The sequence below is a fragment of the Methanoculleus sp. UBA430 genome (assembly GCF_002506585.1).
Classification (GTDB): domain Archaea; phylum Halobacteriota; class Methanomicrobia; order Methanomicrobiales; family Methanoculleaceae; genus Methanoculleus.
This window is the reverse complement of record NZ_DAXW01000001.1, coordinates 86,874-198,862: the sequence shown is the minus strand read 5'-3', so window position 1 is coordinate 198,862 and position 111,989 is coordinate 86,874. Positions and strand designations below refer to the sequence as shown.

General features: G+C 63.4%; 109 protein-coding genes and 2 tRNA genes (1 of these 111 only partly in view). 70 read left to right on the top strand and 41 right to left on the bottom strand.

Annotated elements, in window-relative coordinates; all coding sequences use genetic code 11:
- The 4 genes in view from BRA49_RS01030 to cysE are tightly spaced (at most 18 nt apart) and all read left to right on the top strand, a layout consistent with a single transcriptional unit that may run on beyond the window.
- On the top strand, positions 1 to 59 hold the 3' end of the coding sequence (locus tag BRA49_RS01030; protein ID WP_292382666.1) for a DUF1894 domain-containing protein. Its footprint begins 229 nt before the window's first position; the window shows 59 of its 288 coding nt (coding positions 230-288); the start codon falls outside the window, past its left edge; it ends in the stop codon at positions 57 to 59.
- Positions 56 to 1,192 (top strand): tRNA uracil 4-sulfurtransferase ThiI, encoded by a 1,137-nt coding sequence (thiI, locus tag BRA49_RS01025; RefSeq protein ID WP_292382664.1) that lies wholly within the window; start codon positions 56 to 58, stop codon positions 1,190 to 1,192. Before BRA49_RS01030 ends, thiI begins: the two co-directional genes overlap by 4 nt.
- Before the next feature lie 18 nt (positions 1,193 to 1,210).
- Complete coding sequence (cysK, locus tag BRA49_RS01020) at positions 1,211 to 2,140, top strand: cysteine synthase A (protein ID WP_292382663.1); 930 nt, start codon at positions 1,211 to 1,213, stop codon at positions 2,138 to 2,140.
- A 17-nt stretch (positions 2,141 to 2,157) separates the two neighbouring features.
- Positions 2,158 to 3,111: a serine O-acetyltransferase gene (gene cysE, locus BRA49_RS01015; protein ID WP_292382661.1), complete on the top strand. Its 954-nt coding sequence runs from the start codon at positions 2,158 to 2,160 to the stop codon at positions 3,109 to 3,111.
- An 8-nt stretch (positions 3,112 to 3,119) separates the two neighbouring features.
- Here the strand turns inward: cysE and nadA are convergent, their stop codons facing one another.
- Positions 3,120 to 4,040, bottom strand: a complete 921-nt coding sequence (gene nadA / locus BRA49_RS01010; RefSeq protein WP_292382773.1) for a quinolinate synthase NadA — start codon at positions 4,038 to 4,040, stop codon at positions 3,120 to 3,122.
- 122 nt (positions 4,041 to 4,162) lie between these two features.
- Between nadA and BRA49_RS01005 the strand changes: the two genes are divergently transcribed.
- Complete coding sequence (locus BRA49_RS01005; RefSeq protein ID WP_292382659.1) at positions 4,163 to 4,510, top strand: hypothetical protein; 348 nt, start codon at positions 4,163 to 4,165, stop codon at positions 4,508 to 4,510.
- 34 nt (positions 4,511 to 4,544) lie between these two features.
- On the opposite strand, the gene BRA49_RS01000 is transcribed toward BRA49_RS01005, so the two are convergent.
- Complete coding sequence (locus BRA49_RS01000) at positions 4,545 to 5,099, bottom strand: metal-dependent transcriptional regulator (RefSeq protein WP_292382657.1); 555 nt, start codon at positions 5,097 to 5,099, stop codon at positions 4,545 to 4,547.
- A 182-nt stretch (positions 5,100 to 5,281) separates the two neighbouring features.
- On the opposite strand from BRA49_RS01000, the gene BRA49_RS00995 reads away from it, so the two are divergent.
- From BRA49_RS00995 to BRA49_RS00975, 5 genes are read left to right on the top strand one after another with little or no spacing between them, the layout of a single operon-like run.
- Positions 5,282 to 5,554 carry a FeoA family protein gene (locus tag BRA49_RS00995; protein WP_292382655.1) on the top strand — a complete coding sequence of 91 codons (273 nt, stop codon included), beginning with the start codon at positions 5,282 to 5,284 and terminating at the stop codon, positions 5,552 to 5,554.
- Positions 5,551 to 5,787, top strand: a complete 237-nt coding sequence (locus BRA49_RS00990) for a FeoA family protein (RefSeq protein WP_292382653.1) — start codon at positions 5,551 to 5,553, stop codon at positions 5,785 to 5,787. Before BRA49_RS00995 ends, BRA49_RS00990 begins: the two co-directional genes overlap by 4 nt.
- Positions 5,784 to 7,781 carry a ferrous iron transport protein B gene (gene feoB, locus BRA49_RS00985; protein WP_292382651.1) on the top strand — a complete coding sequence of 666 codons (1,998 nt, stop codon included), beginning with the start codon at positions 5,784 to 5,786 and terminating at the stop codon, positions 7,779 to 7,781. The genes BRA49_RS00990 and feoB overlap by 4 nt, the downstream gene beginning before the upstream one ends.
- 1 nt (position 7,782) lies before the next feature.
- Positions 7,783 to 8,199, top strand: a complete 417-nt coding sequence (locus BRA49_RS00980; RefSeq protein WP_292382649.1) for a hypothetical protein — start codon at positions 7,783 to 7,785, stop codon at positions 8,197 to 8,199.
- Positions 8,196 to 8,465, top strand: coding sequence for a hypothetical protein (locus tag BRA49_RS00975; RefSeq protein ID WP_292382647.1), 270 nt, complete (start codon positions 8,196 to 8,198; stop codon positions 8,463 to 8,465). Before BRA49_RS00980 ends, BRA49_RS00975 begins: the two co-directional genes overlap by 4 nt.
- Before the next feature lie 18 nt (positions 8,466 to 8,483).
- Here BRA49_RS00975 and BRA49_RS00970 read toward each other — a convergent pair whose 3' ends face one another.
- Positions 8,484 to 9,476: a radical SAM protein gene (locus BRA49_RS00970; protein ID WP_292382646.1), complete on the bottom strand. Its 993-nt coding sequence runs from the start codon at positions 9,474 to 9,476 to the stop codon at positions 8,484 to 8,486.
- A 180-nt stretch (positions 9,477 to 9,656) separates the two neighbouring features.
- Between BRA49_RS00970 and BRA49_RS00965 the strand changes: the two genes are divergently transcribed.
- The 3 genes from BRA49_RS00965 to BRA49_RS00955 all read left to right on the top strand — a co-directional run bounded on the left by BRA49_RS00965 (position 9,657) and on the right by BRA49_RS00955 (position 11,525).
- On the top strand, positions 9,657 to 9,851 hold the full coding sequence (locus tag BRA49_RS00965) for a MoaD/ThiS family protein (RefSeq protein ID WP_292382644.1): 195 nt from the start codon (positions 9,657 to 9,659) through the stop codon (positions 9,849 to 9,851).
- Between the two features lie 4 nt (positions 9,852 to 9,855).
- A complete protein-coding gene (locus BRA49_RS00960; RefSeq protein WP_292382642.1) occupies positions 9,856 to 10,770 on the top strand; it encodes a TIGR00269 family protein in 915 nt (304 codons plus the stop codon).
- A 215-nt stretch (positions 10,771 to 10,985) separates the two neighbouring features.
- Entirely contained in the window at positions 10,986 to 11,525 is a 540-nt protein-coding gene (locus tag BRA49_RS00955; RefSeq protein ID WP_292382640.1) for a DUF6448 family protein, read from the top strand.
- A 69-nt stretch (positions 11,526 to 11,594) separates the two neighbouring features.
- Here the strand turns inward: BRA49_RS00955 and fdhD are convergent, their stop codons facing one another.
- Genes fdhD through BRA49_RS00935 form a run of 4 tightly spaced genes read right to left on the bottom strand, consistent with a single transcriptional unit; the run spans position 11,595 to position 14,695 of the window.
- Positions 11,595 to 12,374: a formate dehydrogenase accessory sulfurtransferase FdhD gene (fdhD, locus tag BRA49_RS00950; protein ID WP_292382638.1), complete on the bottom strand. Its 780-nt coding sequence runs from the start codon at positions 12,372 to 12,374 to the stop codon at positions 11,595 to 11,597.
- Complete coding sequence (locus BRA49_RS00945; RefSeq protein ID WP_292382636.1) at positions 12,374 to 13,558, bottom strand: aminotransferase class V-fold PLP-dependent enzyme; 1,185 nt, start codon at positions 13,556 to 13,558, stop codon at positions 12,374 to 12,376. Before BRA49_RS00945 ends, fdhD begins: the two co-directional genes overlap by 1 nt.
- The gene (gene larE / locus BRA49_RS00940; RefSeq protein WP_292382635.1) at positions 13,555 to 14,358 is read right to left on the bottom strand and encodes an ATP-dependent sacrificial sulfur transferase LarE; all 804 of its coding nucleotides are present in this window, start codon (positions 14,356 to 14,358) and stop codon (positions 13,555 to 13,557) included. Before larE ends, BRA49_RS00945 begins: the two co-directional genes overlap by 4 nt.
- A 13-nt stretch (positions 14,359 to 14,371) precedes the next feature.
- Positions 14,372 to 14,695 carry a transcriptional regulator gene (locus BRA49_RS00935; RefSeq protein WP_292382633.1) on the bottom strand — a complete coding sequence of 108 codons (324 nt, stop codon included), beginning with the start codon at positions 14,693 to 14,695 and terminating at the stop codon, positions 14,372 to 14,374.
- Positions 14,696 to 14,812: 117 nt separating this feature from the next.
- Between BRA49_RS00935 and nifS the strand changes: the two genes are divergently transcribed.
- From nifS to BRA49_RS00905, 6 genes are read left to right on the top strand one after another with little or no spacing between them, the layout of a single operon-like run.
- Positions 14,813 to 15,991 carry a cysteine desulfurase NifS gene (gene nifS, locus BRA49_RS00930; RefSeq protein WP_292382772.1) on the top strand — a complete coding sequence of 393 codons (1,179 nt, stop codon included), beginning with the start codon at positions 14,813 to 14,815 and terminating at the stop codon, positions 15,989 to 15,991.
- A gap of 12 nt (positions 15,992 to 16,003) precedes the next feature.
- Entirely contained in the window at positions 16,004 to 16,393 is a 390-nt protein-coding gene (gene nifU, locus BRA49_RS00925; protein WP_292382632.1) for a Fe-S cluster assembly scaffold protein NifU, read from the top strand.
- 4 nt (positions 16,394 to 16,397) lie between these two features.
- Positions 16,398 to 17,132 carry a HesA/MoeB/ThiF family protein gene (locus BRA49_RS00920; protein WP_292382631.1) on the top strand — a complete coding sequence of 245 codons (735 nt, stop codon included), beginning with the start codon at positions 16,398 to 16,400 and terminating at the stop codon, positions 17,130 to 17,132.
- Complete coding sequence (locus BRA49_RS00915; RefSeq protein WP_292382630.1) at positions 17,129 to 17,401, top strand: ubiquitin-like small modifier protein 1; 273 nt, start codon at positions 17,129 to 17,131, stop codon at positions 17,399 to 17,401. Before BRA49_RS00920 ends, BRA49_RS00915 begins: the two co-directional genes overlap by 4 nt.
- Positions 17,402 to 17,415: 14 nt before the next feature.
- Positions 17,416 to 17,823, top strand: coding sequence for a molybdenum cofactor biosynthesis protein MoaE (locus tag BRA49_RS00910; RefSeq protein ID WP_292382628.1), 408 nt, complete (start codon positions 17,416 to 17,418; stop codon positions 17,821 to 17,823).
- A gap of 52 nt (positions 17,824 to 17,875) precedes the next feature.
- Positions 17,876 to 18,664, top strand: coding sequence for a 4Fe-4S binding protein (locus tag BRA49_RS00905; protein WP_292382770.1), 789 nt, complete (start codon positions 17,876 to 17,878; stop codon positions 18,662 to 18,664).
- Between the two features lie 18 nt (positions 18,665 to 18,682).
- Here the strand turns inward: BRA49_RS00905 and BRA49_RS00900 are convergent, their stop codons facing one another.
- Positions 18,683 to 19,381 (bottom strand): mechanosensitive ion channel family protein, encoded by a 699-nt coding sequence (locus BRA49_RS00900; protein ID WP_292382626.1) that lies wholly within the window; start codon positions 19,379 to 19,381, stop codon positions 18,683 to 18,685.
- Between the two features lie 116 nt (positions 19,382 to 19,497).
- Positions 19,498 to 21,756 carry an efflux RND transporter permease subunit gene (locus BRA49_RS00895; protein ID WP_292382625.1) on the bottom strand — a complete coding sequence of 753 codons (2,259 nt, stop codon included), beginning with the start codon at positions 21,754 to 21,756 and terminating at the stop codon, positions 19,498 to 19,500.
- A 312-nt stretch (positions 21,757 to 22,068) separates the two neighbouring features.
- Here BRA49_RS00895 and BRA49_RS00890 point away from each other — a divergent pair, with 312 nt between their 5' ends.
- Complete coding sequence (locus BRA49_RS00890; protein ID WP_349680892.1) at positions 22,069 to 22,245, top strand: helix-turn-helix domain-containing protein; 177 nt, start codon at positions 22,069 to 22,071, stop codon at positions 22,243 to 22,245.
- 66 nt (positions 22,246 to 22,311) lie between these two features.
- On the opposite strand, the gene BRA49_RS00885 is transcribed toward BRA49_RS00890, so the two are convergent.
- Together BRA49_RS00885 and BRA49_RS00880 are read right to left on the bottom strand one after the other, a co-directional pair.
- The gene (locus BRA49_RS00885; protein WP_292382623.1) at positions 22,312 to 24,576 is read right to left on the bottom strand and encodes an efflux RND transporter permease subunit; all 2,265 of its coding nucleotides are present in this window, start codon (positions 24,574 to 24,576) and stop codon (positions 22,312 to 22,314) included.
- A complete protein-coding gene (locus BRA49_RS00880) occupies positions 24,573 to 24,995 on the bottom strand; it encodes a hypothetical protein (RefSeq protein WP_292382622.1) in 423 nt (140 codons plus the stop codon). Before BRA49_RS00880 ends, BRA49_RS00885 begins: the two co-directional genes overlap by 4 nt.
- Positions 24,996 to 25,460: 465 nt before the next feature.
- Between BRA49_RS00880 and BRA49_RS00875 the strand changes: the two genes are divergently transcribed.
- The gene (locus tag BRA49_RS00875) at positions 25,461 to 26,216 is read left to right on the top strand and encodes a TrmB family transcriptional regulator (protein WP_292382620.1); all 756 of its coding nucleotides are present in this window, start codon (positions 25,461 to 25,463) and stop codon (positions 26,214 to 26,216) included.
- Between the two features lie 20 nt (positions 26,217 to 26,236).
- Here BRA49_RS00875 and BRA49_RS00870 read toward each other — a convergent pair whose 3' ends face one another.
- From BRA49_RS00870 to BRA49_RS00855, 4 genes are all read right to left on the bottom strand, one after another.
- On the bottom strand, positions 26,237 to 27,529 hold the full coding sequence (locus BRA49_RS00870) for a serpin family protein (protein WP_292382618.1): 1,293 nt from the start codon (positions 27,527 to 27,529) through the stop codon (positions 26,237 to 26,239).
- Between the two features lie 57 nt (positions 27,530 to 27,586).
- Positions 27,587 to 29,497, bottom strand: a complete 1,911-nt coding sequence (locus BRA49_RS00865) for a glycoside hydrolase family 15 protein (RefSeq protein WP_292382617.1) — start codon at positions 29,495 to 29,497, stop codon at positions 27,587 to 27,589.
- A gap of 4 nt (positions 29,498 to 29,501) precedes the next feature.
- Entirely contained in the window at positions 29,502 to 30,473 is a 972-nt protein-coding gene (locus BRA49_RS00860) for a TIGR03885 family FMN-dependent LLM class oxidoreductase (RefSeq protein WP_292382616.1), read from the bottom strand.
- Between the two features lie 69 nt (positions 30,474 to 30,542).
- Complete coding sequence (locus tag BRA49_RS00855; protein ID WP_292382615.1) at positions 30,543 to 31,925, bottom strand: Nramp family divalent metal transporter; 1,383 nt, start codon at positions 31,923 to 31,925, stop codon at positions 30,543 to 30,545.
- A 334-nt stretch (positions 31,926 to 32,259) separates the two neighbouring features.
- On the opposite strand from BRA49_RS00855, the gene BRA49_RS00850 reads away from it, so the two are divergent.
- Positions 32,260 to 32,679 (top strand): pyridoxamine 5'-phosphate oxidase family protein, encoded by a 420-nt coding sequence (locus tag BRA49_RS00850; RefSeq protein ID WP_292382614.1) that lies wholly within the window; start codon positions 32,260 to 32,262, stop codon positions 32,677 to 32,679.
- A 134-nt stretch (positions 32,680 to 32,813) separates the two neighbouring features.
- On the opposite strand, the gene BRA49_RS00845 is transcribed toward BRA49_RS00850, so the two are convergent.
- Positions 32,814 to 32,886: transfer RNA gene (locus BRA49_RS00845), tRNA-His, on the bottom strand.
- A gap of 441 nt (positions 32,887 to 33,327) precedes the next feature.
- Here BRA49_RS00845 and infB point away from each other — a divergent pair.
- Both infB and BRA49_RS00835 read left to right on the top strand, forming a co-directional pair.
- Positions 33,328 to 35,109 (top strand): translation initiation factor IF-2, encoded by a 1,782-nt coding sequence (gene infB, locus BRA49_RS00840; RefSeq protein ID WP_292382612.1) that lies wholly within the window; start codon positions 33,328 to 33,330, stop codon positions 35,107 to 35,109.
- A gap of 120 nt (positions 35,110 to 35,229) precedes the next feature.
- Positions 35,230 to 35,628: a 30S ribosomal protein S6e gene (locus BRA49_RS00835; protein ID WP_292382610.1), complete on the top strand. Its 399-nt coding sequence runs from the start codon at positions 35,230 to 35,232 to the stop codon at positions 35,626 to 35,628.
- 187 nt (positions 35,629 to 35,815) lie between these two features.
- Here BRA49_RS00835 and BRA49_RS00830 read toward each other — a convergent pair whose 3' ends face one another.
- On the bottom strand, positions 35,816 to 36,280 hold the full coding sequence (locus BRA49_RS00830) for a DUF2240 family protein (protein ID WP_292382608.1): 465 nt from the start codon (positions 36,278 to 36,280) through the stop codon (positions 35,816 to 35,818).
- Positions 36,277 to 36,699 carry a hypothetical protein gene (locus BRA49_RS00825; protein WP_292382606.1) on the bottom strand — a complete coding sequence of 141 codons (423 nt, stop codon included), beginning with the start codon at positions 36,697 to 36,699 and terminating at the stop codon, positions 36,277 to 36,279. Before BRA49_RS00825 ends, BRA49_RS00830 begins: the two co-directional genes overlap by 4 nt.
- An 89-nt stretch (positions 36,700 to 36,788) precedes the next feature.
- Here BRA49_RS00825 and BRA49_RS00820 point away from each other — a divergent pair, with 89 nt between their 5' ends.
- Positions 36,789 to 38,228 (top strand): bifunctional metallophosphatase/5'-nucleotidase, encoded by a 1,440-nt coding sequence (locus tag BRA49_RS00820; RefSeq protein ID WP_292382604.1) that lies wholly within the window; start codon positions 36,789 to 36,791, stop codon positions 38,226 to 38,228.
- Positions 38,229 to 38,298: 70 nt separating this feature from the next.
- The gene (locus BRA49_RS00815) at positions 38,299 to 38,556 is read left to right on the top strand and encodes a DsrE family protein (RefSeq protein ID WP_292382766.1); all 258 of its coding nucleotides are present in this window, start codon (positions 38,299 to 38,301) and stop codon (positions 38,554 to 38,556) included.
- Between the two features lie 11 nt (positions 38,557 to 38,567).
- On the opposite strand, the gene BRA49_RS00810 is transcribed toward BRA49_RS00815, so the two are convergent.
- Together BRA49_RS00810 and hypB are read right to left on the bottom strand one after the other, a co-directional pair.
- The gene (locus BRA49_RS00810; RefSeq protein ID WP_292382602.1) at positions 38,568 to 38,945 is read right to left on the bottom strand and encodes a 30S ribosomal protein S8e; all 378 of its coding nucleotides are present in this window, start codon (positions 38,943 to 38,945) and stop codon (positions 38,568 to 38,570) included.
- Between the two features lie 105 nt (positions 38,946 to 39,050).
- A complete protein-coding gene (gene hypB, locus BRA49_RS00805) occupies positions 39,051 to 39,698 on the bottom strand; it encodes a hydrogenase nickel incorporation protein HypB (protein ID WP_292382764.1) in 648 nt (215 codons plus the stop codon).
- A 54-nt stretch (positions 39,699 to 39,752) separates the two neighbouring features.
- On the opposite strand from hypB, the gene BRA49_RS00800 reads away from it, so the two are divergent.
- From BRA49_RS00800 to BRA49_RS00785, 4 genes are all read left to right on the top strand, one after another.
- The gene (locus tag BRA49_RS00800; protein WP_292382601.1) at positions 39,753 to 40,025 is read left to right on the top strand and encodes a signal recognition particle subunit SRP19/SEC65 family protein; all 273 of its coding nucleotides are present in this window, start codon (positions 39,753 to 39,755) and stop codon (positions 40,023 to 40,025) included.
- 5 nt (positions 40,026 to 40,030) lie between these two features.
- Positions 40,031 to 40,696: a histidinol phosphate phosphatase domain-containing protein gene (locus tag BRA49_RS00795; RefSeq protein WP_292382600.1), complete on the top strand. Its 666-nt coding sequence runs from the start codon at positions 40,031 to 40,033 to the stop codon at positions 40,694 to 40,696.
- A gap of 317 nt (positions 40,697 to 41,013) precedes the next feature.
- Positions 41,014 to 42,027 carry a transcription initiation factor IIB gene (locus BRA49_RS00790; protein WP_011843316.1) on the top strand — a complete coding sequence of 338 codons (1,014 nt, stop codon included), beginning with the start codon at positions 41,014 to 41,016 and terminating at the stop codon, positions 42,025 to 42,027.
- Between the two features lie 12 nt (positions 42,028 to 42,039).
- Positions 42,040 to 42,111: transfer RNA gene (locus BRA49_RS00785), tRNA-Ala, on the top strand.
- A gap of 175 nt (positions 42,112 to 42,286) precedes the next feature.
- Here the strand turns inward: BRA49_RS00785 and BRA49_RS00780 are convergent.
- The 3 genes from BRA49_RS00780 to BRA49_RS00770 form a co-directional block, all read right to left on the bottom strand.
- Positions 42,287 to 44,053, bottom strand: a complete 1,767-nt coding sequence (locus BRA49_RS00780; protein WP_292382598.1) for a CotH kinase family protein — start codon at positions 44,051 to 44,053, stop codon at positions 42,287 to 42,289.
- Positions 44,054 to 44,154: 101 nt separating this feature from the next.
- Positions 44,155 to 44,382 (bottom strand): hypothetical protein, encoded by a 228-nt coding sequence (locus BRA49_RS00775; RefSeq protein ID WP_292382597.1) that lies wholly within the window; start codon positions 44,380 to 44,382, stop codon positions 44,155 to 44,157.
- A gap of 114 nt (positions 44,383 to 44,496) precedes the next feature.
- Entirely contained in the window at positions 44,497 to 45,645 is a 1,149-nt protein-coding gene (locus BRA49_RS00770) for a WD40 repeat domain-containing protein (RefSeq protein WP_292382595.1), read from the bottom strand.
- Between the two features lie 170 nt (positions 45,646 to 45,815).
- On the opposite strand from BRA49_RS00770, the gene BRA49_RS00765 reads away from it, so the two are divergent.
- Complete coding sequence (locus BRA49_RS00765) at positions 45,816 to 46,217, top strand: C-GCAxxG-C-C family protein (protein ID WP_292382593.1); 402 nt, start codon at positions 45,816 to 45,818, stop codon at positions 46,215 to 46,217.
- A gap of 10 nt (positions 46,218 to 46,227) precedes the next feature.
- Here the strand turns inward: BRA49_RS00765 and BRA49_RS00760 are convergent, their stop codons facing one another.
- Together BRA49_RS00760 and BRA49_RS00755 are read right to left on the bottom strand one after the other, a co-directional pair.
- Positions 46,228 to 47,409, bottom strand: a complete 1,182-nt coding sequence (locus BRA49_RS00760) for a PLP-dependent aminotransferase family protein (protein ID WP_292382592.1) — start codon at positions 47,407 to 47,409, stop codon at positions 46,228 to 46,230.
- Between the two features lie 90 nt (positions 47,410 to 47,499).
- The gene (locus BRA49_RS00755) at positions 47,500 to 48,612 is read right to left on the bottom strand and encodes an acyltransferase family protein (RefSeq protein ID WP_292382590.1); all 1,113 of its coding nucleotides are present in this window, start codon (positions 48,610 to 48,612) and stop codon (positions 47,500 to 47,502) included.
- A 68-nt stretch (positions 48,613 to 48,680) separates the two neighbouring features.
- Between BRA49_RS00755 and BRA49_RS00750 the strand changes: the two genes are divergently transcribed.
- Complete coding sequence (locus BRA49_RS00750; RefSeq protein WP_292382588.1) at positions 48,681 to 49,466, top strand: YhfC family intramembrane metalloprotease; 786 nt, start codon at positions 48,681 to 48,683, stop codon at positions 49,464 to 49,466.
- On the opposite strand, the gene thiL is transcribed toward BRA49_RS00750, so the two are convergent.
- Genes thiL through BRA49_RS00735 form a run of 3 tightly spaced genes read right to left on the bottom strand, consistent with a single transcriptional unit; the run spans position 49,463 to position 53,131 of the window.
- Positions 49,463 to 50,329, bottom strand: coding sequence for a thiamine-phosphate kinase (gene thiL, locus BRA49_RS00745; RefSeq protein WP_292382586.1), 867 nt, complete (start codon positions 50,327 to 50,329; stop codon positions 49,463 to 49,465). The genes BRA49_RS00750 and thiL overlap by 4 nt on opposite strands.
- On the bottom strand, positions 50,322 to 52,277 hold the full coding sequence (locus BRA49_RS00740; protein WP_292382585.1) for a DUF460 domain-containing protein: 1,956 nt from the start codon (positions 52,275 to 52,277) through the stop codon (positions 50,322 to 50,324). The genes thiL and BRA49_RS00740 overlap by 8 nt, the downstream gene beginning before the upstream one ends.
- Positions 52,274 to 53,131 carry a serine/threonine-protein kinase RIO2 gene (locus tag BRA49_RS00735; protein WP_292382583.1) on the bottom strand — a complete coding sequence of 286 codons (858 nt, stop codon included), beginning with the start codon at positions 53,129 to 53,131 and terminating at the stop codon, positions 52,274 to 52,276. The genes BRA49_RS00740 and BRA49_RS00735 overlap by 4 nt, the downstream gene beginning before the upstream one ends.
- 49 nt (positions 53,132 to 53,180) lie before the next feature.
- Here BRA49_RS00735 and BRA49_RS00730 point away from each other — a divergent pair, with 49 nt between their 5' ends.
- Complete coding sequence (locus BRA49_RS00730; RefSeq protein ID WP_292382581.1) at positions 53,181 to 54,161, top strand: ATP-binding protein; 981 nt, start codon at positions 53,181 to 53,183, stop codon at positions 54,159 to 54,161.
- A 432-nt stretch (positions 54,162 to 54,593) separates the two neighbouring features.
- Here the strand turns inward: BRA49_RS00730 and BRA49_RS00725 are convergent, their stop codons facing one another.
- The gene (locus BRA49_RS00725) at positions 54,594 to 55,316 is read right to left on the bottom strand and encodes a glucose-6-phosphate isomerase family protein (RefSeq protein WP_292382579.1); all 723 of its coding nucleotides are present in this window, start codon (positions 55,314 to 55,316) and stop codon (positions 54,594 to 54,596) included.
- A complete protein-coding gene (locus BRA49_RS00720; RefSeq protein ID WP_292382577.1) occupies positions 55,316 to 56,596 on the bottom strand; it encodes a COG1361 S-layer family protein in 1,281 nt (426 codons plus the stop codon). Before BRA49_RS00720 ends, BRA49_RS00725 begins: the two co-directional genes overlap by 1 nt.
- A 64-nt stretch (positions 56,597 to 56,660) precedes the next feature.
- Here BRA49_RS00720 and BRA49_RS00715 point away from each other — a divergent pair, with 64 nt between their 5' ends.
- Positions 56,661 to 57,452, top strand: a complete 792-nt coding sequence (locus BRA49_RS00715; protein WP_292382575.1) for a TrmB family transcriptional regulator — start codon at positions 56,661 to 56,663, stop codon at positions 57,450 to 57,452.
- On the opposite strand, the gene BRA49_RS00710 is transcribed toward BRA49_RS00715, so the two are convergent.
- Positions 57,446 to 58,192: a DUF128 domain-containing protein gene (locus BRA49_RS00710; RefSeq protein ID WP_292382573.1), complete on the bottom strand. Its 747-nt coding sequence runs from the start codon at positions 58,190 to 58,192 to the stop codon at positions 57,446 to 57,448. The two genes, BRA49_RS00715 and BRA49_RS00710, sit on opposite strands and share 7 nt — an antisense overlap.
- Before the next feature lie 124 nt (positions 58,193 to 58,316).
- Here BRA49_RS00710 and BRA49_RS00705 point away from each other — a divergent pair, with 124 nt between their 5' ends.
- The gene (locus BRA49_RS00705) at positions 58,317 to 59,285 is read left to right on the top strand and encodes a hypothetical protein (RefSeq protein WP_292382572.1); all 969 of its coding nucleotides are present in this window, start codon (positions 58,317 to 58,319) and stop codon (positions 59,283 to 59,285) included.
- Positions 59,286 to 59,292: 7 nt separating this feature from the next.
- The gene (locus BRA49_RS00700) at positions 59,293 to 60,615 is read left to right on the top strand and encodes a dihydrolipoyl dehydrogenase family protein (RefSeq protein WP_292382570.1); all 1,323 of its coding nucleotides are present in this window, start codon (positions 59,293 to 59,295) and stop codon (positions 60,613 to 60,615) included.
- Between the two features lie 14 nt (positions 60,616 to 60,629).
- On the opposite strand, the gene BRA49_RS00695 is transcribed toward BRA49_RS00700, so the two are convergent.
- Positions 60,630 to 62,252 carry a putative manganese-dependent inorganic diphosphatase gene (locus tag BRA49_RS00695; RefSeq protein WP_292382568.1) on the bottom strand — a complete coding sequence of 541 codons (1,623 nt, stop codon included), beginning with the start codon at positions 62,250 to 62,252 and terminating at the stop codon, positions 60,630 to 60,632.
- A gap of 154 nt (positions 62,253 to 62,406) precedes the next feature.
- Here BRA49_RS00695 and BRA49_RS00690 point away from each other — a divergent pair, with 154 nt between their 5' ends.
- From BRA49_RS00690 to BRA49_RS00635, 12 genes are all read left to right on the top strand, one after another.
- Positions 62,407 to 63,114: an ABC transporter ATP-binding protein gene (locus BRA49_RS00690; protein ID WP_292382762.1), complete on the top strand. Its 708-nt coding sequence runs from the start codon at positions 62,407 to 62,409 to the stop codon at positions 63,112 to 63,114.
- Positions 63,111 to 64,313, top strand: coding sequence for an ABC transporter permease (locus tag BRA49_RS00685; RefSeq protein ID WP_292382566.1), 1,203 nt, complete (start codon positions 63,111 to 63,113; stop codon positions 64,311 to 64,313). The genes BRA49_RS00690 and BRA49_RS00685 overlap by 4 nt, the downstream gene beginning before the upstream one ends.
- Before the next feature lie 16 nt (positions 64,314 to 64,329).
- Positions 64,330 to 65,523 (top strand): ABC transporter permease, encoded by a 1,194-nt coding sequence (locus BRA49_RS00680; protein WP_292382565.1) that lies wholly within the window; start codon positions 64,330 to 64,332, stop codon positions 65,521 to 65,523.
- A 214-nt stretch (positions 65,524 to 65,737) separates the two neighbouring features.
- A complete protein-coding gene (locus tag BRA49_RS00675; protein WP_292382563.1) occupies positions 65,738 to 66,907 on the top strand; it encodes a hypothetical protein in 1,170 nt (389 codons plus the stop codon).
- A 60-nt stretch (positions 66,908 to 66,967) separates the two neighbouring features.
- Positions 66,968 to 67,624, top strand: coding sequence for a MarC family protein (locus tag BRA49_RS00670; protein ID WP_292382561.1), 657 nt, complete (start codon positions 66,968 to 66,970; stop codon positions 67,622 to 67,624).
- On the top strand, positions 67,621 to 68,595 hold the full coding sequence (locus BRA49_RS00665; RefSeq protein ID WP_292382559.1) for a phosphatase PAP2 family protein: 975 nt from the start codon (positions 67,621 to 67,623) through the stop codon (positions 68,593 to 68,595). Before BRA49_RS00670 ends, BRA49_RS00665 begins: the two co-directional genes overlap by 4 nt.
- Positions 68,596 to 68,628: 33 nt before the next feature.
- Positions 68,629 to 68,826, top strand: a complete 198-nt coding sequence (locus BRA49_RS00660; protein WP_292382557.1) for a hypothetical protein — start codon at positions 68,629 to 68,631, stop codon at positions 68,824 to 68,826.
- Positions 68,827 to 68,873: 47 nt separating this feature from the next.
- Positions 68,874 to 69,332: an NfeD family protein gene (locus tag BRA49_RS00655; RefSeq protein ID WP_292382556.1), complete on the top strand. Its 459-nt coding sequence runs from the start codon at positions 68,874 to 68,876 to the stop codon at positions 69,330 to 69,332.
- A gap of 1 nt (position 69,333) precedes the next feature.
- The gene (locus BRA49_RS00650) at positions 69,334 to 70,419 is read left to right on the top strand and encodes an SPFH domain-containing protein (RefSeq protein ID WP_292382555.1); all 1,086 of its coding nucleotides are present in this window, start codon (positions 69,334 to 69,336) and stop codon (positions 70,417 to 70,419) included.
- Between the two features lie 425 nt (positions 70,420 to 70,844).
- Positions 70,845 to 71,225 carry a hypothetical protein gene (locus BRA49_RS00645; protein WP_292382554.1) on the top strand — a complete coding sequence of 127 codons (381 nt, stop codon included), beginning with the start codon at positions 70,845 to 70,847 and terminating at the stop codon, positions 71,223 to 71,225.
- Entirely contained in the window at positions 71,206 to 71,913 is a 708-nt protein-coding gene (locus tag BRA49_RS00640; RefSeq protein ID WP_292382551.1) for a DNA-methyltransferase, read from the top strand. The genes BRA49_RS00645 and BRA49_RS00640 overlap by 20 nt, the downstream gene beginning before the upstream one ends.
- Positions 71,914 to 71,926: 13 nt before the next feature.
- A complete protein-coding gene (locus BRA49_RS00635) occupies positions 71,927 to 72,694 on the top strand; it encodes a PaeR7I family type II restriction endonuclease (protein ID WP_292382549.1) in 768 nt (255 codons plus the stop codon).
- Positions 72,695 to 72,793: 99 nt separating this feature from the next.
- Here the strand turns inward: BRA49_RS00635 and BRA49_RS00630 are convergent, their stop codons facing one another.
- Entirely contained in the window at positions 72,794 to 74,125 is a 1,332-nt protein-coding gene (locus BRA49_RS00630) for a site-2 protease family protein (protein WP_292382548.1), read from the bottom strand.
- Between the two features lie 42 nt (positions 74,126 to 74,167).
- On the bottom strand, positions 74,168 to 74,827 hold the full coding sequence (rnhB, locus tag BRA49_RS00625) for a ribonuclease HII (RefSeq protein ID WP_292382546.1): 660 nt from the start codon (positions 74,825 to 74,827) through the stop codon (positions 74,168 to 74,170).
- A 23-nt stretch (positions 74,828 to 74,850) separates the two neighbouring features.
- Between rnhB and BRA49_RS00620 the strand changes: the two genes are divergently transcribed.
- Complete coding sequence (locus BRA49_RS00620; protein WP_292382761.1) at positions 74,851 to 75,516, top strand: potassium channel family protein; 666 nt, start codon at positions 74,851 to 74,853, stop codon at positions 75,514 to 75,516.
- Here BRA49_RS00620 and BRA49_RS00615 read toward each other — a convergent pair.
- Together BRA49_RS00615 and BRA49_RS00610 are read right to left on the bottom strand one after the other, a co-directional pair.
- Positions 75,508 to 76,704 carry an NAD(P)/FAD-dependent oxidoreductase gene (locus tag BRA49_RS00615; RefSeq protein ID WP_292382544.1) on the bottom strand — a complete coding sequence of 399 codons (1,197 nt, stop codon included), beginning with the start codon at positions 76,702 to 76,704 and terminating at the stop codon, positions 75,508 to 75,510. The genes BRA49_RS00620 and BRA49_RS00615 overlap by 9 nt on opposite strands.
- Complete coding sequence (locus BRA49_RS00610) at positions 76,694 to 76,870, bottom strand: 4Fe-4S binding protein (protein ID WP_048104707.1); 177 nt, start codon at positions 76,868 to 76,870, stop codon at positions 76,694 to 76,696. Before BRA49_RS00610 ends, BRA49_RS00615 begins: the two co-directional genes overlap by 11 nt.
- Before the next feature lie 187 nt (positions 76,871 to 77,057).
- Here BRA49_RS00610 and cbiT point away from each other — a divergent pair, with 187 nt between their 5' ends.
- From cbiT to BRA49_RS00570, 8 genes are read left to right on the top strand one after another with little or no spacing between them, the layout of a single operon-like run.
- On the top strand, positions 77,058 to 77,588 hold the full coding sequence (gene cbiT, locus BRA49_RS00605) for a precorrin-6Y C5,15-methyltransferase (decarboxylating) subunit CbiT (RefSeq protein ID WP_292382543.1): 531 nt from the start codon (positions 77,058 to 77,060) through the stop codon (positions 77,586 to 77,588).
- On the top strand, positions 77,579 to 78,196 hold the full coding sequence (locus BRA49_RS00600) for a cobalt-factor II C(20)-methyltransferase (RefSeq protein WP_292382541.1): 618 nt from the start codon (positions 77,579 to 77,581) through the stop codon (positions 78,194 to 78,196). Before cbiT ends, BRA49_RS00600 begins: the two co-directional genes overlap by 10 nt.
- Entirely contained in the window at positions 78,189 to 78,905 is a 717-nt protein-coding gene (locus tag BRA49_RS00595; RefSeq protein ID WP_292382539.1) for a cobalt-precorrin-4/precorrin-4 C(11)-methyltransferase, read from the top strand. The genes BRA49_RS00600 and BRA49_RS00595 overlap by 8 nt, the downstream gene beginning before the upstream one ends.
- Positions 78,902 to 79,774 carry a cobalt-precorrin 5A hydrolase gene (gene cbiG / locus BRA49_RS00590; RefSeq protein WP_292382538.1) on the top strand — a complete coding sequence of 291 codons (873 nt, stop codon included), beginning with the start codon at positions 78,902 to 78,904 and terminating at the stop codon, positions 79,772 to 79,774. Before BRA49_RS00595 ends, cbiG begins: the two co-directional genes overlap by 4 nt.
- The gene (cobJ, locus tag BRA49_RS00585; protein WP_292382536.1) at positions 79,743 to 80,537 is read left to right on the top strand and encodes a precorrin-3B C(17)-methyltransferase; all 795 of its coding nucleotides are present in this window, start codon (positions 79,743 to 79,745) and stop codon (positions 80,535 to 80,537) included. Before cbiG ends, cobJ begins: the two co-directional genes overlap by 32 nt.
- Positions 80,485 to 81,165: a precorrin-8X methylmutase gene (locus BRA49_RS00580; RefSeq protein WP_292382534.1), complete on the top strand. Its 681-nt coding sequence runs from the start codon at positions 80,485 to 80,487 to the stop codon at positions 81,163 to 81,165. Before cobJ ends, BRA49_RS00580 begins: the two co-directional genes overlap by 53 nt.
- On the top strand, positions 81,146 to 82,159 hold the full coding sequence (locus tag BRA49_RS00575; RefSeq protein ID WP_292382760.1) for a cobalt-precorrin-5B (C(1))-methyltransferase: 1,014 nt from the start codon (positions 81,146 to 81,148) through the stop codon (positions 82,157 to 82,159). The genes BRA49_RS00580 and BRA49_RS00575 overlap by 20 nt, the downstream gene beginning before the upstream one ends.
- A complete protein-coding gene (locus BRA49_RS00570) occupies positions 82,156 to 82,728 on the top strand; it encodes a cobalt-precorrin-7 (C(5))-methyltransferase (RefSeq protein ID WP_292382533.1) in 573 nt (190 codons plus the stop codon). The genes BRA49_RS00575 and BRA49_RS00570 overlap by 4 nt, the downstream gene beginning before the upstream one ends.
- Before the next feature lie 3 nt (positions 82,729 to 82,731).
- Here BRA49_RS00570 and BRA49_RS00565 read toward each other — a convergent pair whose 3' ends face one another.
- The 3 genes from BRA49_RS00565 to BRA49_RS00555 are packed head-to-tail and all read right to left on the bottom strand — an operon-like array spanning position 82,732 to position 85,103.
- The gene (locus tag BRA49_RS00565) at positions 82,732 to 83,055 is read right to left on the bottom strand and encodes a transposase (RefSeq protein WP_292382531.1); all 324 of its coding nucleotides are present in this window, start codon (positions 83,053 to 83,055) and stop codon (positions 82,732 to 82,734) included.
- Positions 83,056 to 83,079: 24 nt separating this feature from the next.
- Positions 83,080 to 84,045: a DNA adenine methylase gene (locus tag BRA49_RS00560; RefSeq protein WP_292382529.1), complete on the bottom strand. Its 966-nt coding sequence runs from the start codon at positions 84,043 to 84,045 to the stop codon at positions 83,080 to 83,082.
- 47 nt (positions 84,046 to 84,092) lie between these two features.
- Complete coding sequence (locus tag BRA49_RS00555) at positions 84,093 to 85,103, bottom strand: DNA-methyltransferase (protein WP_292382527.1); 1,011 nt, start codon at positions 85,101 to 85,103, stop codon at positions 84,093 to 84,095.
- Positions 85,104 to 85,324: 221 nt separating this feature from the next.
- Between BRA49_RS00555 and BRA49_RS00550 the strand changes: the two genes are divergently transcribed.
- Positions 85,325 to 87,340: a PAS domain S-box protein gene (locus tag BRA49_RS00550; protein ID WP_292382526.1), complete on the top strand. Its 2,016-nt coding sequence runs from the start codon at positions 85,325 to 85,327 to the stop codon at positions 87,338 to 87,340.
- Between the two features lie 10 nt (positions 87,341 to 87,350).
- On the opposite strand, the gene BRA49_RS00545 is transcribed toward BRA49_RS00550, so the two are convergent.
- Positions 87,351 to 87,497 carry a hypothetical protein gene (locus BRA49_RS00545; protein WP_292382524.1) on the bottom strand — a complete coding sequence of 49 codons (147 nt, stop codon included), beginning with the start codon at positions 87,495 to 87,497 and terminating at the stop codon, positions 87,351 to 87,353.
- Between the two features lie 32 nt (positions 87,498 to 87,529).
- Between BRA49_RS00545 and BRA49_RS00540 the strand changes: the two genes are divergently transcribed.
- The 8 genes from BRA49_RS00540 to BRA49_RS00505 all read left to right on the top strand — a co-directional run bounded on the left by BRA49_RS00540 (position 87,530) and on the right by BRA49_RS00505 (position 108,392).
- The gene (locus tag BRA49_RS00540; protein ID WP_292382523.1) at positions 87,530 to 89,671 is read left to right on the top strand and encodes a SpoIIE family protein phosphatase; all 2,142 of its coding nucleotides are present in this window, start codon (positions 87,530 to 87,532) and stop codon (positions 89,669 to 89,671) included.
- Between the two features lie 235 nt (positions 89,672 to 89,906).
- The gene (locus tag BRA49_RS00535; protein ID WP_292382521.1) at positions 89,907 to 93,020 is read left to right on the top strand and encodes a DUF3821 domain-containing protein; all 3,114 of its coding nucleotides are present in this window, start codon (positions 89,907 to 89,909) and stop codon (positions 93,018 to 93,020) included.
- Positions 93,020 to 93,823 carry a PKD domain-containing protein gene (locus tag BRA49_RS00530; protein ID WP_292382519.1) on the top strand — a complete coding sequence of 268 codons (804 nt, stop codon included), beginning with the start codon at positions 93,020 to 93,022 and terminating at the stop codon, positions 93,821 to 93,823. The genes BRA49_RS00535 and BRA49_RS00530 overlap by 1 nt, the downstream gene beginning before the upstream one ends.
- 362 nt (positions 93,824 to 94,185) lie before the next feature.
- Entirely contained in the window at positions 94,186 to 99,495 is a 5,310-nt protein-coding gene (locus tag BRA49_RS00525; protein ID WP_292382516.1) for a S8 family serine peptidase, read from the top strand.
- A gap of 21 nt (positions 99,496 to 99,516) precedes the next feature.
- Positions 99,517 to 103,350, top strand: a complete 3,834-nt coding sequence (locus BRA49_RS00520; RefSeq protein ID WP_292382514.1) for a hypothetical protein — start codon at positions 99,517 to 99,519, stop codon at positions 103,348 to 103,350.
- A gap of 14 nt (positions 103,351 to 103,364) precedes the next feature.
- Positions 103,365 to 104,087 carry a hypothetical protein gene (locus BRA49_RS00515; protein WP_292382512.1) on the top strand — a complete coding sequence of 241 codons (723 nt, stop codon included), beginning with the start codon at positions 103,365 to 103,367 and terminating at the stop codon, positions 104,085 to 104,087.
- A 410-nt stretch (positions 104,088 to 104,497) separates the two neighbouring features.
- Complete coding sequence (locus tag BRA49_RS00510; protein ID WP_292382510.1) at positions 104,498 to 107,242, top strand: hypothetical protein; 2,745 nt, start codon at positions 104,498 to 104,500, stop codon at positions 107,240 to 107,242.
- A 499-nt stretch (positions 107,243 to 107,741) separates the two neighbouring features.
- On the top strand, positions 107,742 to 108,392 hold the full coding sequence (locus tag BRA49_RS00505; RefSeq protein ID WP_292382509.1) for a cupredoxin domain-containing protein: 651 nt from the start codon (positions 107,742 to 107,744) through the stop codon (positions 108,390 to 108,392).
- Between the two features lie 44 nt (positions 108,393 to 108,436).
- Here the strand turns inward: BRA49_RS00505 and BRA49_RS00500 are convergent, their stop codons facing one another.
- Positions 108,437 to 109,768 (bottom strand): cobyrinate a,c-diamide synthase, encoded by a 1,332-nt coding sequence (locus BRA49_RS00500; RefSeq protein ID WP_292382507.1) that lies wholly within the window; start codon positions 109,766 to 109,768, stop codon positions 108,437 to 108,439.
- Between the two features lie 128 nt (positions 109,769 to 109,896).
- On the opposite strand from BRA49_RS00500, the gene BRA49_RS00495 reads away from it, so the two are divergent.
- From BRA49_RS00495 to BRA49_RS00480, 4 genes are all read left to right on the top strand, one after another.
- Entirely contained in the window at positions 109,897 to 110,589 is a 693-nt protein-coding gene (locus BRA49_RS00495; RefSeq protein ID WP_292382505.1) for an energy-coupling factor ABC transporter permease, read from the top strand.
- Positions 110,586 to 110,876, top strand: coding sequence for an energy-coupling factor ABC transporter substrate-binding protein (locus BRA49_RS00490; protein ID WP_292382503.1), 291 nt, complete (start codon positions 110,586 to 110,588; stop codon positions 110,874 to 110,876). Before BRA49_RS00495 ends, BRA49_RS00490 begins: the two co-directional genes overlap by 4 nt.
- Positions 110,877 to 110,920: 44 nt before the next feature.
- Positions 110,921 to 111,697 carry a cobalt ECF transporter T component CbiQ gene (gene cbiQ, locus BRA49_RS00485; protein WP_292382501.1) on the top strand — a complete coding sequence of 259 codons (777 nt, stop codon included), beginning with the start codon at positions 110,921 to 110,923 and terminating at the stop codon, positions 111,695 to 111,697.
- Positions 111,694 to 111,989 (top strand): ATP-binding cassette domain-containing protein (locus tag BRA49_RS00480; protein ID WP_292382499.1); only part of this gene is annotated, 296 nt, incomplete at its 3' end. The genes cbiQ and BRA49_RS00480, both read left to right, overlap by 4 nt.

Below are 111,989 nucleotides of genomic sequence, written 5' to 3'. Positions count from 1 at the left end.
GGGTGCCGGGGGGCGAGGAGGTCGAACGGCTCAGGCGGAAGGGGAGACGGAGACCGTGACCGAACCGGACCGCGTCTGGCTGGTGCGTTACTCCGAGGTCTTCCTCAAATCGGAGCCCGTCCGCCGGGAGTGGGAGAGGGCCCTCGTCCGCGGGATCGAACGGGCGCTCCCGGGTGTAAAAGCCCGGCGGGAGCGCGGGAGGATCTGGCTTGCCGGGGACGTCGACCCGGAGGTGCTCCGGAAGATCTTCGGAATCGTCTCGTTCTCGCTCTGCGACGTCGTGCCGCTCGACGATCTGCCGGCGGGCCTCCTCACGTTCTGTGAAGGCCACGGCATCGGGGATGCCGCGACCTTCGCCCTCCGGATCCGGCGCATCGGGAAGCACCCCTTCACCTCCCGGGATCTTGCCGAACGGCTCGGGGACCTGATCCGGTCAGAGTACCCGCACATCCGCGTGGATCTCGATCATCCCGAACGGGAGATCTTCATCGAGGTCCGGGACGGGACCTGCTACCTCTTCGACCGGAAGATCCCTGCCGCCGGCGGCATCCCCCCCGGCGTCGAGGGAACGCTCGTCGCGCTCGTCTCCGGCGGGATCGACTCCCCGGTCGCGGCCTACCTGATGATGAAGCGTGGGTGCCGGATCGTCCCGCTCTATGTCGGGCTCGAGGGCTACCTCAACGAGACGAACTTTGCCCGGGCGAAGGCCACGGTCGAGGCTCTCCGCCGATATCAGCCGGATATCGAACTTCTGGTCGTCCGTGACGGGTACCTCGCCCGGGCGCGGCGGATGCTTGAAGAGCGGGGCGAGGAGCGCTACACCTGCCTCCTCTGCAAGCGGCGTATGTACCGGATCGCCGCCGAAGTCGCCCGGCAGGTAGGGGCGAAGGGGTTCGTCACCGGCGAGTCGATGGGCCAGGTCGCGTCACAGACCCTGGATAACCTGGCGGTGCTCACCGATGCGGCGGCGATCCCGGTCTATCGGCCGCTGATCGCGTTCGACAAGGAAGACGTCGTCCGGCTCGCCCGCGATATCGGGACGTTCGACGCCTCGATCGCCCCCGCCGGCGGGTGCGGAGCGGTCCCGGCACGCCCCTCCACCGCCGCTGCGGTCGAGACGGTCCGTGCGCTCGAAGAGGCGGTAAGGGATGCCGGAGATGTGGGAATGCTGCCAATTCAAGTATGTGAATGACCGAAGGAGGCTGATACCATGGGACGAATATATCGTGATATCACCTGGACGATCGGAAACACTCCGCTCGTCCGGCTGAACCGCGTGACGGAAGGCTCCCGGGCGACGGTCCTCGCCAAGGTGGAGTCGTTCAACCCGATGGGGAGCGTGAAAGACCGGATCGGGGTTGCGATGATCGACGAGGCCGAGCGGGCCGGCAAGATCCGGGAAGGGACGACAATCGTCGAGGCGACGAGCGGCAACACCGGGATCGCGCTCGCGCTCGTCTGCGCCGCCCGCGGCTGCCGGCTCGTGCTGACGATGCCCGAGACGATGAGCATGGAGCGGCGCAAACTCCTCGCGGCGCTGGGCGCCGAGGTGGTCCTCACGCCCGGGGCCGAAGGGATGAAGGGAGCAGTCGACCGTGCAGCCGCGATAGCTGCCGAGAACCCGAACGTCTATTTCATTCCCCAGCAGTTCGAGAACCCGGAGAACCCCGCCGTCCACCGCCGAACAACCGCTGAAGAGATCTGGCGGGACACCGACGGGACCGTGGATGCTGTCGTTGCCGGCGTCGGGACGGGCGGGACGATCACCGGGGTTGCCGAGGCCATCAAGGCACGGAGGCCCTCCTTCCGTGCAATCGCCGTCGAGCCTGCCGAATCTCCGGTCATCTCCGGCGGAACGGCCGGCCCGCACCGGATCCAGGGGATCGGGGCCGGGTTCGTGCCACGAGTCCTGCGGACCGATCTCGTCGACGAGGTCATCCGGGTCACCTCCGCGGACGCATTTGCGATGGCACGCCTGCTCGCCGCAGAAGAAGGGATCCTCGCCGGCATCTCGTCGGGTGCGGCGGTCCACGCGGCCCGCGAGGTCGCCCGCCGGCCGGAGTTCGAGGGAAAGGTGATCGTCGTCATCCTCCCGGACACCGGCGAGCGATACCTCTCGACGGACCTCTTTGAAGCCTGAAACGGGGGCGGGACGCGGTGAGCATCAGAGAGGACATCCAGACAGTCTTTGACAAAGACCCGGCGGCCCGGTCGACGCTCGAGGTGATCTGCTGCTACCCGGGCCTCCACGCGCTCTGGGCGCACCGGATAGCGCATGCCTTCTACCGCCGCCGGCTCTACTTCCCGGCCCGCCTGGTCTCTCATATCTCGCGGGCGCTGACCGGGATCGAGATCCATCCCGGTGCGAAGATCGGGCGCCGGGTCTTCATCGACCACGGGTCGGGCGTCGTCATCGGGGAGACGGCGGAGGTCGGCGACGACGTCCTGATCTACATGGGCGTGGTGCTCGGCGGCACGGCGCTTGAACAGACAAAACGGCACCCGACGATCGAGGACGGCGTCATCATCGGATCGGGGGCGAGCGTTCTCGGCCCCATCACCGTCGGCCGCGGGGCAAAGGTCGGTGCGGGGTCGGTCGTCGTCCACCCCGTCCCTCCCGGTGCGACGGTCGTCGGGGTCCCGGGCAGGCTCGCCGGCCCGAAGTGCCGGAAGGGCCAGGAGCGGCTCGACCGCGGCGACCTCCCCGACCCGATGCTCCGGGTGGTCAGCCGCATGCTTGACCGGCAGAACCGGATCGAGGAGCGGCTCCGGGCGGTGGAGCGGTCGGGGTTTGTTGCCGGGAAGCGGCAAGAGGAGATCGTGCTCGAGGAGAGTATTCGGGCGGCGCTAAAAGAGGTGATCGACCCGGAGGTCGGGATCGATGTCGTCGACCTCGGCCTGATCAAGGGGATCACCGTCCAGGACTCCTCGGTGCTCGTGGAGATGGTCCTGACCACTGCCACCTGCCCGCTCGTCGACTACCTTACCGACCGGGTCAGGCAGCGGGTGCTCGGCGTGAGCGGCGTCCGGGACGTCGAGATCCGGATCTTCGACGAGCCCTGGGACTGGGACCGGTTCTTCGGCCAGAGGGACGTTCTCAGGGAATTCTGAAGTCGGGTCTACCGGGGGAGGTCCAGCATCCGCTGGATCGCCGTCCGCGCCCGGGCGGCGGTATCCTCCGGAACCGTCACCCGTGGTTCGCACTGTTCGAGGGCCGCGAGCACCTTCGCGAGATCGGTCTTCTTCATGTTGACGCAGACTGCCCGGTTTGAGAGGGGGTAGAAGACCTTTTCCGGGCACTTCTTTTCGAGCTGGTGAAGGATCCCGACCTCGGTGCCGATGACGAATTCCCGGCCAGGGCTTGAGCAGGCGTGCCGCACCATCCCCGAGGTCGAGAAGACGTGATCGGCGAGGTCGATCACCTCGGGCCGGCACTCGGGGTGGACGAGCACCTCGGCGTTCGGGTGGGCGCGGCGGGCGACTGTCACCTCGTCGGCCGTCATCCGGTCGTGGACAATGCAGTAGCCCTCCCAGGGAAGGATCTCCTTCTTCGTGAACCGGGCGACGTAGCGGCCGAGGTTCCGGTCGGGGAGGAAGATAACCTGCTCCGCGTCCAGCGACTCGACGACGGCGACGGCGTTTGCGGAGGTGCAGCAGATATCGCTCTCCGCTTTGACCGCGGCTGAGGTGTTGACGTAGGCGACGACAGCGGCCTCCGGGAACCGCTCGCGGAGCACCCGGACCTCGCCGGCGGTGACCATCTCCGCCATCGGGCAGCAGGCATCGGCCGCGGGCAGGACGACCGTCTTCTCCGGCGAGAGTATCGCCGCCGTCTCGGCCATGAAGTCGACGCCGCAGAATACGATGACGTCGGCATCGATCGTCGCCGCCGCCCGTGCGAGTTCGAGCGAGTCCCCGACGAGGTCGGCGACCTCCTGCACCTCGGGGATCTGGTAGTTGTGGGCGAGAATGACGGCGCTCTTCTCCTCTTTCAGCTCGACTATCCGTTCGGCGAAGGTCTGATCGGGACTGGTGGACAGGATGGTATCACAACCTCTCTGGTCAACGATGTGAGCCTGATGAACAAGTGTTATCCCTTTGTACCCTTAACAATTGTGAAGTGTGGCACGGCCCCGCCCCGGGCTCCCACGGAGACGGTCTTATGGCGCGAACCCTATCTGAACGAGACGCGACAGTCCTGAAGAAGGCCGCTCCCGAATGCACGGAACTAATGTGTTCGGGTTCAGGAGGGCCGTACCGGTCCATCCTCCCACCGCTTGCGAACCATTACTCGACGGACGCCCGGGACTTCTTCGCCCGCCTGGAACGGCTCGACGATGACGACCTCCGCTACCTTGTGGGACTGATACTGGACGGGAGCGAGAGTCTCGGCTGCGTTCCTCCCGACTACATCGAGGTCTTCCTCACCTTCGTCGATAACCGGCTCGGCCGGGACGCCGCCCTCTCGATCCTGCAGCACTACGATAGCGCTGACGGATGCGCACCCTGACCGGCCGGGGGTGTGCTCCGGCACTGCTCCGGCCTCACTGGAGAGAACGGTCTCTCGCCGCCGGCCGGCCCGGAGGCGCCGCGGAGGGTCGTACTCCTTCAACCGCCCCCGCCTGATACCACAGGGTTTCCCGGCCACAATGCTCCCGGTGCGTCGGCTCCCGCTTTGACCTGCAAAACCCTTCAAACCGGCGCAGAAGATCCGCACTGCCCGGATCGGTGCCGATGAACTCGACAAAATGGCGGATCTGTTCGATCGTCTCCGGGGAAAGTTCGTGCTCCATGATACAGGCATCCCGTGAAGCAACCTCCTCCGGCACCCGGATGAGCGTGAGGAAGGCCCGGAGCGTCTCGTGCCGGTACTTGATGACCCCGGCAATGCTCCGGCCTTCGGACGTCAGGACCACCCCCTCGTACCGGCGGTGCGTGACCAGACCCATCGCATCGAGCTTCCTGACCATCTCGACGACCGTCGGGGGCCGGACCGAGAGCTCCGCGGCGATGTCTCTTGTCTTTGCGTAGCCTTTCTCGAGAGATACGTTGAGGATCGCTTCGAGGTAGTCTTCTGCCTTCCTGCTCAGGTTCCGCACAGTATCATGATTGTCTGATGCCGGGGCATATAATTGTTAGGGTGTCCTAACTCTGACAGGCCCCGCCGGCAGCGGCGATATTCGGTTTTTTCCAGGTTTTCCTAACATCTTTCGGGGAATTGTGCCGGCACCGAAACAATTTCGGCGCGAGATTATCCCGACCAAACAAGAGAGCAGGATCCATGGAACCATCGGATCAAAACGCCCCGCTACGTGGAGCGGTAACCACCCTCGATTGTATCGGCCCTGCCTGCCGGTGCCGCATCGTCGGCATCCGCGCTTCCGGGGCGCTCCGGAAACGGCTGCTCGCCATGGGCATGGTGCCCGGGGCGGATGTGGAGGCCGTCAGGGCCGCACCGCTCGGCGATCCCGTCGAGTACCGGGTGAAAGGATACGCCCTCTCGCTGCGGCGTGCCGAGGCGGGCCAGATCGAGGTCGTCCCGGAGGAGGAATGATGGGAGCCGTCTGCCCGCTCGCCCTCCTCGCTGCCGGGACCGAGGCGACGATCGCCGACGTCAGGGCCGGCAAGGGGATGCGGCTCCGCCTCGCCGGGCTGGGGCTCTGCCCCGACGCACGGGTGCGGGTGCAGTGCGCCGACCGGGGCTCGCTCATCGTCTCGGTCGGCGACGCCCGGTACGCCCTCTCGCGGGGGATAGCGATGAAGATCCTGGTGAAGGAGGCTGCATGACCGGAATCCGGGTTGCACTCGCCGGCAACCCCAACGTCGGCAAAACGACGCTTTTTAACGCGCTCACCGGGTCCCGCCAGCACGTCGGGAACTGGCCGGGCGTCACGGTCGAGAAGAAGACCGGCCGGATCAACCGGAGCGGCCATGCCATCGAGGTGATCGACCTCCCGGGAACCTACAGCCTGACCGCCTGCTCCGCGGACGAGGTCGTCGCGCGGGACTATATCCTCGAGGAGAGGCCGGACGTCGTCGTCCAGGTCGTGGACGCGACGAACCTCGAGCGGAACCTCTACCTGACGACCCAGATAGCCGAACTCGGGGTTCCGGTCGTCATCGCCCTGAACATGGCCGATGCGGCCGAGGCCGGGGGATGCGCCATCGACCGGGAGAGGCTCTCGGCCCTCCTTGCGATCCCCGTCGTGCGGACGGTCGGAATCCGGGGCGAGGGGCTCGACGACCTCCTCGACGCTGCAGTCCGGGAGGCGGAGACGCCGCCGCACCACGAGCACACCGTCGGGTACAGGAACGATGTGGAGGCGATGATCGCGTCACTGGTCGGCGTCCTCGAAGCCGATAAAGATCTTGCAGAACGGTATCCTCTCCGCTGGCTCGCGGCCAGGCTCCTCGAGGGGGACGAGAACGCCCTCGCTAAAGTCCGGGAGAGCCCTGTCTCTCCCCGGGTGCAGGCCCTCCTCTCTACAATCGACCCCGACGAGTGCGAGGCCGCGATGGCGGACAGGCGTTATGACGTGATCGCCGCCGTCCTGCCGCAGGTGCGCACCGCCGGTGCCCGGGGCATGAACGTCTCGGAGATGGTCGACCGTGTCGTCACGGACCGGTACCTCGGCATCCCGATCTTCCTCGCCCTGATGTGGGGGACGTTCGAGCTGACGTTTGCGGTCGCAGCGCCCTTTGTCGCCCTGATCGAGGCCGGGCTTGCCCGGCTTTCGGCGGCCGTGGCCGGATCGATCGGGCCCGCATGGCTTGCATCGCTCGTCGGCGACGGGATCATCGGCGGTGTCGGGTCCGTCCTCGTCTTCGTCCCGAACATCTTCATCCTCTTCCTGATCCTCTCGTTCCTCGAGGACACCGGCTACCTGGCGCGGGCCGCGTTCATCATGGACCGGCTCATGTACGCCATCGGGCTGCCGGGGAAGGCGTTCATCCCGATGCTGATCGGGTTCGGGTGCAACGTCCCCGGGATCATGGCGGCCCGGACGATCGAGGGCGAGAGAGACCGGTTGATCACGATCCTGGTAAACCCGTTCATATCCTGCAGTGCGAGGCTTCCGGTATACATCCTCTTTGCCGGCGCATTCTTCGGAGCGGCAGCGGGCGTCGTCGTCTTCCTCCTCTACGTCCTCGGCATCGCCGCCGCCATCGGGTCGGCAAAACTCTTCCGGCACACGATCCTGCCGGGAGAATCGTCCCCCTTCATCATGGAGATGCCGCCCTACCGGCTCCCGACAGCAGGGACGAGCCTGCTCCACACGTGGAGCAGAGGGGTGATGTATGTCCGCAAAGCTGGGACGATCATCCTTGCCGGGGCGCTCGTTCTCTGGTGCCTGGCATCGTTCCCGTTCGGCGTCGAGTACGGAAGCAGCGCGAGCCTTGCGGGCGCTCTCGGCCACCTGCTCGAGCCGCTCGTCGCGCCGCTCGGGTTTGACTGGAAGATCGCGGTCGCGCTGCTCTTCGGATTCGTGGCAAAAGAGGTCGTCGTCGGATCGCTCGGCGTGCTCTACGGGGCCGGGGAGGAGGGAGACGCCCTCTCGACGGCGTTCCTCGCCGACCCCGGCCTCTCGGCGGCGACAGCGCTCGCCCTGATGGTCTTCGTGCTGCTCTATACGCCGTGCCTCGCAACGATCGCGACCATCCGGAAAGAGACGGGATCGTGGAAATGGGCCGGCTTTTCGGTGGCGTACGGCCTCGTCCTCGCCTGGCTGCTGGCACTGATCGTCGGGCGGATCGCCCCGTCCTTCATTGGAGGTGCATAACATGAACAATATGGTACAGGGAGTATTCGGAGCGGTGCTCGGGGCGCTCTACGCTGTCTTCGGTACGCTCCAGATCGTCGCCGCCCTCACCGGTCCGGCCGTCCCGTTCGTCCCGGCCTCCCTCTTTGGGGGATTCGTCCTGCTCGTTATCGGCGCCGTTCTGCTGACGGGTGTGCGGAACCTCGCACGGGGGCTCGATGACGGGATCGGGTTCGTCAACGTGGGCACCCTGCTCTCGGTCGCATTCGGGGCAGTCACGCTCCTTGCGGCCGGAGCGGGGGCACTCGAAGCGGCCATCGCAGGGGAGGCATGGTCGGTCGCGGATGCGCTCACACCGGCCGTCTACCTTGCAGTCATAGGAGCCGCAGGGTTCCTCGCGTGGTGCAGGGCGTTCTTCCGGGGGCTTGCAACGGCATGATGCAGAGCATCCTTGAACGGATCGGTGCGGGGGCGTTCACGCTCCCATCGCTTGCTATGGAACTCGGCATATCACGGGAGTCGCTGCTTGACCGGCTCGCGCTGATGGAGCGGCTCGGCTATATCGCCTGCGAACGGCCCTGCGAGACCGTCCCGGGCCGGTGCAGGTGCTGTTCCGGCGGTTGCGGGTGCGGGGGTGCGGCCGATCTTCCGGTGCGGTACGTCCTTACCGCGAAGGGGAAGCGGCTGTGCGGGCGGGGCCGGTAAACACCCTCGCGGCCCGTCTCACACGTCCCGAAACGGCGTGAGGTCGCACCCGGTGCAGGGGAGGCACATCGTCCTCGCCCGCCGCGGGTCAAGACCGTTCTGCTCCAGGATATCGCGGGTCATCGCCGCGAGCCCAAGAAGCCGCTCCGCCGACGGACGCTCGACGGCGATCTCGCCTGCCCGGAGGGGCGATGCGGAGATCGGCCGGAGGATGGGGATGACACCCAGTTCTGCGAGGTAGGCGACGCCGTCCCTGACCATGCTGTCCTCTTCACCGAGACCGATGATGAAGTTCGAGAAGACGGCGTTCCTCCCGAAGACCTCCACCGCCCCTGCGAGCGCGTCGAGGATGAACGGAAGGGAGAGGCCGGGGCAGACCGCGCGGAAGACACCCGGGTCCATCGTCTCGACGTTGTACTTGACCTCATCGGCACCGGCGGCGCGGAGGATCGCGGTCGAGGCCGCGGTCGGGTAGACCGAGACCCCGATCGGGAGGTCGAACCGCGCCCGGAGCGCCCTCACCACGGCCGCCACCCGCTCCACCTCCCGCTCCGGCGATTCCGCGACACCGCTCGTGAGGGAGATCGCAGAGAGGCTCCCGCCGGCATTGGCCTCTTCGACCATTCTCGCGACCGTCTTCGTGTTCTTGATCGCCCCGTCGAGTTTCGGCACCGGGCAGAACGTACAGTCGTGGACGCAGCGTTCGCTGACGGTGATGTAGGCCTGTTCCGGGCAGTGGCAGAGCGGGCGCTCGATGCTGCCCCGCGTGATCGTCTCTTTGTCGTGGACGACGGCGACCCCATCACCGTCCGGGACGACCCGGAGCGGCGATGCCGGGTTGGTGGAGAGCCTGACCCGCCGGCCGCCGGAGCGGATGAAGACCGACGATCCTCCGGCGCCCGGACCCGCCGTCGCCGTCGTCGGAATGAGATTCGCACCGAGGGCCTCGTCGATGCTCGCCGAGCCTATGCTGACGAGGTATGCCTTCTCCTCGGGTGTCATGATGTGCATCTCTTCTCCTCCTCCCGGTCGTCGTCACGGGCTTGCCGGGCACAGATTAACAATTGTGAATCTGCACACGGATCTCTTCTGAGATCCTTATATTATTTACTGTTACGGCAGATCCGGCCGCATTCTGCCCCCGATCCTTGAGGATATTTATGGGGTGGCGGGACCAACACTATACGACACATGCAGATCATCCTCCCGGACAGGAGCGTGCGGACGCTCTCCCGCGCCTCCGCACCGATAGAAGAGATCCTCCTTGAGCTCGGGATCAACCCGACGACCGTGATCGTCATAATGAACGGCAGGATCGTCCCCGAAGACGTGACGGCGACCGAAGGCGACGAGCTCCGGATCGTCCGGTTCTCACACGGCGGGTGAGGCGGTGACTTCGGCGGAGAACCGGTGCTCCTTCTGCGGCAAACCCGCGGTCGCCCGCCTTACCGGGCCGGAGCGGCGGCTCTGCGCCGCCCACTTCATCGAGGACGCCGAAGCCCGTGTCTTTGCCGCCATGAAAGACGAATGCATGGTCGCGCCGGGCGACCGGGTCGCCGTCGGCCTGAGCGGGGGAAAAGACAGCACCGCCCTGCTCCTGCTGCTCCACCCCATCCTCCCCACGCTCGGCGCGACCCTCGTCGCCGTCACCGTCGACGAAGGGATAGCGGGCTACCGCGAAGAGACCCTCAAGGCCGCGGAGGCTCTGACGGCGGAGCTCGGCGTCGAGCATGTGATCGTCACGTTCGCCGACCTCTTCGGGAAAGACCTTGATCGGCTGCTCGTCGGCAGGGAGGCGCAGGGCTGCACCGTCTGCGGCGTGCTGCGCAGGCGGGCGCTCGCCGAAGGGGTGAAGCGGGTCGGCGCGACGAAGCTTGCCACCGGCCATAACCTCGACGACGAGGCGCAGTCGGTCCTGATGAACGTCCTCCGCGGCGACCTCCCCCGCCTTCGCCAGGACACCTCGACCGGACAGCCGGGTCACTTTGTTCCGCGGATAAAGCCGCTCGCCGTCCTCTCCGAGAAGGAGATCGTGACCTACCTCCTCCTCCGCGGTTACTTCCGCGACCTGCCCGAGTGCCCCTACGCCGGGACCGCGCTCCGGTCGGAGGTGCGCACGATGCTTGCAGGGCTCGAGCACCGCCACCCGGGGACGATGCTCCGCATAATAAGGTTCCGCGACGGGGTCAGGCGGTCGGCCCGTTCCGTGGAACCGGTGAAGGCGCTCTCTACCTGCCGCAGATGCGGCGAACTTACGAGCGGCGAGGTCTGCCAGGTCTGCAGGCTGCTCGGGCAGGGAGGATAGAAGATCGTCGGCCTCTCGGGGAATATTATAATCACTCCTCCATATGTCTCCGCTGCTCCGCTCTCCTTCCGGCACCGGGTGCCGCAGGGTTCCCGTGTATCAGGCTCCGGAAGTCCGGTGAGACGCATGCCGCCCGGCCCGCCTGCTGGCGAATCGAGCAGAGAAGCCTTATTGCTGCGCAGGATCTAAGCGAACCGATCAACGGAGGTCTACGGATGCCACCGCATTGTGATACACGGGACGGCCCTGTGGTCAGGGCAGCAGAGGAGGCTCTGGAGAAGGGAAATGTGAATTACGTTCTCATCTGGGTGCCGAAGGAATCGGAGAGAGAACTGGCCGACGCGTTCGAGCGGACGATGAAGGTCCGGAAGCTCGGTGAGGGGGCAAAGGACCTTGCCGACGACTGGTTCTTCGAGACCGCGATCAGGCTCCACCGGGCAGGCGAGGGAGCGCCCTATACCGGATTGAAACCGGCAGGCCTTGACGAGGGGCCTGTGGTTCCCCGCGCCGAGAAGGCGATAGAAACCGGTGATGCCGGCGAGGTCATCAGGTTCGTCCTCGATGTCGCGAGAGAAGACCTGCAGCGCCGCTTTCATGCCGTCATCGAGAAGAAGCATTATGACCCGGACGACGTCGTAGCAGGTCGCGCGTATGTGCAGGCGTTCATCGATTTCGTAGTCTACACCCACCATCTCTACCGGTATGTGAAAGGCGGCGAGAAGCATGAAGGGGGCGGTGGCGGCCATTCCCATTGAGCGGGCATCCTTCGGGAGTCGCTCCGATCCCCGAATACCCCTGGTGTCCGGCGGGCCGATGCCCTCCGGTCATTCGCCGGCGGCCGCCTGCGATGCGCCGCGGACCCGCTCCGGCCCGGTATAGATATTCATCTTTTTGCTCCGCACGAACCCGACGATCGTGAGCCCGCCTGCCTCTGCGGCCTCGACGGCGGTGGTGGTCGTCGCTCCCCGCGAGACGATCACCGGGATGTTTGCGACCAGGCACTTCCTGACCATCTCGGAGGAGATCCGGCCGGAGCTGACTGCAAACGTCCGCGAAAAGTCAACCCCCGATAGAAGGCCGTGGCCGATGACCCGGTCGAGCGCGTTGTGCCGGCCGATATCCTCGGCGATCCGGATCGTCTTCCCCTCTCCGTCAAAGAGCCCGACGAGGTGGATGCCGCCGGTGGTCCGGTGAAGGCCCGAGTCGAGCGTCTCCTTCGTCGCCGCCCGGATCGCTTCGGGCAAGAGGATGAGGTCGGACCGGATAGCGGGGAGGCGTCCGGCATCGAGGAATGAGGTGCTCCCGCCGCACCCGGAGAGGACGGTCTTGTGCGAGACGAGGATCGCGAACGGGTTTTTGGTGAGGACGCTCGCGGTATTCCCCTCGATCCGGATCGACTCGATCTCGTCGAGTTTCCTGACGATCCGCTCCGTGTAGAGGTATCCTACGACGAACTCCCGGAGCATCGCAGGGCTCGTCATGGCGGTGAGGGCGTGGCGCCCGTTGACGGTCACGGAAAGCGGCATCTCCTCGACGACGGGGTGGGTCGCCGGGGCGAACATCTCGCCGTCGACTCTGACGATCGGCAGTTCCCGGTAGAGCATCAGATCGCCCTCCGGGAAAGTTCTTCGACGGTGGCCAGCATTATGTCGATCTCCTCTGTTGTGGTGTAGACATAGGTGCTCGCCCGCACCGTCCCGTTCGGGAGGCCGAGGTGCTCCATGAGCGGCTGGCAGCAGTGGTGCCCCGACCGGACCAGGACGGCGGATGCCTCGTCGAGGACCTGCGCCACCTCGTGCGGGTGCATTCCCTCGACCGTGAACGAGACGACGCCGATCCGCTCGGACCCGGCATCCGCCCCCACGACTGTAACCCTATCAAGCGCCGCGAGCCCGTCGATCAGCCGGGCAGAGAGCCGCTCCTCGTGCCGCCGGACCTCCTCCATCCCGATCCCCCGGAGATACCCCGCGGCCCGTGCAAGCCCGATGGTGCCGGCGATCGGCGGCGTTCCCGCCTCGTAGCGCTCTTCGCCGGGAGCGAGGGTGTAGCCGTCCGCCGTCGCGCTCTCGATCGAACCGCCGCCGACAAAGAGCGGTTCGAGGTCCGGCTCGCGCATCCAGAGCCCGCCCGTCCCGGTCGGGCCGAGCATCTTGTGGCCCGAGAAGCAGAAGTAGTCGCACCCGATGGCGGCGACGTCGACCGGGAGGTGCGGGGCCGACTGGGCGCCGTCGACGAGGAGCCGTGCGCCCCGGTCGCGGCAGATCCCGGCGATCTCGCGGACGGGAAGGACGGTGCCGAGGACGTTTGAGGCATGGGTGACGGCGACGAGCCGGGTCTCGTCGCGGACGGCCGCTTCCAGGTCGGCGAGGTCGAGGCTGCCCCCGGCGTCCGGCCGGACGACCTCCACCGCGACCCCCTGCTCGCGGAGCCGGAGCCAGGGGAGGAGGTTGGAGTGGTGTTCGAGGAGCGTTGTCACCACCCGGTCGCCCTTCTGCCAGGTGAGGCCGTTGACGACCGTCCCGACCGCCTCGGTGGTGTTCCGGGTCATTGCGAGGGTGCCGCCCTCTCCCCCGATGAACGACCTGACGGCGTCGCGGGCGTCCCGGTAGCGGTGGGTGGCGACCGCGGCGAGCCGGTGCACGCCTCTCCCGACGTTCGCCCGGTAGCGAAGGTCGTACTCGACCATCGCCTGGACCACCGGTTTCGGGGTGAGCGATGTGGCGGCGCTATCCAGGTAGATGAGGTCCCGGGTGATCGGGAAGTCCGCCTTGCAGTCCTTGATCGTCATAGGACCTCGTCCATGCTTCCGCTCCGGTACCCGGCGAGGTCCAGGGCGACGTAGGTGAAGCCGATCCGGCGAAGCGCCGCCATCACCTCGTCGCGCATGGAGAAGAGCCGTTCCAGGTTGTCGGGAGGCACCTCGATCCGGGCGACGTCGCCGTGGACCCGGACCCGCGCCTGGGCGAATCCCCGGTCCTGCAGGGCCTCCTCGGCCGCCTCGATCCGGCCGAGCACCTCTTCGGTGACCTCATCCCCGTAGGGGATGCGGGTGGCAAGACAGGCTGCCGAGGGCTTGTTCCAGAACGGGAACCCGCACTCGCGGGCGATCCTGCGGACATCCTTCTTCGCCGCACCCGCCTCGGCAAGGGGATGGCAGATCCCTTCCTCGTCGCTTGCGGCAAGCCCCGGGCGGTAGGTCCCGAGATCGGAGACGTTCGTCCCGTCTGCGACCGTGCCGATCCCTTCCCGCCGGGCCAGTTCCTTCAGCAGGCGGGAGGACGCTTTCTTGCAGGTGTAGCACCTGTCGGGCCGGTTCGCCCGGAATATCTCATCCGCAAGAATCGGGAACGCCACGACCTCCAGGGGGATATCCAGCCTCCCGACGGTCTCTTTTGCCTCTTCGATCTCCCGCCGCGGCACGAGCGGCGAGTCCAGGAGGACGCACCGGACCCGGCCCTTCCCAAGCGCCCGGACGGCCAGAGCGGCGAGGAGCGAACTGTCGACGCCCCCGGAGCAGGCGACCAGTACCTCTCCCTTCTCCTCGAGCGCTTTGATGACCGCTTTTTTGCTGCCGCGTTCCGCTTCCACCGGTGCTCCCTCCTTATGTCTCCCTGGCACACGAACCCTCCAGATCGTTTTCTTCGCGGATCTGCCCACAGATCTCGCATATCCTGGCAGCGAGGTCATCCACCTGGCCGGCACCGAGGTCCTGCGCCAGCCGGTTGATCGACTCTTTCACCCTTCCCTCAAAGACGATCCGGTATCCCCGCTTCCCGGTGCGGTACTGGGAGATCGCTGAGGGCGTCATATCGAGAAGGCGGGCGGCCTCCAGCTGGGAAACGCCCATGGTGTTCAGTTCTTCGGCGATTGCAGCCCGGATCGCGGGCAACACGTTCCATACAATCAACTGGCAGGGGAGTTTCATCGCATACCACAACGTTTAATGGTTCCGGAGCAGATCTAACAGAGATGTTAACAATTGTTAACTTTGTCCCTGGAGAAGAAATACCTTTGTGCAAGGCCGGATTACGGTGTGAGTCTCATGACTGACGGAGGGCGACGGTTGGTCTACCTGGACCATGCGGCGACGACGCCGACGCGGCCGGAGGTCGCCCGCGCGATGCTCCCCTACTTCTCGGAACGGTTCGGGAACCCCTCCTCGCTCTACGCCCTCGCCCGCGAGGCGAAGGAGGCGGTCGAGGAGGCGCGGGGACGAGTGGCGGCGGCAATCGGCGCGGCACCCGAAGAGGTCTTCTTCACCTCCGGGGGGACGGAGGCCGACAACTGGGCGATCAAAGGGGTGGCGGCGGCGAACCGGAAGAAGGGCGACCATATCGTCACCTCGTCGATCGAGCACCACGCGGTCCTCCACCCCTGCCGGGCCCTCGAGAAGCAGGGCTACCGGGTCACCTACCTCCCGGTCGACGAGTTCGGCCGGGTTGAACCGGGAGCCGTCGAGGAGGCGATCACCGATAAGACCATCCTCGTCTCGGTGATGGCGGCAAACAACGAGATCGGGACGGTCCAGCCCGTGGCGGCGATCAGCGAGATAGCACACGACCACGGCGTCCTGTTCCACACCGACGCCGTTCAGGCGATCGGGGCAATCCCGGTCGACGTGGATGCGATGGGGGCCGACCTCCTCGCCATATCCGCCCACAAGTTCGGCGGGCCGAAGGGGACGGGAGCGCTGTATATCCGACGGAAAACCCGGATCGGGACGTTCATGGACGGCGGGGCGCAGGAGCGCGGCCGCCGGGCCGGGACCGAGAACGTCCCCGGGATCGTCGGGATGGGGCGGGCGATCGAGCTTGCGGTCGGTGAGATGCCGCAGAACGCCCCCCGGCTCGCCGCGATGCGCGATCGGCTGATCCGGGGGATCCTCGACGCCGTCCCGGATACCCGGCTGAACGGCCACCCGACTGAGCGGCTTGCAAACAACGTCAACGTCGCGTTCCGCTACGTCGAGGGGGAGTCGATCCTGCTCATGCTCGACGCCCTCGGCATCGCGGCCTCGACCGGGAGCGCCTGCACCTCGGCGTCGCTTGAGCCCTCGCACGTCCTCACGGCCTGCGGCCTTCCGCCCGAACACGCCCACGGCTCGCTCCGGCTCACCCTCGGCCACCGGAACACCGAGGAGGACGTCGACTACGTCCTCGAAGTGCTGCCCGGCATCATCGGGCGGCTGCGGGAGATCTCGCCGCTCACCCCGGAACGTTAACGAGTGATCATAATGTACAGCGAACAGGTTATGGACCATTTTATGAACCCCCGCAACATGGGGGAGATCCCGGATGCGAACGGTGTCGGCGAGGTCGGAAACCCGACCTGCGGCGACATCATGCGGATAACCCTCCGGATCGAAGATGACCGGATCGTGGATGCGAAATTCAAGACCTTCGGGTGCGCCGCCGCCATCGCGTCGAGTTCGATGGCCACAGAACTGATCCGGGGAAAGACCCTCGACGAGGCGCTGGCGGTCACCAACCGGGCGGTCGCCGAGGCGCTGGAGGGGCTGCCTCCCCAGAAACTCCACTGCTCGGTCCTCGCCGAAGAAGGGATCCACAAGGCGATCGACGACTACCGGGCGCGGCAGGGTGCGCCTGAGGCGAGCGGAGGATAACCGTATGCTCACCGAGCAGGAACGGGAACGTTACGCCCGGCAGATCCTCCTCTTCGGCGAGGAAGGGCAGGAGCGGCTGAAGAAGGCGAAGGTCTTCATCGCCGGAGCAGGTGGTCTCGGCTGCCCGATCGCCCTCTATCTTGCCGTCGCCGGTGTCGGGGAGATCCGCCTTGTGGACCGGGATACTGTGGACCGGACCAACCTGAACCGGCAGGTCCTCCACTGGGAGAAGGATCTCGGCATGCCGAAGGTCCGGTCCGCAGAGGCGAAACTCCGGGAGGCAAACCCGGATATCCGCATCAAGGCCGTTGCGACGACTATCGACGAGACGAACGCCCGGGACATGGTCACCGGTGCCGACCTGATCGTGGACGCGATGGACAACTTTCCCACCCGCTACCTCCTGAACCGGGAGGCGCTCCGATCCGGCGTGCCGCTTATCCATGGTGCCATCCGGGGATTCGACGGCCAGGTGGCGACGATCGTCCCCGGCCGGACGGCCTGCCTCGAGTGCATCTTCCCGGAGGCCCCGCCGGCCGAGGTCTTCCCGGTCGTCGGGACGACGCCGGGGATCATCGGCCTCATCCAGGCGAACGAGGCGATCAAGTATATCACCGGTGCCGGGGACCTCCTCGCCGGCCGGCTCCTCATCTGGGACGGGCTTGCGGCGACGCTTGAGACGTTTACCGTAGAACCGCGGCCGGACTGCCCCGTCTGCGGCGGGGAGATGCGGCCATGAAGATCCGGGTGAAGGCGTTCGCCCGGTTCCGGGAGATCCTCGGGAGCGACCTCGCTATCGAGGTCCCCGACGGGGCGACGATGGCAGCGGTTCTCGCCGCGCTCCGGGACCGTGCCGGGGACGAAAGCGATGCAATCTTCGACGAGGCCGGGGCGCTCAGGACGCATGTCGTCCTGATGCGAAACGGGAAGCGGGTGAAGAGAGACGACTCCGATGCCCTCGCGGACGGGGACGAGGTCGCCCTCTTCCCGCCGGTCGCGGGCGGATGAGGGGGTATAAGGCCATGATTGGCATTACCAGGGATGTGATCGACGCGGGCGCGATGATCGAGGCGGCGAAGAGGCCGGGCATGGGCGCTCTGGTCACCTTCTGCGGCGTCGTCAGGGACGACAGCGGGGTGGAGCGGATGGAACTGGAGGTCTACGAAGAGGTCGCGGTCCGTGAACTGGCGGCTATCCGCGACGAGGCGATGCAGAAATACCCGATCGAATCGGTGGATATCGTCCACCGTGTGGGCACTCTTTCGGTCGGTGAGACCATTCTCCTCATCGTCGTCGGCGCCGGGCACCGGAAAGAGGCATTCGCTGCCTGTGAATACATCATCGACCGGCTCAAGCAGACCGTCCCGATCTGGAAGAAGGAGTTCTACCGGGACGGTGAGCGGTGGGTGCCGGGGGAATACGTCGACTGATCCCCTCCGCCCGGGGTGAACCTTTTCTCCTGCCGGGCGCAAGAGATCGATGATGAACGACGACCTGAAGGCAGCCCTCCTCGAGCGGTGCCGGCGGATGGAGATCCCCCTCGTCGGGGTCGCGAGCACCGACCGGTGGGAGCACCCGCCGTTCCTGCCGTGGATGCCGGAAGAGTTCTACCCGCAATCGATCTTTCCCGGGGCCCGGTCGGTGATCGTGATCGGTCTTCCCATCCACCTCCCGGTGCTCGAGACCTCCCCCTCGATCTACTACCACGAGCTCTACAGGACCGTCAACAGCCTGCTCGACCAGTACACCTACCGGCTCGCCTCCTTCCTCAACGACGAGGGCTACCCCTCGGTCTTCGTCCCCCGCGACGGCTACGGGTCCATCGAGGTGCTCAGGAAGAACCCCGTCGCCTTCTTCTCGCACCGGCACGCCGCGTTCCTCGCCGGGCTCGGGACCTTCGGCGTGAACAACACCCTCCTCACCCCCGAGTATGGGCCCCGGGTCCGGTTCGGTTCGGTCTTTTCCGCCGCGGACCTCCCGCCCGACCCCCTGCTCGCGGAGGACCTCTGCACCCGGTGCATGCTCTGCGTCGAGGCCTGCCCCACGGGCGCGCTCGACGAGCGGGACTACCCCGAAGGCCTCACCGATAAAGCGGCCTGTGCCGCAAACAGCGCCGATCTCGCCCGGCGCCACATCTCCCCCTGCGGGATCTGCATCAGGGTCTGTCCGGTGGGGAAGGACCGGCGGCACTACGGCCGGACCGCCCCCGCCGGCGACGACGAACCCCGCCGCCGGGCCCGGGAGCATGTGCGGAAGTACGGCGGACTCTGACCCGCCATAAAAAAAAGGTTATTCTCTTCTCATCCTGCCCATCAGCCGGTCCATCATCTCCGGCGCCCGGTCGCGCAGGCCGAGCCCGATGATGATGGCGATCGCCGCACCGAGTCCGAGTCCGACTCCCCATGCGATCGGGACGACGAAGACATAGATGATCGAGAGGTCGAGCAGGAGTTGCTGGAGCGCGAGGATGGCGACGACGAAGTAGAGAAATGCCCGGAGCAACATCGCGATCAATCCGAAGCCCTGGATCTGCTGCGTCTCTCCCATGTGCGTGAGGAGGTCGATCAGCCAGTCGATCAGGATGAATCCAGCGACCAGGATGATGATGAACGCGAGGATGTTCGGGATGTAGGCCACGATTGCTGCGACAGCCAGTGTGAGCGCCGGAATCTGCAGAACGCTGACTGCTGCAAGGATAGCGATAAGATAGATGAACCAGCGGACGATGAGATCGAAGAGGCGACTTATGTTTGTTCCTGACCGCTCAATCTGCTGGCCGACCGATGTCTTCCGGAGCGCGTCGTCGACACCGAGGCGGTCAAGAACCTCGGAGACGACTCTGCCGAGAATTCGCCCGAGGATCCAGCCGATGATCAGGATAACGATCGCTGCAATGAGGTTTGGTAGAAACAGAATAACGTTACGGGCCAGTTCTTCAACCGGCTCAAATGGCGCCAATACCTGCGCCGTGAGGTCTCCATTTGCCACGGTATATCACCGGGGAAGGATATGGCAGGTACTATATAAAGTTTGATGAGCCCGCCCCCTCCCCGGCGTCCGGGGCTCCGCGGCCGGAACCCCTGCCATTCCGGTAGCGGGAGGATCTACTCCGCGATCCCCGCAGCCGCCGGGATCCGGGAGCGCCCGGTATAACGGTACATCAGGGCGAGGACCGCCGGCATGACGACGATCGCGCCTATGAGCGAGAACCCGACGGTGATGACCGTCACGATCCCGAAGTTGCTGATGATATTGAAGGACGAGAACGTGAGCGCCGAGAACCCGAAGACCGTCGTCAGCCCCGATACCGTGATGGCTGTCCCGATCTTCTGGACGGCGGTCTGGATTGCGTCGAGGAACTCCGTGCCCCGGCTGAGTTCCTCCTCGCACCGCTCCATGATCAGGATGGTATACTCGGACGCGACGCCGATCGTCATAGAGCCGAGGACGGCAGTCAGCGGCGTGTAGTCGAGACCGAGGAGGTACATGATCGCCCCGTTCCAGCCCACGATGAAGACGATCGGAATGACCGGCGAGACGGCGCCGAACTTCCGATAGACCAGGATCAGGAAGCCGAGGATGAAAGCGAACCCGATCACGGTCATATACGACCTCGAATCACTGATATCATCCATGACGGCGGCAAACATCTCCATCTGGCCGGTGATCCTCACGGTCACGCCGGCTGGCGGTTTGTTCCACACTACATCGTCCTGTATCTTTCTGACCTGGTCGCGGGCGACACTCATCTCCATATCGACCGTCGAGAACTCAAGCACCGCCTCCAGGTTTCCATTGAGGTAACGCTTCAGGGTCGCCTCCGGAATCCGGGCAATGACACCATCAACCTCCCGCTCGGTTGCGGGGAGCACTCCGTTGTTGTACTGCCTGACCAGGGTCGCGATGCTGGCGACGCCGGTGATCTTGTCGTTATGCTCCTGCTCGTAGGCCCCGAACTGATCTATCCAGATGAGTGTCTCCGGGGAGAGGACGTCGTCCGCCAGCACGACGACGGGGATGGTGCTCGTCGACCCCATGACCCGGGTGAGTTTCTCAAGAGAGAGCAGGGCAGGCATATCGCCGGGAACGAAGGTCTTCTCGTCTGCGCTGACGGGGACGCTCTGGTCGAGGTAGAACCCTCCTGCCGCCACAATTGCAAAGAGCAGGATGACCGGAACCGGGTACTTTGCGACGGTGTAGGCGAGCCGCCCGAGGAGGCGGTCGTAGCGCTCGATGAGGGAACTCCCGGATTCGGGGGTGGGCTCGGCGGCTGCAGCCTCCATCCTCGGCCGGTAACGGGTGACGATCGCAAAGACCGGGACGACGATCAGCGCCGCGACGTAGCAGGAGACGACCCCGATGGTGCAGACCATTCCGAAGTCGGCCACCATCGGAACCGGCGCAAAGAACATCGCGATGAACCCGAGCGCCGTCGACGACATGGCGATCAGGATCGACGGCCCCATCTGGGTGACGGTGGCCCATACGGCCTCGGGTATCGTGCCGCGTCGGATCTCCTCGTCGAAGCGTGCGTGGAGCTGGATCGCGTAATCGATCCCGATCCCGATCAGCACCGGGAACGCCCCGACCACCACCATGCTGATGGGAATACCAAAGAGGCCCATGAGCCCGAAGGTCATGATGAGCCCGACGGCCACGATCCCGACCGGAAGAAGCCGGTATCTGACGTGGGAGAAGAGGAACACCACCGCGAAGACCATCAGGATCATGGCCACCAGGATCAGCATGCCCGTCTCGGATCCCATCGCCTCGCCCATCTCCAGCGAGAACGCAGGGTTGCCCGAGACCGTGACCGTGAGCCCCGCCGGGGGCTCCGATATGGCGACGATGGACTTGATGTTCCCGACAACCTGCTGCTGCGCCTCCATGGTGACGCCGGGTTCAAGGGCGATGACGCTGATCGTCATCAGGTCCGAGGGGAGCATCCTCTCAACCATCTCCGGGGGAGCCTGGCCGATGATCACGTTGATCTCCGCTTTGGACGACGGCAGGGTGCCGCCGTTTGCCTGCTTCAGGAGATCGACGACGCCGGAGACGCTATCGACGTAGCGTTCGTTCCTGAGATCCTCCTGGAGATGGTCGATATACCTGAGGATCTCGGGACTCCGGACACTGTCCGTCTCGTAGAGGAGCATGATCGCGTCGGAACCGTAGGTCTCGGCGTAGTGGTTCAGGAGCGCGCCGCGCGGGGTGGTCTTGTCGAGGTAGGCGTCGTCGCCGGTCTCCATCGAGACCAGCGAGAGTCCGAAGCACGCCACGAGGAAGACGGCCAGGGCGATGCCGGCGACGGTCCAGGTATGGTTGTTGATGGCGGCGGCAAGCCATTCATAGGGGTTCTTCATGCGGGCTCCTCCGGCATGCTCGTCCCGTACTCGCCGATGATCGCGACGGTTACCGCGTGGGCGACTTCAGCCCGGACCTGGTTGGTCTCCTCAAAAAACGGTTCCTCGTATGACCCCTCTGGACGTACGGGGCATCGACGTTGTTCATCAGAGCACCGGCAAGATCCGGTGTTACAGGGAATTATGTAACTCACGTCTCTCCTCGCTATAAGTGGCTCATCTGTTGGGGTACTGTTTCTGTGGGACCGGAGATGAACTTACTGCAACCCCCGGCAGAAAGAGACATCACAGTCCGGTTCGCGTGCGCTTCCCATACCGATCTCTAATCCCCGCAGGATCAACAACCAGCAGCTCGCGAAGAAAGTGAGCATCAGCAAAGCCACCGCAATCGAGCACCTGCGAAAGGCAGAGGCGCGGCTCATCGCCACGCTCCCTGGCGGGCACCGACGGCAGATCCGGCCTCTCCCGGCAACGCCGGAAGAAAAATAGGGTTCTGGGGTCCGACGGCAGGCAGCCCGGTGTTCCCTATGGGGGTGAAGTGCAGCGCCCGGGGTATCAGTCCGCGACTCCGGCTCCTGCCTGAACCTGAGCCCGGGGGCTCCCCGCGTGGCGGTACATGATCGAGAGCACCGCCGGCAGCGCGATGATCGCGCCCACGAGCGAGAACCCGATGGTGATGACCGTCACGACCCCGAAGTTGCTGATGATGTTGAACGTCGAGACGGTGAGCGCCGCAAACCCGGAGATCGTCGCCACCCCGGATACCGTGATGGCCATCCCGATCTTCTGAACGGCGGTCTGGATGGCTTCGAGGTAACCCACGCCTTTTGCAAGTTCCTCCTCGCACCGCTCCATGATCACGATGGTATACTCCGAGGCCACGCCGATGCTCATCGATCCGAGGACGGCGGTCAGCGGCGTGTAGTCGAGGCCGAGGAAGTACATGATCCCCCCGCACCAGCCTACGACGAAGGCGATCGGGACGAGCGGCGATACGGCCCCGATTCTCCGGTAGACGAGGAGCAGGAACCCGAGGATGAAGGCGAACCCGAGTACGGTCATGAACGTCTTGGAGTCGGCGATATCGTCCATGAGGGCGGTGAACATCTCTCCGCTGCCGGTGATCCTCACCGTCGCGCCCGCGGGGGGATCGTTCCAGGCTATGTCGCTCCGGATCCCCTCGATGAAAGACTTCATGGCGTTCATTTCCATCGCGACCGTCGAGAACTCGAGGGCCGCCTCCATATTCCCGTTGAGATAACTTTCCAGGGTCGATGCCGGGATCCGGGCGACGACGGCGTCAGCCTCCGCACTTGTTTCGGGCAGGACTCCGCCGTTGTAGTCCCGGATCAGGGTTGCGATGCTCGTAACCCCGGTCATCTTGTCGTTCTGTTCGACCTCATACGTCCCGAAACGGTCGATCCAGGCGAGCATCTCCGGGGAGAGGACATCGTCTGCGGTCACGATGACCGGAACGGTGCTCGTCGCTCCCATCGTCCGGGTGATCTTCTCCATGTCCTGGAGGGCGGGCATCGTGTCGGGAACGAAGGTCTTCTCGTCTGCGCTGATGGGGACCTTCTCGTCGAGGTAGTACCCGCCTGCTGCAACGATGGCGAAGACCAGGAGAACGGGAAGCGGGCGTTTTGCAACGGTATAGGCCATCTTCCCGATGAAGTGCTCATACCGGAGAACGAGAGAATGCCCGGTCCCCGGGGCGGGGTTGACCGTCTGCGTCTCGTTCTTCGGCCGGTAGTTCGTGATGAGTCCAACGACCGGGATGATGATGAGCGCCGCAACGTAACAGGAGGCCACCCCGATGGCGCAGACCTTCCCGAAGTCGGCTATCATCGGCACCGGTGTAAAAAACATCGCGATGAACCCGAGCGCCGTCGCCGTCATCGCGATCAGGATCGACGGCCCCATCTGCGTGATGGTGGTCCATACGGCCTCCGGGAGGGGGGAGTGCCGTGCCTCCTCATCGAACCGGGCCTGAAACTGGATCGCGTAGTCGATCCCGACCCCGATCAGCACCGGGAACGCCGCAATCACTACCATGCTGACCGGGATGCCGAAGATGCCCATGAACCCGAAGGTCAGGATGAGCCCGACGGCCACGACCCCGATGGGGAGGAGGCGGTAGCGGACGTGGGAGAAGAGGAGCATCACCGCGATGGTCATGAAGATCATGGCCACAAGGATCAGCGTGCCCATCTCTGCCCCCATCGCCTCGCCCATCTCCTTTGAGAACGCCGGGGTCCCCGAGACCGTGACCGAGACGCCCGGCGGGGGCTCTGATATACTGATGATGGTCTCGATGTTTTCGAGGACCTGTCCCTGGACCTGCGTAGAGACGCCCGGTTCGAGGGCAATGACGCTGATCGTCATCATGTCCGAGGGCAGCACCCGCTCGACCATCTCCGGCGGGGCCATCTCGATGATCGTGTTGATCTCCGCCATGGACGGCGGCAGGGTGCCGCCGTTCGCCTGTTTCAAAAGATCGACGACGCCGGAGACTTCGTCGACGTAACGCTCGTTCCTGAGGTCTTCCTGGAGACGGTCGATGTACCTGAGTGCATCGGGGTTCCTGACGCTGTCGGCCTCGTAGATGAGCATGATCGCGTCGGAGCCGTAGGTATCTTTGTAGTGGGCGAGGAGAGCGCCGCGGGGAGTGTCTTTGTCGATGTAGGTGTCGTCGCCGGTCTCCATCGTCACCATCGTGAGCCCGAAGAGCGCCAGGACGAAGACGGCCACGGCAACCCCGGCGACGGTCCAGGTGTGGTTGTTGATGGCGTTTGCAAGCCACTCGTAGGGGTTCTTCATGCAGGCCCCTCCGTCATGCCTGTCCCGTACTCACCGATGATAGCGAGCGTCACGGCGCGGGCGATCCCGATCTCGTCTCCGGGGGCGGTTCCGATCCCGTACTCCTCGGCGGTACGCCGGAGTTTCACGGGGTCGAGGATCCTGTAGCCGCGGCCCGCATCACCGGACTTCACCGCCGCTGCCGTCAGGACGGACGAGAGCAGGGATGCTGTGGCCTCTTCTTCCATGGCAAGACGGTGGAGCAGAGCCACGAGCCGCCGGTAATCTGCGGGCGGGAGAAACCCGGCCTCGGTCCAGACCTGGTCGGTCTCCTCAAAAACTGGTTCCTTGCAGGAACGGTTCCCGCTGGCCGGCCTCCGGCACACCGGGTCATCGGGGCCGCGACGGGACCCTGTGGTATACGTTGTTGTGCAGTTCACGTCTCTCCTCGCTATAAACGATTTATTTTATCGGAGTAGTTGTTTCGAAGGGTCAATCATGAATTTAGTGCAACTCAGGAGAGGGCTTGTCCCGCGCTACGATTCCGGGGTCGGATCCCCCGCGGAATCTTGTGGGACCAATCATCTGGCGGGGTTCGCCCGGGATCAGCGTTGAGATAGGAAGGACGTTCTGGTGCTGTGCGGGCAGCGGCCCGGCCACACCCGGGCCTGCCCCGGATACCTGTCAGGGCATGATTATGACGGATCTCCCGGTTCTGTTTCGACGGTATCCGATCTTCTCGATTCAGGTGGTATCGCTTCTGCGTGCTGTTCTCACCAGTCCTCACTGCAGGCGCTCTGACGGTGCCTCCCGGCAGGGGACGGTCGTGCGAGGAGGTTACCTCTCTCGCTGATCTATCTCTTCCCCAGCAACCTATATGTCTGTTGCAACTTAAAAAAGTTGCAATGGCGAATGCGATCATCGACGGGCTCCGTGCCCTCGGGATGAACGAGTACGAGGCGAGCGTCTACTCAACGCTTGTCGGGCTGCAGAAGGCGACCGCACGGGACATCCACGAGATGAGCAGGGTTCCCCGGGGCCGGATCTACGATATACTAAACGATCTGGCCCGGCGGGGGTTCATCGGTGTGGAAGAAGGCTCTCCGGCGTCCTACTACGTGCTCGACATCGATGTGGTCTTTGACCGGCTCAAAAAGGACTATATCCGCACTCTCGACGAGACTCGCGAGGCATTGAAGAACCTCTCGGTCAAACCGCGCCTTTCCCCGGACTCGTTCTTCATCCTCCGGAGCGGGTGGGCCATCGAGAACCATATCTCCGCGCTCTTCCGGCGGGTGAAGAGGAGCATGGTGGTCCTCTGCTACAACCCTGAGTTCCTCCGGAAGTATTACACCATCATCAAGCCGCTGGAGCGGAAGATCGACCTCTACGTGGTCGTGCGGAAGAGGGAGGAATGTGCCGATATCAACCTCCCGATCTACGAGGCCAGGGGGACCGTGATGGAACTCCTGAACACCCGGCCGGTGAACGAGTCGGTGATGGAGGGTCTCAGGAGGGATGAGTGCGCGATCCTGGTCGACGGCCGGGATTTTTTCGCCATCGCCACTGCGGGGTCCGGGCGGTATGCGGTGATCGGGTCGGACATGCCGATCATCGGGTATCTGCAGAAGACGATCGTCGAGCGGCTCGAGGAGGTGTGAGGGGATATCGGTCCCGCCCCTCACGAGTTCTCCGGGTTTGCGACCCTCCCTGCGAAGAGGATCGTGCCGGAGTCCTCCTCGACGATCATGAAGACGAACGGGTGGTCCGCCTGGAAGACAGGGGTGGTATCTTCGAGCGGCATACTCACCAGGTTCACGACGACCCCGGTCGCCGCCGCTGCCTCGGTCCCCTCCTCGTTCACGTCGACGAAGGCCTTATGGACGACATCGCTGACGAAGAGATCCCGCGTCCCGTCCATCCCGGAGAGGTCGGCGTCACCGGTGAAGGCCGTCGGCATCCCCATCGCCGCAAGCGCCGGGGGCAGATTGTACTCAGTTTCAAGCGTGAACTTCGGGAAGTAGACTTTGACCCTCTGCGAATCCAGCGAATTCCGGAGTTCTGCAACCATATCGGCATCGAGCCTCTCCTCGACGGCCATCAGGTTGTCGCCTTTCGGGAGGAGGACGAGCATCGAGAGCCCGGTCCCGTCGCCGTGGGTATACGGGAGTTCGAGCGCCTGGAGGGTCTCAGTCTCTGTATACCGGTAGACCGCGTCCTCGTCCGTCCGCTGCATCATCCGGACCTGCACGGTCTCGTTCGGCCCGACCCTGAACTCCTCATCCGTCGTTTCATTCGGGTCGAACTGCTCGGCCCAGGTCCCCTTGAAGTAGATGGCGTTCGTGATCACGAGCCGGGTCAGCGCATCGATCGAGCCCGCCGGGAGGAGGTCGCGGATCTTCTCTTCGGTCTGTTCCTCCACCCACCGGTTGATGGTCGCACGCGATCCGTCGGGGTTGTTCCTGAAGTCGAGGTTCGTTACGTTCGCCCCGTACCACTGAGCGGCCGCGTCAACGTACTCCGGGAGGAACTGATAAGTCTCCTCCGCCCAGAGGGCGTTTGCGGTCCGGAGCGTGTAGTTGTCGCTCCCGCGGTTGAGGCGGGCGTCGGTCGCGGCAAATCCTTCCCGCATGAGGGTCCTGTTCGCCGGGAAGTGGAGGACCGACCGGATCTCGTCGGCGGTCGTGCCGCGGGCGCCCTCATAGGTGATCGCCAGGGCCGATGATATGCTGTAAGGCGAGAAGAAGATGTTCCTGCCGGACGAATCGGGCGAGCCCGCGAGGTGCCGGTAGAGGTCGAACGCGAACCGGTTGTTCCCCTTCGCTACGCTGCCGTTGTCGTCCGGCGGCTCCTGCCCCTCCGGTGGGGCGGAGTCCGCAGACGTTGTTCCCTGCGCATCGATGCACCCGGCAGCGATGCTGCCGAGCACGACGAGGGAAGCCAGGAGCAGTATGCCGATACTCTCTCTGTTCATGGAGTGCGATATGGCACCGGGGATAGTTATGCCTGACGTTTTTCGAAGCCTCGCCCTTCAGACCGGCATCATCACAACACGGCCCCCTTCGAGCTCCGCACGGTGCTCCGGCGTCCCGATGGGGGCGTGGCCCGGGATCGGCTTCCCTTCGGCATAGGCTATGTAGAGGGCGCTGTTGATAAGGCCGATGTGGGTGAACGCCTGGGGGAAGTTCCCCAGGAACGCTCCCGTCGCCGGGTCGAACTGCTCCGGGTAGAGCCCCACGTGGTTTGCGCGGTCGACCATCCGGCTAAAGAGCGACCGGGCCTCATCGATGCGGCCGGAGAGGGCGAGGCAGTCGATGAGCCAGAAGGTGCAGAGCCCAAACGCCCCTTCCCTGCCGGGGAGGCCGTCGTCAGCCCGGTAACGGTAGACGAGACCGTTCTCCGTCAGCCCCTCGATCGTCGCATCAATCGTCCCCTCTACCCGGTCGTCATCGAACGGGAGGAACTCCAGCAGCGGGATGCGGAGGTTCGCAGCATCGAGGTCCTTTGAGCCGTAGGACTGGACGAACGCGCCCACCTCCGCATCGTAACCCTGTTCGAGGACCTGCCGCCGGATCGCGGCGGCGTTGCGGGCCCACCGATCCCGGTCTCCCCGGAGGCCGTACCGGTCGGTGAGGTGGACCGCCCGGTCGAGGGCAACCCAGAGCATCACCTTCGAGTAGACGTAGTGGCGCGGCTCGCTGCGGATCTCCCAGATCCCGTAATCGGGCTCTTTCCAGAGGGAACACGCCTCGTCGGTGACCCTGGAGAGAAACGCCATCTCTTTCTCCGGGAGTTTGTGCCCCCGGCGGGCGAGCTCGTAGGCGGTGTTGAGGAGCTCGCCGTAGATCTCAAGTTGCAGCTGGACGGCGGCGCCGTTCCCGATCCTGACCGGGCGCGAGCCCCGGTAGCCCTCAAGGTGGAGGAGATCCTCTTCGTCGAGGTCGGTCCACCCGTGGATGCTGTACATGAGCCGGAGCCCGCGGCCTTCGCCGGCCTGCATCTCCGAGACCCGCTCCATCCAGGAGAGAAGTTCGATCGCCTCCGCCCCGTGGCCGAGGGCGATGAGCGCCTGGGCCGTCATGGCCGAGTCGCGGATCCAGGCAAAGCGGTAGTCCCAGTTCCGCACGCCCCCGATATCCTCCGGGAGCGATGTCGTCGGTGCGGCGGCGATCGCACCCGTCGCGGCGTTCGTCAGCAGTTTGAGGGCAAGTTCGGACCTGACGAGGAGCGGGAGGAGGTCGCCCGCCCACTCCCTCGCGCGGCCGGCCCCGCTCCCGTAGGCCCAGGTCCGCCAGACCTCCGCGGTCTGTTCCTCGACCGACCCCGCATCGTCGGGCCGGTAGGTCAGGTCTTCGGTCCCCCACCGGGCTATCAGGACGCGCCGGTCGCCTTCCCGCATTGGGATCTCCGCCCGGAGGGTGTGTCCGCCCTCTCCCTCCTCGACCTTCCCGGCCTCCTCGATACCGAAGAGCGTCATGTCGTCTCTCCCGTCGGTTGCAAACCAGCCGCCGGGGATCCGCGAGATGCCGGTCGTCCCCCGGGCATAGTCGAACCGGGGCGACCACTCCACCGCCGCCTCCACGCTTCCGCCGGCGCACTCAAGGATGCGGTAGAGTTCGGGCGGGGCGAACGAACCTGCCCGCCCCTCGATATCCCCGAAGAGCGGCATCAGGTCGGTCACGACGAGCTTCCCCGTTTCACCGGAGAACTCCGTCCTGAGGATGTTGGTCTCCCCGGCATACCGCTGCCGCCCGCTCCCGGTCCCCGGGACCGATACCCTGAACCTGCCGCCCCGCCGGGCGTCGAGCAGGGCGGCAAAGACGCTTGTCCGGTCGAGGTAGGGGTAACAGCACCAGTCGATCGAGCCGTCGGTCCCGACGAGCGCCGCTGTCCTGAGGTTGCCGATGACGGCGTAGTCGCCGATGGGTTTGTAGTCTCCCATGCGGTCACCCGGAGAGCGCGGGGAGAACCTCGCGCCCGAAGTCCTCGATGAACTCAACCTGGCTCCGGTTCACGTTGTGGAGGTAGAGATGCGTAAAGCCGAGATCGATATCGGTCCTGAGCCACCGGATGTGCTTCTCCAGGTCCGCGGAGACGCGGATCTTCTCAAAGACCTTTGCCGGATCGGCAAACTCCCCGATAGCCGCAAACTGCTCCGGCGTCCGGAGGGTCTCGAGCACCGTCGCCGGGAAGACGTTCGCCCGCCACTGGTCCCACGCGCCGTTCCGGGCCTCCCCGTCGTCTCGCGCGTAGGAGAGGTCCACCTTGAGGTGCATCGGTTTCCCCTCCCCGCCGCCGCGCCGGAACGCGTTGACGACCTCCGCAAGTTCGTCTTCCGGCATCGCGACGGTGATGAGGCCGTCTGCCCACCCGCCGACCCATGCCGCGGTCGCGGGCGTCAGGGCGGCGCCGACGAGGAGCGGCGGCTCTGCCGGCCGGGTGTGGAGGCGGGCGTTGACGGTGCGGGCCGGGGTATCGGCGGTGACCGTCTCCCCCGCCCAGAGCCGCCGCATGAGGGTGGCGGCCGCGAGGAGCCGGGCGTTCCTCGCCCCTTTCTCCGGCCAGACCTCTCCGGTGATGCTCTCGTTGAGGGCCTGGCCGCTCCCGACGGCGATCCAGAACCGGCCGCGAAACATCTCGGCGAGCGTCGCCGCCGCCTGGGCGATGATCGCCGGGTGGTAGCGGTAACCCGGCGCACAGACGACCCCGGCCGGAAGCGAGGTCGCCTGGAGAGCGGCGCCGAGCCACGACCACGCGAACCCGCTCTCTCCCTGGGCAGGGGTCCAGGGGTTGAAGTGGTCCGAAGAGAGGAGCGCCCGAAACCCGGCGTCTTCGGCCTTCTGTGCGAGAGAAAGAAGCATGCCCGGGGGGAACTGCTCGTGGGATGCGTGGTATCCGATCGTCACGTTCTGTCTCATGTGCGCCTCCTGTCGGCCGTAGACTGCGCACCCGGGTATAAAAAGGGGGTGCCCGGCCGTGTTCGGGGTTCAGGCGAGGAACTCGGTTGCGATGTAGTATACCGAGAACGCCGCAAAGAAGATCCCGACGGCGATCGTCAGGATCACGATGGGGAGGGACGGCCGGAACTCGACCGGGAGCGTTCGCCGGTTCAGGTAGACCGTCATGAAGGCGACGACCGGGATCTGGATCGCCTCGACGATCCCCGCGATGGCGAGGGCGGTCACCGGTTCGAGCTGGACGAGGATGAAGATGAACGGCACGACGCCCATCAGACCGAGCAGGTAGACGTAGCGGTAGAACCGCATCGAGACCCACCGCCCCGTCGCTCTTGCCTGGCGGGCGATGAAGATCGAGCCCTGGCCAAGCATCCGGGTCCAGCCGTCGAGGTTGGCGACGAGGGTGCTCCAGAAGGCGAAGAACGCGGCCAGGATCATCAGCCAGGTTCCCGGCGCTCCCCAGACGTCGCCGAGGAGGACCGAGAGGACCGCGGTCACTTCCGGGCCCTCGGGGAGGAGGCCCTGCGGCCGGAGGAGCTCCGCACCCAGGATGAGGAGGGCGACGAGCAGGAGGAGGACGATGCCGGCCGCGATGACCGTGGATACGGTCATCAGCCTGAGCCAGTCCTGCATATGCTCCTTCTCGCTCCGGGAGAGGTGTGCGATCTCCGGCAGCCCTTCCTCCTCGATGACCCTCTCCTCCCCGCCTCGCCGGTGCACGGTGTAGTAGGCGGCGCCGTAGCCCCGGGCCGTGAGCCAGTAGGAGTACCATATGAGGCCCGCGGCCCCGGACATCACGAACCCGAGCCAGGGGAGGAGTTCGGCGTAGACGACGTCTTCGGGGAGGGCCGGGACGAGGCCGGCAGCGAGCGGGGCGATGCCGGGGAAGACGAAGCCCGCGGTCGTTACCAGGGCGACGATGATCGCGAGCGCCATGACGATCGACGTCAGTTCCACGCCCCGGTACCTGCCGAAGAAGACGAGGGCGAGCGAGACTAAGAGGACGATGGCCGCCCAGAGCGTGAAGCTCCCCGGAAGGGCGAGAATGACGGCCGAACCGGCCGCCCCCGCCATCCCGGTGATGGTGGTGACCGCAACGAGGAACTGGGGGAGCACGATGAGCCAGATCCCCCAGTTCGCCGGTCCGGGGAGGTTCCTGATCCCCTGGAGGAGCGATCCCCCCGTCACGACCGCGTAGCGCCCGATCTCGATGGAGAGCACGGTCTTTAAGAATATCGCAAGGATGAGCGTCCAGAGGACGGAGTAGCCGTAGAGCGAGGCTATCCGGGGGGTGAAGAGGAGTTCGCCGGTCGCGATGGCCGAGATCATCCATATGATCGCCGGCCCCATCCATCCGAGGATCTCCCGTCCGCGGGGAGCCGGGGGGACGACGGTATGGTCTTCGTCTGCCATGTGGTGTCAGCCTCCCTGACCGGGGTGAGCGGTCATGGGTATGCATAAGTCTTCCTGCCGGTGATCGTTGTGGGGTCCCCGGGCGGAGAAAAAGAGGGGGGCACAGCCTCCGCCGGCGGCTGCCTGCCGGGGGAGATGAGCATGATGCCGTTCGCCGTGCTCGGTGTCGATGCTCCTCCTGGGGCAGGATTGCGAAGGGAGGCCCGGTGGCCTGACCCCGGAACGCCGGCGAAGTGCTGCACCGGAACACCTATGAGCATGTCCGGGGAACAGCCCCGGGACTGCTTATGGTCCTGAGAGTGTTATGGCGCAGCCGTTTCCGGTGTGATGCTCCATGGTAGTGATGCCCGATACCCTCGTTGCGCTCCTCAAAGACTGGCATTCGGTCCCCGTCGCGACCACCGGGGCCGACGGGATGCCCAATGTCGCGGCGAAGTCGGTCATGGTCAGGGATCCCGAGACCATCGTCTGGGGCGAGCTCTATTTCATGCAGACCTACGAGAACCTCATGCGGCACCCGGTCGCGCTCTGTGTCTGGGAACGGACCCCGCCGTTCACCGCGTACCAGGTGAAGGGGAGGGTGGTGATCCACAGGGACGACGAGGTGACGGCGGCGCTTGACAGGAAGGTCTGGGCCGGACACCCTGAGGAGTTCGCGACTCGCACAGAGGGGATGGCAGCGGTCGTCCTCACGGTCGAGGAGATCTACGACCAGACTCCCCGGCTTGAGGCAGCAGGAAAGCGGATCGCATAAGTCTTATGGGTGAGTTTGACGAGTCGGAACGACTACGATCCCCGGGTTGGTGCCGTGAACGCTTCTCCCGTGCAGGTGAGGTCAGAAAGAGGCTATTGAACTATCCGGGAAGAGAATCAGAACAGAAATAATAAGGCCAGGGCCGAGATTCGAACCCGGGTCGAGGGATCCACAGTCCCTTAGGATGACCGACTACCCCACCCTGGCAAGGTACTCATTATAGTTGGTAGTCGGATTTGATTAAGGTATCTCTTCACTGTGCCTGCATCACACGCTGTTCCGGGGGTCACGGACACACGACCGGTCGCAGGGTGCGATGGACCGAACGTCCGGAGCTTGAGAAGCCATCAGGCTTCGGGGCAGGAGTTTGAGCACCCCTGGGTGCGAAGTGCGACGGTTTGTTTGAACCGGAGTTTGAGCACCCTTGGGTGCGAACGTTCGGAGCATGAGAAGACTGAAGATCTTCGAGCGATGAGGTGAATTATTAATAGACTCCATGTTCTATAACGTACCAGTGTTCCGGGCGCCGAGCGAAGCCCCGGGGGTAGGGGAATCGCCCAGACTCTGGCGTGATTAGGAAAAAATGGCCAATATTCCTGTTTTTTTGGGTTTATTCGTCCAGACTTCATATACCGGAAGGTGATTATTATGGCAAAGCAACCAACGATCAGGACCCCCATTGTCTGCGTGATGGGCCACGTAGACCACGGCAAGACGTCGCTCCTGGACAGGATCCGGGGCTCGTCCGTGGTATCGACCGAAGAGGGCGCGATCACGCAGCACATCGGCGCCACGCTCGTCCCCATCGATGCGATCACCCGCATGGGCGGAGCCTTAAGCAAGGTCAGCGTCAACGTCCCCGGCCTCCTCTTCATCGATACCCCCGGGCACCATGCCTTCACCACCCTCCGTGCGCGCGGCGGGGCGCTCGCCGACATGGCGATCGTCGTCGTGGACATCAACGAGGGCTTCCGTCCTCAGACGATCGAAGCCCTCCAGATCCTGCGCAACTACAAGACACCGTTCGTCATCGCGGCGAACAAAGTCGACCGCATCCACGGCTGGCGTGTCCAGGGGGGCCAGCCGTTCATGAAGACGTTTGCGCAGCAGAACGAGCGTGTCCAGGGCACACTCGAGACGAAGGTCTACGAACTCGTCGGGAAACTCTCCGATCTCGGGTTCAACTCCGAACGGTTCGACCGGGTCTCGGACTTTGCACGGAACATCTGCATCGTCCCCACAAGCGCTCTCACCGGCGAAGGCATCCCCGACATCCTTATGGTACTGATCGGGCTTGCCCAGCGTTACATGACCGAGAGCCTCAGGGTCAGCGCCGACGGCCCCGGTGCCGGCACCGTCCTTGAGGTGAAAGAGGAGCGGGGACTCGGGATGACGCTCGACGTCATCCTCTACGACGGCACTCTCAAGGTCGGGGACGAGATCGTCGTCGCGGGCAACGACCAGATCATCGAGACGAAGGTGCGTTCCCTCCTACAGCCCCGGCCGATGAAGGAGATCCTGATCGAGGAGCGGTTCGAGCGGGTCAAGTCGATCACCGCCGCCGCCGGGATCAAGGTCGCCGCCCCGAAACTCGACGGCGTCATCGCGGGTTCCCCCCTCCGGGCCATCCGGGGGGCCAATCGGGACGAGATGATCGAGATGGTCCGGCACGAGGTCCAGGACATCCAGGTGAACCTCGCCGATGTCGGGGTCATCATCCGGGCGGATACCATCGGCGCTCTCGAAGCGCTCTCAAAAGAACTCGAAAGCCACCAGATCCAGGTGATGCGGGCCACCGTCGGGCCGGTCACCCGCCACGACGTCATCGAGGCGGGAACGATCAAAGACCCTCTCTACAGTGCGATCATCGCCTTCAACACCCCGGTCCTGCCGGACGCGGTCGACACCCTGGAGGACGCCTTGATGTCCCATGTCCACGTATTCGAGGGCGGGGTCATCTACCAGCTCATCGACGACTACATCGAGTGGCGCGAGGAAAAGAAGCAGGAACTCGAGCGGCAGCAGTTCGAGAAACTGGTGATGCCCGCCAAGATCCGGATCCTCCCGAACTGCGTCTTCCGGCAGAGCAACCCCGCGGTGGTCGGCGTCCGGGTCCTTGGCGGGAAACTCCAGAGCGGTGTCGACCTGGCCCTCCCGAACGGCAAAAAAGTGGGCCGCATCAAGCAGATCCAGGCGAAGAACGAGACGGTCCAGGAAGCGGAGGCGGGCAAAGAGGTCGCGATCTCGATCGAGGGCCCTACCGTCGGCCGCCAGATCAACGTCGATGACGACCTCTACGTGGACATACCCGAGCGGCACGTCAAGATCATCGAGCGGGAGATGCTCGACCACTTAAGCTCGAGCCTGCGGGAGACACTCGAAGAGTTCACCATCCTCAGGCGCCGGGAAGATCCCTTCTGGGGGAAGTGAACCGCTCCGCCCCCATGCGGCCCCCCTCCCCCGGCCGGGATCTCCGATCAACCTCGTGAAGGTAGAATATTAATATCATATTCTCAAATTGTATAGGTACTTTCGAAGGAGTCGAAAACAATGGCAGATTTCAAAATTATCCTATCAGACCCGGAGACCGGGCATGCATACAAGATCGATGCGACCGGCCCCGCAGCAGGAGCACTCATCGGCAAGCGCATCGGTGACGAGATCGACGGGGGCATCTTCGGCCTTGCAGGCTACATGATCCAGATCACCGGCGGCACAGACAAGACCGGCATTCCCGCGCGCCGCGACCTTCCCGGGCCGGCACGGAGAAGACTCCTCCTCTCCAAGGGTGTCGGGTTCCACCCGGTTATGGACGGGGAGCGCCGCAGGAAGTCGGTGCGTGGAAACGAGATCAGCACCGACTTCGTCCAGATCAATGCCGCCGTAAAGCAGAGCGGCGCAAAACCATTAGCCGAATACTTCAGCCAGCCCGAGGCGGCGGCTGAATAATCAGCGCCTCTTTTTTTAGAATTGTTCTGTCCCCGGAGTGGAGACTCTCTCCCGGGTTGCCGCATCCCGTACCCACGGTGCGCGAATCCTTTCCCCGCTCCTTGCGAATAACCGCGGGCAACCGGTACATCGCCCCGTAGTGGGGGCGCGGATGGCGCCAGGAGCCCGGACGCCATCCGTCCGGCACCTACCTCAACTTTGCAACCGACTTCTCCAGGGCGGGCAGTTTGTCCTCGAATGCCACCCCATACTTCTTCGCGAGGATGACCGCCGCCGCCTCCGCCCGGAGGTTGCCGTCGAAGTGGTCGGCCACGACCCGGTGGAGCTCCGCGAAGACCTCCTGCGGCGGCTTTCCCGTCGTGGCGGCGACCCGCCCGATCAGGTCCTCGTAGGGGCTCTCGGCAGCGAGAACCTCGGAGGTGGGCTTGAACCCGAGCGGTATCGAGACCTCCGCGACATCGAAGAGCGGCCGGATGGTCCCCCCGTCCACCTCGACGAGCCCCTCCGCCGTCGCCCGCTCCAGGAGCTGGTTCGCCTGCTCCTTGTTCATCCACTTCCGGTCGATGGCGATATAGAAGACGAACTCGCTTCGCTGAAGCCGCTCTTTGCGCATGTGCTTGAACGGTGCAGCAACCGCAATCCTGACGCTCACTCGCAGGCACCCTTGAGAAGTCGTCGCAGGTCCATCGCATCCAGGTCGCCGAGGCGGCCGTCCTTGGCCACGTAACATTCCGTCACCGGACCCCTGTCGACGATACGGAGGAAAAAGACATTCTCCGAGACCGGCAGCCTTTTTTCAGGCGTAAGAAGCGTTCTCTGCAGATCGACCCGGAAGTCTGCCGTCTCGCTGACCTTCTCGGAGAACGGTTTGAGGGCGTCGAGGTCCAGGAACTGCGTCCGCCCGTCCGCGACCTGGAAGAGGATCCGTTCCTTGACGAGACCGTCAACTCCCCGCACGGTCGTATGAGTGTCGTGCATCCGGGCTATACAGGCGAGGACGTCCTGGAACGGCCGGACGAGCTCGAAATCGAGGTCGATGGACTGGGGAAAGCGATGATATATCCTGCGCATCACTAGAACTGAGGTCTGCGGAACGTAAAAAGGATATGATCCCGTCGCGGCACAAAGGTTTTTGGCATACTCCCGCCCCCTGCATCCGTATGACGGACCACCTTACCCTCCTGCAGATGAACGACTCACACGGGTATCTGGATCTGCACCCGGAACTCTTCTATGCCGCGGGCCTGCCGGAGTACCGGATGGCGGGCGGCTATGCCCGGATAGCCGCACTCTTCGAGGAGATCCGCGATGCGCGGCGGGAGCAGGTGTTCGCGTTTGACTGCGGCGACACCATTCACGGGACCTACCCTGCCGTTCGGTCGAAGGGCGAGGCGCTCGTCCCGGTGCTGAACGCCCTCCGCCTCGATGCCATGACCGCCCACTGGGAGTTCGCCTACGGCCCGGAGCAGTTCAGGAGGATTACCCGCGCCCTCGACTACCCGATGCTCGCCGTCAACTGCTACGACGATGCGACCGGCGACCTCGTCTTCCCGCCGTATACGGTCTGCGAGACCGATGGCCTCGCGGTGGGCGTCATCGGGATCGCCGCCACCATCGTCGACAAGGTGATGCCGGAGTCCTTCTCGAAAGGAATCCACTTCACCCTGGGGAATGAGGAACTCCCGGGGCAGATCGCTCATCTTCGCGACGAGGAAGGGGTGGACCTCGTCGTGGTGGTCTCTCACCTCGGTTTCCCGCAGGAGGTGAAACTTGCCGGGGAAGTGGACGGGATTGACGTCCTCCTCTCCGGGCACACCCACAACCGCCTCTTCGAGCCCGCGGTCGTCAACGACACGATCCTCATCCAGTCCGGCTGCCACGGCTCTTTCCTCGGCCGGCTCGATCTGACGGTCGAGAACCGGCGGGTGAAGCGTTACTCCCACGAACTGATCATCGTCGGGGAGGAGATCCGGCCTGATCCGGAAGTCGTCGACCTGGTCGCGGGAGCCGTGGACCCGCACCGCGAGCGTCTCTCGCGGGTCGTCGGGGAGACCCGGACCGCCCTCAACCGGAATTCGGTCCTTGAAGCCACGATGGACAACCTCCTCCTGCAGGCGATCTGTGACGCCACGGGCACCCAGATGGCCTTCTCGAACGGCTGGCGTTACGGTGCCCCGGTGCCGCCGGGCCCGGTGACGGCAAACGATCTCTGGAACATCATCCCGGTCAATCCCCCGGTCTCGACGGTCGAGGTCACGGGACAGGAACTCCGGGCGATGATGGAGGAGAACCTGGAGCGGACCTTTGCGCGCGATCCCTACCAGCAGATGGGGGGGTACGTGAAGCGGTGTATGGGGGTCAAACTCTACTGCAAGCTTGAGAACCCACCCGGTCTCCGGATCCAGGAGTTCTTTGCGGGCGGTCGGAGGCTCGACCCGGACGCCGTCTACCGGGCTGCGTTTGTCACCGGGCAGGGCGTGCCGGCGAAGTACGGGAAGAACCGGGAGAACCTTGATATCCGGGCAATCGAGGCGCTCGAACGTTACCTCTCACGTGGCCCCGCGAGCGCAGAACTTCGCGGGAGCGTGATGGCGATATGACGCCGCCGAAGGTCGTCGTCTCGACGAGCACGAGAAGGTGCCTCTTGTCTGAGAGAATGTACAGAACCTCATCGGCGACCTTGAGGGTGTCGAGGTCGAGGTGGTCACCCATGCCGGCGGGGTGGAGGGGCTCCGCACCGGCACCTCTCATACGGCGCTCCTGGAAGAGTTCGCGGAGAGCGGTGTCCGGTTCGTGGTCTGTGAGAATACCCTCCACTCCCGGAACATCCCGCGCAGCGATTTTCCCGGGTACATCGGGACCGTCCCGTCCGCGATCGTGGAGCTGATTGTCAGGCAGGCCGAAGGCTGGTGTTACCTCAAGCCGTGAAAAAAAGAGTATTATGCGATCAGGACAGCGTTGACGACGCCGTCCTGGCCGGGTCTGCTGACGATGCGCGCGCGGCCCATCTCGGTCCTGATGATGGCGCCCTTGGTCAGGAGGTTCCGCCGGACGTAGTTGGGGTTCGCGCTGTTCGCCTCGACCGTCTCGATCTTTACTTTCTGGGTCGTGCCCTTCGCAGGGTCTGCGACCGTCGCGTAGTCGAGCCGGAGTGCCCGGACCTTCAGGTTGCCCCCGTAGGAGCGGACAACTTTCTTACGTTCTTCACCGATGTGCGTCTCTGCCGGAGCTCTTCCGATCTCCGACCGCATCTTGCCCCGGGAGGTGTGGTAGCGCCCACCCGACGGCTTCCGTACTGATCTTCCTTGCCACTGCATGTGACCACCGTAATATACTCTGTAGAGGACGCGATATCCCAGGGGATAGCAATCTCTCGTTAAAGTGCTATAACTATTCGAGACCGGGATATTTAACCCTGCTGATCACGCGAGGATCGCATCGAGCAGTGCCTCGAGCCCCTCACCGGTCTTCATGTTCGTCTTAAAGACCTGCATCTCCGGGTTGTAGCGGTGCATATCCCGCTCCATCCTGTCGAGGTCGGCACCGACGAACCCGGCGAGATCGATCTTGTTAATGACGCCGATGGTGCTGCCGCGAAACATCATCGGGTGCTTGTTCACCACGTCGTCTCCTTCGGTGGAACTGACGATGACGATCCGCTTCTCGGCGCCCAGCCGGAAGTCGGTCGGGCAGACCATGTTGCCGACGTTCTCGATGAAGAGAACGTCGATCTCGTCGAGCGGCAGGTGCTCGATGGCGTGCTCGACGAGGTGGGCGTCGAGGTGGCATTCCTTCCCGGTGTTCGCATTGTAGGCCGGAACCCCTGCAGCGACGATCCGCTGGAAGTCGTCGTCGCCGTAGACGTCCCCGGCGATGGCGCCGGCGCGAAGCCCCCGCTCCCTGATCCTTGGTGCGAGCCGCTCGATCAGGGCGGTCTTTCCGGACCCGATAGCGCCGAGGAGGTCGAACGCCCGGATGCCATGAGCCTTGAGGTGGTCCGCGTTGGCGTCTGCTATGCGGTTGTTGACGTCGTAAATGTCCTTCTCCACATGGACGTCGATATGGTGCATGGTACGTAATGTGATCATGATCTGTTTATAGGTTAACACTCAAACCCTACGGCAATGAGCGCAGAACGCATCCTGTACCCCTGTTACTTCAACACCGCGTTAAAGCGGCGTGAGGGACGCCGCGTCGCGAAGAATCTCGGCGCAAAGTCCGCGGATATCGCCGCCATCGAGGCGGTCCTGCGGAAGATGAAGGTCCCGCACCGGGTAGAGGAGCACCACCATCCCGCCCGGTGGGCCGAGCGCGAGGGCCGGATCGTGGCGGAGTGGGAAGGGAGCAAGGAAGACCTGATCCGGAAGGTTGCCGGTGGTCTTTCCGGCCGGAAGTGACCGGGATGTATGACCTGCACACCCACACCATCTTCTCCGACGGTGAACTCCTCCCGACCGAACTCGTGCGCCGGGCTGCCGTGCTCGGCTACGATACCCTCGCCATCACCGACCACGCGGATGCCTCGAACCTCGCGCACCTGGTTGAGGCGGTCGCCGAAGTCCGGGATTCGGCGCGATATTACGGCGTTGAACTGCTTGTCGGGGTGGAGCTCACCCACGTCCCGCCCTCCCTGATCCCGGCGCTTGCGCGCGATGCAAAACGGCGCGGTGCCGATATCGTCGTGGTCCACGGCGAGACGGTGATGGAGCCCGTCGCCCCGGGGACGAACCGCGCTGCCTGCACGTGCGAGTACGTGGACGTCCTCGGCCACCCCGGGCTCATAACGATTGAGGATGCCCGCGCAGCCGCAGAGCATGGGATAGCACTTGAGATCACCTCCCGCGCGGGGCATAACCGGACCAACGGCCATGTGGTGCGGACGGCGCGGGAGGCCGGTTGTCCTCTCACGGTCGATTCCGATACGCATGTGCCGTCCGATCTGATGTCGACGGAGGCGCGTTGGACTGTTGCGCTCGGCGCAGGGCTGACGGAGGCGGAATCCCGGGAGATTCTTTCCCCGGATATAAAACGGCTTCTCCAGAAAGAAGATGGGGTATTTATAATTTAGCAAAACGATTTTATACTCCAGGGGTCAATATATATATGTTACTAAATACTTCCAACTATAGTATCCCCTAGAGGTTGCAGTTTGCGGTTAATCGGACGTTCTGTAAGTGTTTGTGGTAATCGCTTGTTAATCTTGCGATGTGATGCTGCACAGTTGCCACGCCTCTACGGTGAGGCTGTGGATCGCCGGTTAAAACCCGTAGGGAAGGTAGTTGATATCTTTGGGAATATATCATCTCCCTATGCCGTAGTCCTCTGCTACAGTGGCTGTTCGGTGCAGGTTGGCGAGAAAATCTTTGCAAAATAGGTGTAAATTCGATGGCAGAAGTAGAAAAACTTAAGCAGCTGCAGTTGCAGCGCGAGGCCCTGAAGAAGAGGGGGGAGCAGAAGGTCAAGGAGACGGAGAAGAAGCGCACCGAGGAGAGCGTCCAGTCCGTCTGCCCCGAGTGCGGGAGCCGCCAGCTCGTCCACGACTACGAGCGTGCCGAGCTCGTCTGCCAGAACTGCGGTCTCGTCCTTGACGAGGAGTTCATCGATCGCGGCCCCGAGTGGCGTGCCTTCGACCATGACCAGCGGATGAAGCGGTCCCGTGTCGGCGCACCGATGACCTTCACGATCCACGACAAGGGTCTCTCGACGATGATCGACTGGAGGAACCGTGACTCCTACGGTCGTGCGATCTCGAGTAAGAACCGTGCCCAGCTCTACCGGCTCCGGAAGTGGCAGCGGCGTATCCGGGTCTCGAACGCGACCGAGCGGAACCTGGCGTTCGCGCTCTCGGAACTGGACCGGATGGCGTCCGCGCTCGGCCTGCCCCGGAACGTGCGCGAGACCGCGGCGGTGGTCTACCGTGACGCTGTGGACAAGAACCTGATCCGCGGCCGGAGTATCGAAGGGGTTGCGGCGGCCGCGCTGTATGCGGCATGCCGGCAGTGCAGCGTGCCCCGGACGCTCGATGAGATCGCCGAAGTCTCCCGGGTATCGAGGAAGGAGATCGGGCGCACCTACCGGTTCATCTCGCGCGAGCTTGGATTGAAGCTCCTGCCGACGTCCCCGATCGATTACGTACCGCGCTTCTGCTCGGGCCTGAACCTGAAGGGTGAGGTCCAGAGCCGGGCGGTCGAGATCCTCCGGCAGGCCGGAGAACGCGAACTTACGAGCGGCAGAGGGCCAACGGGCGTCGCTGCTGCCGCCATTTACATCTCCTCGATCCTCGGCGGAGAGCGGCGCACCCAGCGCGAAGTTGCCGAGGTTGCGGGCGTGACCGAGGTCACGATCAGGAACAGATATAAGGAACTGGCAGAAAAATTAGATATCGAGATCATACTCTGATCTCCTATCTTTGGGCTCGTAGATCAGGGGTAGATCGCTACGTTCGCAACGTAGAGGCCGCGGGTTCAAATCCCGCCGGGTCCACTCTTCTTGTTTTCCGTTGAACTTTTCCCGCTACGTTTTTCTTGAGTTCATAGGCGACCGCAGGTCGCCGGGGGTGTCGAGAGGGGCGCAGCCCCATCGTTTCGGAAAAGACCGATCTCCCTGTCCTTTTGCCAGGAAGCCGTGTTGCCTCCCCCGGTGGTAGCGGGCTGCGTGTTCATTGCACCCGTGCCCACGACGGCGTCTCCGGCAGCACCAGCATGAACCCCGTCGTGCCGTTCAGCGAGACGTCTGCGGACGCCTTGTTCGAGTAGGGGTTGACATAGGTCTCAAGCATCACCGGTCTCCCCGTTCCGTCCTGCCGGACGATCCTGAGGTCCCACTGGGAATAACCCGCGTCCCGGACCGCCGCGTCGGAGACAAACCAGTTCCCCACCGGGAAACAGCACGATTCGACGTCGTTCCTGTAGTAGAGGGTCAGTTTGCCGCGAACGTCGGCGTCGCCCGCATCGAACTGCCAGTGCCGGTCGATACCGGGGTTGAACGGCGTCCGGCCCACCGTAGCGGTGATTGTGCCCGGCTCCGTCACGTTAACGACTTCGAGGCTCGCGATCACCCATCCCCCGGGATCGGTGAAGTAGACGGTACTCTCCTCCGGGTCGGCCGGCAGCTCGACCGAGGCGGTATAGTAGTCCCCGGTGCCGGGCACGATCGCTCGCCGGAGGAACTGGTGCCGGAGCCGCACAAAGTCCTGTATCGCTTCGGTGTGGTATACCAGGTAACCAATATCGCCGTGATGGTTCTGCGGGTGAAGCACGAACGCGTCCTCCCCCGGCGTGATGTTCAGCCTCTCCCCGATCGTCTCCTCGTGGAGGGCAACCTGGCCGGCATAGTAGTCTTCGGTGAAGACATCGTCCATCAGGAAGAGGATGCGGGCCTCAAGCCGCTCGCGAAGCTCGGGGGTCTGGAGGAACTTCGCCACCAGATCGTTCTCCCACCCGGTTGCTATCGGCGACTCATACCCGAAGTAGTCGTTGACCGTGGTGCCCCTGCGGGTATGCGTGCCGAACGTGAGGTCCTTGTCCCAGGGTATGACTATCCACCCGGCGTCCGGATTGGCGGTGTCCAGGTAGAGCCAGTAGTCGTCGCCGAACGAGTCGACGTCGCCGATGAGATAATGAATCGCCAGCCAGTCGATGAAGTTCTCCTCATCGAACCGCTGGATAAACCCCTCTTCAAACTCCGGGCCGGCAGGGGTCCGGTAGACCCAGGAGACGAGGTCCCGGACCGCCTCCCAGTCCGGGTCGCCCCGGCTGTCCATGGTCGCTTCGAGGAAGGCTTCCGGGTCGTCCTGCTTGTCGATGGGAAACCCGAAGACCGAGGGGCGGTTGACCTCCGGCAGGTAGTAATGGTTCCGGAAATCGTCGGCGACCAGGGTCCCGGCGGGGTTTAAGCCGTTGCTTGCGAGCAGATCGCCGTCGACCCGCTCCGCGTGAACATACAGGCCTTCATAAATTCCATTGATGTAGAGGTCGAAATACTTCGTCCTCGGCGCCGGTTGGTCCAGAACACGGAAGAGATCCATCGCGAGCCTCTCCCGCATCATCGTGGGATCAGTGTAGGTGGCCTTCAGGTTCATGGTGCTGCTGCCGAAGAGGAACTCCTGGGGGCCGGCAAAAAGGGTGTTGAACGATTTTTTGGGCAGTTCCCGTGAGGAGGTGCCCCGGAACCGCACTCCTTCAAGTTCAATATCCTCGCCGTCAGGAGAGAGCCGCACATAACCGCCCAGCCGTTCGTCTGACTCGTCGCCACGGGTATAGAGGTCGAGGAGGTCCTCCTCGTCCATGAAGAGGTAGAGGTCCTGTACGCCTGAATCCCGCCCGGTCGTATCCTCGTATCCCGCCACTGCGGGTATGGTAGAGGCAACTGCGAAGATCACGAAGAGTATGCCGGCCATTAGCCGCGCTGCTGGACGTACTGCCATGCCGTGCAGACATACGTCAGGCGGTATTAATCTTCCCGCATCGCTGCAGCACCACGGATGGCCGGGGAGAGGACGGGGATTCCGGGAGGCACCCCTCGTCCCTACTTCTTCCCCTGCTGCCGGGCGATCCGTTCTTCGGCCTTCTTTGAGGTCTCGTGTTCTGCCCGCGGCGTCGGGGTCTCGGGTGCCCCCGGCGGGCGGCTTTTCTCCCGGCCTTCGTCGCCGAGCTCGGACGGGACCGGGCTGTAGACGATATCGGTCCCCTTATCTTCGAACGGGATCTCCTCATCAGGCCGGTCTTCCCGCTTTCTTCTCTCTTCCTGTGCCACCTGCATCACTTCCCTGACGGTCCCGGCAACCCCGCTGGAACCGCCCGGGTGCTGCTCGGTCCGGGTACGTGAAAGCCCTGCCGGTGAAGGGGAGATCCCCCTCTCCCGCGTCGTTTACCGGCGCCGGGAGAGGCCGCGGGCCGCGCCGGCCGCAACGGCGATGATCCCGATGAGGGCGCCCGCTCCCCCGGCCTCTGTGGGCGTTGCTGTGGGCGTGGCGTTCTCCGCAGGCGTTGCCGTCGTTGCCGCCGGCACCTCGGCCGTCCTGAAGATGAACGCCTGCTCTCCGGCGCCCGCAGCGAGATAATCGCCGCTCCCGGAGAGAGCGACCGCCGTCACGGGTGCACCGGCATCAAACGACCACCGTTCCGCCCCACCTCCGGTGAAGAGGTGCACGGACCCGGCGGCGGTCCCGGCCGCGACAATTTCGCCCCGCCGGGATATCCCGACGGTGAGGACGTCGCTTCCCGTCCGGTTCTGCCAGGCGAGTCCCTGGCGAGGCCGGTAACACTCCAGATCGCCTCCCTCCTTCCCGACGGCCACGAGTTGCCCGTCAGCAGAGAGGGCGAGCGTGAGGATGGGTGCTCCGGTCTGCACCGCCCAGGGGAGCCCCCCGGCCCTGCCGTAGACCTGGAGGACACGGCCCCGGCTTCCGGCGGCGACGACCGATCCGTCACGGGAGACGTCGACCGCGGTGACCGCACCCCGGGCGAGCCCCTGCCACATGAGGTTCCCCTGCCTGCCGAAGAAGTGGACGGCGCCGTTATCGCTTCCGGCGACGATGTAGTTCCCGTCGGCAGCGAATGCGACGGACGACACGATTGTGTTGGCCCCCGTCGAGAAGTTCCAGTCTTCCAGACCCTGGTAGTCGAAGAGCGTGACGCGGTTGCTCCCCGCCGCGAGGAACTTGCCGTCTCCCGGGAATGAGAGATCGCGGACGGGTCCTGCGACGCTCCCGGTCCAGTAGCGGTTGCCGCTCCGCTCGTCGAGGACGAGCACGTCGCCCGCACCGGTCCCGGCGGCCACGTAGTTTCTGGCGTCCGCAACGGCGACTGCCGTCACCGGGCTCCCGGCACTCATGTTCCAGGCGACCGTGCCGTCCTGTTGCAGGCAGATAATACCTCCCCCTTCGGTCCCCGCGAGCATATACCGGCCGTCTCCCGCGATCGCAACGTCGTTGACGGTGCTTCCCTCCGGTATGCTCCGGTACGATGCCTCCGCTCCTGCCGCTGCCGGGATCAGAACGGCGACGAGAACGATCATCACTGCTCCTCTCCACATGGTAACGCTCTTCTCCTGGTCTCTTCTTTCCCTGACCGACTCTTAATATCTTCCCCCGGACCTCCCGCGCAAGTTTGAAGGGGGCGGGTAGCGAATCACCCCTTCAGGTGAGTTCTACGACAGAACGTTCGGAGAGAGCGGTTGCCCGCTTCATGCAGGGCTGTAATTGTGCGCAGGCAGTCAGTTCGGTCTTCGCCCGCGACGCCGGGGTGCCGGAGGAAGTCATCCTCCGGGCGGCCACCGGGTTTGGGGGCGGAGTGGGGCATACGGGGGGCGCCTGCGGGGCCGTATCGGGCGCGGTCCTCGTGATCGGGCTCCTGTTCGGGAGCACCGGTCCTGAGGGAAAAGAGGCGAAGGAGCGGACCTACGCCGTCACGCAGGAGTTCATCGCCCGCTTCGTCCGGAAGCACGGGACCGTCTCATGCACCGGGCTCCTCGACTGCAATCTCTCGACCGACGAAGGGCTCGGCCGGGCCCGCGAGCAGGGTCTCACCCGGACCCTCTGCCCCGGGTACGTCCGGGATGCGGTGGAGATCCTCGAGAGGATGCTCTGAGCCGGGGGGATCACCCGGTGAACGTGCGGATCGCTGCGCCGAGGCGCCGGATCCCCTCGACGATCTCTTCTTCGCCTGCATTCGAGAAGTTCAGGCGCATCGCCGTGTCCCCACCCCCATCGACGTAGAACGCCCTGCCCGGCACGAACGCGACGTTCGCCCGGAGGGCGATCTCAAGGAGCCGCATGGTCGAGCAGCCCTCCGGGAGAGTGACCCAGAGGAACATCCCGCCATCCGGCCGGGTGTAGTGGGCGCCCTCCGGGAACTCCTCCTCGATCGCAGCGATCATCAGGTCGCGCTGTATGCGGTATGCCCGGGTGATCCGCTCGATATGAGCGTCGATATCGTTTGTCTCGACGTACCGGGCGATAATTCGCTGGGCAAGGGTGTTTGAGTGCAGGTCGGAGGCCTGCTTCGCCACGGTGATCTGCCCGAGGATCTCGTGGGGGCAAGCGACCCAGCCGATCCGCAGTCCGGGCGTGACGATCTTGGAGAAAGAACCGATGATGATCGTCGCATCGTCGAGGTACTGCCTGACGGAAGGGAGGTGTCTCCCGTCGAACCGGAGTTCCCCGTAGGCGTCGTCTTCGACGAAGATCGTCCCGGTGTCGGCGAGTGCGGCAGCGATGGCACGCCGCTTCTCCTCTGAATAGGTGATTCCGGACGGGTTCTGCGCGTTCGGGACGCCGTAGAAGAGCCTGGCCGGCGTCTCCTCCAGCATCGCTTTCAGACAGTCGATATCAGGACCGTCGTCAAGAAGCGGCACGGGACGGAACGCGGATTCGTAGAGAGAGAATGCCTGGATCGCGCCGAGGTAGCCCGGCCGCTCGATGAAGACCGGATCGCCCGGGTCCAGAAAGACCTTCCCGATGAGGTCAAGGCACTGCTGGGAGCCGTTCGTGATCAGGATCTCGTCCGGGCCGACAGAGAGACCGAGGCGCTGCCGGTAGCGTTCGGCGATGAACTCCCGCAGCGGGAGATAGCCTTCGGTCGTGCTGTACTGCAGGGCTGCCCTCCCCGCATCCGCCATGACGTCTCGCGCGGCCGTCGCCAGTTCCTCAACGGCAAAGAGCGAGGGGTTCGGGAGCCCCCCTGCGAACGAGATGACCTCGGGCTTCTCAGTCATTTTGAGGATCTCGCGGATGAAGGATCGGGGCGTCTTTTCCATGCGCGAGGCAAAATAGTACGCCATACTCTCGTATCCTCTGTAACAAGTAATCTTTACGCTTCTATCCGGGATAATAGGTGCTGCCGGCGTCATTGCCGGGCGTCATCCCGTCTCTCACCGCCCGGCGGAGAGGAGGGCTTCCGCACGCACCCGGTACTCCCGGACGACATTTGCCGGCGAGGCTCCCTTCAGCGCCAGCGCCCGCCGCTCGACGAGGTGCCAGGAGAGGAACGCGAGAGCAAACGTCACGGCAAACGAGAGCCCGCCGAGTGCCGGGAGGAGGAGGGTGTTGCCCGCGGCCTGGATCAGCACCTGCTGGACCGGGTAGTGGTAGATGTAGATGCCGTAGGAGAAGTCACCCGATCTGCCGAAGGTGTTCAGAAACGGGACCGGTAGGTGTGCGGCGTAGAGGGTGAGGTAGGGGATGGCGATCACCCCGACGATGGCCGGGTAGGGCGTCAGGACTGAAGCGCCGAGTAGCAGGAGCAGCCCCCCGGCGATGACCGGCCGGTAGACGATCCGCTCACGGTGGAGGTAGAGGTAGGCGCCGATGATGAAGTAGAGGGTGAACCGGATCTTCGCCATCCGGGGGTCGTCGAACCAGGCCATCCACAGGAGGACGTTTACGGCGGCGAGGGCGAGGAGAGCGGACTTGCGCCACAGAAATCCGGCTATCCCGAGGACTGCGACGACACCGTACATCGCGACCTCGACGGGTATCGTCCAGAGCGAGCCGTTGACGTAGGTCCACGGGTTCTCCTGGAAGAGGCCTATGGCCGATCCGTTCTCAAAGAAGGGGATGGTGGCGAGCCCGGCCGGGGAGAAGAGGGCGGTAAAGTATTCCCCTATAGGTAGGGTCGTCATCAGTGGGCCGATGACGAAGAGCGTCAGGGCGATCGCGAGGACAAGGGCCGGGACCACCCGGAGGAACCGTTTCCAGGCGAACCGGAGCGGGGATGCGGTCGATTCCCAGCTTGCCGCGATCAGGTAGCCGCTGGTGACGAGGAGGGCTGCAAGCGCCCCCTGCCCGATGAGCACGAACGGGTCGGTGAGCCCTATGCCGACATAGCCGAGCCTGAGCGCGTAAGCGTGCGTGACGACGATTGCCGCCGCCGCAGCGAACCGCAGGAAGTCGAAGTTGTTCGAGAACCGGGCCCCGGCGCCCTGGCCCGCATGACGGGAACTGGTTCCACCCTCCGGGGCTGCTCCCGGGTGCTCTGTAATCATGGCGGTCTGATCCTTTCTCTCACCTGTACCGCGACAATCGTTAAATAATTAGCCAAATACTCTGCTCTATGGACCCACTGGTTGTCGCCGCGTTCGCCGTCGTCGCCCTGCTCGAGATCATCGTTCCGCTCGCGCTCGGCTACTGGTTTGTCAAACAGTTCGACCTCTCGTGGCGGGTCTTCGCGCTCGGGGCCCTCTTCTTCATCGTCGTGCAGGTCGTCCATGCCCCGCTCGTCCTGGTGACGCAGACGCCGCTCTACCTCGCTCTCCTGCCGTCCGGGACGACGGCGGCGCTTGCCGCCCTCGCAATCTACCTCGGCCTCATGGCCGGGCTCTTTGAGGAGGTCGGCCGCTACCTTGTCTATCGCTACCTTTTCGGACGGCAAAAGATTCCCCTCACCCGCGAGAACGGCCTCCTCTTCGGGACCGGGTGGGGCGGTGTCGAGAGCATGATCGTCGCGCTGGTCGTTCTCTCGGGCATGGTCTCCTACCTCCTCCTCACCGGCGACGGTGGGGGGATCCCCCTGCCCGACGACCCCCTCGTCCGGGCGGAGATCGAGGCCCTCCGCGCCCTCACCCCGCTCGATCTCCTGCCGGGACTCGCCGAACGGATGATGACGATCACCCTCCACATCGCCTGGTCGCTGATGGTGCTTGCCGCCGTCGTCTACGGCAAGAAAACGCTCCTCGTTCTTGCCATCCTCTGGCACGCCGCCGTGGACGCCGCCGCTGTCTATCTTGCACAGACGCAGGGCATCCTCGTGACCGAGGCGGTGGTCTTCGTCTTTGCGGTCATCGGCCTTGTGTATATCTTCTGGGAGTGGCGGCGGATGGGGGCAAGGGCCGCGTCCTAACCGTTCCACTCGTGCAGATAGCCCCTGCGTTCGAGCGGCCTTCCATCCACGAGGACCGTCTGCTCCACTATGACCTCGCCGATGACGCGGGCCTCGACCCCCGGGACCGGGAGGATTCCCGGCGGAGCGGTGAAGAGGAGCTCGAAGTCTCCCCCGCCGTAGAGCGCGAGTTCCCGCCCCTCGTCCTCCGGCACCCCTGCCGGGAGCGGAAGCCGGGCGGAATCGACGGCAAAGCCGCAGTCGTTCACGCTGAGGAGGTCGTAAAGCGAGAGAGCGAGGCCGTCGGAGATGTCCATCATCGCCGAGACCCCGGCCCGGGCGAGCGCCTGCCCCTCCCTCACCCGGGGCTGTGGTTCGAGGAGTTCTTTTAGATGCCTGTCGTAACCGGAGAGAGCGGCCTGGGCCTCGCCGAGCGTCCCGGTGACTGCGATGACGTCACCCGGCCGCGCCCCCCGACGCCGGACGAGGTGTTGTGGGGCGACGGCCCCAAGGCCCGTGCTCACGATCGTCAGTTCCCGGTGGGCGTCGAGATCCCCCCCGACAAGTTCGGCGCCGAACGCCGTGCAGCAGTCCCGTGCGCCTTCCATGATCCCGCGGAGGCGTTCCGGCCTATCAAGGCCGACCGCGAGGAGCACCTGGCCCGGCGCCGCGCCCATGCTCGCGACGTCCGAGAGCGTGACCGCCGTCGACATCCAGCCCGCCTGCCAGTCGGTCATCCCGGCGGGAAAATCGGTCGTCTCGTGGAGCATATCGGTGGTCGCGACCATGAGAAGGTCGCCGCAGGAGATGACGGCGCAGTCGTCTTCGAGCCGTTCCGGGTCGATAATCGTCCCGATCAGCCGGTGCAGGCCCCGTTCATCCACCGCGGCGCACCTCCTTCTCCCGCTCGCTCCGGTACTCCTTGAAGAGATACTCGACCCGTTCGGCCTCCTGCTCCCGCCGGAACTCTTTCTGCCCTTCCTCCCACTCGCCCATCGCCTCCTTGATACTCCGGGTCTTTGCCGCTCCGGTCCTGCCCCGGATCTCCGGTCCGACGGTCTCCGCGGGGAGAAGGGGGAGACCCGCCTCGCGGGCGACCCGGACCAGGTGCGGGTCGGGGGGCTCCTCCCCGTCGATGACCAGCGCCCGCACTCCTGCGCCTGCAAGGTCTTTGACCACGCCCCGGCCCCAGCCGTGAGCCCTCGGGACGTAGAGGACGTCGCCCGCCGAGATGCCGACCCCCTCCTGGAGGCCCCGCACTCCCTCGCGGGTGAGGGAGTCGAGCACCTTGAGCGGGGTGTAGTCCTCGGAGATCTCGATCTTTGCAACCGTCTGCATCCGCTCCAGGCGCTTCTTCAGCCGGCGGGACCGCCGCCGCTCACCCCGGAGTTGCTCGCGCAGGCTCTCGATCGTCGCGTCCTTCGTCGCCAGCTCCGCGTCCCGCCGGACCTTGCGTTCCGTCGCGGAACGGGCTCGCTGCAGGTCCTGCCGCAGGCGCTCCACCTTCCGGTCCCGTTCCCGGAGGTCTCCCTGGAGTTCCTGGACATAGGTCCGGAGCCTTTTCACCATCCCATCGAGCGCCATCACCCGCTCGTCCTCGACCGGACGCTCCGGAACGGCCTCGGCGGGGGGTGCCGCCGGTTTTTCCGGCGGTGGAGCGCCCTGCAGGTCCGCGAGGACCGTATCAAGCGGCTGGCCCCGGAGCACCCGGGCCCGCACCTCGTCGAGGTCGACTCCCGGCGTCACCCGCTTTGCGATGTTTCTGAACTTGTTCTGGAGGCTCCGGTAGGCGTCCAGCGCCGCCGAGAGGGAGTCGCGCTCGTGGTCGTTCGTGTAGGAGAACGCGGCGGTCAGGTCGTACTTCGCCTCCACCGAGAGCGACTGCCGCGGGGTGTAGGGGATGGCGTTGAATGCACGGCGGATCTTCTCGACCGAGTAGGGCATCTGCTGGACGTCGGAAGCGACGATAAGCGGTTTTCCGGCGCGGTAGAGTTCCTCGATGATGTCGGACATCGTCATCTGGCGGGAGCTCGAGAGGAGGACCAGGTTCCCGTCGAGGTCCACGGCGGCGATGCCGGTGGTCGTCCCGGGGTCGAGCCCGACGATCAGGTAGCGGGGGCGGCGGGAAAGCGGTTCGAACCGGATCCGGTCGAGTTCCCTGCCGCTCACCCGGACCTGGACGTCGGCGCCCCGCGAGGAGTGGACCGGGACCATCTCCCGGGCGGCCATGACCTTGAACGCGACCCTGGAATACCCGCCGAAGGCCTTCGTCTCCTTCTTCTCGTAGTCGAGGCCGGCGCCTTTGAGTCTCGCCTCGATCTCGCGGGCCTTCTGCATCACGGCGCCGTGGATCTTCCTTGCGTAGCGGTTCTGGCTCCACCCGCCCCGGCCCGGCGACCGGTGCCTGCTCACCGTGACGTCGGTGGTGTTCTCAAACGCAATCACCTCGACGCCCGCGCCGAGAGCGGCCACCTGCGCAGTGGTCCGGGCCTCGGCGTAGGGGTCGAACCTGTTAAAACTGATGTTGTAGCGGGCAGCGACCTTCGGGAGGCTCTCTGTCCTCTCGCCGCCGGTCACCTGGACGAGTATTGTTGCGGGGGGAAGTGATTGGAGGAATGCGTAGAGTTCGCGCCGGTCGGCGGCGATCTCCTGGATGCTGTCGACCGCGAGGATATCGGGCTGCTCAGTAGCGAGGAGGCGCTGGAGTCGGAACCCGGTGACCTCCTCGATGTCCATGACCTCGCCGTCTTCCACCCTGGCGAGAGCGTAGACGGGCCGCCGGGTGCGGGAGCGGACCGAGCCCTTGATGATGTCGATGCCAAAGACCTTCACTCCACCACCTGTGCCAGTGCTTCGTCGAAGGCGTATACGAGGCCGTATTTCCGTTTGAAGTACTGGAGGATGTTCTCGATGTCTCGAGCCAGGATCTCGCCGGCGTTCGGGTGAGCAGTCTCGACCCACTGGGGCCAGTCGATCAGCCAGCACTGCCCCTCGTCGACCATGACGTTGAACTCGCTCAAATCCCCGTGGATGATGCCGAGGCGGTAGGCCTCGCGGATGTTCTCGAGGATCTCGTCGAGAATGACCTCCGGCTCCATGACGGTCGCCTGCGAGAGGTTGACGCCGGGGACAAACGACATCGCCACGACGTGCCGATTCTGGTCGATGGGGAGCGGCACGGAGACGGCGGGGTGGAGGGTTTTCAAGGCGTCGTACTCCATCTTCGCCGAGTTGCTCGAGGCGAAGATCCAGGGGCAGTGCCCGGCCTCCGGCATGTAACCGCGCTTGACGCGAGCCGACTGGAACGACCGCTGCCCCACGCGGTGGAACTTCAAGACCACGACCCCGAGCCCCATCGCCTCGTAGACCTCCGACTCCTTCCCGACGCCGATCAGGGTCCCGAGCGCCTGGATGGTACCCCGGCGGGTGAGGGTGTGGAGCGCCAGGCTGTCGTAGCCGTTGAAGACGAGAGCGTAGCCCTCGTAGGGGACCTTCTCGTACCTGACCATGTCCATCGCCATCAGCCTGCCCAGCCGGTAGGAGAGCTCGGACTCCGAGAATCTGGTCGTTGACTTGAGAATCTCGAGCGGCACCCACCGGTACCGCCGCATGAGGCGTTCGAGGGCGAGAAGGATCCGGAGTTCGTAGGCGTGCAGGGATCGCACGTATTCTGCAGGAACGGGCATCTTCTACACCATTTATGTGGCCCGGTGATAAAAGCATGATCGAGAGATCATGCAGTGCAGCAAGTGCCGCCGCGATGCGGTCATCTACCAGCGGTATTCGGGGCTGCACCTCTGCGAGCAGCATTTCAACCGGGATTTCGAGGCGAAGGCGAAGCGGGCGATACGGGAGCACCGCTGGATCGCGTCGGGCGACACGGTGGCGGTGGCGCTATCGGGGGGCAAGGACTCAAGCGCCGTCCTCTATTTCCTCCACAAACTCCTCCGCGAGCGCCGTGACGTCCGGCTGATGGCGATCACCGTGGACGAGGGGATATCCGGCTACCGCGACCCGGCCCGGGCCCGGGCGATTGCGGAGAACATCGGCGTCCCCTGGATGACGGCGTCCTTCCAGAACGAGTACGGAATCACGCTCGATGAGATCGTGGGCAGGAAGGGGACGAATCTCTCCTGCTCCTACTGCGGGGTGCTCCGGCGGGCGCTGATGAACCGGCTTGCCCGCGAGCACGGGGTCACGAAGTTCGCCTGCGGGTTCAACCTGGACGACGAGGCCCAGTCGGTCCTGGAACACGTCCTCCGGGGCGACCCGGACCGGCTCACCCGCCCCATGCGGGAGGTGGAGGGGATGGTCCCCCGGATCAAGCCGTTCATGTATATCCCGGAGCGCGAAGTGGCGCTGTACTCCTTCCTCCACGTGGAGGGGTTCGATCTTGCGGGCTGCCCCTATGCGGGCGACGTCCTGCAGGGAGACGTCCGGGAGATCCTCGACGAGTACACCTCCCGCCACCCGGCGACGAAGTACGCGCTCGTCAACCTGGGCGAGGCCCTCCGGGAGCCGGAGCGGGTCACCGGTGAAGGGCTCAGGGTCTGTGAGAAGTGTGGGGAGCGACTGTCGGGACGACAGGAGTTCGAGCACCGCAAGGTGGGAGATGCGACTGTCGGGACGACAGGAGTTCGAGCACCGCAAGGTGCGAAGCCGTGCGGGAGGGTCTGCCGGACGTGCCAGATCCTCGATGAGATGTGGGAGTTCTGAACAGTGAGGATGTCTGAGAGTTTGGTAAGTTTACCGGTGGGAAAGGGTAAAACGTAACAAAAAGGCCTTGGTAAAAACACTCTGCTTTCTTTAGGTGGAAGTTCAGGGCAACTTTGCTCTAATCACATCACCCCACCAACTGATATCTCCGGGCTATCGCCATGCACTGCCCCCGCCCCTTGGGGCTGGGAACGACTGCTGGAACAGCAGGAGTTGGAGCACCGCAGGTGTGACTGAGGAGGCCGGGTGGGGTGGGGTTACATGTCAAAATACGGGATAGAGACAGGGGAGGGGGAGCCCCCCTCCCCGTCAGCCCCTCCCCAGTGGCGATATCAGGTGGAAATCCGTATACGGAATCTGCGATGTTCTAAAGAACACCAGGTGGTAGAGTTGAACGGTGCTTGACCCTCTCTGGAACAGCGGTCTTGCCCTCTACCGCATCACCAGGCATCCGCCGGTCACGTCGGCGAAGATCTCCATGAACTGCTCGGGATGGTTTAAGAACGCGACCGACCGGGGCCGCCCGATGAGGTCGTAGAGCCCGACCCCCTTCTCGATGCCGATCTCCGGGACCTCCGTCGGGCTGCAGTAGCGCACCGGCGGGGCGTCGGGGTAACGCGGGTTCTTCACCAGCGCCCCCCCCTCCATCTCATAGTAGGCGGCACCTTGCAGTTTCCCGTAAGGGCCGTAGTTGCTCGAGAACTCCGACGAGACGAGGTTCGCCATCGCGAGGTCCTCGCGTCCGGGGTTGATGGTGACGTGGCCGTATCCCGGCGGGATCAGGATCTTGTCGCCGACGGAGGCCTCGATCATCACCACATCGTCGGCGTTCTTGGTCTGGAGGAGGTAGTGCCCTTTCCCCGCGAGCACCTCGTAGATCTCCGGGTAGAGGGTTCCTGCGGGGTTCTCGGTGTGGTAGTGCCCCTTCGTCTTGACGTACTCCCCGCAGAGCGTCCGGGCGGGAATGACGGTGATATCGTAGCGGACGTGCTGCTGCCGGAGCCACTCCCGGTCGTCGTCGGTCCGGGCGAGGTCCCGGTACATAAAATAGAGGGGCTGATCGGAGGGGCAGCCGGGATCCGCGAGAACCTCACGCATCTCATCGATCGTCCTTACCTGCGGCTCCGGTTTAGGCCCGTCCCAGTACCCGTTCATCACCTTTTCTTACGGTACACGAATATATAATACCCTGCGCCGATTATGACGGCTGCAATGGCCACAAGGAAGACCGGGTTCGTGAAAAGAGTCCCCTGCCTCTTCTCAAGCGCGACCCGCACCTTCATGGTGTCCGAGATCTTGCTGTTGTCCAGGTCGTCGCGGTAACGAATCTCAGAGTCGATCCCGTACTCCTTCTCGGTGCCGTCACCGTCGACGTTCACCTCGAAGCGCGCCGTCGCGCTCTCCCCGGGAGCGAGGTCGCCGAGGTAGGCGGTGTCGTCGCTGCTGGTGAAAGGGCTGACGGCGCTTATCCGGGCCTGGGCGTTGTAGACCGTTGCCGCGCCGGCGTTCCTGTATACGACCTCAAGAATGCTCTTCTGGCCCGGGTTGAGCGTTGCCGGCGGGGAGACGACCTCAAAGGCGATCTTGCCGCCGACCGGGATACCGATCGTCACTGCTTTGGACGTCATCGCTTTTCCCTCGTAATCATCGTAGGCGACCACGATGTCGAGCGGGTAGGACTTGGTCTCGGCGGTATCGGCGACCGAGACCTTGAACCTCACGTCCACCGTCTCTCCGGGCTCAAACGTCCCGATGTAGGAGTTGCCGTCGGTGGGGATGAGCGGGCTCTCGCCGTTCCTTGTGACCTTTGCGATCGCGTTCTCGGCCGGGTCGGACCCGATGTTCTTCAGGGTCATGGAGACGTAGCCCTCCGTCCCGACGTTGAGCGACTCGGAGCGTATATCAAGGACCTCGACGCGGAGGTCGGGCGTCACCCGCACGGAGAGCGGCAGGGTCTCGGTCTTCTTCTGGTAGTTGTAGCGGAGGGTGTCGCCTAAATCCTCGGCGTCCTGCAGGTAGGTGTAGGTCACCTCGAGGGGCAGCACGTAGGTGCCCGGCTCCGCGGAGTCGGCAACCTTCACGTTGAAGGTGGCGGTCCGGGAGGCCCCGCCCATGATGTCGCTCAAGAACTGGGGGTCCGTCTTGACGGTGAACGGCGTACCCTCACTCTTGAGCGCCGCGGTGGCCAGTTTTGCGGTGTTTGGCAGGTCATCGGGGGTGATGATCGTCGATCCGACCATCTTAATTGTGTTCAAACCGTTATTGGCTATAATCACCGTGAGACCGGTCTCGGTACCCGGCGCGAACTCGTTGGTGCCGGCGATCGTCGCCGAGAGTTCGGGATTCCCATAGAGGTATTTGGCTCCCTGTGCTGATGCCGGCACAGCCAGAAGTGCCAGCACGAGGAGCATTACCGGTACGTATTGCCAACGCATCTCGTCACCTTGTTGTTATATTAGCAACAACATTTATCCCTGGAGGGTATATATACATGATGGCATGACTGCTCCCCGGGATATTCCAAATAACCTCCTGGAATCTCTAAAATCACTGGGTCTTACGAAGTACGAGGCTCTTGTGTATATCGGCCTTCTCAGGGTGGCGGGCGCGACCGCGACCGAGGTCCACGAGACTTCCGGGGTGCCGCGCGCATCCGTCTACCCGGTCCTCGACCGGCTCGTCCAGAAGGAGCTGGTCTGCGTCTCGCACACCACGCCCAAACGGTTCGACGCGGTCCCCCCCGACCGGGGTGTCGAGAACCTGATGCGTCGGATCGAGAGCGACGCGGAGAACGCCCGCAAAACCCTCGATGCGATCTACCGGGAGAAAGGACCGGAGGTCCGGGGGAGCCAGGAACTGATCTGGACCATCTACGGGGAGGAGAATATCAAGACACGCCTTGCGGAGATGTTCCGGAGAGCGGAGCGGAGCGTAGAGGTGCTCGCGGCAAACGACCTCCTTGAAGGAGGCGTGCTCGCGCTGCTCAACGATGTCCTCGGCTCTGTCCAGGTCGATATCGTCACGGATCGGTTGCCGGGTGAGCGCCCCTCCCGGTTCGGCATTCATATCCTGCCGCTTGCAGCCCCGTGCGAGGTCCACCCCACGCAGGGGAAACTGCTGCCGTATGAGCGATCCGGGGTCTTTTTAGTGGACGATGCCAGGACGCTGCTCTGGCTGGGTTCGAGCGGGGAGCAGCCCTCGGCCCTCTACTCGGAGTCTGCGGGTTTTGTCCAGTTTGTGCGGCGGCATATCGCCAGCGTCACGGAACGGGCGAGGGCTGCAGGTCAGTAGTCTTTCAGGTAGCCCATCTCGCGGACGTCGATCAGCCCTTTGAGCGCCCGGGTCACCACCGGTCGTCCAGTCTCCTTGACCGCCGCGAGTGCGTTCGTGCCCCCGACCATCGCCACGCCCACGTACTGCGGGCTTACCGGGACCCCGAGCAGGGGGACGTTCGGGGCGCCGATATCAAGGATACCGGAGAACCCGATTGACGAGAGTTCGTCGAGCACCGTTCCCATAAGCGGTTCAGCCTCCATGTGGCACTCGCGGATGTTTGCAAGGATGTTGCCGCTTCCGGAGTGCATAACGTCGAGGATCGATGTGGTCTCCTGGGAGATCAGGACTTCGAGCGGATCGAGCGTCGTATCGCGGTAGAGGATCATGCTCGTGAACCGTTGCGCAACACGCTCATCGACCTCGACGATACCGCCCCCGATCGGGTTGATCGGGATGCCGCGCTGCAGGAGGAGGGCATCGAGCGTAATACTGCACATCGTACAGATTGCGTGCCTGCCGTCCGGTACGGTGTAACCGTCGACCCGTTCCCCCGGCCCGGCGACCCGGATCCGGTCGCTGATGGTGATGCCCGCTCTGTGCGCTTCCTTCATGATGGAGAGCGTGAACTCAAGGTCGCCACTCTCGATGAGCGAGAGGTTGTAGATGATCTTCCCGACGTCCTCCTCCGGGCGGTAGGTCACCCTGAGCGCGTATTCCTCGATGCGGTGATTGGTGAACTTCAGGGGGACATACATTACCAGATCTCTTGCATGATAGGGGAAAAAGTGTTGCCTTCGGGTGAACTTCAGGGAACCAACCCCCTGTCGGCCGACCCTGAAGGGAAAGCTTGTTCTACCTCTCTGTGGTATTGTACGGTGAATGGAGAGTGGGATTCGGGAGAAAGCCCGGAACACGTTGAAGCAGATCTTCACGGCAGCCTCATACGATGTTGCGGAGGTCGGCGAGCCGCTGGATTTCTCTGCAATCGGGAACGGCAACGCCCTGGTGGTGCTCTGCTCCGACGACCCGGAGACGATCAGGGAATTCGATTCGATGACCTACCGGCTGCGCACCGGCAACGACGATCTGGTCTGCAGGAAGCTGCTCTTCGCCCTCGACCCCGCGGTGCGGACAGAGGACTGCATACGATGGGGTGTGGACGAGTTCACCCGCTACGCAGGCAGGGCCGCGCTTGCCGATCTGCTCGGACAGAGCCTGGTTCTGGACTTCGGCCGCCCGGCCCCGGCGATCCGGGACAGGCCGGCAGAGGCCGGCCCTGCGGTGGCGGAGGAGGAAGAGCAGGAAGCGGGGCCGGAGTTGCCCCACCTGCCCCTCCGGGTTGCCGAGAAGCGCGCCTCCGGCATTGCCGGTCTGCACGGGTCGGCGAAGTGCCGGTTCATCCCGTACTGGAGTTATCACTATGTGAGCACCGGCGAGCGCGAGGTGAAGGACCGGCTGGTCTCCTTCGACGCCGAAGGAGCCGGGGCCATCAACGCCATCAACGGCATCAAGATGGAGATCGACCCTGGCGAGATCGAGCGGGGAACTGTCCCGTTCGGCTCCGAGATCGTGCCTGCCCGGCTCGTGCGGGAGGACGTCGAGGAGCAGATCGTGCGGGACGTCGTCGACCGACTCACCCAGCGGGTGCGGTTCCGCTACGAGAAAGGCGATGCCATCTTCTATGAGGAGAAAACCCTCAAACCTGACCGGAGCAACATCAAGGTCGATCTCGAGACCATCTACGTCCCGGTCTGGCAGGTCCGGGGCGGGAGCAAGATCGTCGAGGTCAACGGGTTCACCGGCGAGGTCCTCTCGATGCCGATGGACGAGGGTGTCGAACTGCTGTAGGTATACCATGATTGTCGTCATCGGCGGCGGGCCCGCGGGAAGGCTCGGGGCGATGCACCTCGCGCAGACCGGGGCGGAGGTCCGGCTCATCGAGCGGCGTAAGATCGGCGGACAGTGCCTCCACGAGCGGTGCATGACTGTCTGTGCCTTGAACGATACCGCCCGGCTCGTCGAGTACGCGCGGACCCAGAAAGACCTCGGTATCCTCGATTCGGTCCCGACTGTCTCCTACCCGGCGATACGGAAGCGGGTCTGCGAGGTCCAGGAGAAACTCTCCTCGGTCCTCGATGCCGAGACCCGCCGGGCGGGGGTCGAGGTGATCTATGGCGCCGTCGGTCGCCTGGAAGGCAACCGGGTCTTCATCGACGACGAGGAGGTCCGGGCAGACGCCGTCCTCGCGGCCACCGGGTCGCGAGCGGCAATCCCCGAGATCCCCGGTACCAACCTCTCCGGCGTCTACACCTACCAGACGCTTCCCGAGATGCCTGATCTTCCCCGGCGGATGGTCATCGTCGGCGGCGGTGTGGTGGCGGCGGAGTTCGCCCACATATTCCATGCCTTCGGGTCCGAGGTCGAGATCGTCACCCGGCACGGGCTGCTCCGGGACCTTGATCCGAAGATGCGTTCCGCTGCGCTGCGCGATCTTTCCGGGGTCGGCGTCCGGGAAGAGACCGGGCTTGCGAGTATCGAGGGTGCAGGAAGGGTTCGTTCGGTCCTTCTTTCCGGCGGCGAGGAGTTAGCGGCCGACGCCGTCCTGCTGGCCACCGGGCTCGTCCCCCGGTCGGAGTCGCTGCAAGGCCTCCGCAAAGGCCCGGACGGCGCAGTTATCGTGGACCGGCAGATGCGGACCAGTCTCCCCAATGTCTACGCCGCCGGCGACGTCATCGGCCCGCCGTACCTCACCCCCGCTGCCCGCCGGGAGGGCGTGGTGGCAGCCGAGAACATCCTCGGTCATCCCACCATCATGGACTATATGGGCATTCCCCACGCGATGAGCCTCCGCTACGACTATGCCTCTGCCACGGCCGGTCCCGAAGGCGGCTTCACCCTATCAGCCCCCGCACCCGCAGGCCCCGGCTCGTTCTGGGACGTGACGGGAGGGTTTGCCGGGCTTGCGCAGGTCAGGGTCGATCCGGAGACCGGCCGACTCATCGGGGCCGCCGCCGCCGTCCCCGGGGCGTCGAACCTCCTCTCCTACATCGGCTACCTGATGAAACAGGGCGTCACCGTCGACGAGTTCGACGATATCGTCGAGGTCCACCCCTCGACCGACGGCGTCTACTGGCTCGCCCGCTACGCTGCCGATGTACTCCGGCAGAGAAAGAAGTGATAGGGCTCCGGCGGCTAGAGCTGCCGGAACATCTGCCCGAACTTCGGGATAAAATCTTTTTTCCGGGACATGACACCCTCGAGCCGGACGGGCTGGTCCCGCAGGTCCAGTTTGGTGATGCAGGCTTCGTCCCCGGCGGCGAAGAGGTCGCTTGCGTTCGCGAAGACGTTCGTAAAGAGAGCGAAGAAGCAGTCGACCCCCATCGTCGTCCGCAAGTGCTCGAGTTCGGCCCGGATCTCGCCGGCGTTGTTCTCTGCAAACGCAAACGACGACGTCATCACCTGTGAGACCATGATGCTCCGCCCAAAGAGGTTGTAACGCTTCATGTCCCGGGTGAGGAGTTCCTCCCTGGGGAGGCCATCAAGGTCCATGCCTCTCCGGATCAGTTCCGGCCCGAACTCGGCCGGGTCGATCCCGGTGATCTCCGCGAGGTAGTCCGCCGCCCGAATATCCACGGGCGTGGTTGTCGAGAGTTTCATCACCAGCGTGTCCGAGAGGATCCCCGCGAGGAGGAGCCCGGCGGTCGACGGCGTGGGCTCCACGCAGGCCTCGATGAACTTGTTCGCCACGATCGTCGAGGTCGACCCCACGGGGTCGTTCAGGAACTTCACCGGCTTGAGGGTAGAGATCGCGCCGAGGCGGTGGTGGTCGATGATCTCGAGGATATCGGCCTGCTCGATCCCGTCCACGGCCTGGGAGTACTCGTTGTGGTCGAGCAGGATCACCGACTTCTGGACGTCCTGCATCAATGTCGTCCGGGATATGAGCCCGATGTGCTGCCGCCCTTCCCCGACGACACAGGCTGTCCTGAACTTGGAGTTCGAGACGATCTGTTTCGCGTACTCGATTGAATCCTCCATTCGCACCGTGGGGACATCGGTCTCCATGATCATGCTCGCTGGAAGAGAGAGGCTGATCATCTTGCCGACGCTGAAGGCATCGAGCGTCGTCGAAAGCACGGCAGCCCCTCGTGTCCGGGCGGCGGCGATCACCCGTTCGCCCACCGGCGCCCCTTCGGCAATGATGAGTGCGGCGACCCCGGCCGATATCAGGGCAAGCTGGGCCGGTTCGTTATCCCCGACGATCGCGATGTCGTCCGGTGTCATCCGGGAGAGGGTGACGTGCAGGGCGTCGATGACGGTGTAGACCCGGCCTTCCCCGAGGGTTTCGCGTGCCGGCACGACCGTCCGGGCGTCGAGGATGCGGGCGAGCGTCTCAAGCGGCATCGGTATGAGCGAGAGCTGTTCTCGGGGGTTCTTCCGGACGTAGGCCCGGGCAAGGCCATACTCGCTGACGAGGCCGACCAGGGTCTCGTTTTCGTCCGTGATCGGCATGTTCCGCATGTCGTAGGTGTCCATCAGGGCGGCGACGTCGATTGTCGGGACGTCCTGCCGGACGCTCCGGGTGTCGAGCGGTATATCCGATACCGTGGGCTCGACGCTCGCTATATAGGCCGGCGCTTCAGCGTTGAACGTATCGAGCGCAAACCGTGTCTCGGCACTCACCTCTCCGCACCGGGCGGGGATGTACTTCCCCGGTTCGGCGTGGTTACGGAGTTCGGCGTAGCCGATGACGCTACAGATACTGTCGGTGTCCGGCTGCCTGTGGCCGATGATGTAGATGTTGTTCTGTCCCATGCTCTCCTCGGATCCCCGGCGGGGCGGCGGTTGTATCAAGAGGTATCGCCCTCTGCCGTCAAAGGCTTTATGTCGGCTCCCGGGCCGCGCGGGAGTAACGTTGAAGTAGGGGCTCTCTCCATTCTCCTGTGTGGAAACCGATCGTCCCGGCCTCATCACAGTCGACGCCCCTTCGGAGAAGGCGGCGACGAGCAGCACGCCCATCCTCCGGTTCGAGGATGTGAGCAAGATCTATCCACTCCCGGCCGGCGATGTCGTGGCGCTCGACCACGTCTCCCTCACCGTCGAACCGGGCGAGTTCATCGCCGTGATGGGGCCCTCGGGCTCCGGGAAATCGACGCTCTTAAACATGATGGGCTGTCTGGACGTCCCGACCTCCGGGAAGATCTACCTCTCCGGGCAGGAGATCTCCCGGATGAGCGACGACGACCTCACCCGGCTCCGACGGGACCGCATCGGGTTCGTCTTCCAGCAGTTCAACCTCATCCCGCTCCTCTCGGCGGTCGAGAACGTCGAGTTCCCCCTCGTCCTCACCGCCGGCAGGGAGGAGAGCCGGCAACGGGCGATTGAGGTCCTGCGGATGATGCACCTCGACGACGCCCTCTTCTCCCACAGACCGGGCGAACTCTCGGGCGGCGAACAGCAGCGCGTGGCGATCGCCCGGGCGCTCGTGAACGACCCCGACCTCCTCCTCTGCGACGAGCCGACCGGGAACCTGGACTCGAAGACCGGGACCGCGATCATGGGGATCCTCGCGGCGGAGAACCGGGAGGGCAAGACGGTCATCATGGTGACTCACGACCCGGGGGTCGCTGCGTATGCCCGCCGCACGATCCGGATTGTCGATGGGAGGCTGGTGTGACCTTCTTCTCGTTCGCGGCGAGGAACCTCCGGCGGCACTGGATCCGTTCGGCGCTCTCGATCATCGGGATCGTCATCGGTGTCGTCGCGATCGCCTCCCTCGGCATCATGGGCAATAGCATCAACCTCCTCGTCGCGAACATCATCACTGATGTCGGGGACACAGTTGTGATCACGCCGCACACCGCGATCGGCGAGACCTTTGCCGGAGATCCGCGGACGGCGGTGGACGCCGGCATCCCCGCCCGCGAGGTCGAGGAGATCCGGCGGGCGGCAGCCCCGCATCGCACCATCCGGGTGCTCCAGGGCGCGGAAGAGGTGGAGTTCGGCCGCGGCGAGAGCGGGTATACCCAGATCATCGGGCTCGTATCGGGCGATATCCCCGTCCTGCTCGAGATCGCGGAAGGGCAGTACCCCCGGCAGAACCAGCCGGGAGCGCTCGTCGGGACCTACCTTGCCCGAGAGTACGGCATAACCCCTGGCTCAAGGCTCACCATCGGGAACCAGAGCATCCGGGTGGCCGGCGTGCTTGCAGAGCGCGGGTTTGCCGTCGACATCAACCCCGACTACGCGATCGTCGTCCCCGACGACTGGTACGAGGGTCACTTCGGGGCCCACGACGCCTATCCGATGGTCATCGTCCGGGTCGGCGCTCCGGAGCAGATCGATACCGTGAAGGAGACGATCGAGAGCCGGGTCAACCGGCGGGATGAGGTGGTGGATATCTTCGATTCGCGCGAGATGCTCCAGCAGTACGAGGAGATCTACCAGCAGATCACGGTCTTTCTTCTCGGTATCGGGGGGATATCTCTCGTTGTCGCTGCCGTCAACATCCTCAACGTCATGTATATCTCGGTGACGGAACGTATCCGGGAGATCGGCGTCATGCGCAGCATCGGCGCCCTCAGACAGGAGGTTCTCCGGATCTTCCTGTACGAAGCGGTGATCCTCGGGCTCATCGGAAGCGTCATCGGCGGCATCGCGAGCACCGTCTTCGGCTACCTGATCAGCATCGCCGCGGTCGAGGTCTTCACGGCCGGGACGACATTCGGCGAGAACTTCACGGTCTTCAACCTGAGCGCGGTCGGGTACATCATCTTCGGGATGGCGTTCGGTATCGCAACCAGCATCTCGGCCGGGTTCTACCCGGCCTGGATCGCTTCGCGACTGGCCCCGGTCGATGCGATGCGGCAGCGATGACAGGGTGTGACAGGACATGATCTTCCTCGATCTCGCGGTCCGGAACCTCAAGCGGCACAAAGTCCGCTCGGTCCTCGCAACGGTCGGCATCATCATCGGTGTCGTCGCGATCGCCTCTCTCGGCATCATGGGGAGCAGCCTCTCGGTACTCGTAGGGGGGATGGTCTCGGATGTGAGCGACACCCTGCTCGTCACGCCGCATCTCGCGATATCGAGCGGCGACCCGTTCGACCCCCGCAACACCCTTGCTGCGCGGATCTCAGGGAGGGACCTCGGGTTGATTGAGAAGGCCGCCGAACAGCACCGTGTTATCCCCATGATCCTCGCCTCAGATCGCCTCCAGGTCAGGGATAAGGGCGGCTACGTGGCGCTCTACGCAATGCCGGCGACCGAGATTCCCTTCCTGCTGGAGGAGGAAGCCGGGACCTACCCGCGGGCGGGGTCTTCGGGGGTGATGGTGGGCTCGCTCCTTGCCGATGAACTCGACCTGCATCCCGGAAGCCGCATCGAGGTCGGGGGCGAGAGCGTCCGCGTTGCGGGGATAGCGGCGGAACGGGGGATGGGCATCGATATCAACCCGGATTATGCTCTCATCGTCACGGAGGAGTGGTACACGGAGCGGCACGGGGATCAGGACTACAGCCGGGTCATCGTGAAGGTCGGCGATCTTGCCGAGATAGAGGAGGTGAAGGTCGCTATCGACCAGCAGGTCAACCGCAGGAAAGAAGTCGTGGACGTGCTCGACTCGCGTGAGATCCTGGAGATCTACTACGAGACCTTCGACGCCATCAACATCTTCCTCATCGGGATAGGCGCGGTCTCGCTTCTCGTTGCGAGCGTGAGCATCCTCAACGTCATGATCATATCGGTGACGGAGCGGACAGGGGAGATCGGGCTGATGCGGAGCATCGGGGCGCGAAGGCGGGAGGTGCTCCTCATGTTCCTCTACGAGAGCCTGATCCTGGGGATCGCCGGCAGTCTTGCCGGTGGGGTCGTCAGCATGGCGATCGCCTACTCTGTCACCACCTCTGTAGCGGGCCTCTTTGCCGACTTCGCCGTCTCGGGAGGGGATGGTATCCCCGTTGCCGTGGTAATCGGCTACACCGCCTTTGCGATGGCGTTCGGGACGGCAGTGAGCATCGTTGCCGGGTTCTATCCTGCGTGGAAGGCGGCGCGGTTAAATCCCATCGAGGCGCTCCGCTACGAGTGACCTATCTCTCTCGAGCCCGGAGTCGGTCGTGCGGGCGATCGCGACGATGCCCCCCTCCCGGGGTGGTGAGACCATGCGTAATTTCATAGTCCTGGAGACCGGAAACTCTATGAGCACCTGCAGGATGATAGACTCCCTGTCAGAGAGTGCTCCGACCCTCATCCGGTCCTCAATACGATAGCAATACCAGAGTTGTGTGGAACGAATGTTGCAAATGATTACGTGGCTCGACAAAAATTTCAGCTCGCTTCAGCCGACGCGGGCGATCATCATGAGAGCGCTGCGCCACCTGCGCCCCGCTGATCGAAAAAAACTCTTCTCCGAGGATCTCCCTGAGATGCGGACCGCCGAAGGGCGGTGGTTTGAGGCGATTGTCTACGAGATGATCCTCGACCTCTCGACTCAGACCGACCTCATCCTCTCTGTCGTGGCCCGGGGGGCCGACGGGCCGTCGAAGGTCCGGCGTGCGCAACTCGGCCAGAATGGGCTCTTTTACTCGAACATCGGGGATATCAAGGTCCGGGGAAACGGCCAGGACCTTGCCGAGGTGGACATGATGCTTGTCGACCATACCGGGGCCCTGACGTTCGGCGAGATCATCACCTCTCCCGCTGACTTAAAAGAGTTCGAGGCGGAGATCCACTACAAGAAACAGCTCTTCGGCTACCTCTACGGTCAGCCGACCGTGCCGTTCCTCCTCATCTCCTCGGTCGACATATCCAGGACGGCCGTCGTCCGCCGCCTCCTCAAGGAGCCCGATAACGCTCTCCTCACCACCCCTACCTGCGAGAATCTGAAGGCACTTATCCGCCCCCGGGACCTGAAGCGAAGTCCGCCTCGCCAGATCCGGCACGAGAAACTGATCTCGATCACCGATATCCCTCCACGGCGGCCGTTCGACTACAAGAAATTGCATGACGAACGGTTGCAGAGCATCGTCGCCGCCGTCACCTCAAAGAAAGGCGTCGGGGAACTCGGCACCCCGGACGAGATCCCGCCGATCGTGAAGAAAGTTCTCTTCGGCGGCCTTTACCCCTCTGCTATCCGGATGCTTGACACCCGCTACCCCATCCGGATCAAGGGAAAGACCTACGATCCGGAGACGATCCAGAAACAGTTCTCGAAGGTTATCCTGGCTGTGAACATCCCGGAGTACCGGCCGATCATCTATCTGCGGACACGGAACAAGAAGGAGTACCTCAAGATGGTGCCAAACAGGACGGGCGGGTTCAAGTTCGAGAGTCGGCGGACGCCCCACATGGCCGGGTTCTTCCTCTGGCTCGAGTCCGTCCAGCCGTCGCTCGGGGCGGAACTGACGCGGGCGCTCCTCGATGCATTCCCGGCGGTTCACGTTCCCGAAGTGGCTGCGGCTGAAGAACCGTAAAATACGTATGCTTCCGGGGCGCATACCTCGCTGTATGATCCTCTGGTATGGTGATCCGGCGTGGACCTGATCACCGAGCTTGTCGAGTTTGTAGGGTTCAGTCTGGTCTCGGTCGCTTCGATCGTCGCGGTGATGAACCCGGCCTCCACAGTCGCGGTTTATTCGGCGCTCACCGAGGGGATGGACAGGTGCGAATGCCGGAATATCATTCAGACCACCATGAAGATAGCCTTCATCGTGCTCGCTTTCTTCGCTCTCACCGGGCAGTTGATCTTCTCGATCTTCAGCATCACCGTCCCGGCATTCCAGATCGCCGGCGGTATCCTGCTTGTCAGCGTGGCGACCGGGATGCTCGGCACGAAGAGCGAGACCTACTCGGCCGCGGACCTGGAGAACATCGCCATCGTCCCGCTGGCCTTCCCGCTCTCGTGCGGTCCGGGGACGATCACGACGGTGATCCTGCTCGCCTCGGGGCCGGAAGGTATCGCCGGCCTCGCCGCCGTCTTTCTCGGGATAATCGTGGCTCTCGGCATCTCCTACGTCGGGATGCTCTACGGACCCCGGATATTCTCTCTCATCGGGGAAGGGGGGCTGCGGGTCGTCCCGAAACTGATGGCGATCATCGTGCTCGCGATAGCCATCCAGTTCATCATCAACGGGACCGCTGCGGCGATGCCCCAGCTACTCGCGAACCTTGATCTCTCCGGACTGGTATGACCGACTTCCAGATTGCGCTCATCCAGGCGCTCCAGGTCGGGGCTGCGTGGCTCGCGGCCCCGATGCAGTTCTTCTCTCTCCTCGGTCAGCCTGAGTTCTACCTGCTCGCCATCTCGATCCTCTACTGGTGCTGGGATCCGCGTCTTGGGCTCCGTCTCGGGCTTCTCATCGGGATATCGGGCGGGCTCAATGAGGCCCTGAAAGTCGCGTTTCATCTTCCCCGTCCCTATTGGGTCAGCCCGGAGGTCCGGGCGCTCGGGAGTCACCCGTCGTTCGGGCTGCCATCGGCGCACGCCCAGGGAGCGGTGACATTCTGGGGGCTGATCGCCGCCGACGTCCGGCAAACGTGGCTCTCTCTCGTTGCGGTTGCCATGATCTTCCTTATTGGCGTGTCCCGGGTCGTTCTCGGGGTTCATTTCCCGACCGACGTCCTTGCGGGCTGGGCAATCGGCGTCATCGTCCTTCTCGGGTTCCTCGTCCTCGAGGAGCCGGTGGGTCGCCGGGTCGCCGCCCTCCCGCTCTCCCGGCAGGTGACCGTCGCGTTCGCGGGTTCCCTCATTCTGGCGCTGATATCCTTTGCCGCCCTCACCGCCCTCGGTGACTGGCAGGTTCCGGCATCCTGGGCGGCGGGGGCGCTTGAGCGGTCCGGCGAGTCGATCCACCCGCTCTTTCTCCGGGACGCCGTCACGGCGTCGGGGCTCTTCTTCGGGTTCGCGGCCGGTGCGGCCGCAGAGCATCACCACGGGAGCATGTGTGCCGTCGGGAAGGGGTCCGCCCGCCTGCTCCGTTACGCGTTCGGGATCGTCGTGACGGGGGTGATCTGGTTCGGGCTCGGGTTTCTCGTCCCGCAAGACCCTGCCTGGGCTGCTTACATCCTCCAGTATCTCCGGGCCGCCGCCGCCGGCGCCTGGGTCTCGTTCGGCGCCCCGATGATCTTTGCCCGCGCGAACGTGCCGGGAGGCAGGGCCTAAGGCCGGGATATCCCCTGCAGGCAAGGATCCTGTATGGGTTCGGCGGGCGGCAGTCTCACGGTGCTTGAGGGGGCGATCCTCGGGGTCGTGGCGCTCCGGTTTGCTGTCCTCGCGTTCCACGCGGCGCCAGGTGAAGCGTTCCGGATCAGCACCATCCCGGCGGACAGCGTGCTCCTGACGGTCGAGCGAACGTGCCGCCCCCGGATCACGCCGGTGATACATCTTGGGTGATAATGCCCTTCAGCAGAGTTTTATAGCCGAAAGTAGACTCATTCCCTATGCTTGCAGAGGGGATCGCTCTCGGCTGGGTGCTGATCGTGCTCGGGGCGGTGCTGCTCCTGATCGAGGTCTATCAGCCGGGATATTTCATCGCCGTTCCTGCGACAGTCCTGATCCTCCTCGGGGTCCTTCTCCTCCTCGGCGTCGATATCCTCAGTTCTCCTGCCGGTCTCGTCGTCGGGGTTCTTGCGGCAATCGGGGCGGCTTCCGTCACCGTCTGGCTCTACGCCCGTCTCACGCCGGGGAAAGAGCCGCCGAAGACCCTCTCCCGGGACTCACTCGTCGGTCTTGAGGGGATTGTGGTCACGCCGGTCGATCCGGAGACGCTCGCGGGGAAGGTGCGGCTCGGGAGCATGGATTGGAGCGCGCGTTCCGAGTCCGGGAGCATCCCGGCCGGGAGAAGGGTTATTGTCATCCACTCCGAGGGAGTGCATGTTGTTGTGAAGGAGGTTGTGTAGTATGCTTCTTACCGGAGAGTTTCCGTGGACCGGGTTGATCACGGTCTTTCTCATTATTGTCATCATCATCATCTTCGCCCGTGGCGTAGTGATCGTCCAGCCGTACGAACAGGGGCTCCAGATACGCCTGGGACGCTATATCGGGAGGATGAACCCCGGATTCCGGTGGGTGGTCCCGCTGATCACGGTGGTCAAGAAACTCGATCTCCGGACCGAGGTGATGGATGTCCCGCGGCAGGAGGTGATCACGAAGGACAACTCCCCGACGAACGTGGACGCGATCGTCTACGTCCGGGTGATCGACCCCGAGAAGGCTTACTTTGAGGTGATGAACTACCGGTCGGCGACGGTGGCGCTGGCGCAGACAAGCCTGCGGGGGATCATCGGCGATATGGAGCTCGATGAGGTCCTCTACAACCGGGATATCATCAACGCCCGTCTCCGAGATATCCTGGACCGCGAGACCGACGCCTGGGGCGTGAAGGTCGAGCGGGTGGAGATCAAGGAGGTCGACCCGGTGGGTGCGGTCAAGCAGGCGATGACCGAGCAGACCGCAGCCGAGCGGGAGCGGCGTGCCGCGATCCTCCGTGCCGACGGTGAGAAGCGGGCGGCGATCCTCAAGGCGGAGGGGAACCGGCAGAGCATCATCCTGGAGGCCGAGGGCGAGCGGCAGAGCAAGATTCTGCGGGCCGAGGGCGAACGGCTATCAAGGATCTTGCAGGCGCAGGGCGAGGCGCAGGGGCTGCGCATCCTCTCGGTCGGTGCCCGGCCGCTGGACCGGCGGGCGATCACGGTCCTCTCGCTTGACGCCTTGAAGAAGATGGCCGAGGGTCAGGCGACGAAGATCATCTTCCCGTTCGAGCTCTCAAGCGTCGTCAAACAGGCTGCCGAGTACCTCGGCGCCACGGCCGAGGCACCCGAAGTCCCGGAAGGTGTGGAGTTGCCGCCGGAGGATATTCTTGGAGATATTCCGACCCGGGAGGAACTCCGGGCAGCAGAGGAGGCGGTAAAGAGCATCGATACCGATGTCGACGTGGAGATCCAGAAGAAGTCGCGGGACATGCTCGGGAAGGAGGAGGAAGGGTAAGACTTCGCCGGGGGTACCCCCCACCTTTTTGCCGAATCCGGGCTGTCCATCCTCGCTGGCGGTGCCGGTTACCCGCTGTCTTCTCCCGGCCTTTCTGACAAATAACGGGGTTCAAGGGGAGCAAGAAAGTCCTGGAATTTAGCCCTTGGGGAGAGTTGCACCCCCTGGTCCGTTTACTTTCACCCCGCACGGCGCCACCTTGATACTAGAAGCGGGTATATGAAAGGATAGGCATGGGGCACGCCGTCGAACCTGTGGACCTGCTCCGCCGCCCGGTCGGGCCTGAGTCCTCTGGTGAGGAGCAGCATGAGGAGATCTCCGCACCTGAGGGTCGGCCCGCACAATGAATCGGGGTGGACAACCGTTAAGAGGGGGTACTCCGGTGCAGTTATGTAAGAAGGGATATCAATCATAGAATCAGCAGCATGAGTTCCAGACCGTTTCATCCACCGAGAACGACTCCCATCTTTGCCGAGAGATCGTTTCTCATCAATAAAACCGGGCAGGATCAGCCCCTGGAGGAGTATGTACCGGTTGAGATCCGTGAGGTGGCGGAGGGCGAGGGACAGCGGGCCATCCCGAAGATAGCCAAGAACCTCTCGCTGATGAAAGAGATAGAAGCCATATCCGGCAATCTGCCGACACAACACCGTTTCGTAAACGCAGATAGCCGCAATCTTGCTTTTCTCCCCGATGAGAGCGTTCATCTGGTCGTGACATCGCCTCCCTACTGGACCCTGAAGAAATACCCCGAGAAGGACGAACAGCTCGGACAGATTGAGGACTATGAGATTAGAGGAACTTGACAGGGTCTGGAGGCATATCTACCGGGTTCTCGTTCCCGGGGGCCTAGAGGAACTTGACAGGGTCTGGAGGCATATCTACCGGGTTCTCGTTCCCGGGGGCCGCCTGGTCGTCGTTGTCGGCGACGTCTGCTTACCCCGGCGAGAGGCCGGGCGTCATGTCGTCATGCCACTCCATGCCAGCATTCAGGAACACTGCCGAAAGATCGGATTTGACAACCTGGCGCCGATCATCTGGTACAAGATAGCCAACGCCTGCTTTGAGGCAGATTCACCGGGATCGTTCCTGGGCAAACCTTACGAACCCAACGGGATTGTCAAGAACGATATAGAGTACATCCTCTTCCAGAGGAAATCCGGCGGTTACCGGAAGCCCACACTTGAAGCACGGTTGCTCTCGGTCATCTCGGAGGAGAACCAGAAGGCATGGTTCCGCCAGGTCTGGGACCTTAAAGGAGCATCGACCCGGGAACACCCTGCACCCTACCCTCTGGACCTGGCTGAGAGACTTGTACGAATGTTCTCGTTCGTGGGCGACACCGTCCTCGACCCCTTCGGCGGCACGGGGACGACCGGCCTCGCTGCTGCGCGGTGGGGGCGAAACAGTATCAGCGTCGAGATAGAAGAAAAATATTTCCTCATGGAGGTTGAACGGTTTACTCATCAGGCAAAACAGTCCCGATTGTTCTGATAGAGGCAAATTCATGGTGAGCGACAGAATACTCCGGGAAATCTCCCGGAATGACTATCTTTCCTGTGCGGTGCGGTATTTCTGGGATAAGCGGGCATCACAGGCAAACGATCAGAACAACCGGGGTGTAAAAGACCAGGGTTTTCGCTCGGAGGCAACGGGCGGGAAGCACATGGATCAGTTCTTCTTCCTTATCCGGGATCTGCTGCTGGATCTCGGGGTCCCTGAGGGTGATATCTGCACACAAAGGAGATCACTTGACCTTCCTGGATATTTCCGTGCGGAGAAGCAGTGGGACCTTATTGTTATCAAGCACCATCCTGACGGCAAGAAGGAACTGGTCGCCGTCCTTGAACTGAAGTCCCAGAAGGGACCATCGTTCGGGAACAATATCAACAACCGGACAGAGGAGGTTTTAGGGAGTGCGTACGACCTCTGGACCGCCTACAGGGAGGGAGCCTTCAAGACATCTCCGTCGCCCTGGCTTGGATATCTGCTCCTGCTGGAAGACTGCGAGAAGTCGCGAAAGAGTGTGAGAAACAACGAGCCGCACTTTGAGGTTTTTCCCGAGTTTAAGGAAGCCTCCTATATCGAACGCTATCACCAGACCTGCCTGAAACTGGTGCGAGAGAGGGTCTACTCAGAGGTCTGCTACCTGCTTGCGAATGAAGAGAATAAGATGCAGCCCCGGAATTATTCCGAACCGGATGAGACTCTGTCGGGGTACCGGTTCTTGCGATCCGCCTGTTCGCATCTGAACAACTTTTACGAGATCGAGTGATCCCGTCCCCGACTGTCGCCGCCGCCCGGGAGCCCGACGATGGTGGAGGCACGCAAGAGTTTGAGATGCCGCCTCGGCCGCAGGAAGAAGAGGAGGGTTTTATCCCATCGTCAGCACGAACCGCAGCGCCGCGACGATCATCGGCATCGTGATGAGGAGGATCAGCATCACCGTGACGAACCCGCTGATCGAGGCGACGACCCGCTGCGCGTATCGCGACCAGCCCCGCCGCTCGAAGAACCGCTCCACCCCCTCCTTCATCATGTAGCCGCCGTCGAGCGGGACGATCGGGATGGCGTTGAACATCCCGACCAGCAGGTTGAACCACCCGGTCCAGAAGAAAAGGTGGACCGTGCCCCAGAAGAAGGGGAACGGCTCTTTCCAGGCGACCTGCTCGGGGGTGTCGGCGAGCAGGATCGCAAGCTGCTGGGTGTTGCCCTGAATGAAGGCGTCGATCGGGGCTATCGTCAGGTAGAGCGGCGCAAGCAGGCCGAGGTCCGCGACGTTCCCGATATGCTCCTTCACGGCCGGAGCGTTGTAGTAGTAGACCCCCATGAACCCGGCGTCCCGGTCGTCGCCGAGCGCCTCCGGCCATTCGGAGAGGGTGAGGGTGTAGGTCCTCTCGACCCCATCCTGTTCGGCCGTCAGGGTGACCGTCTCCCCCGGCCGTGTCTCATCCATGATTGCCGAGATCTCCTCCTGGCTCGTCACGGGGATGCCGTTCACGCTCGTGATGACCGAGTAGCCGGGAAGGCCCGCCTCGGCCGCCGGGTAGTCCTTGTAGACCCCCTGGACGAGCGGTGTGGCAAGGGGCGTCGCCATCCCGATGAGGAGGAACATCACCACAAAGCAGGCGAGGCCGATGACGATGTTGTTTGTGATCCCGGCACCGAACATCCGGATCTTCGGCATCCCTTTCGCCGCGTCGACATCCTCCTCTTCGGGTTCGACGAACGCCCCTATCGGGATGACGGCGATGAGAAGGCCCATGCTCCGCACCCGCATATCCTCGACCCGGGCGAGGATCGCGTGGCCGAATTCGTGGATGACGATCGTGAGCACGAGACCGATGATGACGGCCGCCGTGATCGGTATTGCCTGGTTGACCCCGGGTATCGCAAGGATGTTCCGGGGGTCGTAGATCCCGGTCGGCTCCGGGGTGTGGACCAGCAGTTGAGGGACGGCGAGGACCAGGGCGAGCGTCATGAAGGCCGAGACCACCACAACCATGAGGACCCCGAGCGTTGCGTAGGCCCGGAGCGGTGTCTTGAACCTCCGGAACCAGTCAAAGAAGCCGACCCGTTCGGTCTTGATGGCGAGGATAGGACCGAAGAACATGACGTGGTCGCGAAACAGCCCCCGGTCGCGGATGTAGAAGGCTATCAGGAGATATGCCGCGACGAGAAGAAGGAGTATCTGGAGCCAACTCATCACTCACGGTTAGCGCGCGTGAGGCATAAAATCTTCCCGGGATTATGGGAAATCCTGCATCGTCTTCTGGTAGAGGTTCGTCACCGTCTTCCAGCTCCGGCGGGCGCACGGCGGCGGGCTCCCGTATTCCCGGATGTAGCCCCGGAGGAACTCGATCGTCACCGCATCGGAGGGGTAACCGCTCCCAATCTTCCCGTACTGCTGCTCGAGTTCCCGGATCGCCCGGTCCCGGGTGACTTTCGCGACGACGCTTGCCGCGCCGACGATCTTGTAGCGGGCATCCGCCCGGTGCTCGGCGACGATCGCGCAGGGAAAGTCGAGGTGCCCTGCAACCGTCCGGCCGTAGCGCTCAGCGTTCACATCGCAGGCGTCGAGGTAGGCCGATTCCGGCCTGAGCCCCGTGAGCGCCTCGGCGTGGAGCTCGGCCACACACGCGTTCATGCTCATCCGGGTCCGGGCTTCGTCGATCCCGGCGGCATCGATGGTGACGATCGCTATCGCGAAGTCCCGGAAGAGGATCTCGTAGAGCGCCTCGCGCTGCTTGGGCCGGAGAACCTTCGAATCCCGGATAGGGAGGGCTGCAAGGTCTTCGGCCGCCCGGCACCCGACGGCGGCGACCACCATCGGGCCGAGGACCGAGCCCTTCCCCGCTTCATCCACCCCGCAGATCACACCAACTGGTTTCTTCGCAAGGTATTTCAATGTCGACGATTGAATCCAGATGGATGTACACCATCATCGTCGGCCTTGGCGGAATCGGCCGGAACCTGACTGCGATCGCCGTGAACGCCGGCGATTCCGTGGTGGTGATCGACCAGGACGAGGAGCGTGCGAGCGATATCCTGGAGCACTACGATGTCCTTGCCATCACCGGGAACGCAACCGATAAGGCCGTACTGCAGGATTCCGGGATCGACCGGGCCGACGCCCTCGTCGCCACCACGAGCGACGATGCCGTAAACCTGATGACCTGCTGGCTCGCCAAACGCTACAACGTCAGAAACGTCGTCTCGATCGTCAACCAGAAGGAACACTCCGACCTCTTCAACGAGGTCGGGGTGAGGATCAGCGAGAACCCCGACGAGCTTGTGGCGACCCGGCTCTATTACTGGGCGAAGAGCCCGAACCTCCAGCAGGTCGCTTCGATCCCCGGCGGCACTATCTTTGAGGTCATCGCCGAGGAGGGCGCACCCATCATCGACCACGAGATCCGGGACCTCGAGGTGCGCGACTTTGTCTTCATCGCCATCCGGCGCGCCGGGGGCGACCTCATCATCCCGAGCGGCACCGTTCGTATCCGGCCCGGGGACGTCATCACGGTCTTTACAAAAAAGGAGGCGGAGCGGGAGACGATAAAGACGCTCAACCGGCAGTTGATACGGTCAGGATAGCGTATCCTTGAGCGCCTTGAGCTCGAGCAGCATCTTCGGGTTCCGTTTGATCAGTTCCCTGATGAGTGCCGCGACCGAGAACTCACTGAAGCTGATGCTTGCAATCGAGTCCGCGAGGGTGTTGAGTTTCTTATCGTCGAGCGTGACGAAGTACTCCTTGACCTTGTAGTTCCGCTCGATACCTGCGCCCATCCTGGATGCCCGCCACTCCGTGTCGTAGGGCATCAGGGCCTCCTTTGAGCAGTTGCCGGCCTCGATGCACTTCAACGCCACCTGAGCGGCGAGCCTTCCGGTATACATGGCGTTGCCGATCCCGCCGCCGGTGATGGGATCGACGACTCTTGCCGCGTCGCCGGCGACGAGAAGGCCGTCGCCGACCGTGCAGGTGAGCGGCCGGCAGACCGGAACCCCGCCCGCGATCATCTCGATCGTCTTTCCGTTCGGGAAGTTCTTCGCGACGAACCGGTCCAGGTAATCCTTTGCTCGTGACCCGTCCCGGCTTTTGCGGCCCGTGATGCCGATACCGACGTTTGCCGTCCGATCGCCCTTCGGGAAGACCCAGAGGTAGCCCTCGGGGGCAATCTCGTTGCCCAGGTAGAAGTCCGTTGAGCCGGCGTCGATATTGATATCGGTCATCAGGTACTGGGCGCAGCTCATCATCTCCCGGAGGGGGACGGTGGTGTCGAGCCCGGCCCGGCGGGCGAACTGTGCCTCTGTGCCGTCGGCGGCGATGACCACCTCGGCCCGGATCTCGGCCGGGACACCGACCGAGATCACCTTCGCGCCCCGGACTGCTCCGTTCTCCATGATCGGCTCGGTCGCCCGGGTCCTGACAACCACGTCCGCCCCGGCCTCGGCCGCCTGCCAGACGAGCTCCCGGTCAAAGACCTTCCGGTCGAGGACGTAGCCGACTTCGTTTCCGGCCCGGTCCTGGTCGAGTTTGATGGCGGTGCCGTTCGGGGCGATGATTCGGGCACTCTGGATATCGGCGGATATCCAGCGGGGGTCGGGCCTGATGAACTCTTTTAAGAGTTCCTTGCCGATCCCCTCTGCGCACCGGACCGGCGTGCCGATAGCGGCACGCTTCTCGATGAGGCAGACCGAGTTTCCTGCCTCGGCCGCCGTTTTCGCAGCAAGAGCGCCGGCGGGGCCTCCCCCGATGACGAGCATATCGTAGTTACTCTTCATGGACGACCTCCAGTGCCCCAAGCGGGCACGCCCGTGCGCAGATGCCGCAGGCGATGCACTCCCGCTCAAGGCTGAGGTAGGCGTCGATCAGCTCGAGCGCATCCTCGGGACAGACTGCGACGCAGGTACCGCAGTATCCACACTTGTCTCGGTTTATCCTGAGCATTGTACTAACGTTGTTGTTGTTATCGCAAAAACCTTTACGTTCTCGCTTCCTCCGCTACCCTGGTCTCTCCGGTCGGATGGAGGATCGCCGGTGCCTTCCCTCGTGCCGATCGGACCCGGGTGCCGCGAGGGTTCACTGGGCCATTTAATAGGAGTTAGCACAAATTTATCTGGGAACTGATGATGCTATGGGACTGAAAGGAGGACCTACGCAGGATGAAGTCATGGCCGTTTCGCTCGCGAAACTCGGTATCCGCCCGGGCGATCGGGTGGTAGATGTCGGGTGCGGGACCGGGAAGGTCGCCATCGCTGCATCGAGGCTCGCTGAACGCGTCTACGCGGTCGACAGGAGACCGGAGGCCATCGCCTATGCCCGGGCTCAGGCGGCCGCCGCCGGAGCCTCAAACGTCGAGTTCTTCGAGGGCGATGCGGTGGAGATCCTCCCGGACCTGGGGCCGCTCGACGCCGCCTTCGTCGGGGGGTCCCGTCGCCTGCCGGAGGTCCTCGACCTCCTGGCCGGGACGGTGCAGGGCAGGATCGTCGTGAACGCGGTGATGGTCGAGACGCTTCAATCGGCGGTAGCAACCATGCAACGCCTCGGGATATTCGTGGAGGCCGTCCATATCCAGGTCTCCCGGTCTGCCGATATCGCCGGCGGGATGATGTTCAAGCCAGTAAATCCCGTCTACATCATTGTCGGGGGTGCCGGATGCTCGTAGGGGTGGGGCTCGGCCCCGGCGACCCGGAACTCCTGACCCTGCGTGCGGTCCGGCTCCTTGGCGAAGCGGCGGCGGTATTCGTCCCCGGCAACCTCGCCTACGACCTGGTGCGGCGCTACCGCCCCGATGCCGTCGTCCTCAAATTCCCGATGACGAGCGACGAGGCCTACATCCGGGAGTGCCTCGAAGAGAATGCCGACAGGATTGCACCACGGGCAAGAGACGAACTGGTGGTCTTCGGGATCATCGGGGACCCGAACTTCTACTCGACATTCTCGCGGCTCTGCGAGGTGATTGCCGGACGCTACCCGGAGATCACGTTTGCGACCGAACCCGGGATCAGCTCCATCACCGCGTTCGCCTCCGTGGCGAACGTCCCGGTGGCCGGGGGGTTCTTCGTCTCGGACGGGAACGGGCCGGAGTCCCGAATCTTCATGAAGGTCAGGAAGCCGGCGGCGCTCGCCGCCTCCCTCTCGAAGGAGGGTTATTCGGAGTTCGTTCTCGTGGAGCGGATGTTCATGCCGGAGCAGCGGGTCTACCGGGGGGCCGACCTCCCCGAGAAGAGCGACTACTTCTCGATCCTCTTTGCGAGGCGGTCGCATGCATAAGGTCTACATCGTGGGTGCAGGGCCGGGAGCGCCCGACCTCATCACCGTCCGGGGGATGGACCTCCTCCGGCGGGCGGACGTCCTCATCTACGCGGGTTCGCTCGTGAACCCGGCGCTTGTTGCAGAATCCGGCGCGGGCGTGAGACTCGACAGCTGGGGGATGACGCTTGAAGAGATCGTCGATGCCGTCGAGGAGCACGTTCTGGCCGGAAGACTCGTCGTCCGGCTTCATTCCGGCGACCCGGCACTCTACGGCGCTATCGTCGAGCAGATGGCGGAGTTCTCGCGGCGCGGTATCGAGGCCGAGATCGTCCCCGGCGTCTCGTCGCTCTTTGCCGCCGCTGCGGCCTTGAAGACCCAGTTCACGCTCCGCGACGTCTCCGAGAGCCTGATCGTCACCCGCCCGGCGGGGGCGACGCTTGAGGCGGACCGGATCGCCGAGCTTTCCCGCCTCGGGCAGACGATAGTGGTCTTCCTCGGCACCGAGCGGATGGAGGAAGTCCTTGCCCGGGTGGAGTCTCCTCCGGAGACCCCGGCTGCGGTCGTCTACCACGCCTCCTGGCCCGACCAGAAGGTCGTCCGGGGAACGGTTGCCGATATCGCGGCAAAGGCCCGGGCGGCCGGGATCGAGCGAACGGCGCTGATCGTCATAGGAGATGTGGTCGATCCGGCGACGTCGGGGTTCGGGAGGTCGGTCCTCTACTCATGACCGGGACCGTTGTTGTCGCGCTCGACCGGTTCCTCCCCGATGCTCGCCGGCTTGCCGATGCGCTCGGCGCCGAGGTCATCCTCTACGGGCCGGAGGCTTTCCGGGAGGCATTCAGCCGCTACGGCCGGATCGTCGCCCTGATGTCGGCCGGGATCGCTATCCGGGGGATTGCTCCGCTTCTTGCAGATAAGTGGCGTGACCCGGCGGTCGTGGTGGTCGGCCCGGATCTGCGCTACGCGGTTCCGGTCGTCGGCGGGCACCACGGCGCAAACGACCTTGCCCGGGACCTCGCCCGTCTCGGGATCGAACCGGTGATCACGACCGCGACCGAGACCCGCGGCCGGGAGTCGGTCGAGGGACTGGCCGCCCGGACGGGGTGCGATATCGTGAACCGCGACTCCACCCGGGCGGTGAACGCCGCGGTGCTCGACGCCGACGTACCGCTCTACGCCGTCACCGGACCCGGGATCGTCGTCGCGGGTCCGGGGGTCTCCCTCCTCGTTCGGAAGGGTGAGTACGCCGTCGGTGTCGGATGCCGGAAGGGCGTTGCTGCCGCCGACGTGGTCGGCGCCATCCGGCAGGCGCTCGCGCGAGCCGGGATCGGCCCTGCGGAGATTCTCGTCTACGCGACGACCGCAAAGAAGCGCGGTGAGGAAGGACTCCTCCGGGCTGTTACTGACCTCGGCGGCAACCTTGTCTTCTTTGACGACGAAACATTGAACGCAGAGGCGGCCCCCTCCCCCTCGCGGGCCTCCCTGATCGGGCTTGCCGGGGTCGCGGAACCCTCGGCTCTCGCAGCCTCGAAACGCAAAGTTCTGGTTCTTGCCAAGCAGACGTATGGGAGTGTTACCGTTGCAATCGCACGATAGGAGAGGAAGACTGTATATCGTCGGGACCGGCCCCGGCGACCTGCTGCAGATGACGCCCCGGGCATTGAAAGCTCTCGGTGAGGCCGACTGTGTCATCGGCAACGGGTTCTACCTTGACCTGGTCGAGCCGATGCTCGCCGGAAAAGAGGTTGTCAGGAGCAGCATGGGCCGGGAGGTCGACCGGGCAGGAAAGGCGCTTGCCCTCGCGGAGGACTGTGTCGTCGCGATGGTGAGCGGCGGGGATGCCGGTGTCTACGGGATGGCGAGCATCGTGCTCGAGGTCGCCGAACGGTCGGGCACGAAGGTCGAGGTCGAGGTCATCCCCGGCATCACGGCCGCGGTCTCGGCGGCGGCGCTCCTCGGTTCGCCGCTCTCGGGCGACTATGTCACGATGAGCCTCTCGGACCTCCTTACGCCCTGGGAGGAGATCGAGCGGAGGCTCGACCTCGCCTTCCGGATGCAGGTGCCGGTCGTCCTTTACAACCCCCGGTCCCGGGGGAGGCCGCACAACCTGGATACAGCGATCGGGATCGCCCGTCGCCACCTCCCCGACACGACGCCTGTCGGCGTGGTCAAAAACGCCTACCGGGAAGGGGAAGAGCGGCTGGTGACGACGCTTGGGGAGTTTGCAGATCACTTTGCCTTCGTGGACATGCATTCGATCGTCTTTGTCGGCGGAGAAGAGACGAGAGTATGGAGGAGTGAGACTGATGGGAGAGGAATCATCACGCCCCGGGGATACCACCGGAAGTACGTATACTGATCTTGCGGCGGTCACCCCGGAGGCCTACGCGATCGCGAGCACGAGCCGGAACCTGGCCCGGGAACGGGTGGGGAACGCCACCCCCGAGGACCGGATCCGGCAGCGGTGCTCGATCGCGGTCGGCGACTTTGCGATGGCCGACCTGATGCGCTTTGCAGGCAGTCCGGTCGATGCGGGGCTTGCCGCGCTTGAGCGGCAGGCGCCGATCATCACCGATATCCGGATGGTGCAGACGGGCATCCTGAAACGCGGGCATGCAAGCGAGGTCGTCTGTGCCCTCGATTACGGGGAGGATATCGCCCGGAACCAGGGGATCACCCGGACGTCCGCCGGGTTCGTTGCCCTGCGCGACAGGATGGAGGGCGCGATCGTGGTGATCGGGAACGCCCCGTCGGCGCTCCTCGTCGTCTGCGATATGGTCCGCGAAGGGGTCCGGCCGGCGCTGGTCGTCGGGACCCCGGTCGGGTTCGTGAACGCTGCGGAGTCAAAGGAGGCCCTCCGCACCCTCGACGTGCCCTCGGTCTCGAACGTCGGCACCCGGGGCGGGACCCCGGTCGCGGTGGCGGGAATCAACGAGATCATCACGATCCGTGCCGAGCGTGCAGGCTATGCGGGACCCGGTTACTGACTTCGAGTATCCCGCAGCGTGGGTGGCGGCCTGCCGCTCACCTGCCCTTCTCGAGGACGTCCGGCGGGGGCTCGCGGTCCTGACGGCATCCGGCTCCATCCTCCGCCGGGGGTTCACCACCGGAACGACGGCAGCCGCGGCCTGCAAGGCGGCGGTTCTCTCGCTTACGCTCGAAACGGTCAGCGAGGTGAAGGTCACTCTTCCTTGCGGTATTGTGGTCGGTATCCCGGTGGACGGCTACCGGGGCCGGGCGTCCTGCTGGAAAGATGCCGGCGATTATCCTTCTGACGTGACCGCGGGACTCGAGTTTGTTGCGACTGCGGTCCCCTCCCTATCGGGAGGCGTCCAGTTCGTTCCCGGCGAGGGGATCGGGAGTTTTGCCCGCGACACTCCCCGCCACCGGCAGGGAGCCGCGGCGATCGGGGGGCCGGCGCTCGACTGCATCCGGCGCTCGATCAACGAGGCGGTGGAGGAGGCCGGCCTTCATGGGACGACGGTCATCCTTACGGTTCCCCGGGGGGCGGAGGTGGCGCAGAAGACGCTGAACCCGAAGGTGGGGGTGCAGGCCGGTATATCTGTCCTCGGGACGACCGGGCTCGTGGAGCCCTGGGACGATCACATAACGGAGGGGGTGCTTGAGAGGGTCACCCGGGCGGCAGGGAGGGTCGTGCTGACGACCGGCCGGCTCGGGCTGCGTTCCTCCCGGCTCCTCTTTCCCGAACGGGAGGCAATCCTGGTCGGGAACAACCTTAAGGAGGCGCTCCGGGTCGCCGACGAGGATGCGGTGATCTGCGGGCTCCCGGGCCTGATCCTGAAGTTCATGAACCCGGACGTGCTCGAGGGGACCGGGTGCGCGACGGTTGAAGACCTCTCGGCAACTGCGCTCTGGAACGAGGTCGTCCGCCGTGAGCTTCGCGCGTTCCAGGCCGCCCATCCGGATGTCCGGGTCGTGATCGTCAACCGCGACGGGCGTATCATCGGGGAGTCGCCATGAAGATCGTCGGGGTCGGTTGCGGGCCGGGGATGCTGACTGAGGCGGCGGCCGCGGCCATCCGGGGGGCAACCCTCATCTACGGTTCGGAACGTGCGATCGGGATCGTCCGTGACGTCATCTTGCAGGGGTGCGAGGTGCACGAGATCACGGACTACCGGGGTCTCCGGTCTCTCCCGGACCACGCGGTCGTCCTCTCGACGGGGGACCCGATGCTTGCCGGTCTCGGCTACCTCCCCGGCGAGGTCGTCCCCGGCATCTCCTCCCTCCAGGTCGCCTTCGCCCGCCTGAAAGTCCCGCTGACGCGGGCGGCGGTCGTCTCGGCCCACGGGAAGGACCATACCCCGGCGATCGCGGCGGCCCGGGAGGAGGTCCTCCGGGGTCGGGTGGTCTTTCTCATCGCCGACCCGGCCTTCGATGTCGGGGCGTTTGCGGCCGCCCTCCCGCCGGAGACCCGGTTTGCCGTCTGCGAGGACCTCGGCTACCCGGCGGAAAGGATCGCCGTCGGGACGGCGGCGGCGCCCCCGGCACCCCCGGGCGACCTCTTCGTGGTGGTGGCGGGGGAGTTTTAGCCGCTACAGCACGGGAGACTGCAGATCCTCTGCGGCGCACCGGGCAGGCTCCCCTTTCCGGAACTCATAGCCCGACCGGAGAAGGTCGAGGAAGATCGCCTGGTAGGTTCCCCGCTCACTCAGTTCGAGGTGGTAGCGGTGGACCGTCGATTTCGTCCCGTACTCAGCCGGGACGTCGCTCCAGGCGCACCCGGTGGTGAGGACGTACAATACTCCGTTGAAGAGGTGCCGGGGGTCCCGGCGGGGCCGGCCGATGTGTGGTTTCTGGGGCGGAAGGTGTCTCTGGACGATCTCCCAGAGGTCGTCGTCGATCTCCCGGAATGCCATGGGGCTGCATGCCCGCCGGACACTTTATAGTTTTGGGACGGCCCGCTCCCGGTGGTCGTGCGGATCGTAGTTCGTCACAATGATCTCGCGGATCGCTCCCCGTTTCGCCCCGTCGCAGTTGATCATCCTCTTTGCCGGAACCCGGTCGATATAATACCCGGCATAAAGGTCGTCGAAGAATGCGTCATCGGGATCGGTGTTCCTCGGGTCGGAGTTGCTGAGCATCAGCCTGGCCCCGCCGGCATCGCAGAGCCTGTAGAAGGTCGCGAGGCGCCGCTGCTCCCAGTCGGTAAACCCCTCCTTCGCATACTGCGTGAACGACGACGTCCGGTTCAGGGGCCGGTAGGGAGGGTCGAAGTAGACGAAGGTCTCTTCTGATATGTAGGGCCGGGCCTGCGTGAAGTCGCCAAGGTGGACGGTCGTGTTCCGGAGCAGCCCGGCGTCAGCCCGGAGCAGGCCTTCGTGCAGGATCCGCGGGTTCCTGTACCTGCCGAACGGGACATTGAACCCGCCCCGCGCGTTGACCCGGTAGAGGCCGTTGAAGCACGTCCTGTTGAGGAAGATGAATTGGGCAGCCCGCCCGGCCCAGTCCTCGCCGTACCGGCTGAAATCAACGTCACTTTTTGCGCGGTTGAACGCCTCGCGCGCGGCATAATAGTATTCTTTCTGCCCGGCATCGTCCCGAGCGAGGAAATCGTCCGAGATCTCACGTAGGTGGCTGATGAGGGCGTCGACGTCGTTCTTCACAACGCTGTAGGCGAGGACCAGTTCCTCGTTGATATCGAAGAGATGGCACTCCCTGAACCTGAAGGTGCTGTTAAAGAGGAAGTAGACCGCTCCACCGCCCATGAACGGTTCGACAAATATCGGCAGGGTCCCCTCCCGGAGCTCGCCGGGAACTCTTGCCGCGAACGCATCGAGCAGTTGCGTCTTCCCTCCTGCCCATTTGAAGAACGGTCGCGCGGTGACTGGTGGTGTTGGTCCTTCCATTCGACGTGAATACTTCGCCGTATCGGCAAAAATGTGTTTTGATGGTCTTAACGACTCCTGCCGGCCTTCCTCCCGGCAAGAACACCCTGTTTCTCAAGCATCTTCCGGATAGCCCACCGGCCCCGGCCGAGTTCTTCCCCCACCATCTCGATGGCACGCTTCTTCGTCGTCCCGGACGCGGTGAGCCGCGTGAACCGGGAGACCAGAGCCTCGACATCGCCGTCCGTCCAGGTCCGGCCCCGGTTCCGCTGCCTCACGATCTCCGGGACCCTCAGTGACGGCAGCAGCCATCCCGGTTCCGCACCTCGCAACTCCGCAACCTTCAGGTCGAAAACCCGGCCCGAGACCTCAAACCCGGTCGCCCTGCGGTTGAGGCCGATCGCCACCCGGGCGGTCGAGAACCCGCCGAGAAACATATCGCAGACCTGGTCGCCCTCGTTGCTGCTGTACTGGATCATCTTGACGAGCAGGTCGGTCGGGAGTTCGTTCTTGTTCTTCGTCTTCCCCGGTTTGTACTCGCGGTTGATTATCCAGACGTCCTCACGGTCCCGGTAGTTGGGCGACCCGTTCTCCGGCCCCTTCTCCCCGATCCCATACCTCGACTCCAGGTTGAACGTCCTCCTGCCGCCCGGTTTTTCGTAAAAGAGGATATGGTAGTGGGAGGAGACGTATTTCCGGCTTGTGTAGACGCCGAAGTTGTATTTCCAGATGATATGGTTGACCTCACGCAGTCCCGTCTGCCGCAGGGCGTGGAGGATGTGGTAGAGGTTCGTGTATCCCGATACGATGTAGATCGACCCGCCGGGCCGGAGGATCCGTTCGGCTTCCCCGATCCACCGCCGGCTGAACTCACCGTATCCGTCTGCGGGGACCTCGACGTAGCCCTCGACGACGAACGTCTCGTCCCGGTTGTAGTGCTGGTGCAACCGGTCGCCGTTGATGCCGTATGGGGGGTCGGTGACGATCAGGTCGACCGAACCGTCGGGGATATGTTCACCTGCCCCGCGGACGCAGTCGCCGTTGTAGAAAATGTTGCCGTTGACCTCCTCAGACCTCATACGCACCTCCCGTCAGGCTGCAACGTAAATCACATGGGTTGTATGACAATAAGAGTCTGACCCGGGGCCGCGCTGCCGGAGGTTACGGCCCCGGGAAGAAGGAGCACCGTCGCCGGGGGGTCGGAGTTCATGGCTCTCCCCCTACCCGCTCAAGGTAGTATTAATACACTACGGATGAATCTCAGTTGATAATCAGCGTGAGAACTCCACCGGGATCTCAAATGACGGCACGTTCCGAGGAAGCAGAGGCTTTGCTCACCAGCGGAGCAGAGGGGGGCGGGCAGGAGGGCCCCGCGGCAGGAGATCTGTCGGTTGACGAGCGCATTGCGGCACTTCTGGCCGAGAACCGGGCGCTCCGGGCCGAGAACGCGACCTTGCAATCTACGAAGAATGCCCTGCTGGAGAGCGAGGAACGTTACCGGCGGCTGTTTGAGAACGATCTCACCGGCGACTTCGTCACCGCGACGGATGGCCGGATAATCGCCTGCAACCCTGCGTTTGTCAGGATCTTCGGGTTTGCCTCCGTAAACGAAGCACTGGACACCAGCATCCTGGACCTCTACGAGGACCCCGGCGACCGGGAGCTGCTCCTTCTACGCCTCCGGCAGGAGGGAAAGATCGAGAACCAGGGTCGAACCCGAAAACGCCGGGACGGCACCCGTATCCACGTCGTCGAGAACCTGGTCGGGCGCTTCGATGCGAACGGGGAACTGATCGAGATCCAGGCCTACACCTACGACGACTCCGAGCGAAAAAGGGTGGAGGATGCCCTGCGGGAGAGCATGGAGTGGTACCGGCAGGCGCTCGACAACCCGCTCGTCGGCTACGCTCACTGCCGGATCATCACCGATGCTTCCGGGCGGGCTGTTGATTTTGTCTTTTTAGAGGTTAACGGGACATTTGAAGCGTTTTCCGGGAGATCTCGCGAGATCGTCCTGAACCGGCGGATAACTGAAACCTTTGACCCGGTGGAGGTCGCCGATCTCATTGCCACCTACGGAGATGTGGCGTTGACCGGCAGGTCGGTGACGTTCGAGTACCGGATGCCCTCTCTTGAGAAGTGGCATGAAGTCACCGCCTTCTCGACCCGGCCGGGATACACCACAGCGTTCTTCACCGACATCACGAAGCGGAAGCTTGCAGAGAACGCCCTGCGGGAGAGCGAGGAACGGTTCCGGGCGGTTCTTGAGAACTCGCTCGACGCGGCTTACCGGCGCAACCTGCAGGCCGACCGGTACGACTACATGAGCCCGGTCATCGAGCAGATCCTCGGCTTTACGGCAGAGGAGATGGCTGCGATGAATATCGCAGAGGTCATGGATCGCATCCATCCCGATGACCGGCCGTCGGTCGGAGCGGAGCTCAGCAACGCAATCGCATCGGGCCAGGGACTTCTCGTGTACCGGTTCCGGGCAAAGCACGGCGAATACCGCTGGCTTGAAGACCACTTCACGGTCATCTGCGATCCGGACGGACGGCCGCTCTACCGTGGCGGCATTGTCCGGGATGTCACCGGGCGAAAGGAGGCGGAGGAGGAGATCGCCCGGGTTCATCGGGATCTCGAGTCCGCCCACCGGGAGGCGAACCTCTACCTGGACATCCTGACGCACGATATCGGGAACACCGAGAACGTCTCGAACCTCTACGCCGAACTCCTCCAGGACTCGCTGGATGGGGAGGCGGCCTGTTACGTGGCGAGCCTGAAGAAGAGCATCGGCAAGAGTATCGAGATCCTCGGCATCGTCTCGAAGATCCGGCGGATCCATGCAGGACCACCTGATATCCGGGCGATCGACCTCGATGCGGTCATCCGGGAGGAAGCCACCCATTTCCCGGATCTTCCCCTCCGGTATGAGGAGGTTCGCCGGCAGGTCTTGGCCGACGATCTCCTCTCCGAGGTCTTTACGAACCTGATCGGGAACGCGGTCAGGCACGGGGGTCCCGGTGTCGAGGTCTTCATCCGGGCGGAGGACAGAGGAGACGGGTTTGTCCGGGTGACGGTTGCGGACACCGGCCGTGGCGTCCCCGACACCCGGAAGGACGAGATCTTTCACCGCTACGAGAAGAAGCAGCGCGGCGTGGGGGAGGGCCTCGGCCTCTACCTGGTGGGGATCCTCATCGACCGTTACGGCGGCCGGATCTGGGTCGAGGACCGCATACCGGGCCGACCGGAGGAGGGGGCGGCGTTCTCCTTCCTCCTCCGGGAGGTGAAGGGCGAAAGTACCGGGCGGGCCTGAACCGGGCTGTTCACCCGGTCGTTGTGGCGTTGCCCGTCGCGTTCTCCGCTTCCGCGTACGAGACGCGGTAGATCACGCCGTTGGTGTCGTCGCCCACGAGCAGCGACCTGTCCTCTGCGATCGCGAGGCCGCAGAGAAGGCGAATTCGATCCAGCATGCCTTATCTCCTTTCCCGGAACAATCTTATTGATGAGCCAGAGCGAGCCGGAGGGCCACCGGATCAGGATCCCGGTCAGGACCAAGTTCCTCCTCGTATTCCTGGCCCTCTCGACGGTTGCTCTCCTCCTCGCCGGTTCTCTTGCCTTCGTTCAGATGGACGATGTCGGCCGCTACGCGCTTGAGCGGAGCACCGATCTCGGGGCGCGTGCGATGAACGACAGCACCGCCGCGCTCGAACGCAACGCCGAGGAGTCGCTTCTCCGGCTTGCGCAGGACCAGGGCTACATCAGCAACATCGTCTTTGAACAGGTGAGCGGGGACCTTGAGGTCATGGAGCGCTACGCCGCGACCGTCATGGAGAACCCGTCCATGGTCCGGCCGCGGCACTTCTACCTGCAGGATGAAGAACCGGCAGACCGGCGTGCAACCTCCGTCCTCTTCCTCTCGCCCGGCATCGACGCCGGCCATCTTAGCGAGGAGCAGGACGCCGCGGGGACGATGGACGACATCTTCATTCCAGTCTCCGCTACGAACCGGCATCTTGCCGGCGTCTACGTCGGGACGAGCTCCGGGATGGCGATGATCTACCCCTGGACGACCGGGCTCGATGCCACGTGCGATCCCCGGCTCAGGAGCTGGTTCGTGCAGGCGAATGAGGGGGGCGGACTGGTCTGGTCTGAGCCGTACGTCGACCTTATCGGGCACGGCCTGATGGTGACCTGCTCACGGCCGGTCTACGACCCCGACAGGGGCTGGGTCTGGGTGGTCGGTGCGGATGTGACGATCGAAACGATCAACCAGCAGATCGTCGGGACCCAGGTGGGAGACCGGGGCTATGCCATGCTGATCGACCAGTACGGGAACGTCATCAGCCGGCCCGGCCTCACGTCGGGGGATATGCGGTGGGACGAGTCGTTCGTCACCGAGAACCTCCTCGCGAGCGAGAACCCGGACCTGGTCGCAGTTGCCGGGAAGATGATCGCGGGGGAGACCGGGGTCGCCCGGGCCGGGTTTGAGGACGGCGAGCGGTTCATCGCGTATGCTCCCATCCGGAGCGTGAACTGGAGCATCGGGGTGGTGATGCCGGTCAACGAGGTGCTCGCGCCGATCCGAACGACGCGGGAGAGTATCCTTCAGGCATCGGAAGACACTGCGGCGCACATCAGCGCCCAGCAGGACCGGATGAAGACCGTCTTTACCGGGGCGTTCCTGGCACTGCTTGTGATCGTCGCCCTCCTGACTCTCGCCGTCACCCGTCACATCACCCGGCCCATCGAGGAACTGCAGAAGGGCTCGGAGGCCATAGGCCGTGGCGATCTCGGGTTCAAGGTGAATGTGGAGACCGGGGACGAGTTCGAGGACCTTGCCCACTCTTTCAACCGGATGGCAACGGAACTGAAGGAACATATCGAGAACCTCCGGCGGACGACCGCAGAGAAAGAGCGGATCGCGAAGGAACTCGAGATTGCAAAGGAGATTCAGCAGAGCATCCTGCCCGAGTCGGCGCCGGTGCTCCCCGGGTTCGACCTCGCGGGCTTCAACCTCCCCGCCCGGGAGGTGGGCGGGGACTTCTTCGACTACATCCCGGTCGGGGAAGGCTGCTGGGGCGTTGAGATCGCCGACGTCTCGGGAAAAGGCGTTCCGGCCGCCCTGTTCATGGCGCTCGCCCGCACCCTCGTCCGGGCGAGCGCCTCGCAGAGCCTGGACCCCGCCGGGTCGATCCTTGAGGCGAACCGCTACATCTGCATGGATTCAAAGACCTGCATGTTCGTCACGCTCTTCTACGGCATCCTGGATACCCGAAAAGGAACCTTCTCTTACGTGAACGCGGGGCACAACCCTCCTCTCCTCTTCAGGGAGGGATCGAGCGCGGCAGAACTCCTCAGGGGGAAGGGGATCGCACTCGGGATCTTTGATGACATCGAGCTGGAGCTCGTGGAGCTCAAACTGCATCCGGGCGACACGGTGGTCTTCTACACCGACGGAGTGACCGAGGCCACAAACGAGCATGAGGAGGAGTACGGCATGGGGCGTCTTACCGCACTCATCTCGGGACTGCTGGACCGCGGGGCACGGGAGATCATCGATGCGATCGTGGAGGATGTCACCGCCCACGCCGGCAGTCAACCACAGTTCGACGATATCACGCTGGTGGTGCTGAAGGTCGGGTGACGGGGCCCTGGGGGATCATATCTCTCCTGGTCCGTGTATTTTTCACCTTCCCGTCCCTCCTGTGCCGGACAATAGCGGAACGTTTATTTTACACGGCGCAGGATGAACTTCTGCGCACGGGATGACGGGTTCTAACGGTTTGGCGTTCTGTATTGTGTTCAAACCATCCGCAGGCGGCATGTCCTGCCGGTTTCAACCTCTTTCGGTGACGCATCATGCGGAGTGGAGATCTACCATGATCAAACGAACGGCATTTCTGGCGGCGGTTGCCGTGGTCCTCCTGGCCATGCTGGCTGCGTCCCCGGCTACAGCACGGAGTGTTTACAACGGTGATACTATCTACGTTGGTGAAGAGAGCCTCGACCTGAGTCCTGTCTTCAATGCCCCTCCGGTCGTCCTTTCCGGAGAAGGAGACCTGCCCGATCAGCCGGGATGTGAGACGACGGCATCTTATGAAACCCTCAGTGTCTCGTCCGGGACACTGGTTTACTACAGCAGCATATCAACGCCGAGTTCCGGGACCGTCGGGCAGACCATCGCGGTAGCCGACGTCTCGAAGTTCGAACTGACCGCTTCTGCGGTTGGAACGGCGACCGGTACCTGGTATGCGTTCACCGACGGCACCCCCCTCTTCGATCCGAGCCGGGCTGCCGGTGTTGTCTTCATCGAGATCCCCGCGACGGGTCTTGATGTTCTGTTGAACGGCACAACCACCTCCGTGAACGGGCGGTCCGTTTCCCGCTCAAACGACATCCAGTTCCGGATCGTTCACAACGTCGGACCCCTCCCGGACGCTGCCATGGAGATCAGGGTCACCACCCCTGGCGGGGGTACGTTGACGGTGTTCGAGGGCGTGGATCTCAGAGGTGTGGGTCTCGCCGGCAGCCAGCAGAACATCACCGCTCCCATACCGCTGCAGAACGCCGGGGCAGGGACTTACACCGCACAGGCTGTCTGGCCCGCCGTTTCCGACTTCTACGGGAAGGGTTTTGACACCAATACCGTGGCTTTCGAGGTCATCACTTCACAACTCTTTTTGTCGACCAATAAAGAGACCGTCATTCGCGGCAACAGCTTCACCGTGACCGTCGCCGGTGAGCCGAACAGGGACTACCGTCTCTCTGTCAGGGATGTCGCTGGCCTTGACCCCGGAGAGTACCCGGTGATCGCCCCCGGCCAGGTCGGTGTCACCACCATCACTCCCGCTGAGGCGAGCCTCACAACCACCGCCGCCGGCACCCGGTCCGTCCAGTTCAACACCAACCAGAGCACCCACAATCGGGCTTTCTCCATCTGCGTCGAGGACCTGGCAGACGCGACCCTCTACGATGAGGTCACGGTCTGGGTCGAGAAGGGCTCTGTCACTGTCATGGCATCCGGCATCGGTGCCTACACTATTGGCGAGGAGATCGTCTTCTCCGGGACCAACACCGAGAGCGACACCACCTACCTCTTCCTGACCGGCCCGAACCTTGACGGCAACGGCGTCAGGCTTGAGGAAACCAGCGTGAAGGTTCGGACCGGCGACGGCAGCACCTTCACCCGGGCAACTGTCGCGCCCGACGATACCTGGTCTTACCGGTGGAACACCGCCGATCTCGACCGGATCCTCGATGCCGGCATCTTCACCATCTACGCCGCCTCGCAGCCCTGCGCCAGGGGGGATCTCGGCGACGCCCGGTACTCAACGGCCTCATTCCTGCTCCAATCTCCTACCCTCACCGCAGAGGCCTCCGGCCCCACTCTTGTCCCGGGCGACGAGTACCGGATAGGTGGGACTGCAACGGGAGCGCCGGGCTCCGTCCAGGTCTGGATCATCGGTCCGGACTGCCGGATACTCGGTGTCCCGGTGCGGGTTGATGCTGACGGCACCTTCGAGTACGTCCTTGAGGGCACCGAGACCGGAAAATTCGTCCAGAGCAGTCCATACTACGTTGTCGTCCAGCATCCGTTGACCCGCAACGAATTTGAGGTCTTTGCCAACGATACCGGGTTTCTTTTTGCACCCGGCATGGGTCCTGTGGACATCACGAACCCCCCGGTGTCCGACGCGGTGAACACGCTACTCGGCGCCTTTGACCCCCGGTATGTCGATGACATCTATACCAAGTCCATGTTCTCGGTAGTGAAGGAGTCCTGGATCTGGATCGACCGGATCGACGATCAGGCACACGGAGAGCCCTTCATAATCACCGGTGGTACCAGTTACCCGGCAGGCACGGCGCTGGCCTACCAGATAACCGCAGAGGAGGGCGGGGTCCGTATTCTCTCCGGGGAGGTCGTTGTAACCGACGGGGGAGAATGGAGTTTCGATCTGGCAACGGTGCTCGAGCCGGGTAGCTACAGCGTCCGGGTCGTCTCCCCGGACGGGCTGGTCTCGGAAACCATGCCGTTCAACGTCTGCGATAACATCATCCACCCGGTCACCCCGGCAGGGGCCACCTACAGGATAGAGAGCATCCGGATGAGCCCTCCACTTGGCGAACTCTCTCCCGGTGGGAGCCTCGCCCTTGCCGCCGTCATCGATACGCCCTGGGCCGAACACCTGGCGGGCCTTGAGTTCTCCACCGATCTCGAAGACCCGTACTGGTCTTACGATATCGAGCTTGACAGGGTGACGGTCTATACCGGGTCCCGGTACTCCAGGTCTTTCGGGCTCTCGGCATTCGAACTCGATTACGGGCAGGATGTCCGTCTCCGGATCTCCCTTGACGGCATCGTGCCGGAGGGGAAAGCGGAGAGCCCGGTGCTTCTTGGTCTTCTTGAACGCAACGCTAAAGGAGAGGTCGTGCCGAAGAGCGGGTACTGCCTCCTGTTCACTCCCGGCGTAGACGGCCCCTGCCTCACCCTCTCCCCGGGCTGGAACTTCATCTCGATCCCGCGGCCGCTTGCGGCCGGGAACGACACCGCGGCGATATTTGCCGGCGTCGATACCGACAGGCACTCGGCCCTCCGCTACGACACCGCCAGCGGAACCTGGATACCCCTCCAGGAGACCGACCGGATCGCCCCTCTCGAAGGGATCTGGATCTACTCTGCCGGGCCTGCGACGGTCCCGCTCACCCTCTCGACAGAGCTTCCGCTCCCGCCGTCGGAGCGCACCCTCGTCGCAGGGTGGAACGCCGTCGGGATCACCGGCACGACCCCTCCTGCGGCACGGGATGCCCTCCTCTCCGTAGACGGGCAATGGACGACTCTGATCGGGTTCGATGCCGGGACCCAGGTCTTTGAAACGGCAATCGTTAACGACGGGAGCGGGGAGTATGCCGATAACCGGTCCGTCTACCCCGGCCGGGGCTACTGGCTCTACATGACCGGGCCGGGCACCCTCTGTGCCATCGGAGCGTGATGTGGGTGAGGCGGATCCTCGTTATACTCCTTCTCTTCGCCCTTGCCGGGCCCGTGTCCGCCGTCCCTCTCCTCCCGGCGGAGTTCTGGGGCTCGGTCACCGTCGACGGGAGCCCGGCACCGGCCGGGACCGTCATCACGGCCCGGATCGACGACCGCGATTGCGGGTCGCTTACCCTCGAGACCGCCGGGGTCTACGGCGGTGAGGCCCTCTTTAATGAGCGGCTGATCGTTGGTGGGGAGGAGGGCGATGCCGGAAAAGCGATTGTCTTCCTCGTGAATGGAATGTCCGCCGGGACGGCGGTCTACACACCCGGCACTTCCACCCGCTTCGATCTCGTGGTCATGTCCGGGGTGGCCTTTTCTGCGGATGTGACCGCCGGGCCGGTTCCCCTCACCGTTCGGTTCACCGACATCACGACGGAGAATCCATCGTCCTGGTACTGGTCGTTCGGCGACGGCGGCACTTCTATAGAGCAGCATCCGGTGCATACCTACACCCTCCCCGGCAACTACACCGTCACGCTCTCGGTGGATGGAGGGCTCTTGACCGCCACGAGACCGGGGTATATCAGAGCCACCCCGGTCCTCTTCGGCGACGCGAACGACGATGGCGAGGTCGACCAGGCCGACACCCTCCTCGTCCTCCAGGAGGTCGTGGGTTTGAAGGATATGCCTGGCCCCGGCACCGAAGAGTTCCGTAAGACCGATGTCCACACAAACGGCGTGATCGACGTCGGGGACGCCCTCTTCATCGCCCAGTACAACGTCGGCCTCCGGGACATCTGGTTTGCTCTGTTGTGACCTGGTTTAACCTCTTTTTCGGGACAGACCGGAGGCCGGCCGGCTCCAGCCCTCCGCGCGGGTGTGAGTGTGGGGGTGGTCTAAAAACACCAAATTATTGTTTTTTTTAAGAAATTGTCCTGAAATAAATAGCCAAAATGATTGAGGTCGCCATATTTCGTGGCATATCATTTGCGGGAGAACTGTAGTTTCTATATATGTCTTTCTCTTTGAAAGGTATCTTTCCGGTGGATAATACCCTGAATCGCGGCCGAGATTTCGAATATTTTTTATTTCTTATCTGTAATGATGGAGATTAAAACCAAACAATTATATGTTGAATAAATGCTTTATCTCCCATTGATCGTTTTCGGGTGATCAAGATGAAACTGTCGAAGTCAGAAGCAGGATTAATCGTTCTGCTCCTTGTATTCTTCCTGGCGGGCACGGTAAGTGCCCTGCCGGGTGACGACCAGATCGTGCGGGACCCCCCCTCCGTCCAGGCGGGGGAACGGGTTCCGGTGTTCCTGGTCATGGATGAACAGCCAAAGCATCTCACATCGTTTGGAGAGCTCAAGGCCAATGCTTTGAGCCGCCAGGCGCAGGTGCTGCAAACAGTCAGGTCGGTCGACTCTGCGGCCGCGAAGACCGCCCGGTCTTACTGGATAGCAAACGCTGTCTGGATTGAGGCCGATCCGGCAACGCTCGATAAACTTGCTGCGATTCCGGGGGTCGACCACATTGAGCCGGACCTGACCGTCACGCTCAACGACCCGGTCGTGGAGGTCGCATCGACGATCAACCCCGACTACATATCGCAGCCGGAGAGCGGATACGCCACCGTCTGGAGCGTGGACTACATCGAGGCCCCGTCCGTCTGGAAGCATGGAAATACCGGTGAAGGCGTGACGGTCGCCATTGTCGACACCGGTATCGACGGCGACCACCCCGCGTTCGGCGACCGCGTCGTCGCATTTGCCGACTTCGTTGAATGGCACAATGAGACTCCCTACGACGACTACGGCCACGGCACCCACTGCGCCGGTACGGCAGCAGGCGGCACGGTCACGGTCGACGGCTACTACAGCGGCGATGAATACGAAGTGGCCCTGGGTGTCGCGCCCGGGGCGAACCTGATCGGGGCGAAAGTCCTCAACGAAGCAGGTTCCGGTTCGTTCAGCACCATCTTCGACGGTGTCCAGTGGGCGATCGATAACGACGCCGATGTCGTCTCGATGAGCCTTGGGGCCTATCCCTCCCGCGGCGTGGCTGATACCGACTTCTACCTCATGCCGGGCGAGAGCTGGAATGTCTGGCTCGGTGTCTCGTCGGAGATGTACGGGAGTTCCGATGTCCTCTATGAGCCCCAGTTCGTGATCGGATCGGTCAGGGTCGAGGAGCCGTATTACTACGCCACTGCGGCCAGCTCATACTTCGCTGACCCCCTGGAGAACCTCACCATCGCCATCACGGATGCTAACGGCAACGTCGCGACCGGCGCCGAGATCGACTGGCTCGGTTTCGACCAGGAGACGAACTGCTACTACTTCAAGGCACCTCATGCCTCGAACGCCGATAACTGGGACGGCGACTGGGTACTCAACGTGACCAACACGGGCGAGACCGAGGTCGAGATCCAGGAGGCCGGGCTCGCTGAGTACTATCAGTCCAACGGTGAGACCATCCTTGATACCACCGTCAACACCATGGTCGCCGGAGGCACCGTCGTCGTAATCTCCGCCGGGAACAACGGCGGCTTCGGCACCGCCACCATCGGCACCCCGGGAACCGCAGAAGACGCCATCACCGTCGGTGCCACCGACTACCTGATGGACTACCGCGCCTCCTTCAGCAGCATGGGGCCGGTCAACCGGGCAGCGCCGTACATCAAGCCCGATGTCATGGCGCCCGGTGTCGGGGTCATCTCGGCATACCCCGGCAACCAGTACGCCTCCATGCAGGGCACATCGATGGCCTGCCCGGCCGTAGCCGGGGCGGCGGCGCTGATGCTCTCGGGCAACAGCTCGCTTACGCCTGCCGACGTCAAGGCCACCCTGATGGAGACCGCGGTCCACATCGGTGAAGACGGGGCCATCCTGCCGGTGATGCAGCCGAACAACGCCTACGGTGCAGGCAGGATCAACGCCTACGAAGCGGTGAACACCACCGGCGGCCTTAACGGGGCCGAGCCGTGGGACGGGATCCAGCACGAGCTCATCGGCGGAACACTCACCTCGGACTACATAACGGGTGATACGCTCCCGGTCATGGCGGTCCTCTGGAACACCACCGCGGGAGAGCCCCTTGCGAGAGAGGATATCGGGATCAGCATATGGTATACCGCTAACGATTCCCGTGTTTACATTGAGAACCTGACACGCACGACCGATGCACACGGGCATGTCTACTATGAAGCAGACATATCCGATGTCCCTAACAACATGCGGGTGTATGTCGGGATAACCCACGGCACGCTCGAGTTACAGGACGATGTATACAAGAATCCAGTCTCACCGACCCCGACCCCAGATCCGACCGTCCCCATCTTTGAGTCGGCATACTACTCGGTGGGTTACAACGCGACCGTCGAGATCAAGTATCCGCTTCTCACCGCCGACGGTTCGGCCTATGACGAGAGCGTCACCTTCGTGGTCAGGAATTCCAGTGGAATTCGTGTCGTCGACACGGTGCTTGTCCCGGTGGGCGGTGTCATATCTTACTCGCTTGACCTTGCCACTCAACCTGCCGATGAGACTTACTACTACATGAAGATCAACGACAGGGACGCGGGAAGCATCTACGTTGGCGAAGAGGGGTATATGTACCAGGAGGTCATCCCGCTCCCGGAGCGCGCCATCTGCCCGCCGGGAGAGAATGTCAACCTCGGTATCATGGCCTTCCCGCACCATGGAGCGAAGACCATAAGTCAGGAGTTTGACGTCTATGTCACCACGCTGACCGAGACCGAGATCCTCTCGCTCTCGTCGGCAGGCGCCCGGGCGCTCTCTGCCCCGGAACAGGGCGACATGCAGGCGTTCCTCGCCGAGATCGACGGGATGAAGCCGGGGACCTACTCAGGTACCGCCAGTCTCACGAACGGCCTCGCGACCTACAACTTCACGATGCCGGAGGAGGGCTACATTGCAGTCGTCCGGTTCGCTACCGACTATCGCGAATACATGCAGGAGACCCCGGTTTTCGTCTACGGGACGCTTGAGCCCTGGTTCATGCACCGGAGCACTCCCCCGGTATACGAGGACGTCTACGACGGGAACCTGACCTCCATCTATGGCTTCTATGACTGGCCGGCGACCTGGGACTCGGACGCCTACGCGTCGGTCCCCGGCGATGAGGCGACCATCACCGCATACGTCTACACCTATGACCCCATCATGGGAGTATCCGTTTTGACGCCCGGACAGACCGTCTACCTCTACACGGAAAACGGCGTTCAGAGCGGCGTGACCGATGCGGCCGGGATCTACACTTTCACTGTCGAGACGGCCGGAAAAACGCGGCTGGACTACCTCGTTCTCACCGCCGGAGTCTCCGGTTACATGGATGTGTGGGAGGGGTACAACCCGCTTGACATGTACACAGATGGCCCCGTCAACCCCGGTATGATAGGAAACACTCTCTCTGCACCGGCGTATATCGGGACGCTTTACCCTGATACTGAGACGCGCAGTGCCAGTGTTACCCGGGACGGCGATGCCTACGACGTTATCGCCAGGAGCTACGGCCCTGCCGACGAATCCATCCATGAGGTGGGCGCCTTCACCGTCAACAAATTCTCCGAAACGTCGATCTGGGAATATGCCGGGACCGAAGCGGCTGCCGTTGTGGAGTTCACCGGCACGGGAACCCAGCGGGTAACCCCTGCAACGGACGGGAACTACGAGGCTTACTATGGTCTCCTGAACCCGAATACCCAGAGCATTGACAAGTACATCTACACCACGTTCCGCAACCCGGAGAGGTCGGTTTCCTACGAGATGCCGGACTCAGTCCTTGCCGGGGCGTCGGTTCCGGTCGTCTTCAACGCATCGGCCGATGACGGAACCCCGATCTCCAATGCACGCGTCGTGCTTGCACTGGGAGCGGCAGGGGACTGGGAATGGTCTTCATACTACGACGATCCGAGGGATGCCAACATCCTCCTCGCGGCCGACTACTACCCTGACCCCTACACGGTGATCGCGACCGGCTACACCGACAACTCCGGTAAGGCAACCCTGACGTTCACCGCACCGACCGCCGGCCAGCAGGCACTGCGGGAGGCCCTCGTTCACGAGTCGGATCTCCCCTACATGGTGCTCTGCTACCACGACGGCGAGCAGGTGCAGGAAGACTACGGCTATATGGGCGTGACAACCGCGCTCCTCCCCGACTTCGTGCCGGACATCTCCGCGCCGCAGATCGTGAAACTCGAGCGGGACGACACCATCACGATCTCCAACTTCGCCCTCCTCATCAGTAACATCGGGACGGCGGACTACGTCTATGACCCAACCAACAAGATGGCCTGCACGGCTGAGGTCGGGCCCTACAACGAGAGCACCTACTTCATGAAGAGTCTCGCTCAGGGTGAGAAGACGGATGTCCTCACCACGACGGTCCCGCTCAACGCACGCGATTTCGGGATCAACACGAGCGACTACCGGCTGCCCCTCGACGTCAACGTCGGGATCGAGGTCAACTCGAACCGGGTGGTCGAGGAACTGAACTACCAGAACAACCGGCTCGTGCATCCAGTCCGGATCACCGCACCGGACCTGGCCGTGGAGGTTCTCGCGCCGAGGTATACCACGCCGGCGAGCACCACTACGATCGGCGTCCGGGTGACCAACCTTGGTGAGGTCGGGAGCAACGCGGCGAACCTCTACTACAGCATCACCGGCAAGCCGGAAGCGACGATCGCGGTTCCGGCGCTCGAGCCCGGTGCGTCGACGATGATCTGGCAGAACCAGACACTTGTCGCCGGCGAGTACACGATCGATACCGAGGTCAACCGGGCGGGTGCGACCGACTACGAGACGACGTTTGCAAACAACCGCGCAAACGCCACGGTCGGTTCGTATGCCAACCCGGCGACCAAGATCGAGCTGCCCAGAGACCTTGTGCTCGTGCCCGGCACGACCTACGACCTCCCGATAACTGTCAATCAGGTCTCCGGCCTTGCGGCCTACCAGATGGAGCTCACTTTCAACGGCTCTGTCCTTGAGGCGCAGGACGTCATCCCCGGAGCCCTGCCCCTGACGGCGAAGAACATCGCGAGCGGAAGCGTCCAGTTCAACGGCGCAACCGTATCCGGTGTTGACGGGAACGTCACCGTCGCGACCGTCCGGTTCAATGTCGTCGGCGTTACCGACGACGAGACAGCCCTGAACCTGGATGCACAGCTCTGGGACGAGAACCCCCTCGTGATCCCGGCCGATGTCGTGAACGGCGACGCATATCTTCTGCTCTACGGTGACGCGAACTCTGACGGTGAGGTCAACCAGGCCGATACCCTGACGGTTCTCCAGGAAGTCGTCGGCCTTAAGTCGAAGCCCGATAAGTCGAAGCCCGATGAGCGGACGAAGTTCCTCGTGACCGACGTCACCAGGAACAACGCCGTAGAGGTCGGCGATGCGATGTTCATCGCCCAGTATTGCGCCGATCTGAGGGACGAGTACTTCAGGATCGTGTGAGGAATAAAGGAGGAAAAAGAAATGAGACATATGGTATGGAGCATCCTGCTCCTCACCCTCCTCTGCGGCGTCTGCTCTGCTGCCACGCTCTCTGTGGACCCGGCGGAAAGCACCTGCGCCAGTGGGGAGACCGTAGAACTGACCGTCTGGGTGCAGGATGTTAGCAACCTGGGCGGGTTCGATATCGACCTGCGCTGGAACCCCTCGGTGGTCACCCTTGACACTGAGGCAGGAAACGTCACTCTTGGCCCATTCTTCTCGGGCCTGCATAACAGCTCCGTCTACTCCCAGAGCGGACGCATCCGCGTTGCAGCGGTGAACGCCACTCTCGATGGCGTATCGGGCAGCGCCCCCCTCTTCACGGTGCGCCTGGAGGCGGTTGACAACACGGGCGCTTCGACGCCGGTTACCCTCAACGTCAACAACTACGGATTCCTGAATTCCACGTCTGGTGAAAACATCACGGTATCGGGAATCATGAACGCCGTCGTCACGACCGAGAAGAGCAACGTCATCGATGCCCGGGTTGCCGTGCCATCGAACCAGGTGATCACCGGCCAGGAGAGTCACATCACCGCATCTGTCGTGAACCGCCGGGGTTTCACGACGTCCCCGCTTGATATCAATGTCAGCATTGTCGATGGGGACGGCATTACGGCTGAATCCTGGAGTTACCCTGGCGAGATCATCCCTGCCTGGGGCAGGTTCCAGCAGGGACTTGTATGGACCCCGGAAATGGCCGGGCCCTACACCGTGCGGGTCAACGTAACAAGCGATAAGCCCGTCTCCGGGACGGCCGATTATACAACGACCGTTACTGCACAGGAGTATACCCTCGAGTTCACCGACGGCTATGTCTACGGTCCCTGGGACGGCAGGGCAGCCGCCGGTTCATCGTTCTCCATGGGTACCTACGTGAATGCAAGCCATACGGGCACCATCTGGTTCAACGTCACCGCCCCGGACCATGTCACGGTCGAGGGCGGCAGAAATCAGACCCGGTACGCGTATGCCTCTGAATGGAACTACATGAGCGTCCGGATACAGTCGAACACGCCCGGCCAGATCGCTGCAGGTGACATCAAGTTCGATATCGCCGCGAACGGGGAGTCCGACTCCCTGGACGGAACGGCGATCCTTATCTGGATCCCCTCGATAAAGGTCTCGTCCGTCAACGCCACGTCTGTAAACAGCGGCCAGCCCGGCGAACTGACCTTCAACACCCTCCAGACCAACAACACCTACGACAACGCAACAAAGATCATTGTCCAGTCCGGCGCCCGCGGGCGCACCCTTTCCGGTCTCGATTACCTCATCGGCTATCCATACGGATGCGTCGAGCAGACGACGAGCCGGATGCTGGCGTCGCTGAATGTCAAGAACTACTACCTCGACCGCGCGGACAAGCCCGCGGACTGGGATGACATCCGGGAGAATGCAAACTCCTCGGTCTATAACGGTGTTAAGAAACTCGTTGTGGGCGGCGAGGTAGGCCAGAACACCGGAGAGTATTATGAAAGCAGTGCCGGCGGCTGGAGCCTCTGGGGCGGCGAGCCCTCGGAGTCGTCATCGAGCTCCTACGCGGGCTACACCCTCGCCCGGATCAATATGCCTGGTGAGGACTTAAACCGGTTCCTTGAAGGAAATATCACAAACGGCAGCACATTTGAACGCGACAAGGTGAACTTCGAGAGCCTGATCAAGTGGTTCCACGACAACCCGGACGACCCGAGCAGCGGCACCTGGACGTGGAGCGCTCACGTCTGCCACTCGTGGACGCCCGAGTCGAACACCGCGTTCATCATGCTCATCCATGACATGATCAACCAGACGGTTGAGCTGGACGCCGAGCACCGCGGCTACATGGAAGACAACATGAGGAATGCCACGCGGTACTTCGTCGAGAAAGAGAGGGAAGGATCCTGGCCGGCAGGCGATGATCAGGCAATGGCGAGGGCGCTCGCCCTCTGGGGGCTTGAGGTCTTCGCGCTGCCGTCTGATGATGTCAGCAGCGACGATATTAACGATACCAAGGCGGCTTTGACGGATTGGTTGATCGGGGAGCAGGACCGTAACGACGGCTCCTGGCCTGTTGGCTATTCGTACGGCTGGTATGATAATGGAAGAAAGACAGAAGCGACTGCGTATGCTATCCTTGCGCTGAACGCGACCGGGGTCCCTGCCGAAAATGAGACAATTCAGAAAGGGGTCAACTGGCTCATCGAGCAGTACGAGAACGGCGGAGGCTGGGGTTACACCTGGGCCACTCAGGTAGCCGTTGATGCGCTGGTCCAGTGCCAGCCCAACACCGTCACCACCGGCACGGTTGATATCGCCATCGACGGGACGTCTATCGGCACCTTCAGTGTGGATGCGGCGAACCCCCGGAGAACCTACCCGCTCACATCCGCTCAGATGGACGACCTTATGGAGGGCGGAACCCTGAAGCGTGACATCTTCAAGAACGGCTACTCCACGGTGAAGTCCCATACGCTCACCGCCACGACCAGCGACGCCAGCGGACCGATCCTGGTCAGCATCGACCACTCGCAGTCCGCCCCGATCAACGAGATCGACAACACGATCCGGTCAAACCCGGTGATCCAGTCCTTCGGCTACGAAGAAGAGGCCGGGCTCCTGCAGGTCTCGACCGATATCGGTATGCTCACTGATATCGAGGAGGAGAATCCCTACACGGTTGACATCACCTCGACACCGATGGTTGCCGGCGGGGAGGCAGATCTGACGATCACGGTCACGTCGAGCGAGAACGTGTACTCCCCGATGATCGAGATCCCGATAGCCGGGTTCAGTTTCGATAACAACTCGGTCATCCGAGAAAACGGCACCACAGGCGCGTTTGAGGTTCTGAACAGCTCGACGGACAGCGACCGGCTCGCGCTCTTCATCGAGTCGGTCGGCTGGGAGCAGGGCATGGAGATGACCTACGAGTTCACGATAACGCCCGAGGATCATGGGGCGCTGGATCTCGACCTCCGTATCCGGCCGCTCTATGATGACACCGATGTCTACCTGGTCAACGAGACCTTCCAGGTTTTGGGCAGAGGGAATGTTACCGTCAACGTCGTCGGTGAGGATGGTGCACCGGTCACCGCCGACAGCATCGCTCTCGGCGCGGACAGGGTTACCAACAGTGCGAGCCACACCTTCACCGGCATTCTCGAAGGGACCTACCCGCTTGTCGTGAACGAGACCGACTACCCCTCGATCCACACCACGGCCCGGGTCACGCCGGATGCGACGGCGCTCTACAACATAACGCTCCCGTCGTCCCTCATTGACCCGACCCTGGTCTTCTCTGAGGGAGGCGCAGGGAGCATCGCCGGCGTGGCATGGGTGGAGCCCGAGCCGCTCAACGCGGCCCGGAGCGAGAACACCACCTACAACGTGACGGTTCTTGGGAACGGCGGCGAACTCGGCATTGCGCTTGAGTTCCCGATGAGGTACCTGATGAGCGAACCGGTAGTGAAGGTGAACGGTGTGGAGACGGCGTATGAGTTGATCAACGGTACGTTCGAGTACGATCCCACCATGAGGACCTACTCTACCACGAATGCCACCCTGGTCATCTATAACGCGCCGGTCGGCAGCAACACGGTTGAGATCGAGTTTGAAGGTGGATTGTTGGGTGATGCTTACAAAGATGGTAAAATCAACGTAAATGACGCTCTTTACGTTTTGCACTTTGTTGCAGGGAACATCGAAGGATTTGAAACCTACGATTATCCTAACGTCTATGATCGCGATGATCACGTAATCAACGTAAATGACGCATTATATATCCTCCATCAGATTGCGGGCAACGTAGACGAATACTACGACCCTGTCCTATAAGAGAGGGGCAACTTATGAAACCCATTTTTTCACGCACACTCATTCTTGTAGCGGTTCTGTGCGTATTGTTCACAGCGGTACAGGCAGCGGAAGTGCGCCTCGCCGACGGGCAGCTCATCGTCGCGGGCGTAGACGACAGCATCGGCCTTGGAGGCTTTGACGTTGTTCTCTCGTACGGTCCCGACGTCTCGGTCACCTCGGTCGAAGGTCTTTCAGGCTTTCTGGTGGCGAGTAACATCCAGAACGACGCAGGGATGACTGTCATTGCAGGGATATCGGCTGATGGGCTGACGGGAGATGTTCCTGTTGCATCCGTACAGGTTGAAGGGACGGGTCCCATCGCGATCGCCGTCAGGGAACTCGGGAATGCACGTGGGGACCCCATTGCCTTCACCAACCCGACATTTGGTGGGACAATCCCTACTCCCGGGACTCCTGCTCCGGGAACCCCTGGCACGCCTACGCCCGGGAGCGTGACTCCTGTCTCCACACCGGCCGGAACGCCCCAGACGACGGTGACCCCCGCGCTGGGAGAAACGGGGCAGACAGCAGAGAATGAGCCGACAATGACCGTGACAGTCACAACATCGACTGCGTTGCAAGAGGAATCACCGACACAGTTCGGGGAAACCCCTGAATCGCAGGATCTGCCAGAGAGTACACCAAAGGCGGCATTACCCGTCTTAATTACACTCTTTGCGGTCCTTGCTGTAGTCATATTAAATGGAAAGGAATAATAATAGCTAAAAAGAGAGGAGAATTCATGAAACCGACGAAGTTCAGGATAGCGTGCATAATTCTGCCGTTATTCATTGCTCTCTGTGTCGGTACAGCGAGTGCTGCCGGTAGCGGGACACTTGCTGCAACTGACGCTTTACAGATCAGAGGAGGGGAAGATGGTCACGTGTTCATCTTCCTCAATGGCTCGTACGATCCCGCTGTAGGAGGCTTGGAGTTATCTGTATTCTATAATGAGTCCATTGCCGAAGCTACAACGTTTGTCAGGAATCCTGAGGCAGGCTCTGGAGTAACACCAAGAGATCTCTCAAGTGGGTTCTCTCCTCAGCTTGCGAATGATGTGGGAATTCCTACTGAGACCTGGCTATGGGACATCACCTTTAGGGCAAGGGTGAACGATGGAAGCGTAATGACAGTTGGACTTGTTCCCTCTGTCGTTAGTAGTGTAAACCTCCCGCCTGATGACTATCTGAGTGTTACGGCTGTCCACAACGCCACCTTCTCCACCAAGGATGAAGTGCTCCCGGTGATCAATATCACCACGCCGGTGACTGTCTCGCCCACGTTCAACATCGCCGGGACGATCTACGATGTCGGTGGGATGGGCACCGCGCAGGCAACCCTGAAGAACACGACCCATGCAGCGGTCACGTACGATCTCACGCTCAACGGATTGGCCCCGACCTGTACCTTCAGCGAACAGGTCACCTGGCCGATTGAGGACGGCGTCACCCTGACGGTCACCGCGACCGATGACGCAGGGAACACCAACACCTCGTCACAGGTCATCAACGTCGTGGACGTCGGTTTCTCGAATCCCGAGCCGACCGGTTACATCAATGCCACCCCGGCCCAGGCTCAGGCGTTCATGTCCCAGATAGACAAGACCGAGCCCATCACGATGTACCTCGGCTCTGCGACCTACGGGCCGACGCGGCTGACCCTCGATACCACCACCGACTACGCGAAGGGCGACCTGCCCAACGATCTCGTTGACGGCGAGTACTGGGTGAACGTCAGCGGAACCGACAACTTCGGCGATGAGCGGTGCCTCAACTGGACATTCACGCTCGACGCCACCGCGCCGGTGATCAACTCCTTCACGATCACTGACAGTGACGGTGACGGCTACATCGAGGCCGAGGAGGATCTTACCCTGACATGGGTTGCCACCGATCGGTATTTCAAGAATGTCACCCTCATGGACGTTAACTCGCGCGAGGTTCTCTGGTCCAGCGACGACGCCTCCGGGTCAGATACCATCCAGATAGATGACGGAAACCGCGACCTTGCGTTCCGCGCCTACGACCGTGCGGGCAACTACGACAGCCGCGCATTCCACCTCTACTACGACTACATGATCTGGGTGAACTCGACGAAGGTGGGCGAGGTCTCCGGCCTCGACACGACCTACACTGCGGTGAAGGATGTCAGCAGGACCGCGGTAAGTTCCATCACCCTCTACGGGTGCACTGTAACCCTCCCTACCCTGAACCAGTTGCAAAAGAATGTTACAAACGTCGGCTGGGTCACCCCCGACACCTATGTGGTCGTGGACAAGAACGCTAACAAAACCATTTCCGGAAGCGAGACCTACCAGAATGCCTGGGTTCTCGATCCGAACACGGACCTCGACTTCCTGGTGAAGGTGCCGCACGTCCACAATGCCACCCTCGTCCTCGGTGAGGCAAACGAGTCGTACATTGATGAGCTGATCCGCGGCGGAAGAGGCGGCATGCACTCGGTCAACTACACCGAACTTATCAAGAAGGCTGCCTACATCTTCATCGATGGCGGCTGGGCGAAGGTCACGGTGGATGACGACGGCACAATCTCCATACCCGAACACTCAGGAAACAACATCACTAACGCGGGCAACATCTCGGCAACGCTGCGCCACCCCGATAACCAGGTGGACCTGCACACCGGCTACCGGCTGAGCACGCAGGGCCTGACGGCAATTACGCCCGCTCCCGGCGACTACGCCCTTGCTGCAATCGCCATGGACGGCGACCGGATCGGTCTCCTCGGCGCGATGCCGATTATGGTAATGGAGAGCCCTGACCAGGGCGCGATCACCCCCACGAGTGTGCAGCAGAACGCGACCTTTACCGCGCAGTTCAGGTATGATACACCCTGTGAGCGTCTCGGCGTGGTTGTTCTCCGCAACGTCGCCTATGATGGCAACGCACTCATCGACGCGTTGACGCTCGGTAGGGATACGCTCCGCCTGAACCTCACCTACAACGGTATCGCCGCAACCCAGAAGCTCGCTGGTAATGTCTACGTCAGCCCGAGCAGCGGGAAGTATGTAGTGGCGAACACCAACCAGGCCACGATCTCGACGACAGGCCTTGAACCCGACACCTACCAGGTCTACATGGTAGGGCAGAGCGCCAACGGCACGATGCAGGCCTACGGGCAGCATACGCTCACCATCACTCCGCACGTGACGCCCACGCCCACCGCTCCTCCCCACCACGGTGGCGGCGGTGGCGGCGGCAGCAGCAAAGCCCCTGTCTCTTACACCACGACAGGCACCTTGCTGACCAACAGCGCAGGAACCGTCCTCAAATCCATCAGGGTTAACGCCGAGGACAACGTCGGGAGCCTGCTCATCCCGATCGGCACGAAGGCACTCGACGCAGACGGCAACCCGCTCTCCAGCATCAGCCTCAAACCCCTCACGGGCAGCGATGTCCCGGCGGCTCCGACCGGAGCAGTCTTCCAGTTCGCCGGCTACGCCTATGAGGCCAGCCCCGCGGGCGCCACCTTCAGCCCGGCGATCACCCTGACGTTCACGATCCCCGATGACGTCTGGGAGACGCTCGACCCCGCCAGCGAACAGTTCACGGTGAAGTGGTACAACGCGGAGGCCGGCCTCTGGGAAGACGTGGCAGTAACCGTCAACCCCGGTGCCCGGACCGTGACGGCGACAGTGACGCACTTCAGCGTCTACGCGCTCTTCACCGAGCCGGGGTCAACGCCGGTCACCCCGACCGAGACCCCAACCACGACAACGACCACGACCACGACCACGACGACCCCCGGGGGCCAGCCCTCTGAAGGCCTGCCCATGACGATGATCCTCGTGATCTTCGCCGTCGTCGTCATCATTGCAGCGGCCGGATACTTCCTCATGATGAGGAAGTAATCCCGCCACTCTTTTTCTTGAACCTGCAAACAGCGGGCTCCAGGGACCATCCGTACCCATCTTGCCGCCCGGTTCGTTCGACGAAATGAATACAGCCACACCATGTTGTGCTGTCACCACAATGCGAGCGGTCTCCGGCAGACGGGGACCGTGCCGGGCGAGGCGAGGGAGCGCTCCTTGGCGGTCATCCCACCGGTGCGGCGCTCTCCACTGCAGAACACTTTGTGGCAAGCAGAACAGCGATCTCGGCTTCACTCTTCACCTCCCCTGCTTTGCTACGGGGAGGTGCGCGACACACCAGGAGTTCTGCTATTTGGGTACACCGCCTGTTATTACGGCGATGTTGACGGGTAATGGTGTTTTTCACCCGGAACATCCACGCGATGTACCTGATTGCAAGATGGCCGTGTACCACGCTGCTATGGCTGATTTCCACTCTATGTTTCAGTTTTCCATCAGGGGGTAAAGTTTATTTACGCCAAAAGGTATCGTCCACCGCATGAAGAGATTGTTTGGTATCCTTGCGCTCATGGTGATCGCGAGCATCATGATCGCAGGGTGCGTGCAGCCAGCGGGCAACGAGACGGCGACCCCCGGTATGACTCCGGGGGCCACCGAAACCCCGATGGGAACCGAGAGCCCGACGATGACTGAAACCCCGATGGGAACCGAGACTACGAGTGAGACCGGGACACCGGGGGCCACCGGGACCCCGATGGGAACCGAGAGCCCGACGATGACCGAAACCCCGATGGGAACCGAGACTACGAGTGAGACCGGAACGCCGGTGACGACCGAGACCACCACGATGGCCGGGACCACGCCAACGACCGCCGCTGCGAACGCGACGGAGACCCCGCCCGGACCGCCTGCCGCTGCCGTCGCCGACGAGCTCGTCTCGATCACCGATGGCGGATTTTCGCCGAGCACGCTCACCGTTCCCACGGGCACCACGGTGGGCTGGACCAACGACGGCGAGATGAACCAGACCGTCACGGGGACCGGGGCTCTGGGTTTCTTTGACTCCGGGATGCTCCAGCCGGGCGAATCGTTCACCTACAACTTCAGAGGCACGGGGAACTACACCTACACCTCACAGACGTCCGGAGCCACCGGGGTGGTGATCGTCACCGCCAACACAACTGCTTAACCCTTTTTTCCGGTATCGACGGGCTTAGGGGGCAGAAATCTGCCCTACGTCCGCCGGTATGTCCCGGCGGCCCGGACCAGGCTGCCGGCCAATCCTTCTGTGAAGTAGGCGTGGGTGTACTGCCCGACCGCGTTCTGCACGGTGAGCCCGTCCCGCGCGCCGTCGATCCCCCGTCCCCGGAGGAGTTCCAGGGCAAACCGGGCATCCGGAGCGCAGTCAAGGCGCGAATAGTGGAATTCATGGCCCCGGAAGGCGGAGCCCGGCGCAAGGACCGGCGCCCCGCCGACCACCCGGGCCTCCACATAGCCGAGACCCTGGATGCGGTTCGTCATCGCGGCCGCCGCCGGGAGGACGCCCACCATCGGGCAATCGCCCTCGTCGGTCACAAGTTGCTCCGTGAGGTAGACGAGCCCGCCGCACTCCGCGTAGACCGGCATGCCGTCGTCGACTGCCCGTCGCACGTCCTCCCGGCAGCGAGAGGCCGAGAGCGCCGCCGCGTGGAGTTCAGGATAGCCTCCTCCGAGATAGAGCATGTCCACGTCCGGGAGCCGGTCCGTCATCGGTGAGAAGAAGACCAGGTGCGCCCCGGCCCGGGCGAGCCGGTCGAGGTTGTCCTGGTAATAGAAACAGAACGCCGCATCGTTCGCGACGCCGACCCGGACCTCAGCCTCCGGCCGGTCGGGGATATTCACCGGCGCCGGGCGAGGTGGGGCTGTCCGGGCGAGGTCCAGGATCCCGGCGAGATCACAGGATGCCTCCACCACCGGCCCGAATCCTGCCATCGCTCCGGTCTCTGCTGCCATCGCGAGCCCGAGGTGCCGGCTCGTGACCACAAGGTCGTCCTGTCGCGGGACCCACCCGTAGGCCGGGAGGCTCTGCGTGGCCTCGATCAGTGCCCGGTGGCGAGGGCTCCCGACCCGGTTGAAGACGACCCCGGCGACCCGGACCTCCGGGTCGAACCCCGCATACCCCCGGACCGTTGCGTGAACGCTTCGTGACGCCCCCTTTGCGTCCACAACAAGGAGGACCGGGGCGTCGAGGATCTTCGCGACGTGGGCCGTGCTCGCGGCATCGGTCCCGTCAACCCCGTCGTAGAGCCCCATCACGCCCTCGATGACGGCGATATCGGCCCCGGCGGATGCGCGGAAAAATGTCTCCCGCACCCCGGTCTCCCCCATCATGAACGGGTCGAGGTTGCGCGACGCGCGATCGCAGATAGCTGTGTGGTGCGTGGGATCGATGAAGTCCGGGCCCACCTTGAAGGGCTGGACGGCGAGCCCCCGGGCGGTGAGCGCCGCCATCAGGCCGCTTGCGAGCGTGGTCTTGCCGCAGCCGCTATGAGTTCCGGCGACGACGATCCGTGGAATTGGACGCATAACGTTCCTGTAGTGTTGAATATCGCAGAAGATAAATATGACCTGGGATAACCAGCATATACCAAATAATGTTTCATTAAAACAAGTCTATCTGATTTAACCCCGTCAGGCATATTGCAGGTGATATCATGCACATTATGGAAGGATTCTTACCGAGTCCCTGGTGGGAGATCTGGTTCATTGTCTCCCTACCCTTCATCGTTATCGGAATCTACCAGCTCAACAGGCTTGTACAGGAAAAAAGGGATGCCCTGCCGCTCCTTGCCGTCGCAGGCGCTTTCGTCTTCGTCCTCTCCTCGCTTAAACTCCCCTCGTTCAACGGGAGCTGTTCCCATCCCACGGGGACGGGACTTGGCGGCGTCCTCTTCGGCCCCTGCATCGCCGCCGTCCTCGGCCTGATCGTCCTTGTATTTCAGGCGGTCTTCCTCGCACACGGCGGGATCACTACCCTCGGGGCGAACGTCTTCTCGATGGGGATCGCGGGGCCCGTCGTCGCCTACATCATCTACAAGGCCGGGACCCGGGCAGGCGCAAACACTTACGCGACGGTCTTTCTTGCCGCGGCCCTCGCCGACCTCGTCACCTACGTCGTCACCTCGGTCCAGCTCGCGCTCGCGTTCCCCGGAAGCGTCGGGTTCCTCGGGGCTTTCTCTGCGTTTGCCGCGATCTTCGCCGTCACCCAGATCCCACTCGCCATCATCGAGGGCGCGGTCATCGCGCTGGTCTTCAAGTACATCGTCCAGATCAAACCCGAGATCCTCACCCGCTTAAACCTCCTCTCCGAGAGTACCATCACGAAACTCCGGGAGGCCGCCGCATGAAGCACGGTCTGGAGATCACGGTTGCCGTGATCATCATCGTCTTTGCCGCCGTCTTCCTCGTCCAGGACGCCGCGATCCGGGCTTCCGGTGAGGAGGCCTGGGGTGGGGCCGACGGCGAGGCCGCCGACCTCATCGAAGCCTCCGGCTACGAACCCTGGTTCGAGTCCTTCTGGGCACCCCCGAGCGGCGAGATCGAGTCGCTCTTCTTTGCCCTGCAGGCGGCCATCGGCGCGGTGATCATCGGTTACGTCTTCGGCTACTGGCAGGGCAGCAGGAAAACCGCCTGATTTTTTTGGTGATCCGGCTAACCAGATAAGGGAACGGGACTGCAATGCATAATATCCTCGAAGACGTTGCCCAGACAAACGGTCTGCGTGAGACGAGCTCAGGCCTCAAACTCTTCATCGGGCTATCAAGCATCCTCATCTCGGTCTCGTCGCCCGGTCCCGTCGCCCCTCTGCTGGTTGCGGCCTCGATGAGCGCCGCCCTCCTCGTCCTCGCGCGCATCCCGGCGCGGTTCTACGTCCGACTCCTCCTGGTCCCGGTTCTCTTTGCGGCGACGAGCATCGCCGTGGTCCTCTTCATCACCGGCGGCGGGGCGGTGCTCATCCAGGTCCCCGGTCTCCCCCTCGCGGTCACGGTCGGCGGCGCGAACCTTGCCGTTCTTCTCCTCGCCCGGGTCTTCGGCGGAATGTGCTCGCTCTACTTCATCGCACTCACGACGCCGATGACCGAGATCCTTGATATCCTCCGGCGGCTCCGGGTGCCCGCCGTCTTCATCGACCTCGCCATGCTCACCTACCGGTTCATCTTCATCTTCATCGAGGAGGCCGGCCAGATCTATCGATCTCAGGTGATGCGGCTCGGGTATGGCCGGTTCCGGGAGTCGGTGCAGTCATTCGGGATGCTCACCGGCGCGCTCTTCCTCCGGACCTGGGAGAGCGGCGAAGCCCTGGTGCTCGCCATGGACGCGCGTTGCTACGACGGCAAACTCGGCATCCCCGGTGAAACACGCCCCGTCTCATCCTCTGCGCTCGCAACGGCCCTGTTCTACGTCGGGGCCGTCTTCGGCGTCTCGCTCTTCACCGGAGGTCTGGTACTCGTATGATACCGCTGCTTGAGACCGACGCGATCACCTACACCTACCCGAACGGTCCTGCCGCCCTCACCGGGGTGAGCGTCCGTATCGCCGCGGGATCAAAGACCGCCATCGTCGGCCCGAACGGCGCCGGAAAGTCGACCCTCCTCCTGATGCTCAACGGCATGCTCCGGCCGGCCTCAGGCGAGGTCCGCTTCAATGACCGGCCGCTCGCCTACGACAACCGGAGCCTCCGGGACCTCCGCCGCCGGGTCGGGTTCGTCTTCCAGAACCCCGACGTCCAGATCATCGCCCCGACCGT

Excerpts from the sequence above, each read along its gene's own strand:
- cysK (WP_292382663.1), top strand. The coding sequence starts at position 1,211 with ATGGGACGAATATATCGTGATATCACCTGGACGATCGGAAACACTCCG.
- BRA49_RS01005 (WP_292382659.1), top strand. The coding sequence starts at position 4,163 with ATGGCGCGAACCCTATCTGAACGAGACGCGACAGTCCTGAAGAAGGCC.
- BRA49_RS00995 (WP_292382655.1), top strand. The coding sequence starts at position 5,282 with ATGGAACCATCGGATCAAAACGCCCCGCTACGTGGAGCGGTAACCACC.
- BRA49_RS00990 (WP_292382653.1), top strand. The coding sequence starts at position 5,551 with ATGATGGGAGCCGTCTGCCCGCTCGCCCTCCTCGCTGCCGGGACCGAG.
- feoB (WP_292382651.1), top strand. The coding sequence starts at position 5,784 with ATGACCGGAATCCGGGTTGCACTCGCCGGCAACCCCAACGTCGGCAAA.
- BRA49_RS00980 (WP_292382649.1), top strand. The coding sequence starts at position 7,783 with ATGAACAATATGGTACAGGGAGTATTCGGAGCGGTGCTCGGGGCGCTC.
- BRA49_RS00975 (WP_292382647.1), top strand. The coding sequence starts at position 8,196 with ATGATGCAGAGCATCCTTGAACGGATCGGTGCGGGGGCGTTCACGCTC.
- BRA49_RS00970 (WP_292382646.1), bottom strand. The coding sequence starts at position 9,476 with ATGCACATCATGACACCCGAGGAGAAGGCATACCTCGTCAGCATAGGC.
- BRA49_RS00965 (WP_292382644.1), top strand. The coding sequence starts at position 9,657 with ATGCAGATCATCCTCCCGGACAGGAGCGTGCGGACGCTCTCCCGCGCC.
- BRA49_RS00955 (WP_292382640.1), top strand. The coding sequence starts at position 10,986 with ATGCCACCGCATTGTGATACACGGGACGGCCCTGTGGTCAGGGCAGCA.
- fdhD (WP_292382638.1), bottom strand. The coding sequence starts at position 12,374 with ATGCTCTACCGGGAACTGCCGATCGTCAGAGTCGACGGCGAGATGTTC.
- BRA49_RS00945 (WP_292382636.1), bottom strand. The coding sequence starts at position 13,558 with ATGACGATCAAGGACTGCAAGGCGGACTTCCCGATCACCCGGGACCTC.
- BRA49_RS00935 (WP_292382633.1), bottom strand. The coding sequence starts at position 14,695 with ATGAAACTCCCCTGCCAGTTGATTGTATGGAACGTGTTGCCCGCGATC.
- nifS (WP_292382772.1), top strand. The coding sequence starts at position 14,813 with ATGACTGACGGAGGGCGACGGTTGGTCTACCTGGACCATGCGGCGACG.
- nifU (WP_292382632.1), top strand. The coding sequence starts at position 16,004 with ATGTACAGCGAACAGGTTATGGACCATTTTATGAACCCCCGCAACATG.
- BRA49_RS00920 (WP_292382631.1), top strand. The coding sequence starts at position 16,398 with ATGCTCACCGAGCAGGAACGGGAACGTTACGCCCGGCAGATCCTCCTC.
- BRA49_RS00915 (WP_292382630.1), top strand. The coding sequence starts at position 17,129 with ATGAAGATCCGGGTGAAGGCGTTCGCCCGGTTCCGGGAGATCCTCGGG.
- BRA49_RS00910 (WP_292382628.1), top strand. The coding sequence starts at position 17,416 with ATGATTGGCATTACCAGGGATGTGATCGACGCGGGCGCGATGATCGAG.
- BRA49_RS00905 (WP_292382770.1), top strand. The coding sequence starts at position 17,876 with ATGAACGACGACCTGAAGGCAGCCCTCCTCGAGCGGTGCCGGCGGATG.
- BRA49_RS00895 (WP_292382625.1), bottom strand. The coding sequence starts at position 21,756 with ATGAAGAACCCCTATGAATGGCTTGCCGCCGCCATCAACAACCATACC.
- BRA49_RS00885 (WP_292382623.1), bottom strand. The coding sequence starts at position 24,576 with ATGAAGAACCCCTACGAGTGGCTTGCAAACGCCATCAACAACCACACC.
- BRA49_RS00875 (WP_292382620.1), top strand. The coding sequence starts at position 25,461 with ATGGCGAATGCGATCATCGACGGGCTCCGTGCCCTCGGGATGAACGAG.
- BRA49_RS00870 (WP_292382618.1), bottom strand. The coding sequence starts at position 27,529 with ATGAACAGAGAGAGTATCGGCATACTGCTCCTGGCTTCCCTCGTCGTG.
- BRA49_RS00865 (WP_292382617.1), bottom strand. The coding sequence starts at position 29,497 with ATGGGAGACTACAAACCCATCGGCGACTACGCCGTCATCGGCAACCTC.
- BRA49_RS00860 (WP_292382616.1), bottom strand. The coding sequence starts at position 30,473 with ATGAGACAGAACGTGACGATCGGATACCACGCATCCCACGAGCAGTTC.
- BRA49_RS00855 (WP_292382615.1), bottom strand. The coding sequence starts at position 31,925 with ATGGCAGACGAAGACCATACCGTCGTCCCCCCGGCTCCCCGCGGACGG.
- BRA49_RS00850 (WP_292382614.1), top strand. The coding sequence starts at position 32,260 with ATGGTAGTGATGCCCGATACCCTCGTTGCGCTCCTCAAAGACTGGCAT.
- infB (WP_292382612.1), top strand. The coding sequence starts at position 33,328 with ATGGCAAAGCAACCAACGATCAGGACCCCCATTGTCTGCGTGATGGGC.
- BRA49_RS00835 (WP_292382610.1), top strand. The coding sequence starts at position 35,230 with ATGGCAGATTTCAAAATTATCCTATCAGACCCGGAGACCGGGCATGCA.
- BRA49_RS00825 (WP_292382606.1), bottom strand. The coding sequence starts at position 36,699 with ATGCGCAGGATATATCATCGCTTTCCCCAGTCCATCGACCTCGATTTC.
- BRA49_RS00820 (WP_292382604.1), top strand. The coding sequence starts at position 36,789 with ATGACGGACCACCTTACCCTCCTGCAGATGAACGACTCACACGGGTAT.
- BRA49_RS00810 (WP_292382602.1), bottom strand. The coding sequence starts at position 38,945 with ATGCAGTGGCAAGGAAGATCAGTACGGAAGCCGTCGGGTGGGCGCTAC.
- hypB (WP_292382764.1), bottom strand. The coding sequence starts at position 39,698 with ATGCACCATATCGACGTCCATGTGGAGAAGGACATTTACGACGTCAAC.
- BRA49_RS00800 (WP_292382601.1), top strand. The coding sequence starts at position 39,753 with ATGAGCGCAGAACGCATCCTGTACCCCTGTTACTTCAACACCGCGTTA.
- BRA49_RS00795 (WP_292382600.1), top strand. The coding sequence starts at position 40,031 with ATGTATGACCTGCACACCCACACCATCTTCTCCGACGGTGAACTCCTC.
- BRA49_RS00790 (WP_011843316.1), top strand. The coding sequence starts at position 41,014 with ATGGCAGAAGTAGAAAAACTTAAGCAGCTGCAGTTGCAGCGCGAGGCC.
- BRA49_RS00780 (WP_292382598.1), bottom strand. The coding sequence starts at position 44,053 with ATGGCAGTACGTCCAGCAGCGCGGCTAATGGCCGGCATACTCTTCGTG.
- BRA49_RS00770 (WP_292382595.1), bottom strand. The coding sequence starts at position 45,645 with ATGATCGTTCTCGTCGCCGTTCTGATCCCGGCAGCGGCAGGAGCGGAG.
- BRA49_RS00765 (WP_292382593.1), top strand. The coding sequence starts at position 45,816 with ATGCAGGGCTGTAATTGTGCGCAGGCAGTCAGTTCGGTCTTCGCCCGC.
- BRA49_RS00760 (WP_292382592.1), bottom strand. The coding sequence starts at position 47,409 with ATGGCGTACTATTTTGCCTCGCGCATGGAAAAGACGCCCCGATCCTTC.
- BRA49_RS00755 (WP_292382590.1), bottom strand. The coding sequence starts at position 48,612 with ATGATTACAGAGCACCCGGGAGCAGCCCCGGAGGGTGGAACCAGTTCC.
- BRA49_RS00750 (WP_292382588.1), top strand. The coding sequence starts at position 48,681 with ATGGACCCACTGGTTGTCGCCGCGTTCGCCGTCGTCGCCCTGCTCGAG.
- BRA49_RS00735 (WP_292382583.1), bottom strand. The coding sequence starts at position 53,131 with ATGCCCGTTCCTGCAGAATACGTGCGATCCCTGCACGCCTACGAACTC.
- BRA49_RS00730 (WP_292382581.1), top strand. The coding sequence starts at position 53,181 with ATGCAGTGCAGCAAGTGCCGCCGCGATGCGGTCATCTACCAGCGGTAT.
- BRA49_RS00725 (WP_292382579.1), bottom strand. The coding sequence starts at position 55,316 with ATGAACGGGTACTGGGACGGGCCTAAACCGGAGCCGCAGGTAAGGACG.
- BRA49_RS00720 (WP_292382577.1), bottom strand. The coding sequence starts at position 56,596 with ATGCGTTGGCAATACGTACCGGTAATGCTCCTCGTGCTGGCACTTCTG.
- BRA49_RS00715 (WP_292382575.1), top strand. The coding sequence starts at position 56,661 with ATGACTGCTCCCCGGGATATTCCAAATAACCTCCTGGAATCTCTAAAA.
- BRA49_RS00710 (WP_292382573.1), bottom strand. The coding sequence starts at position 58,192 with ATGTATGTCCCCCTGAAGTTCACCAATCACCGCATCGAGGAATACGCG.
- BRA49_RS00705 (WP_292382572.1), top strand. The coding sequence starts at position 58,317 with ATGGAGAGTGGGATTCGGGAGAAAGCCCGGAACACGTTGAAGCAGATC.
- BRA49_RS00700 (WP_292382570.1), top strand. The coding sequence starts at position 59,293 with ATGATTGTCGTCATCGGCGGCGGGCCCGCGGGAAGGCTCGGGGCGATG.
- BRA49_RS00695 (WP_292382568.1), bottom strand. The coding sequence starts at position 62,252 with ATGGGACAGAACAACATCTACATCATCGGCCACAGGCAGCCGGACACC.
- BRA49_RS00680 (WP_292382565.1), top strand. The coding sequence starts at position 64,330 with ATGATCTTCCTCGATCTCGCGGTCCGGAACCTCAAGCGGCACAAAGTC.
- BRA49_RS00675 (WP_292382563.1), top strand. The coding sequence starts at position 65,738 with ATGATTACGTGGCTCGACAAAAATTTCAGCTCGCTTCAGCCGACGCGG.
- BRA49_RS00665 (WP_292382559.1), top strand. The coding sequence starts at position 67,621 with ATGACCGACTTCCAGATTGCGCTCATCCAGGCGCTCCAGGTCGGGGCT.
- BRA49_RS00660 (WP_292382557.1), top strand. The coding sequence starts at position 68,629 with ATGGGTTCGGCGGGCGGCAGTCTCACGGTGCTTGAGGGGGCGATCCTC.
- BRA49_RS00655 (WP_292382556.1), top strand. The coding sequence starts at position 68,874 with ATGCTTGCAGAGGGGATCGCTCTCGGCTGGGTGCTGATCGTGCTCGGG.
- BRA49_RS00650 (WP_292382555.1), top strand. The coding sequence starts at position 69,334 with ATGCTTCTTACCGGAGAGTTTCCGTGGACCGGGTTGATCACGGTCTTT.
- BRA49_RS00645 (WP_292382554.1), top strand. The coding sequence starts at position 70,845 with ATGAGTTCCAGACCGTTTCATCCACCGAGAACGACTCCCATCTTTGCC.
- BRA49_RS00640 (WP_292382551.1), top strand. The coding sequence starts at position 71,206 with ATGAGATTAGAGGAACTTGACAGGGTCTGGAGGCATATCTACCGGGTT.
- BRA49_RS00635 (WP_292382549.1), top strand. The coding sequence starts at position 71,927 with ATGGTGAGCGACAGAATACTCCGGGAAATCTCCCGGAATGACTATCTT.
- BRA49_RS00630 (WP_292382548.1), bottom strand. The coding sequence starts at position 74,125 with ATGAGTTGGCTCCAGATACTCCTTCTTCTCGTCGCGGCATATCTCCTG.
- BRA49_RS00620 (WP_292382761.1), top strand. The coding sequence starts at position 74,851 with ATGTACACCATCATCGTCGGCCTTGGCGGAATCGGCCGGAACCTGACT.
- BRA49_RS00615 (WP_292382544.1), bottom strand. The coding sequence starts at position 76,704 with ATGAAGAGTAACTACGATATGCTCGTCATCGGGGGAGGCCCCGCCGGC.
- BRA49_RS00610 (WP_048104707.1), bottom strand. The coding sequence starts at position 76,870 with ATGCTCAGGATAAACCGAGACAAGTGTGGATACTGCGGTACCTGCGTC.
- cbiT (WP_292382543.1), top strand. The coding sequence starts at position 77,058 with ATGGGACTGAAAGGAGGACCTACGCAGGATGAAGTCATGGCCGTTTCG.
- BRA49_RS00600 (WP_292382541.1), top strand. The coding sequence starts at position 77,579 with ATGCTCGTAGGGGTGGGGCTCGGCCCCGGCGACCCGGAACTCCTGACC.
- BRA49_RS00595 (WP_292382539.1), top strand. The coding sequence starts at position 78,189 with ATGCATAAGGTCTACATCGTGGGTGCAGGGCCGGGAGCGCCCGACCTC.
- cbiG (WP_292382538.1), top strand. The coding sequence starts at position 78,902 with ATGACCGGGACCGTTGTTGTCGCGCTCGACCGGTTCCTCCCCGATGCT.
- cobJ (WP_292382536.1), top strand. The coding sequence starts at position 79,743 with ATGGGAGTGTTACCGTTGCAATCGCACGATAGGAGAGGAAGACTGTAT.
- BRA49_RS00580 (WP_292382534.1), top strand. The coding sequence starts at position 80,485 with ATGGGAGAGGAATCATCACGCCCCGGGGATACCACCGGAAGTACGTAT.
- BRA49_RS00575 (WP_292382760.1), top strand. The coding sequence starts at position 81,146 with ATGCGGGACCCGGTTACTGACTTCGAGTATCCCGCAGCGTGGGTGGCG.
- BRA49_RS00570 (WP_292382533.1), top strand. The coding sequence starts at position 82,156 with ATGAAGATCGTCGGGGTCGGTTGCGGGCCGGGGATGCTGACTGAGGCG.
- BRA49_RS00565 (WP_292382531.1), bottom strand. The coding sequence starts at position 83,055 with ATGGCATTCCGGGAGATCGACGACGACCTCTGGGAGATCGTCCAGAGA.
- BRA49_RS00560 (WP_292382529.1), bottom strand. The coding sequence starts at position 84,045 with ATGGAAGGACCAACACCACCAGTCACCGCGCGACCGTTCTTCAAATGG.
- BRA49_RS00555 (WP_292382527.1), bottom strand. The coding sequence starts at position 85,103 with ATGAGGTCTGAGGAGGTCAACGGCAACATTTTCTACAACGGCGACTGC.
- BRA49_RS00550 (WP_292382526.1), top strand. The coding sequence starts at position 85,325 with ATGACGGCACGTTCCGAGGAAGCAGAGGCTTTGCTCACCAGCGGAGCA.
- BRA49_RS00545 (WP_292382524.1), bottom strand. The coding sequence starts at position 87,497 with ATGCTGGATCGAATTCGCCTTCTCTGCGGCCTCGCGATCGCAGAGGAC.
- BRA49_RS00540 (WP_292382523.1), top strand. The coding sequence starts at position 87,530 with ATGAGCCAGAGCGAGCCGGAGGGCCACCGGATCAGGATCCCGGTCAGG.
- BRA49_RS00535 (WP_292382521.1), top strand. The coding sequence starts at position 89,907 with ATGATCAAACGAACGGCATTTCTGGCGGCGGTTGCCGTGGTCCTCCTG.
- BRA49_RS00530 (WP_292382519.1), top strand. The coding sequence starts at position 93,020 with ATGTGGGTGAGGCGGATCCTCGTTATACTCCTTCTCTTCGCCCTTGCC.
- BRA49_RS00525 (WP_292382516.1), top strand. The coding sequence starts at position 94,186 with ATGAAACTGTCGAAGTCAGAAGCAGGATTAATCGTTCTGCTCCTTGTA.
- BRA49_RS00520 (WP_292382514.1), top strand. The coding sequence starts at position 99,517 with ATGAGACATATGGTATGGAGCATCCTGCTCCTCACCCTCCTCTGCGGC.
- BRA49_RS00515 (WP_292382512.1), top strand. The coding sequence starts at position 103,365 with ATGAAACCCATTTTTTCACGCACACTCATTCTTGTAGCGGTTCTGTGC.
- BRA49_RS00510 (WP_292382510.1), top strand. The coding sequence starts at position 104,498 with ATGACAGTTGGACTTGTTCCCTCTGTCGTTAGTAGTGTAAACCTCCCG.
- BRA49_RS00505 (WP_292382509.1), top strand. The coding sequence starts at position 107,742 with ATGAAGAGATTGTTTGGTATCCTTGCGCTCATGGTGATCGCGAGCATC.
- BRA49_RS00500 (WP_292382507.1), bottom strand. The coding sequence starts at position 109,768 with ATGCGTCCAATTCCACGGATCGTCGTCGCCGGAACTCATAGCGGCTGC.
- BRA49_RS00495 (WP_292382505.1), top strand. The coding sequence starts at position 109,897 with ATGCACATTATGGAAGGATTCTTACCGAGTCCCTGGTGGGAGATCTGG.
- BRA49_RS00490 (WP_292382503.1), top strand. The coding sequence starts at position 110,586 with ATGAAGCACGGTCTGGAGATCACGGTTGCCGTGATCATCATCGTCTTT.
- cbiQ (WP_292382501.1), top strand. The coding sequence starts at position 110,921 with ATGCATAATATCCTCGAAGACGTTGCCCAGACAAACGGTCTGCGTGAG.